The 108,992-nt window shown below is 58.0% G+C and carries 113 protein-coding genes, 4 tRNA genes, 1 other RNA gene and 12 pseudogenes (2 of these 130 cut by a window edge); 59 read left to right on the forward strand and 71 right to left on the reverse strand.

Annotated elements, in window-relative coordinates; translation table 11 throughout:
* Positions 1–215, reverse strand: a pseudogene (pyrH, locus tag AC0V6Z_RS14795) (UMP kinase) (it extends 509 nt beyond the left edge of the window).
* 171 nt (positions 216–386) lie between these two features.
* On the opposite strand from pyrH, the gene AC0V6Z_RS14800 reads away from it, so the two are divergent.
* A complete protein-coding gene (locus tag AC0V6Z_RS14800) occupies positions 387–1,217 on the forward strand; it encodes a metallophosphoesterase (protein WP_472639178.1) in 831 nt (276 codons plus the stop codon).
* Between the two features lie 7 nt (positions 1,218–1,224).
* On the opposite strand, the gene AC0V6Z_RS14805 is transcribed toward AC0V6Z_RS14800, so the two are convergent.
* The 3 genes from AC0V6Z_RS14805 to rpsB all read right to left on the reverse strand — a co-directional run bounded on the left by AC0V6Z_RS14805 (position 1,225) and on the right by rpsB (position 3,862).
* On the reverse strand, positions 1,225–1,881 hold the full coding sequence (locus AC0V6Z_RS14805; RefSeq protein WP_472639179.1) for a hypothetical protein: 657 nt from the start codon (positions 1,879–1,881) through the stop codon (positions 1,225–1,227).
* Between the two features lie 188 nt (positions 1,882–2,069).
* Complete coding sequence (gene tsf, locus AC0V6Z_RS14810) at positions 2,070–2,996, reverse strand: translation elongation factor Ts (RefSeq protein WP_472639180.1); 927 nt, start codon at positions 2,994–2,996, stop codon at positions 2,070–2,072.
* 113 nt (positions 2,997–3,109) lie between these two features.
* Entirely contained in the window at positions 3,110–3,862 is a 753-nt protein-coding gene (rpsB, locus tag AC0V6Z_RS14815; protein ID WP_472639181.1) for a 30S ribosomal protein S2, read from the reverse strand.
* A gap of 327 nt (positions 3,863–4,189) precedes the next feature.
* Between rpsB and AC0V6Z_RS14820 the strand changes: the two genes are divergently transcribed.
* Positions 4,190–4,459, forward strand: coding sequence for a hypothetical protein (locus AC0V6Z_RS14820; protein WP_472639182.1), 270 nt, complete (start codon positions 4,190–4,192; stop codon positions 4,457–4,459).
* Here the strand turns inward: AC0V6Z_RS14820 and AC0V6Z_RS14825 are convergent.
* Together AC0V6Z_RS14825 and AC0V6Z_RS14830 are read right to left on the reverse strand one after the other, a co-directional pair.
* Positions 4,419–5,189 carry a CDP-alcohol phosphatidyltransferase family protein gene (locus AC0V6Z_RS14825; protein WP_472640929.1) on the reverse strand — a complete coding sequence of 257 codons (771 nt, stop codon included), beginning with the start codon at positions 5,187–5,189 and terminating at the stop codon, positions 4,419–4,421. The genes AC0V6Z_RS14820 and AC0V6Z_RS14825 overlap by 41 nt on opposite strands.
* Positions 5,190–5,284: 95 nt before the next feature.
* Complete coding sequence (locus AC0V6Z_RS14830; RefSeq protein WP_472639183.1) at positions 5,285–6,040, reverse strand: phosphatidylserine decarboxylase; 756 nt, start codon at positions 6,038–6,040, stop codon at positions 5,285–5,287.
* Positions 6,041–6,201: 161 nt separating this feature from the next.
* Between AC0V6Z_RS14830 and AC0V6Z_RS14835 the strand changes: the two genes are divergently transcribed.
* A complete protein-coding gene (locus AC0V6Z_RS14835; RefSeq protein ID WP_472639184.1) occupies positions 6,202–7,278 on the forward strand; it encodes a phosphatase PAP2 family protein in 1,077 nt (358 codons plus the stop codon).
* Here the strand turns inward: AC0V6Z_RS14835 and AC0V6Z_RS14840 are convergent.
* From AC0V6Z_RS14840 to AC0V6Z_RS14850, 3 genes are all read right to left on the reverse strand, one after another.
* Positions 7,239–8,363 carry a beta-ketoacyl-ACP synthase III gene (locus AC0V6Z_RS14840; RefSeq protein ID WP_472640930.1) on the reverse strand — a complete coding sequence of 375 codons (1,125 nt, stop codon included), beginning with the start codon at positions 8,361–8,363 and terminating at the stop codon, positions 7,239–7,241. The two genes, AC0V6Z_RS14835 and AC0V6Z_RS14840, sit on opposite strands and share 40 nt — an antisense overlap.
* Positions 8,364–8,522: 159 nt before the next feature.
* On the reverse strand, positions 8,523–10,367 hold the full coding sequence (locus tag AC0V6Z_RS14845) for a YadA-like family protein (protein WP_472639185.1): 1,845 nt from the start codon (positions 10,365–10,367) through the stop codon (positions 8,523–8,525).
* Between the two features lie 489 nt (positions 10,368–10,856).
* Positions 10,857–10,942 (reverse strand) — tRNA-Tyr (locus tag AC0V6Z_RS14850).
* A 134-nt stretch (positions 10,943–11,076) separates the two neighbouring features.
* Here AC0V6Z_RS14850 and rlmB point away from each other — a divergent pair.
* Both rlmB and AC0V6Z_RS14860 read left to right on the forward strand, forming a co-directional pair.
* Positions 11,077–11,868 (forward strand): 23S rRNA (guanosine(2251)-2'-O)-methyltransferase RlmB, encoded by a 792-nt coding sequence (gene rlmB / locus AC0V6Z_RS14855; RefSeq protein WP_486176505.1) that lies wholly within the window; start codon positions 11,077–11,079, stop codon positions 11,866–11,868.
* 28 nt (positions 11,869–11,896) lie between these two features.
* Positions 11,897–12,802, forward strand: coding sequence for a hypothetical protein (locus AC0V6Z_RS14860; RefSeq protein WP_472639187.1), 906 nt, complete (start codon positions 11,897–11,899; stop codon positions 12,800–12,802).
* Positions 12,803–12,954: 152 nt separating this feature from the next.
* Here the strand turns inward: AC0V6Z_RS14860 and AC0V6Z_RS14865 are convergent, their stop codons facing one another.
* The 8 genes and pseudogenes from AC0V6Z_RS14865 to AC0V6Z_RS14900 form a co-directional block, all read right to left on the reverse strand.
* Entirely contained in the window at positions 12,955–13,227 is a 273-nt protein-coding gene (locus tag AC0V6Z_RS14865) for an HU family DNA-binding protein (RefSeq protein ID WP_472639188.1), read from the reverse strand.
* A 233-nt stretch (positions 13,228–13,460) separates the two neighbouring features.
* Positions 13,461–15,848 (reverse strand): endopeptidase La, encoded by a 2,388-nt coding sequence (gene lon / locus AC0V6Z_RS14870; protein ID WP_472639189.1) that lies wholly within the window; start codon positions 15,846–15,848, stop codon positions 13,461–13,463.
* Positions 15,849–15,962: 114 nt separating this feature from the next.
* Positions 15,963–16,305, reverse strand: a pseudogene (locus AC0V6Z_RS14875) (YbaB/EbfC family nucleoid-associated protein).
* A 7-nt stretch (positions 16,306–16,312) separates the two neighbouring features.
* Positions 16,313–18,110, reverse strand: a pseudogene (locus tag AC0V6Z_RS14880) (DNA polymerase III subunit gamma/tau).
* Positions 18,111–18,290: 180 nt separating this feature from the next.
* Positions 18,291–18,385, reverse strand: an RNA gene (ffs, locus tag AC0V6Z_RS14885) — signal recognition particle sRNA small type.
* Positions 18,386–18,458: 73 nt separating this feature from the next.
* Positions 18,459–18,737, reverse strand: coding sequence for an ETC complex I subunit (locus AC0V6Z_RS14890; RefSeq protein WP_472639190.1), 279 nt, complete (start codon positions 18,735–18,737; stop codon positions 18,459–18,461).
* An 81-nt stretch (positions 18,738–18,818) separates the two neighbouring features.
* Complete coding sequence (gene hrpB, locus AC0V6Z_RS14895) at positions 18,819–21,248, reverse strand: ATP-dependent helicase HrpB (RefSeq protein WP_472639191.1); 2,430 nt, start codon at positions 21,246–21,248, stop codon at positions 18,819–18,821.
* Between the two features lie 8 nt (positions 21,249–21,256).
* A complete protein-coding gene (locus tag AC0V6Z_RS14900; protein WP_472639192.1) occupies positions 21,257–22,270 on the reverse strand; it encodes a polyprenyl synthetase family protein in 1,014 nt (337 codons plus the stop codon).
* Between the two features lie 64 nt (positions 22,271–22,334).
* On the opposite strand from AC0V6Z_RS14900, the gene AC0V6Z_RS14905 reads away from it, so the two are divergent.
* The gene (locus tag AC0V6Z_RS14905; RefSeq protein WP_472640931.1) at positions 22,335–22,652 is read left to right on the forward strand and encodes a chorismate mutase; all 318 of its coding nucleotides are present in this window, start codon (positions 22,335–22,337) and stop codon (positions 22,650–22,652) included.
* A gap of 14 nt (positions 22,653–22,666) precedes the next feature.
* Here the strand turns inward: AC0V6Z_RS14905 and AC0V6Z_RS14910 are convergent, their stop codons facing one another.
* The 3 genes from AC0V6Z_RS14910 to AC0V6Z_RS14920 form a co-directional block, all read right to left on the reverse strand.
* A complete protein-coding gene (locus AC0V6Z_RS14910; RefSeq protein ID WP_472640932.1) occupies positions 22,667–23,989 on the reverse strand; it encodes a sensor histidine kinase in 1,323 nt (440 codons plus the stop codon).
* Between the two features lie 160 nt (positions 23,990–24,149).
* The gene (locus AC0V6Z_RS14915) at positions 24,150–24,827 is read right to left on the reverse strand and encodes a response regulator transcription factor (protein ID WP_472639193.1); all 678 of its coding nucleotides are present in this window, start codon (positions 24,825–24,827) and stop codon (positions 24,150–24,152) included.
* A 125-nt stretch (positions 24,828–24,952) separates the two neighbouring features.
* Positions 24,953–25,270 (reverse strand): PepSY domain-containing protein, encoded by a 318-nt coding sequence (locus tag AC0V6Z_RS14920; RefSeq protein ID WP_472639194.1) that lies wholly within the window; start codon positions 25,268–25,270, stop codon positions 24,953–24,955.
* 151 nt (positions 25,271–25,421) lie between these two features.
* Here AC0V6Z_RS14920 and AC0V6Z_RS14925 point away from each other — a divergent pair, with 151 nt between their 5' ends.
* From AC0V6Z_RS14925 to AC0V6Z_RS14935, 3 genes are read left to right on the forward strand one after another with little or no spacing between them, the layout of a single operon-like run.
* Positions 25,422–27,230 carry an ABC-F family ATP-binding cassette domain-containing protein gene (locus AC0V6Z_RS14925; protein ID WP_472639195.1) on the forward strand — a complete coding sequence of 603 codons (1,809 nt, stop codon included), beginning with the start codon at positions 25,422–25,424 and terminating at the stop codon, positions 27,228–27,230.
* The gene (locus AC0V6Z_RS14930) at positions 27,227–27,817 is read left to right on the forward strand and encodes a uracil-DNA glycosylase family protein (RefSeq protein WP_472639196.1); all 591 of its coding nucleotides are present in this window, start codon (positions 27,227–27,229) and stop codon (positions 27,815–27,817) included. Before AC0V6Z_RS14925 ends, AC0V6Z_RS14930 begins: the two co-directional genes overlap by 4 nt.
* A gap of 28 nt (positions 27,818–27,845) precedes the next feature.
* Positions 27,846–28,196, forward strand: coding sequence for a SnoaL-like domain-containing protein (locus tag AC0V6Z_RS14935; RefSeq protein ID WP_472639197.1), 351 nt, complete (start codon positions 27,846–27,848; stop codon positions 28,194–28,196).
* Positions 28,197–28,219: 23 nt separating this feature from the next.
* Here the strand turns inward: AC0V6Z_RS14935 and AC0V6Z_RS14940 are convergent, their stop codons facing one another.
* Positions 28,220–28,705 (reverse strand): DUF6456 domain-containing protein, encoded by a 486-nt coding sequence (locus AC0V6Z_RS14940; protein WP_472639198.1) that lies wholly within the window; start codon positions 28,703–28,705, stop codon positions 28,220–28,222.
* A gap of 100 nt (positions 28,706–28,805) precedes the next feature.
* Between AC0V6Z_RS14940 and AC0V6Z_RS14945 the strand changes: the two are divergent.
* The 3 genes and pseudogenes from AC0V6Z_RS14945 (at position 28,806) to AC0V6Z_RS14955 (ending at position 30,598) form a co-directional block, all read left to right on the forward strand.
* A pseudogene (locus AC0V6Z_RS14945) lies at positions 28,806–29,388 on the forward strand (helix-turn-helix domain-containing protein).
* 8 nt (positions 29,389–29,396) lie between these two features.
* Positions 29,397–29,645: a hypothetical protein gene (locus AC0V6Z_RS14950; RefSeq protein ID WP_472639199.1), complete on the forward strand. Its 249-nt coding sequence runs from the start codon at positions 29,397–29,399 to the stop codon at positions 29,643–29,645.
* Positions 29,646–29,653: 8 nt separating this feature from the next.
* On the forward strand, positions 29,654–30,598 hold the full coding sequence (locus AC0V6Z_RS14955; RefSeq protein ID WP_472639200.1) for a glycosyltransferase: 945 nt from the start codon (positions 29,654–29,656) through the stop codon (positions 30,596–30,598).
* Positions 30,599–30,607: 9 nt separating this feature from the next.
* Here AC0V6Z_RS14955 and secF read toward each other — a convergent pair.
* The 3 genes and pseudogenes from secF to yajC form a co-directional block, all read right to left on the reverse strand.
* A pseudogene (gene secF, locus AC0V6Z_RS14960) lies at positions 30,608–31,589 on the reverse strand (protein translocase subunit SecF).
* A 13-nt stretch (positions 31,590–31,602) separates the two neighbouring features.
* A pseudogene (secD, locus tag AC0V6Z_RS14965) lies at positions 31,603–33,202 on the reverse strand (protein translocase subunit SecD).
* Between the two features lie 66 nt (positions 33,203–33,268).
* Positions 33,269–33,589 carry a preprotein translocase subunit YajC gene (yajC, locus tag AC0V6Z_RS14970; RefSeq protein ID WP_472639201.1) on the reverse strand — a complete coding sequence of 107 codons (321 nt, stop codon included), beginning with the start codon at positions 33,587–33,589 and terminating at the stop codon, positions 33,269–33,271.
* 235 nt (positions 33,590–33,824) lie between these two features.
* Here yajC and AC0V6Z_RS14975 point away from each other — a divergent pair.
* From AC0V6Z_RS14975 to accC, 7 genes and pseudogenes are all read left to right on the forward strand, one after another.
* Positions 33,825–33,901, forward strand: a tRNA-Pro gene (locus tag AC0V6Z_RS14975).
* Positions 33,902–33,974: 73 nt separating this feature from the next.
* Complete coding sequence (locus AC0V6Z_RS14980; RefSeq protein WP_486176506.1) at positions 33,975–36,122, forward strand: TonB-dependent receptor plug domain-containing protein; 2,148 nt, start codon at positions 33,975–33,977, stop codon at positions 36,120–36,122.
* A gap of 79 nt (positions 36,123–36,201) precedes the next feature.
* Positions 36,202–37,071 (forward strand): HpcH/HpaI aldolase/citrate lyase family protein, encoded by an 870-nt coding sequence (locus tag AC0V6Z_RS14985; protein ID WP_472639204.1) that lies wholly within the window; start codon positions 36,202–36,204, stop codon positions 37,069–37,071.
* A gap of 77 nt (positions 37,072–37,148) precedes the next feature.
* Complete coding sequence (locus AC0V6Z_RS14990) at positions 37,149–37,562, forward strand: holin family protein (protein ID WP_472639205.1); 414 nt, start codon at positions 37,149–37,151, stop codon at positions 37,560–37,562.
* Positions 37,563–37,626: 64 nt separating this feature from the next.
* Positions 37,627–38,088 (forward strand): type II 3-dehydroquinate dehydratase, encoded by a 462-nt coding sequence (locus AC0V6Z_RS14995; RefSeq protein WP_472639206.1) that lies wholly within the window; start codon positions 37,627–37,629, stop codon positions 38,086–38,088.
* Positions 38,089–38,308: 220 nt separating this feature from the next.
* The gene (gene accB, locus AC0V6Z_RS15000) at positions 38,309–38,806 is read left to right on the forward strand and encodes an acetyl-CoA carboxylase biotin carboxyl carrier protein (RefSeq protein WP_472639207.1); all 498 of its coding nucleotides are present in this window, start codon (positions 38,309–38,311) and stop codon (positions 38,804–38,806) included.
* A 21-nt stretch (positions 38,807–38,827) separates the two neighbouring features.
* Positions 38,828–40,179 (forward strand): annotated as a pseudogene (gene accC, locus AC0V6Z_RS15005) (acetyl-CoA carboxylase biotin carboxylase subunit).
* A 273-nt stretch (positions 40,180–40,452) separates the two neighbouring features.
* Here accC and AC0V6Z_RS15010 read toward each other — a convergent pair.
* Entirely contained in the window at positions 40,453–40,755 is a 303-nt protein-coding gene (locus AC0V6Z_RS15010; RefSeq protein ID WP_472639208.1) for a GFA family protein, read from the reverse strand.
* A 199-nt stretch (positions 40,756–40,954) separates the two neighbouring features.
* Positions 40,955–41,416 (reverse strand): Lrp/AsnC family transcriptional regulator, encoded by a 462-nt coding sequence (locus AC0V6Z_RS15015; RefSeq protein WP_472639209.1) that lies wholly within the window; start codon positions 41,414–41,416, stop codon positions 40,955–40,957.
* A 233-nt stretch (positions 41,417–41,649) separates the two neighbouring features.
* Between AC0V6Z_RS15015 and AC0V6Z_RS15020 the strand changes: the two genes are divergently transcribed.
* The 5 genes from AC0V6Z_RS15020 to AC0V6Z_RS15040 all read left to right on the forward strand — a co-directional run bounded on the left by AC0V6Z_RS15020 (position 41,650) and on the right by AC0V6Z_RS15040 (position 45,171).
* Complete coding sequence (locus tag AC0V6Z_RS15020; RefSeq protein WP_472639210.1) at positions 41,650–43,518, forward strand: histidine kinase dimerization/phospho-acceptor domain-containing protein; 1,869 nt, start codon at positions 41,650–41,652, stop codon at positions 43,516–43,518.
* A complete protein-coding gene (locus AC0V6Z_RS15025; RefSeq protein ID WP_472639211.1) occupies positions 43,499–43,798 on the forward strand; it encodes a hypothetical protein in 300 nt (99 codons plus the stop codon). The genes AC0V6Z_RS15020 and AC0V6Z_RS15025 overlap by 20 nt, the downstream gene beginning before the upstream one ends.
* A 45-nt stretch (positions 43,799–43,843) precedes the next feature.
* Positions 43,844–44,875 (forward strand): polysaccharide deacetylase family protein, encoded by a 1,032-nt coding sequence (locus tag AC0V6Z_RS15030; RefSeq protein WP_472639212.1) that lies wholly within the window; start codon positions 43,844–43,846, stop codon positions 44,873–44,875.
* An 87-nt stretch (positions 44,876–44,962) separates the two neighbouring features.
* Positions 44,963–45,039: transfer RNA gene (locus tag AC0V6Z_RS15035), tRNA-Ile, on the forward strand.
* 55 nt (positions 45,040–45,094) lie between these two features.
* A tRNA-Pro gene (locus tag AC0V6Z_RS15040) sits at positions 45,095–45,171 on the forward strand.
* Positions 45,172–45,237: 66 nt separating this feature from the next.
* On the opposite strand, the gene AC0V6Z_RS15045 is transcribed toward AC0V6Z_RS15040, so the two are convergent.
* From AC0V6Z_RS15045 to AC0V6Z_RS15060, 4 genes are all read right to left on the reverse strand, one after another.
* Positions 45,238–46,086 carry a M20/M25/M40 family metallo-hydrolase gene (locus tag AC0V6Z_RS15045; RefSeq protein WP_472639213.1) on the reverse strand — a complete coding sequence of 283 codons (849 nt, stop codon included), beginning with the start codon at positions 46,084–46,086 and terminating at the stop codon, positions 45,238–45,240.
* On the reverse strand, positions 46,013–46,648 hold the full coding sequence (locus AC0V6Z_RS15050; RefSeq protein WP_472639214.1) for a zinc-binding metallopeptidase family protein: 636 nt from the start codon (positions 46,646–46,648) through the stop codon (positions 46,013–46,015). The genes AC0V6Z_RS15045 and AC0V6Z_RS15050 overlap by 74 nt, the downstream gene beginning before the upstream one ends.
* Before the next feature lie 117 nt (positions 46,649–46,765).
* Positions 46,766–47,980 (reverse strand): GGDEF domain-containing protein, encoded by a 1,215-nt coding sequence (locus AC0V6Z_RS15055; protein WP_472639215.1) that lies wholly within the window; start codon positions 47,978–47,980, stop codon positions 46,766–46,768.
* 136 nt (positions 47,981–48,116) lie between these two features.
* Positions 48,117–49,337 (reverse strand): GGDEF domain-containing protein, encoded by a 1,221-nt coding sequence (locus AC0V6Z_RS15060; protein WP_472639216.1) that lies wholly within the window; start codon positions 49,335–49,337, stop codon positions 48,117–48,119.
* A 166-nt stretch (positions 49,338–49,503) separates the two neighbouring features.
* Here AC0V6Z_RS15060 and ettA point away from each other — a divergent pair.
* Positions 49,504–51,178: pseudogene (gene ettA / locus AC0V6Z_RS15065) on the forward strand (energy-dependent translational throttle protein EttA).
* Between the two features lie 201 nt (positions 51,179–51,379).
* Complete coding sequence (locus AC0V6Z_RS15070) at positions 51,380–51,934, forward strand: hypothetical protein (RefSeq protein WP_472639217.1); 555 nt, start codon at positions 51,380–51,382, stop codon at positions 51,932–51,934.
* 21 nt (positions 51,935–51,955) lie between these two features.
* On the opposite strand, the gene AC0V6Z_RS15075 is transcribed toward AC0V6Z_RS15070, so the two are convergent.
* A complete protein-coding gene (locus tag AC0V6Z_RS15075; protein ID WP_472639218.1) occupies positions 51,956–52,480 on the reverse strand; it encodes a pyridoxamine 5'-phosphate oxidase family protein in 525 nt (174 codons plus the stop codon).
* Between the two features lie 357 nt (positions 52,481–52,837).
* On the opposite strand from AC0V6Z_RS15075, the gene AC0V6Z_RS15080 reads away from it, so the two are divergent.
* The 5 genes from AC0V6Z_RS15080 (at position 52,838) to AC0V6Z_RS15100 (ending at position 54,593) form a co-directional block, all read left to right on the forward strand.
* A complete protein-coding gene (locus AC0V6Z_RS15080; protein WP_472639219.1) occupies positions 52,838–53,221 on the forward strand; it encodes a hypothetical protein in 384 nt (127 codons plus the stop codon).
* A 78-nt stretch (positions 53,222–53,299) separates the two neighbouring features.
* Positions 53,300–53,626 (forward strand): hypothetical protein, encoded by a 327-nt coding sequence (locus AC0V6Z_RS15085; protein ID WP_472639220.1) that lies wholly within the window; start codon positions 53,300–53,302, stop codon positions 53,624–53,626.
* Positions 53,623–53,808 carry an RcnB family protein gene (locus AC0V6Z_RS15090; protein ID WP_472639221.1) on the forward strand — a complete coding sequence of 62 codons (186 nt, stop codon included), beginning with the start codon at positions 53,623–53,625 and terminating at the stop codon, positions 53,806–53,808. The genes AC0V6Z_RS15085 and AC0V6Z_RS15090 overlap by 4 nt, the downstream gene beginning before the upstream one ends.
* A gap of 117 nt (positions 53,809–53,925) precedes the next feature.
* The gene (locus AC0V6Z_RS15095; protein ID WP_472639222.1) at positions 53,926–54,441 is read left to right on the forward strand and encodes a prolyl 4-hydroxylase family protein; all 516 of its coding nucleotides are present in this window, start codon (positions 53,926–53,928) and stop codon (positions 54,439–54,441) included.
* Positions 54,438–54,593 carry a 2OG-Fe(II) oxygenase family protein gene (locus AC0V6Z_RS15100; protein WP_472639223.1) on the forward strand — a complete coding sequence of 52 codons (156 nt, stop codon included), beginning with the start codon at positions 54,438–54,440 and terminating at the stop codon, positions 54,591–54,593. Before AC0V6Z_RS15095 ends, AC0V6Z_RS15100 begins: the two co-directional genes overlap by 4 nt.
* A gap of 92 nt (positions 54,594–54,685) precedes the next feature.
* Here the strand turns inward: AC0V6Z_RS15100 and AC0V6Z_RS15105 are convergent, their stop codons facing one another.
* Positions 54,686–56,293: a lysine--tRNA ligase gene (locus tag AC0V6Z_RS15105; RefSeq protein ID WP_472639224.1), complete on the reverse strand. Its 1,608-nt coding sequence runs from the start codon at positions 56,291–56,293 to the stop codon at positions 54,686–54,688.
* A gap of 368 nt (positions 56,294–56,661) precedes the next feature.
* Here AC0V6Z_RS15105 and AC0V6Z_RS15110 point away from each other — a divergent pair, with 368 nt between their 5' ends.
* The 4 genes from AC0V6Z_RS15110 to AC0V6Z_RS15125 all read left to right on the forward strand — a co-directional run bounded on the left by AC0V6Z_RS15110 (position 56,662) and on the right by AC0V6Z_RS15125 (position 62,755).
* A complete protein-coding gene (locus AC0V6Z_RS15110) occupies positions 56,662–57,840 on the forward strand; it encodes a GGDEF domain-containing protein (protein WP_472639225.1) in 1,179 nt (392 codons plus the stop codon).
* Between the two features lie 128 nt (positions 57,841–57,968).
* Positions 57,969–60,731, forward strand: coding sequence for an ATP-dependent DNA helicase (locus tag AC0V6Z_RS15115; protein ID WP_472639226.1), 2,763 nt, complete (start codon positions 57,969–57,971; stop codon positions 60,729–60,731).
* Between the two features lie 131 nt (positions 60,732–60,862).
* On the forward strand, positions 60,863–61,390 hold the full coding sequence (locus AC0V6Z_RS15120; RefSeq protein ID WP_472639227.1) for a SixA phosphatase family protein: 528 nt from the start codon (positions 60,863–60,865) through the stop codon (positions 61,388–61,390).
* Positions 61,391–61,471: 81 nt separating this feature from the next.
* The gene (locus tag AC0V6Z_RS15125; RefSeq protein WP_472639228.1) at positions 61,472–62,755 is read left to right on the forward strand and encodes a DUF6438 domain-containing protein; all 1,284 of its coding nucleotides are present in this window, start codon (positions 61,472–61,474) and stop codon (positions 62,753–62,755) included.
* A gap of 33 nt (positions 62,756–62,788) precedes the next feature.
* Here AC0V6Z_RS15125 and soxR read toward each other — a convergent pair whose 3' ends face one another.
* Complete coding sequence (gene soxR, locus AC0V6Z_RS15130) at positions 62,789–63,256, reverse strand: redox-sensitive transcriptional activator SoxR (RefSeq protein WP_472639229.1); 468 nt, start codon at positions 63,254–63,256, stop codon at positions 62,789–62,791.
* Positions 63,257–63,411: 155 nt separating this feature from the next.
* On the opposite strand from soxR, the gene AC0V6Z_RS15135 reads away from it, so the two are divergent.
* Positions 63,412–63,807, forward strand: coding sequence for a VOC family protein (locus AC0V6Z_RS15135; RefSeq protein WP_472639230.1), 396 nt, complete (start codon positions 63,412–63,414; stop codon positions 63,805–63,807).
* A gap of 46 nt (positions 63,808–63,853) precedes the next feature.
* Here AC0V6Z_RS15135 and AC0V6Z_RS15140 read toward each other — a convergent pair whose 3' ends face one another.
* The 3 genes from AC0V6Z_RS15140 to AC0V6Z_RS15150 are packed head-to-tail and all read right to left on the reverse strand — an operon-like array spanning position 63,854 to position 65,799.
* Positions 63,854–64,504, reverse strand: coding sequence for an SOS response-associated peptidase (locus AC0V6Z_RS15140; protein ID WP_472639231.1), 651 nt, complete (start codon positions 64,502–64,504; stop codon positions 63,854–63,856).
* 12 nt (positions 64,505–64,516) lie between these two features.
* Positions 64,517–65,431, reverse strand: a complete 915-nt coding sequence (gene ubiA / locus AC0V6Z_RS15145) for a 4-hydroxybenzoate octaprenyltransferase (protein ID WP_472639232.1) — start codon at positions 65,429–65,431, stop codon at positions 64,517–64,519.
* A complete protein-coding gene (locus AC0V6Z_RS15150; RefSeq protein WP_472639233.1) occupies positions 65,428–65,799 on the reverse strand; it encodes a hypothetical protein in 372 nt (123 codons plus the stop codon). Before AC0V6Z_RS15150 ends, ubiA begins: the two co-directional genes overlap by 4 nt.
* A gap of 46 nt (positions 65,800–65,845) precedes the next feature.
* Between AC0V6Z_RS15150 and AC0V6Z_RS15155 the strand changes: the two genes are divergently transcribed.
* The 3 genes from AC0V6Z_RS15155 to AC0V6Z_RS15165 all read left to right on the forward strand — a co-directional run bounded on the left by AC0V6Z_RS15155 (position 65,846) and on the right by AC0V6Z_RS15165 (position 68,383).
* Entirely contained in the window at positions 65,846–66,616 is a 771-nt protein-coding gene (locus AC0V6Z_RS15155; RefSeq protein ID WP_472639234.1) for a 16S rRNA (uracil(1498)-N(3))-methyltransferase, read from the forward strand.
* A gap of 63 nt (positions 66,617–66,679) precedes the next feature.
* Positions 66,680–68,053 (forward strand): glutamate--cysteine ligase, encoded by a 1,374-nt coding sequence (locus AC0V6Z_RS15160; RefSeq protein ID WP_472639235.1) that lies wholly within the window; start codon positions 66,680–66,682, stop codon positions 68,051–68,053.
* A gap of 27 nt (positions 68,054–68,080) precedes the next feature.
* The gene (locus AC0V6Z_RS15165; RefSeq protein ID WP_472639236.1) at positions 68,081–68,383 is read left to right on the forward strand and encodes a putative quinol monooxygenase; all 303 of its coding nucleotides are present in this window, start codon (positions 68,081–68,083) and stop codon (positions 68,381–68,383) included.
* Between the two features lie 3 nt (positions 68,384–68,386).
* On the opposite strand, the gene AC0V6Z_RS15170 is transcribed toward AC0V6Z_RS15165, so the two are convergent.
* From AC0V6Z_RS15170 to AC0V6Z_RS15195, 6 genes and pseudogenes are all read right to left on the reverse strand, one after another.
* Entirely contained in the window at positions 68,387–69,745 is a 1,359-nt protein-coding gene (locus AC0V6Z_RS15170; RefSeq protein WP_472639237.1) for a methyltransferase family protein, read from the reverse strand.
* 156 nt (positions 69,746–69,901) lie between these two features.
* Positions 69,902–71,250: pseudogene (locus AC0V6Z_RS15175) on the reverse strand (outer membrane protein assembly factor BamB family protein).
* 79 nt (positions 71,251–71,329) lie between these two features.
* A complete protein-coding gene (locus AC0V6Z_RS15180; protein ID WP_472639238.1) occupies positions 71,330–71,602 on the reverse strand; it encodes a hypothetical protein in 273 nt (90 codons plus the stop codon).
* Positions 71,603–71,630: 28 nt separating this feature from the next.
* Positions 71,631–72,140 carry a tetratricopeptide repeat protein gene (locus tag AC0V6Z_RS15185; RefSeq protein ID WP_472639239.1) on the reverse strand — a complete coding sequence of 170 codons (510 nt, stop codon included), beginning with the start codon at positions 72,138–72,140 and terminating at the stop codon, positions 71,631–71,633.
* Between the two features lie 148 nt (positions 72,141–72,288).
* Positions 72,289–73,440 (reverse strand): glycosyltransferase, encoded by a 1,152-nt coding sequence (locus AC0V6Z_RS15190; protein WP_472639240.1) that lies wholly within the window; start codon positions 73,438–73,440, stop codon positions 72,289–72,291.
* The gene (locus AC0V6Z_RS15195) at positions 73,437–74,315 is read right to left on the reverse strand and encodes an alpha/beta fold hydrolase (RefSeq protein ID WP_472639241.1); all 879 of its coding nucleotides are present in this window, start codon (positions 74,313–74,315) and stop codon (positions 73,437–73,439) included. Before AC0V6Z_RS15195 ends, AC0V6Z_RS15190 begins: the two co-directional genes overlap by 4 nt.
* A gap of 83 nt (positions 74,316–74,398) precedes the next feature.
* On the opposite strand from AC0V6Z_RS15195, the pseudogene AC0V6Z_RS15200 reads away from it, so the two are divergent.
* Positions 74,399–75,845 (forward strand): annotated as a pseudogene (locus AC0V6Z_RS15200) (protein adenylyltransferase SelO family protein).
* Between the two features lie 227 nt (positions 75,846–76,072).
* The gene (astD, locus tag AC0V6Z_RS15205; protein WP_472639242.1) at positions 76,073–77,485 is read left to right on the forward strand and encodes a succinylglutamate-semialdehyde dehydrogenase; all 1,413 of its coding nucleotides are present in this window, start codon (positions 76,073–76,075) and stop codon (positions 77,483–77,485) included.
* A 25-nt stretch (positions 77,486–77,510) separates the two neighbouring features.
* Here the strand turns inward: astD and AC0V6Z_RS15210 are convergent, their stop codons facing one another.
* A complete protein-coding gene (locus AC0V6Z_RS15210) occupies positions 77,511–77,876 on the reverse strand; it encodes a hypothetical protein (protein ID WP_472639243.1) in 366 nt (121 codons plus the stop codon).
* Positions 77,851–78,261, reverse strand: coding sequence for a hypothetical protein (locus AC0V6Z_RS15215; protein WP_472639244.1), 411 nt, complete (start codon positions 78,259–78,261; stop codon positions 77,851–77,853). The genes AC0V6Z_RS15210 and AC0V6Z_RS15215 overlap by 26 nt, the downstream gene beginning before the upstream one ends.
* A 393-nt stretch (positions 78,262–78,654) precedes the next feature.
* Here AC0V6Z_RS15215 and rarD point away from each other — a divergent pair, with 393 nt between their 5' ends.
* Entirely contained in the window at positions 78,655–79,566 is a 912-nt protein-coding gene (gene rarD, locus AC0V6Z_RS15220) for an EamA family transporter RarD (protein WP_472639245.1), read from the forward strand.
* Positions 79,567–79,572: 6 nt separating this feature from the next.
* Here the strand turns inward: rarD and pyrC are convergent.
* A pseudogene (pyrC, locus tag AC0V6Z_RS15225) lies at positions 79,573–80,615 on the reverse strand (dihydroorotase).
* Between the two features lie 69 nt (positions 80,616–80,684).
* Between pyrC and AC0V6Z_RS15230 the strand changes: the two are divergent.
* Together AC0V6Z_RS15230 and ygfZ are read left to right on the forward strand one after the other, a co-directional pair.
* Entirely contained in the window at positions 80,685–81,602 is a 918-nt protein-coding gene (locus AC0V6Z_RS15230; RefSeq protein ID WP_472639246.1) for an ATP-grasp domain-containing protein, read from the forward strand.
* Positions 81,599–82,330 carry a CAF17-like 4Fe-4S cluster assembly/insertion protein YgfZ gene (gene ygfZ, locus AC0V6Z_RS15235; protein WP_472639247.1) on the forward strand — a complete coding sequence of 244 codons (732 nt, stop codon included), beginning with the start codon at positions 81,599–81,601 and terminating at the stop codon, positions 82,328–82,330. The genes AC0V6Z_RS15230 and ygfZ overlap by 4 nt, the downstream gene beginning before the upstream one ends.
* A gap of 2 nt (positions 82,331–82,332) precedes the next feature.
* Here ygfZ and AC0V6Z_RS15240 read toward each other — a convergent pair whose 3' ends face one another.
* Complete coding sequence (locus tag AC0V6Z_RS15240) at positions 82,333–82,923, reverse strand: TetR/AcrR family transcriptional regulator (protein WP_472639248.1); 591 nt, start codon at positions 82,921–82,923, stop codon at positions 82,333–82,335.
* 30 nt (positions 82,924–82,953) lie between these two features.
* Between AC0V6Z_RS15240 and AC0V6Z_RS15245 the strand changes: the two genes are divergently transcribed.
* Positions 82,954–83,874, forward strand: a complete 921-nt coding sequence (locus AC0V6Z_RS15245) for a metal-dependent hydrolase (RefSeq protein WP_472639249.1) — start codon at positions 82,954–82,956, stop codon at positions 83,872–83,874.
* 150 nt (positions 83,875–84,024) lie between these two features.
* On the opposite strand, the gene AC0V6Z_RS15250 is transcribed toward AC0V6Z_RS15245, so the two are convergent.
* The 3 genes and pseudogenes from AC0V6Z_RS15250 to rplU all read right to left on the reverse strand — a co-directional run bounded on the left by AC0V6Z_RS15250 (position 84,025) and on the right by rplU (position 85,608).
* Positions 84,025–84,573, reverse strand: a complete 549-nt coding sequence (locus AC0V6Z_RS15250) for a GNAT family N-acetyltransferase (RefSeq protein WP_472639250.1) — start codon at positions 84,571–84,573, stop codon at positions 84,025–84,027.
* Between the two features lie 221 nt (positions 84,574–84,794).
* Positions 84,795–85,064: a 50S ribosomal protein L27 gene (gene rpmA / locus AC0V6Z_RS15255; RefSeq protein ID WP_472639251.1), complete on the reverse strand. Its 270-nt coding sequence runs from the start codon at positions 85,062–85,064 to the stop codon at positions 84,795–84,797.
* 12 nt (positions 85,065–85,076) lie between these two features.
* Positions 85,077–85,608: pseudogene (gene rplU, locus AC0V6Z_RS15260) on the reverse strand (50S ribosomal protein L21).
* 149 nt (positions 85,609–85,757) lie between these two features.
* Between rplU and AC0V6Z_RS15265 the strand changes: the two are divergent.
* Entirely contained in the window at positions 85,758–86,372 is a 615-nt protein-coding gene (locus tag AC0V6Z_RS15265; RefSeq protein ID WP_472639252.1) for a hypothetical protein, read from the forward strand.
* Entirely contained in the window at positions 86,369–87,067 is a 699-nt protein-coding gene (locus AC0V6Z_RS15270; protein WP_472639253.1) for a Crp/Fnr family transcriptional regulator, read from the forward strand. The genes AC0V6Z_RS15265 and AC0V6Z_RS15270 overlap by 4 nt, the downstream gene beginning before the upstream one ends.
* On the opposite strand, the gene AC0V6Z_RS15275 is transcribed toward AC0V6Z_RS15270, so the two are convergent.
* The 9 genes from AC0V6Z_RS15275 to AC0V6Z_RS15315 all read right to left on the reverse strand — a co-directional run bounded on the left by AC0V6Z_RS15275 (position 87,064) and on the right by AC0V6Z_RS15315 (position 92,761).
* A complete protein-coding gene (locus AC0V6Z_RS15275) occupies positions 87,064–87,510 on the reverse strand; it encodes a hypothetical protein (protein ID WP_472639254.1) in 447 nt (148 codons plus the stop codon). The genes AC0V6Z_RS15270 and AC0V6Z_RS15275 overlap by 4 nt on opposite strands.
* Positions 87,511–87,600: 90 nt before the next feature.
* Positions 87,601–88,047: a molybdenum cofactor biosynthesis protein MoaE gene (locus tag AC0V6Z_RS15280; RefSeq protein ID WP_472639255.1), complete on the reverse strand. Its 447-nt coding sequence runs from the start codon at positions 88,045–88,047 to the stop codon at positions 87,601–87,603.
* 6 nt (positions 88,048–88,053) lie between these two features.
* Positions 88,054–88,296 carry a MoaD/ThiS family protein gene (locus AC0V6Z_RS15285; RefSeq protein WP_472639256.1) on the reverse strand — a complete coding sequence of 81 codons (243 nt, stop codon included), beginning with the start codon at positions 88,294–88,296 and terminating at the stop codon, positions 88,054–88,056.
* 2 nt (positions 88,297–88,298) lie between these two features.
* Positions 88,299–89,354: a GTP 3',8-cyclase MoaA gene (gene moaA / locus AC0V6Z_RS15290; protein ID WP_472639257.1), complete on the reverse strand. Its 1,056-nt coding sequence runs from the start codon at positions 89,352–89,354 to the stop codon at positions 88,299–88,301.
* Positions 89,347–89,679, reverse strand: a complete 333-nt coding sequence (locus tag AC0V6Z_RS15295) for a Rossmann fold domain-containing protein (protein ID WP_472639258.1) — start codon at positions 89,677–89,679, stop codon at positions 89,347–89,349. Before AC0V6Z_RS15295 ends, moaA begins: the two co-directional genes overlap by 8 nt.
* Complete coding sequence (locus tag AC0V6Z_RS15300; RefSeq protein WP_472640933.1) at positions 89,676–90,062, reverse strand: dihydroneopterin aldolase; 387 nt, start codon at positions 90,060–90,062, stop codon at positions 89,676–89,678. The genes AC0V6Z_RS15295 and AC0V6Z_RS15300 overlap by 4 nt, the downstream gene beginning before the upstream one ends.
* Positions 90,063–90,082: 20 nt before the next feature.
* Positions 90,083–90,973 (reverse strand): RsmD family RNA methyltransferase, encoded by an 891-nt coding sequence (locus AC0V6Z_RS15305; protein WP_472639259.1) that lies wholly within the window; start codon positions 90,971–90,973, stop codon positions 90,083–90,085.
* Positions 90,973–92,370, reverse strand: coding sequence for a threonine synthase (gene thrC, locus AC0V6Z_RS15310; protein ID WP_472640934.1), 1,398 nt, complete (start codon positions 92,368–92,370; stop codon positions 90,973–90,975). The genes AC0V6Z_RS15305 and thrC overlap by 1 nt, the downstream gene beginning before the upstream one ends.
* Before the next feature lie 55 nt (positions 92,371–92,425).
* Positions 92,426–92,761 (reverse strand): ArsR/SmtB family transcription factor, encoded by a 336-nt coding sequence (locus AC0V6Z_RS15315; RefSeq protein WP_472639260.1) that lies wholly within the window; start codon positions 92,759–92,761, stop codon positions 92,426–92,428.
* 48 nt (positions 92,762–92,809) lie between these two features.
* Between AC0V6Z_RS15315 and AC0V6Z_RS15320 the strand changes: the two genes are divergently transcribed.
* A complete protein-coding gene (locus tag AC0V6Z_RS15320) occupies positions 92,810–93,289 on the forward strand; it encodes an SRPBCC domain-containing protein (RefSeq protein ID WP_472640935.1) in 480 nt (159 codons plus the stop codon).
* Here AC0V6Z_RS15320 and AC0V6Z_RS15325 read toward each other — a convergent pair.
* From AC0V6Z_RS15325 to coxB, 8 genes are all read right to left on the reverse strand, one after another.
* Positions 93,286–93,888, reverse strand: a complete 603-nt coding sequence (locus AC0V6Z_RS15325) for an SURF1 family protein (RefSeq protein WP_472639261.1) — start codon at positions 93,886–93,888, stop codon at positions 93,286–93,288. The two genes, AC0V6Z_RS15320 and AC0V6Z_RS15325, sit on opposite strands and share 4 nt — an antisense overlap.
* Entirely contained in the window at positions 93,885–94,298 is a 414-nt protein-coding gene (locus tag AC0V6Z_RS15330; protein WP_472639262.1) for a DUF983 domain-containing protein, read from the reverse strand. Before AC0V6Z_RS15330 ends, AC0V6Z_RS15325 begins: the two co-directional genes overlap by 4 nt.
* On the reverse strand, positions 94,298–95,182 hold the full coding sequence (locus tag AC0V6Z_RS15335) for a cytochrome c oxidase subunit 3 (protein ID WP_472639263.1): 885 nt from the start codon (positions 95,180–95,182) through the stop codon (positions 94,298–94,300). The genes AC0V6Z_RS15330 and AC0V6Z_RS15335 overlap by 1 nt, the downstream gene beginning before the upstream one ends.
* Before the next feature lie 36 nt (positions 95,183–95,218).
* A complete protein-coding gene (locus tag AC0V6Z_RS15340) occupies positions 95,219–95,833 on the reverse strand; it encodes a cytochrome c oxidase assembly protein (RefSeq protein ID WP_472639264.1) in 615 nt (204 codons plus the stop codon).
* Entirely contained in the window at positions 95,830–95,964 is a 135-nt protein-coding gene (locus AC0V6Z_RS15345) for a hypothetical protein (protein ID WP_472639265.1), read from the reverse strand. The genes AC0V6Z_RS15340 and AC0V6Z_RS15345 overlap by 4 nt, the downstream gene beginning before the upstream one ends.
* Positions 95,961–96,890 carry a heme o synthase gene (locus AC0V6Z_RS15350; protein ID WP_472640936.1) on the reverse strand — a complete coding sequence of 310 codons (930 nt, stop codon included), beginning with the start codon at positions 96,888–96,890 and terminating at the stop codon, positions 95,961–95,963. The genes AC0V6Z_RS15345 and AC0V6Z_RS15350 overlap by 4 nt, the downstream gene beginning before the upstream one ends.
* A 185-nt stretch (positions 96,891–97,075) precedes the next feature.
* Positions 97,076–98,794 carry a cytochrome c oxidase subunit I gene (gene ctaD / locus AC0V6Z_RS15355; protein WP_472639266.1) on the reverse strand — a complete coding sequence of 573 codons (1,719 nt, stop codon included), beginning with the start codon at positions 98,792–98,794 and terminating at the stop codon, positions 97,076–97,078.
* A gap of 44 nt (positions 98,795–98,838) precedes the next feature.
* A complete protein-coding gene (gene coxB / locus AC0V6Z_RS15360; RefSeq protein WP_472639267.1) occupies positions 98,839–99,825 on the reverse strand; it encodes a cytochrome c oxidase subunit II in 987 nt (328 codons plus the stop codon).
* A gap of 210 nt (positions 99,826–100,035) precedes the next feature.
* On the opposite strand from coxB, the gene pyrE reads away from it, so the two are divergent.
* The 9 genes from pyrE to ruvX are packed head-to-tail and all read left to right on the forward strand — an operon-like array spanning position 100,036 to position 104,965.
* Positions 100,036–100,617 (forward strand): orotate phosphoribosyltransferase, encoded by a 582-nt coding sequence (gene pyrE, locus AC0V6Z_RS15365; RefSeq protein ID WP_472639268.1) that lies wholly within the window; start codon positions 100,036–100,038, stop codon positions 100,615–100,617.
* A gap of 10 nt (positions 100,618–100,627) precedes the next feature.
* Positions 100,628–101,368, forward strand: coding sequence for a pyridoxine 5'-phosphate synthase (locus AC0V6Z_RS15370; RefSeq protein ID WP_472639269.1), 741 nt, complete (start codon positions 100,628–100,630; stop codon positions 101,366–101,368).
* A 1-nt stretch (position 101,369) separates the two neighbouring features.
* Positions 101,370–101,666: a pyridoxal phosphate biosynthetic protein gene (locus AC0V6Z_RS15375; RefSeq protein ID WP_472639270.1), complete on the forward strand. Its 297-nt coding sequence runs from the start codon at positions 101,370–101,372 to the stop codon at positions 101,664–101,666.
* 9 nt (positions 101,667–101,675) lie between these two features.
* A complete protein-coding gene (locus tag AC0V6Z_RS15380) occupies positions 101,676–101,993 on the forward strand; it encodes a hypothetical protein (protein ID WP_472639271.1) in 318 nt (105 codons plus the stop codon).
* The gene (gene acpS, locus AC0V6Z_RS15385; protein ID WP_472639272.1) at positions 101,990–102,400 is read left to right on the forward strand and encodes a holo-ACP synthase; all 411 of its coding nucleotides are present in this window, start codon (positions 101,990–101,992) and stop codon (positions 102,398–102,400) included. The genes AC0V6Z_RS15380 and acpS overlap by 4 nt, the downstream gene beginning before the upstream one ends.
* A gap of 9 nt (positions 102,401–102,409) precedes the next feature.
* A complete protein-coding gene (gene lepB, locus AC0V6Z_RS15390) occupies positions 102,410–103,309 on the forward strand; it encodes a signal peptidase I (protein ID WP_472639273.1) in 900 nt (299 codons plus the stop codon).
* 12 nt (positions 103,310–103,321) lie between these two features.
* Positions 103,322–104,053, forward strand: a complete 732-nt coding sequence (locus AC0V6Z_RS15395; protein WP_472639274.1) for a DUF3089 domain-containing protein — start codon at positions 103,322–103,324, stop codon at positions 104,051–104,053.
* Positions 103,956–104,498 carry a DUF3089 domain-containing protein gene (locus AC0V6Z_RS15400; RefSeq protein ID WP_472639275.1) on the forward strand — a complete coding sequence of 181 codons (543 nt, stop codon included), beginning with the start codon at positions 103,956–103,958 and terminating at the stop codon, positions 104,496–104,498. The genes AC0V6Z_RS15395 and AC0V6Z_RS15400 overlap by 98 nt, the downstream gene beginning before the upstream one ends.
* Complete coding sequence (ruvX, locus tag AC0V6Z_RS15405; protein WP_472639276.1) at positions 104,480–104,965, forward strand: Holliday junction resolvase RuvX; 486 nt, start codon at positions 104,480–104,482, stop codon at positions 104,963–104,965. The genes AC0V6Z_RS15400 and ruvX overlap by 19 nt, the downstream gene beginning before the upstream one ends.
* On the opposite strand, the gene AC0V6Z_RS15410 is transcribed toward ruvX, so the two are convergent.
* From AC0V6Z_RS15410 to AC0V6Z_RS15425, 4 genes are read right to left on the reverse strand one after another with little or no spacing between them, the layout of a single operon-like run.
* On the reverse strand, positions 104,962–105,615 hold the full coding sequence (locus AC0V6Z_RS15410) for a hypothetical protein (RefSeq protein ID WP_472639277.1): 654 nt from the start codon (positions 105,613–105,615) through the stop codon (positions 104,962–104,964). The two genes, ruvX and AC0V6Z_RS15410, sit on opposite strands and share 4 nt — an antisense overlap.
* Positions 105,575–105,871, reverse strand: a complete 297-nt coding sequence (locus AC0V6Z_RS15415) for a hypothetical protein (protein WP_472639278.1) — start codon at positions 105,869–105,871, stop codon at positions 105,575–105,577. Before AC0V6Z_RS15415 ends, AC0V6Z_RS15410 begins: the two co-directional genes overlap by 41 nt.
* On the reverse strand, positions 105,856–106,842 hold the full coding sequence (locus AC0V6Z_RS15420) for a hypothetical protein (RefSeq protein ID WP_472639279.1): 987 nt from the start codon (positions 106,840–106,842) through the stop codon (positions 105,856–105,858). Before AC0V6Z_RS15420 ends, AC0V6Z_RS15415 begins: the two co-directional genes overlap by 16 nt.
* 16 nt (positions 106,843–106,858) lie before the next feature.
* Entirely contained in the window at positions 106,859–107,017 is a 159-nt protein-coding gene (locus AC0V6Z_RS15425) for a hypothetical protein (RefSeq protein WP_472639280.1), read from the reverse strand.
* Between the two features lie 124 nt (positions 107,018–107,141).
* On the opposite strand from AC0V6Z_RS15425, the gene AC0V6Z_RS15430 reads away from it, so the two are divergent.
* A complete protein-coding gene (locus AC0V6Z_RS15430) occupies positions 107,142–107,642 on the forward strand; it encodes a PaaI family thioesterase (RefSeq protein ID WP_472639281.1) in 501 nt (166 codons plus the stop codon).
* Positions 107,635–107,961, forward strand: coding sequence for a PaaI family thioesterase (locus AC0V6Z_RS15435; RefSeq protein ID WP_472639282.1), 327 nt, complete (start codon positions 107,635–107,637; stop codon positions 107,959–107,961). Before AC0V6Z_RS15430 ends, AC0V6Z_RS15435 begins: the two co-directional genes overlap by 8 nt.
* Before the next feature lie 106 nt (positions 107,962–108,067).
* Here the strand turns inward: AC0V6Z_RS15435 and AC0V6Z_RS15440 are convergent, their stop codons facing one another.
* Positions 108,068–108,992 carry the end of a transglycosylase domain-containing protein gene (locus AC0V6Z_RS15440; RefSeq protein ID WP_472639283.1) on the reverse strand. 1,283 nt of this gene lie beyond the right edge of the window, so the window shows 925 of its 2,208 coding nt (coding positions 1,284–2,208); its start codon lies beyond the right edge, outside the window — the gene reads right to left on this strand; its stop codon occupies positions 108,068–108,070.

The raw sequence follows: 108,992 nt of genomic DNA on the forward strand, positions 1-108,992 counted from the left end.
GTGGTCCGGTCCAGCCCGCGCGCCGCACCTGCAACACCGCGAAAGATATTGCCGCCGCCAATGACCAGGCAAATTTCCAGCCCCGTGTCTTTTGCCGCCTTCACTTCCTCGGCCAGCCGCGCGACATAAGCGGGATCAATCCCGTAATCCTGTTCCCCCATCAACACCTCGCCTGAGAGCTTCAAGAGAACGCGTTTCATTTCGGGAAGGGCCATGGGTGGTTTGCTTTCTGGCAGAATGTGTCTTTGCCCCTCGCCCTTATCCGGCAGGCGTTGTGATGCCAAGAGTGTTAGCGGTAATTACGCCGCCTATGGGTTTGCATGAGCGTGCAAAAGCTGTGAATGCTGCGTTTCGAAGATTGGCGATAGGCCGACAAAGGGACCCCCATGATCCGCCGATTGTTCTTGCTTGCCCTCGTGATTGGCTTGGTACTGGCCGTAAAGGCATGGTTCGATACGATGGGCGCGCCCGCTGTCGAGCGCCACGTCGTCGAGAGCGACGAATTGTCGCCGGGCGCAGCACCGATCGCCATTGCCCTGATCAGTGATATTCACGTCGCCGGGCCTGATATGTCGCCCAGCCGATTGAGTGAAATCGTCGCGCAGATTAACGCGCTGGAGCCAGATCTGGTCGCGATTGCGGGCGATTTGGTAAGCGAGAAGCGCACCGCCACGCATATCTACACCGCCAAGGAGATTGTCGCTCCGCTCAGTGAGCTCGACGCGCCCCTAGGCACGGTACTGGTACCCGGCAATCATGACCATTGGTTCGATTGGCCGGGGCTTGAAAGCGAGCTTGCGACAATTGAGAACATGACGGTGCTCGCCAACGAGGCGGCGCAAATCGGGCCGCTCGCGATTGCCGGTGTGGATGATGACTATACCGGCAAAGCCAATCTGACGCTGGCTTTGGAAGGGATGGCAGCGCTGACCGGCCCGCGCATCGCCCTCACCCATAGCCCGGACATCTTTCCGCAGGTTCCGGTGAATTTCGACCTCGTGCTGGCCGGACATACCCACTGCGGACAGATCGCCTACCCCTGGGGCGGAGCGCCCGCGACCATGTCAGACTACGGCGACCTCTACGCCTGCGGCGTGGTGGAGCAGCACGGAAAGACGCTGATAACTGGCGCGGGTCTAGGCACCAGCCTGCTGCCAATCCGCCTGTTCACGAAGCCGGAAATTTGGCTGATCGAGGTTAGAGCAATGCAGCGATGAGACTTTGCTAATCGCCCCGACCTAGACCAGTCAGGTTCCTGACGGCACTAGGGAAAAACTTCGCCATCTCGGGATCTTTTTCAACTGCGAGTTTCTGGAGATCTAGCTTCATCTCGTTAAAACCCGTCTTGCTAGAACAGAAAAACCGTCTCGCTACTATTTTTGGGTCTGATCCTGTTTGTAAATCTGAACCTTTTATGCCGATGGTAAAGCCCGCACCATCAAGGCAAATTTTTGGGCGTTGGGCAGGCTTGGATTCCTGTTCCTTATCGCCTCGCCACGCTTGTGACGCATAGAATTTCGCCATCATTTCAGTTGAAATCCGTCGGGTGACTGCGCGAGTCTCCGTTGTCCAAGAACCTTCTACGTCCTGCGAAGGATGACGAAAAACACCGCGAGCATATATACTCCAGTCGTCCTCATATCTGGCTAGCACGACATAGGAATTCGGATCTCCGGTCAGACTTACCGTCTCTTCAAACCCAATCACCTCGTCAGCATTTTCCAAGAAATTGCATAGCTTCAAGTAAGGACGGCTTTCGGCATCACAGAGTTTCTCAAAGGGAACGACCTCGGAGTTTGTTTCTTTGGCGCTAACTGTAGCTGGCAACAAAGCCGCGTAGGCAAGTCCGAAAGAAAGCAAACCCATTTTGACGTTTTTCATTGCGTTAAACCCCTCATTTGTATCGAATAAGATAGTCGGACTATCTTTCGCGGCACTGAACAGGAGACGAGTTTGGAACGTCAACGGCCGTTCGCATTCGACGCCCAAAACAATTCGACCGCCGAACCCATGACAGGTCCGACGGCCAGAAATTGTATGGCCGCATGGGCCAATGAAGCGATTGAGGCTTAGCCCTTAAGCGTCGCAGCAACTTCTGCGGCGAAGTCTTCTTCTTCCTTCTCGATGCCTTCGCCGAGTTGGAAGCGGACGTAGTCCTTCAGGACGATCTCAGAACCAGCTTCTTTGCCGGTGCGAGCGACAACTTCTTCAACCGTCGCCTTGTTGTCCATCACGAACATCTGGCTGAGCAGAGCGTTCTCTTTCGCGAACTTCTTGATCGCGCCTTCGACCATCTTTTCCTGCACATTCTCAGGCTTGCCGCTCTCCGCTGCTTTTTCCTGAGCGATTGCACGCTCACGAGCGATCACGTCGGCATCCAGGCCATCAGCGTTGAGCGCCTGTGGGAACATCGAGGCGATATGCATCGCTAGCTGTTTGCCAAGCGGCTCAAGCACGCCTGCGCCTGCTGCGCTTTCCAGAGCAACCAGAACGCCGATCTTGCCGAGATTGTCGGCTGCGGCGTTGTGCATGTACGCAACAACAGAGCCCTGCTCGACAGACACGCTCTTCATCCGGCGAACCTGCTGGTTCTCGCCGATGGTCGCAACATTGTCGGTCAGCTTGTCAGAGACGCTGCCGCCATCTGGGTAAGCTGCGCCTTTCAGCGCTTCGACATCGTCGCTGCCCAGCGTCAGAGCGACGCCTGTGGTCTTGCGCACGAAGTCCTGGAACTGGTCATTCTTCGCAACGAAGTCTGTCTCAGAGTTCACTTCGACAGCTACGCCAGACGTGCCAGATACAGCGACGCCAACGAGACCCTCTGCCGCGGTACGGCTGGACTTCTTCTGTGCGGTCGCAAGGCCTTTGGCGCGCAATGCGTCAACAGCTGCTTCAATATCGCCGCCCGCTTCAACAAGGGCTTTTTTTGCGTCCATCATGCCTGCGCCTGTTTTTTCACGCAGTGTCTTCACGTCAGCGACGGTGAAATCGGCCATTTCTGAATTCCTTCAAAAAATAAATTGGTCGCCGGGCCCCAATCAGGATGCCCGGCGCGTTTATCAGTGATCGTGCCAACGCGCGTTTGGTGCGCTGGCGAGGCGGCCTGTGATTAGGCTGCCGGTGCTTCTGCAGGTGGCTGCTCCATGGAGCCAATGTCTGCGCCCGAAGCCGCAGCCGCGCCGCCGCGGCCAGCAACAGCCGCATCGCCAATCGCTTGGCAATACAGGCGCACTGCGCGGGTTGCATCGTCATTGCCCGGTACAGGGAATGCGATGTTGGAAGGATCGACGTTGGTGTCGAGCACTGCGATCACAGGGATACCCAGAACAGCGGCTTCTTTAATGGCCAGTTCTTCTTTGTTGGCATCGATCACGAACATTACGTCCGGAATGCCGCCCATATCGCGGATACCGCCAAGTGACAATTCCAGCTTGTCGCGCTTACGCGTGAGCTGCAGAACTTCTTTCTTGGTAAAGCCGCTGGTGTCGCCCGAGAGCTTTTCCTCAAGCGACTTCATTTCCTTGATCGAACCGCTGATAGTTTTCCAGTTGGTCAGCATGCCGCCGAGCCAGCGGTGGTTTACAAAGTGCTGGCCGCACGCACGGGCGATTTCAGCGATCGGCTCTTGCGCCTGACGCTTCGTGCCAACGAACAGAACCTTGCCGCCTGCGCGGGTGGTTTGTTCAACAAAGTCGAGAGCACGTGCGAACAATGGCACAGTTTGCGACAGGTCAATGATGTGAACACCGTTGCGGGCGCCGAAGATATACGGCTTCATCCGCGGGTTCCAGCGGTGGGTCTGGTGGCCGAAGTGTGCGCCAGCCTCAATCAATTGCTGCATCGTGACGGTAGTGGCCGCCATAGGTAATTCCTTTCCGGTTAGTCCTCTGGAAGGCAAGGAACCTGCTGGTGGAGAGCCCTCCAGCGGCACCGGTATAAAGCGCCTTCCATGTGAATTTCGCACGATCAGAACGAGACGATCTGCCTCATCTGCTTCTGCGATGGAGGGGCCATTAGCGCCCATCTCCCACAAAATCTAGTGTAAATAGTGCATTTAGAACACAAGTGGAACAAAGTGCTTGACGCAGCGGAACACCTAGTGAACAAGGCGTTCAGAACAAATATGGAACGACAGGATATGTAACCTGATCATGCGTTCCAACGAATGAAGGCGTGAAGGAGCAATTCCATGATTTTCTATCTGCTGGCCAGCCTGTTTGTCGCAGCGACCCTGAGCGTTTTTGTGAGCCTTACAGATAGCGGCCTGCGCCTGCGCAACGCCTTTATTGGACTTAAGCGTGAACGCAGCCTAGCCGATGCGGGCTTTGTTCCTCATGTTGAGGCTACTGAAGTTCGTTTGCGTCCTACCGCATCGGGCTATCGCGGGTCAGCCACTCGGCCGTTTGCGCGCCGCCTGCCTAACCGTCTGTCTGCGCTGCAAGACGTCGCTGCCGCTTAATCCGCCCATATTTGATTAGTCCGTAAGGCATCAGCGCCAGATAGCCGATGCTGATCGTGATCAGCAGCCACCATGGCTCCAACAGTAGCGCGGCAAACGCCATCGCCGAAATCACAATCACCGACAGCCTGATGGCCCGGCGCGGACGCAGCGAACCCCAGCTGAGCGTCGCCATGTTGGAAATCAGCAGAAATGCGATGACCGTCAGCCAGATCGCAATCAGCAATGGATCGCGAAACGCCTCATTACCGGTCTCGATCCAGAAATAGAATGGCAGAAAGGCCAGCCCTGCGCCCACGGGCGCGGGAACTCCGGTAAGAAAGCCAGCTGACTTGTGGGGCTGATCATCGACATCAATTTGCGCATTAAAGCGCGCCAAACGAACAGCACAGCAGATCGCAAAGGCGAGTGAGGCGAACCAGCCGAAACGCGGCAGGTCTTGCAGCACCCACAAATACAGAATGATCGCTGGCGCCATGCCGAATGAAAGCGAATCGGCCAGACTGTCGAGCTCAGCGCCGAAGCGCGACTGAGCGTTGAGCAGCCGTGCAATACGCCCATCGACCCCGTCAAGCACGCCCGCCAGGATCACAGCCAGGATCGCCAGCGCCCATTGCTCAGTGATGGCAAGGCGTATCCCGGTCAGGCCCGCACACAATGCGCCAGCCGTGATTGCATTGGGTAGCATCGCCCTAAGCGACAAGCCCTTGGGATCGGCCGCGCCAGGCAACCCTTCATCCTCTGCAGCTTTCGGGCCGACACGCGGTGCGCCCTTAGCTATCTCGGCCTGATTGTCATCCTGCCCAGATAGGCCAGTGGGTTCGCTCACTGAGAAATGCCTTCAAGCAATTTCTGCTCGCCGAGTTCAGCCAAAATCGTTTCGCCAGCGATGATTTTCTGACCCAGCAGAACCTTGGGCGCTGTGCCCGCAGGCAAATAGACATCGACCCGGCTGCCAAAGCGGATCAGACCGACGCGCTGACCTTTGGCCACGGTGTCGCCGGGTTTCACGAATGGCACAATCCGGCGCGCGACAAGGCCAGCGATCTGAGTGAAGCCGATCTGCACGCCGTCGCCGCGATCCACCAGAATATGCTGGCGTTCGTTCTCTTCACTCGCCTTATCAAGGTCTGCGTTCACGAACTTACCCGGAATGTAGATCACGCGGCGAATGGCGCCCGCGATAGGTGCACGATTGATGTGAACATCAAACACACTCATGAAAATCGAAATTCGGGTGACCGGCCCTTCAGGCAGGCCTGGCGTACCCGACCCGTCATCAATGGTCAGCTCAGGTGGAGGCTCTGTCTGCGTGATCAGCGAGACGAGGCCATCAGCGGGCGCGACAATCGAATTGTCCGATTGCGGCACGACCCGCTCTGGATCGCGGAAGAATGCGAACACCCCGGCGGATAAGGCCAATAGCGGCCAACCGATGATCTCCCAATCAACCCATGGGCTGAGGAAGAAGAGGCTGATCACAACCGCAATCACGCCATATTTGCGTCCTTCGGGGTGGATCGGCGGCCAGCTCCAGCTGACATCACCGCGTCCTTCGTTATCGAGTATTTCTCCGGCCATCCGAGCCATCTAGGAGCTGAGCTGCGCCCTCGCAAGCAATGCCGCGATTTCTGCACCCAGCTTTATCGCGCAGTTGCGATGGATTGGAGCACTCCAAAACCCCACTAAGCACGCGCATTCATTCACTCTTTAGTGATCTATTTACCGTAAATCGAGCAACCATGATTGAGATGAGGGATATCATTTTGCCGCGCTGGCGCAGTGAAACACCGATCTATGTGATTGGTTTGGCCTTGATGGCGCTGTGCATTGGGCTGCTCGCTGCGCGCGGAATCGCGCCGAGCTTCATTGGCATATGGGTCAACCTGCGTCTGTTCGGCATGTTCCTGATCGTCATCGCGGCGGTTGATGCAGGACGTCAGCTCTATAAACATCGCCCGGACAGCCCGGTGGCCTTTCTCAAAGCGCGCTATTCCACGCCGGAATTTAAACGCACTGCTCTGGCTGGCCTACCGATGCTGACGGTTGCAATTGTGTTGCTGCCGTTCTTTTCGAAGATGAAGGCCGCCATCCCACTGTTCAATGACTACACTTGGGATGACACTTTCGTCGATTGGGACCGCGCGATCTTCTTTGGCAATGATGCTTGGGAAGTGCTCCAACCAGCGCTGGGTTTCCCGGTCGTCACGGCATTCCTCGCGCTGCTCTATCAGCTGTGGTTTCTGCTGCTCTATCCCGGCGTGCTCTACTTTGCCTTTACCAAGGTCGACAGCCGACTGCGCAGGCGCTTCTTCCTATCCTATGTGCTCAGCTGGACTTTAGTGGGCGGAGCGATGGCGACCTGGCTTGCCTCTGTCGGCCCCGTATTCGTCGGTCCCTTGCTGGGCGACACCCGCTTTGATGAGCAAATGGCCTATCTCAACGCCGCGAACGAGCAGATCCCGGTTATGACCCTCAGGGTACAAGACATGTTGATCGAATGGTTCCACGCTGATGCAAATGGCCTGGGCAGCGGGATTACCGCCATGCCATCCATGCATGTTGCAATTGCGTTTCTGTACTGGCTCGCCATGCGCCAAATTTCACCGCGCCTCGGCCTATTCTTCGCCGCGTTCTTCGTGATCACCTGGATCAGCAGCGTACACCTCGCGTATCACTACGCGGTCGACGGACTTGTGTCGGTAATCGCTGTATCTGCAATCTGGTGGGGCGCCCAGCAGATCATTGCCGCCTGGGACCGCTTCCTCGAAGCTCGTGATCAGGCCGCCTTACGCACGAACACTGTTCCAGCGGAATAGCCCGCGCCAAAGCTGCAGATGAGGCCGGTGTCATCCGCCTTCATATCCTCGCTGTGCAAATGAAAGGCGATGATCGAACCTGCGCTTGATGTGTTGCCATAGGTGTCTAGCACCGTAGGGCTTTCATCATCGCTCGCCTCATGACCCAGCACTTTTTGCGCGATCAGCCGGTTCATGCCGGAGTTAGCCTGGTGCAGCCACATCCGGCGCAGCGTCTTGGGATCAATCTTAAGCCGCTCTGCTTCGTCCAGGATCATCTGCGCAACCATCGGCACGACTTCCTTGAACACCTTGCGCCCTTCTTGCACGAACAGCTTGTCTGCGGTGCTTGCAGTCTCCGGCGTCGCCCGATTGAGAAAGCCGAAATTGTTGCGAATATTGTTGGAGAACACCGTCTTCAGTTTTGTGCCAAGAATGTCCCAATGCTCCGTCGGAGCAATCGCCGCATCCTCGACCAGCACGGCGGTGGCGACGTCGCCAAAGATGAAGTGGCTGTCACGATCCCGCCAATTGAGGTGGCCGGAGGTGATCTCGGGGCTGACGACCAGCACACTTTTCGCATTGCCCGCGCGGACATAATCCGCTGCTGTTTGAATGCCGAATGTCGCCGATGAGCACGCGACATTCATATCAAAACCGAAGCCATCAATGCCCAGCGCCTGCTGGATCTCGATTGCCATCGCCGGATAGGCGCGCTGCATATTGGAGGCCGCGCACAGCACCGCGTCCACATCCTTGGCCTCGCGCCCTGCCCTTGCTAGGGCCTCACGCGCCGCGATCACACCGATCTCTGCCATGACCGACAATTCGCCATCGGGCCGCTCGTCCCAGCGCGGCGACATGGTGTCTGGCGCAAGAATTGGGGCCTTGCTCAGCACATGCCGCGCTTTGATCCCGCTCGCCTTTTCGATGAACTCGACCGAGCTGTAGGTCAGCGCTTCCGCTTCGCCCGCGGCAATCGCCTCAGCATGCTCTGCATTGTGGCGGTCAACAAAGGCGTTGAAGCTCTCAACCAGCTCTTCATTGGTGATCGATTCTTCCGGCGTATACAGGCCAGTGCCTGAAATGACGGGGCGATGAGTCATATCTGGGGAGTTGTGCATTCCAGTGCAATTAGGCAGGCAGATGTGCTGGGGCAAGAGCAAGCAGACGAACGTCCACGCCCCAGCTTCGCAATTCCGCAAGGAAAAACGGGACTCAGCAACGCCAAGCTACGCTTTCAATCTTGCTATTCTTAGGCGGTCTTAGAACCCGATGGTCCCTGCAACACGCGCACCAACGCTGTCGTCACCTGTATTCCCACTGATCCCAGCAGAGATGTAGAAACTGTCTGTTAGCCGCCCGGTAAGCGATCCCGCAAAGGCTTGCTCACCGCGATAGGTTGAGGCCGCTACAGTCAGCGAGATGTTCTTGCCTGGCACGATTGGCGCGCTGCCCATGGCCATTGCCGCTGCGATACCGCCGCTGGTGCGTTCATCGAGGTCCTGGAGCTGGAAGCTGAGGTCTTGCACCCTTCCTGACAGCGCATCGAACTGGGCGGTTCCCACTTGTGAAACGGTGTTGAGGGCGCGGCGGACATTGTCGACTGAGGCGGCGGTTGCAACGCTCTGGCGGCCAAGCGTGCCATTCGCGTCGACGGTCACTGCATCCACGGGGCCAACCTGCGCCGCTGTACTCGCATCAATGTCGCCAATCCGCACCGAGGATCCATCTCCGCCCAGCGCAACCTGATTGTTCGCAGTGGACGCTGCCTGAAAGCCAACTGCGGTCGAATTGTTGTGCGTCACGCTCGCCTCGCGGCCAACAGCGGTACCAAATTGCGCGGTCACCTCGCTTGAGCTGCCCACCGCTGTACCCGCGCTGCCGCTGACATTGGCTTGAAAACCAACCGCAGCCGCTGAGTTGGCTGTCGCAGCGATGTTCACACTAGTCCCAATGCCGGTCGAGAAAGCGCCCTCAACGCGGGCTGAGTTGCCGATTGCGGTCGCATTGAGCGACCGCGCTTGAGAACCCGTCCCAAAAGCCGACGTCCCGTTTGATGTCGCGACCGAGCGCGCACCCACAGCCGTCGCCAAAGCGCCATTGGTCCGCGCCCTTGCGCCAAACACAGACGCCTCCTGACCAATCGCAATCGTACCCGACCCCACAGCACTCGCGTCCTGACTGCTCGCAACAGAATCCACACCAAGAGCAATCGACGCAATACCCGTCGCCTGTGCGCCATTTTCATCAGCATCCCCACCATCACCGCCGATCGCGATGGAAGAATTGGCTGACGCAGTCGTGTTCGCACCAAGAGCAACAGAGTCTTCGCCGCCTGCGACCGCCACAAAGCCGAGAGCGGTACTAAGCAGGCCCGTTGATTGGGCTGCCACGCCAATGCCGACGCTACCGCCCTGACTTGCCAGGCTTTCGGAACCAAGCGCGATGCTTTCACCGCCTGAAGCCACACTGTTGGTGCCAATCGCCGTCGCACCAAAATTGCTCGCCGATGCTTCTACACCTACGGCAATCGAATTTGCGCCTCCAGCTACTGCACCAGCATTATTTCCTTCACTGTCCGAACCGATGGCGATCGAGTTCGCGCCAGAAGCGCCAGCGAACGCGCCGAGTGCTGTACTGTTTTCTCCAATCGCATCAGCAGACACGCCTAACGCAGTCGTATTGGCAGCGCTGGCTTCAGCGAATCCTCCGATCACAGTTGCGCTACTGCCGGTAGCTTGGCTTGAAGCACCAACGGCTGTGCTAAAACCTTCAGACGCAGTGCTAAATCCGCCTAAGGCAGTTGACGAGCTACCGCTGGCATCAGCTCCTGCGCCGACTGCTGTCGCATTTAATTGTGTGGCAGTGGTCAAAGCGCCGATTGCCGTAGCCTGCGTTCCGGTAGCTTGCGCTGCACGTCCGCATGCAAGAGCTAGGTCTTCGTCATTGGAATTCGCCCCTGCATCAGTGTCGGTGCCAGCATCCACGACGCCATCATCGTCGCGGTCAAGCAGGCAATCATCTGCGCGTGCATCTTGCGGCACGGCAAGCAATGATACGGTGATGCCCGCCAAAAGAACGCTCGACAGCAATAGTGGCTTCTTCATGTGTATTTCCCTTCTTCCAAACGCGAAGGGATGGTGCGCAAGCGGCCCGATTATCCAATTCTGTTATCGCTTACGTTGGATTGTATTCCCGCACCCCTCCCTGTTGATTAAAGGGCAACCTTAGCCATAACACGCTGCATTGATTGTACGTTTTCGACATCGTGCAATTATTTGAGAGATTGCAAGACGTGAGCGTTTTCCTACCAGACGCGGCCTTGCTAGCCAGATCGCAGCTCTTTCATATCGTGAGTGTCAGTCAATATCGGCAGCGTATTTGCGTTGCTCGGGGACATTCTTGCGCGCGCAGCAGGCACACAAAACATGCTCAAATTCCAAAAGTCACAACGTCACGTTGCATTTTGCGCGTAAACCAATGGAAACGCGCACTTTCCCGTAAAAGTCACAGATTCGAAAAACGCAAACGTGTTCCAGCGCCCACTGGGATCACGAGAAGGTACGCAGTTTCGCAACTATGAGAGACAAGGCAGGTGGTGGACAGGATAGGATTCGAACCTATGTACGCTTGCGCGGGCAGATTTACAGTCTGCTGCCTTTAACCACTCGGCCACCTGTCCACATACCTTGCGGGAAATTGAGCGTGCCCTCACAGGCTCGTCATGCCGAGAGGCGCCCCAATGGCGAAGCGGCGCTTGCCTGTCAATGGGGTTGCTGGCAGGGGAGCAAACTAAGTCAGGAAACAGGAGCCATCATGGCGCGACCAGAACGCAAAAAAGCGCTGAGAGGCAGAGCGGGACGAATGAAGGGCGGACGCGGGTCTGGCCGGGCATCGGCGGGGCAAACGCGCCTATGGGGGCGGCATCCGGTTGAGGCGGCGCTCAAGAACCCAGAGCGCAAGCATCGCAAACTGTGGGCGACACGCGAAGCGATTGAGGGGCTAGACGGTGAACTGCCAGCGGACTTCCCAGTGGAATATGCCGATGTCAGCGATCTCGCCCGCTTGGTTGCGAAAGACGCGCCCCATCAAGGCCTGGTGCTGGAATGCGAGGCGCTGGAGACGGTGTTCATCGACGAGGTTGCGCTGGGCGATCCAGCAAGGCCGATCCTGGTGCTCGACCAGGTGACGGACCCGCACAATGTCGGTGCGATCCTGCGCTCTGCCGCTGCGTTTGGGGCCGCCGCTATCGTTACCCAAGATCGCCATACGCCGCCCGAATCCGGCGTGCTCGCAAAGTCCGCATCTGGCGCGCTGGAGACGGTGCCATGGGTGCGGGTCGTCAATCTTGCGCGGACCTTGGAGGACTTGGCCGAAGCTGGCTATTGGCGCATTGGCCTAACCGGTGAAGCGGACGAAACCTTGGCCGATGCTCTGCCCACCGGGCCGGTGGCGCTGGTGCTGGGCGCAGAGGGCGAAGGGATGCGCCACAACATCCAGGGGCACTGCGATGCGTTGGCAAAGCTGCCGATCAGCTCAGCGATCGAAAGCCTCAATGTTTCAAACGCCGCTGCAATTGCGCTATATGCGGCGGCAACGCGGGCCTAAGCGGCCTTGCAACAGGGAGCACAGACTGATGACTGACAACTCACCGGGCCGATTGCCCATCCGCGCGAAAGCCGCCGCAATGCTGGTCGGCCTCTCATTGCTGCTCAGCGCATGCTTCATCACACCGGGCAAGTTCAGCTCTGAGCTGGAGCTCACCGGTGAGGACAGCTTCACCTTTACATACGAAGGCGAGATCTTCTTCCTAGGCTTGTCTGACCTTGCTCAGATGGGCGCAGCTGGCGGAGAGTTTGAGCCCACCGAATGCTATGATGAAGAGGACTATTCCGACCGTGAATGCACGGAAGCAGAGCTGGCACAGCAACGCGAGGATTGGGAAGCTGGCGCAGAGGCACGCGCTGCGAAGGCAAAGAAGGATGCCGAAGAAATGGCGGTCTTCATGGGTGGTATTGATGTGACTGATCCAGAAGCCTCAGAAGAATTGCGGCAATTGCTGCTGCGTCAAAAAGGGTGGAACCGTGTCGAGGACAAAGGCGACGGGGTTTACGACGTCTCATACACCGTTTCAGGCGAGCTCTCACATGACTTCCTATTCCCAACTATCGAAGAGGTGCCGACCACCAATCCATTCGTTCAGATCGTGCTGCGCGATGACAATGTTGTTCGCGTGAATGCTCCGGGCTTCTCCGCCCAAAGCGACACGAACCCGATGGCAGCAATGTTTGGCGGAATGGGCAGCTTGGCAGGGCTGGCGGCGCTGGGCGATGAGGGGGCCGCGCCGGGCGGAGAGATGCCCAACATTCCGGCGGTTGAGGGAACATTCACCATTGTCACAGATGGCCGGATCCTGGCGAACAACACAGATGCAGGACCGGTCGCCGAAGCTTCCGACACCTCGGGCAGTCAGACGCTAGAGTGGGAAATCACACCGCGCACAAAGGCCGCGCCAACTGCATTGGTCGATCTGTCCCGTTGATCAGTGAAGGTATGTGCATCCCCCGGCGACGTGCAGGTCATGAAGCAATCTCTACGACGTGCGTACGGCGCATAGAAGAAAGGCCCCGCCAGATCGCTCTGGTGGGGCCCAATTTCGTAAAACGCGGCGATGCGTGCTGCGAACAGTCAGCCTTAGTTGACTGCGTCCTTCAAGCCCTTGCCAGCCTTGAACTTAGGTTGGTTGGAAGCCTTGATCGTCATTGGCTCGCCAGTGCGCGGGTTGCGGCCAGTCGAAGCCTTACGCTTAGCGACTGAGAATGTGCCGAAGCCGATCAGGCGCACTTCCTCACCACCGGAAAGCGACTTGGTAATTGCGTTAAAAACGCTCTCAACGGCGTTAGACGCGTCACTTTTAGAAAGGCCACTGGTTTCGGCAACTGCACTGATCAGATCGTTCTTATTCATTCTGGGAACCCCCTCATTCGCAATTCAAACTGGTTTTCGGTGAATCGCCTCTCCGAAAGCGCGCAAATGATACCTTTTTGACGGTTCTGTCAAAGGCAAATCACGCAGAAAAACGCCATTTTTGGACAAATGTTGGCCATTTGCGGCGAATCGATGCCGGAATACGCAAATGCTGCATCGCAGCATTGAAAAGCTGTCGCATTTATACAAGTCTGGATTGATCCAATACTTTGTCAGTGCGCGGTTGCGCCGCCCGCTCCCGCTGGATTCGGTTGGCTCGCCAAATCATCCGCCTCAGTCCATTCGATCGCCTCCGGCTTCTCGACCAGAGCCTGCTCCAGAACCTGATCAACGTGGCTAACCGGGATGATCTCCAACCCTTCCTTCACATTGTCTGGAATTTCGACCAGGTCTTTGACGTTATCCTCTGGAATGAGGACGGTTTTGATCCCGCCTCGCAGCGCCGCCAGAAGCTTCTCTTTAAGCCCGCCAATGGGCAGCACACGGCCGCGTAGTGTAACTTCGCCCGTCATCGCAATGTCTGGACGCACAGCGACACCCGACAGTGTTGAAACGATCGACGTGACCATACCGATACCAGCGCTTGGGCCATCCTTCGGCACCGCACCCTCCGGCAAGTGAATATGGATATTCTTACGCTGAAAGATCGACGGTTTGATGCCGTAAACGGGCGCCCTCGCCTTCACAAAACTGAACGCGGCTGCGACACTCTCGGTCATTACTTCGCCGAGCTTACCGGTGGTCTTTATCTCGCCCTTGCCCGGTGTCGTGACGCTTTCAATGGTCAGCAATTCCCCGCCCACGCTGGTCCATGCAAGGCCTGTGACAGCGCCCACCTGGGCCTCGTCCTCAGACATGCCATGCTTGAATTTGCGCACCCCGGCAAAGTCGCCAAGATTATCCGGGGTAATCACCACGCTGGTGGCGTCTTTTTCCAGTATTTTCCGGAGGCTCTTACGAGCCAAACGAGCGATCTCACGCTCCAACGTCCGCACTCCAGCCTCGCGAGTGTAATATCTGATCAGGTCGCGAAGACCCGCTTCGGTCAGCTCAAATTCGCCGTCCTTCAGGCCATGTGCATCGATCTGTTTCGCAATCAAATGGCGTTGAGCAATCTCAACCTTTTCGTCTTCCGTGTAGCCTTCGAGGCGGATGATCTCCATCCGGTCCAGCAGCGGCTGAGGCAGATCAAGCGAGTTTGCCGTCGTAACAAACATGATATCGCTAAGATCAAGATCGAGCTCAAGGTAGTGATCCTGGAACTTACCATTTTGCTCTGGGTCGAGGACCTCGAGCAGAGCCGATGCAGGATCGCCCCGAAAATCTTGGCCCAGCTTGTCGATCTCATCGAGCAGGAACAACGGATTGCTGGCCCCCGCCTTTTTCAGATTGTTGACGATCTTACCCGGCATCGAGCCAATATACGTCCGGCGGTGGCCGCGAATCTCGGCCTCGTCCCGCACGCCGCCAAGCGACTGGCGCACGAACTCGCGGCCCGTTGCCTTGGCAATTGACTTGCCCAGCGACGTCTTACCCACGCCGGGCGGCCCGACGAGGCACAGGATTGGCCCCTTCAGCTTGTTGGTGCGCGCCTGAACGGCAAGATATTCGATAATCCGATCCTTGACCTTCTCCAGGCCATAATGATCGGCGTCGAGGATCTCCTGCGCTTTGCCAATATCCTTTTTGAGCCGAGACTTCTTGCCCCATGGTAGGCCGAGTAGCACATCCAGATAATTGCGGATGACGGTCGCCTCTGCGCTCATCGGCTGCATGGCCTTGAGTTTCTTGAGTTCCGCCTTCGACTTCGTCTTCGCCTCTTTGGAAAGCTTGGTCTCTTCGATCTTCTCGGTCAGCTCAGCGATCTCATCGACTTCTTCGCCGTCACTGCCACCCAGCTCGCTTTGGATCGCCTTGAGCTGTTCGTTGAGGTAATATTCGCGCTGCGTCTTTTCCATCTGACGCTTCACGCGCCCACGGATTTTCCGCTCAACCTGAAGAACCGACAGCTCGCCTTCCATAAAGGCGATCACCAGTTCTAAACGGCGCAGAGGATCAGCTTCAGTCAGCAGGCCTTGCTTGTCGGAAACCTTGGCATTGATTGCGGCGGCGATTGTATCCGCCAGAGTGCCTGCATCATCAACATCGCTTAGATCAACATCAGCATCATCACCCAGCTTCTTGTTAAGCTTGCTGTATTCCGCGAATTGTTCCGTAACTTGCCGCATCAAAGCAGTGACTTCGCTGCCGCCGACCGTTTGCGGTTCCTGCAGAGCCACTTCGGCCAATACATAATCGCCCTCTTCGCGGAACGTTTCAAGCTTAGCGCGCGCTGTCCCTTCAACCAGAACGCGGACGGTGCCGTCCGGCAATTTCAGCAATTGCAGCACTTGGGCGACGACGCCGACGTCATAAAGGTCATCGCCAACCGGATCATCACAGCTCGGATCAAGCTGGGCGAGCAGGAAGATATCCTTGCTGGCTTCCATTGCGGCCTCGAGCGCGGCGACAGATTTGTCACGGCCCACGAACAGGGGCACGACCATACCGGGAAACACCACGATGTCGCGCAAAGGCAGGAGAGGGAATTGCTGTGTCATTGAATTTGCCGTTTATCTTTATGAGCGCCAATTGAGCGCATTTTTGGAGCTGTCGTATCGGCTCAGGATATGGGAACGCTCAATGCGCGCCGCAATGGCAGCGCTCAGGATACCTCAACCCATACCGGGCAGGTTGAAACCTTCTGGCAAGCCCATGCCGCCCTGCATCTGCTTCATTTCCTCGGCGGAAACGCGGTCAGCCTTGTCCCGGGCATCGTTAAAAGCAGCCGTCACAAGGTCTTCGACCATGTGCTTTTCTTCCAGCTTCATTAGGCTGTCGTCGATCTCAACCTTCAAGATTCGGCCCTTTGCCGTGGCGCGCACCTTTACCAAGCCGCCGCCGGCTTCGACCCTCAACCTCCATGCCGTCCAATTTGGCCTGCATGTCGTTCATTTGGGTTTGGATCGTCTCTGCGGCCTTTTGAGCGGCCTGCATCATTTCTTCCATCGATTTCATAGCTTCATCAGCTCCATTTGCTGCCGCTGGCGCGCAAAGCGCTGGGTGCGGCTTGGTCTTTCGGGTCGAGCAATTCCGCCTCTGGGAAGGCTTCGAATGCGGCCTTCACCAGAGGATCGGACCGGGTGCGCTCGGCTGCTGCTTCGCGCTCCGCGTCTTCCTGCTCTCGTAAGCTAGGTTGGGCATCACCTGCGCCTGTTTCAACCAGCCAGCGCTTACCAGTGAGCTTAAACAAGGCCTCGCGGATCTCTGGCGCTGGGTCATCGGCAAAGTTATCGGCCCGCTGATACACGAGCTTTTCCGGCGCGAGCTCGATCACTCGAACTCGGTCTCGCATAATTTGCGCCACGCGCAATTGCCCGGAATCGTCGACTTGTCGCACTACGTTTGCCCAGTCGAGCGCACTGGGTGCCGATTGCATGGCAGGGGCAGGTTCTCCGGCGTGCGCTTCATTCGGCGCAGCAGGCGCAGGCCCCGCCTTGGCAATCTCCTCTATCCGTTTTGCAAGCTTGCCAGGGTCCGGCATGTCAGAGGCGTGAAGCACGCGCAGCAAGGCCATCTGCACGGAAACCAACGGATCGGGCGCCTGGCGCACTTCCTCATGACCCTTCAGCATTAGCTGCCAAAGCCGGTGCAGCTGACCCGCGCCCAGTTCCTGCGCAAACTTGCTAAGCGCTGCGCGCTCTTCTTCGGTTGGCGCATCGGCCTCAGCACCGGAAACCTGAGCCACGGTGATCTTGTGAACCAGATCCATCAAAGCCCGCATCAAAGCGAGAGGTTCGACGCCCAGCGCATATTGCTCATCAATTGCTGCCAGCAAGGCCTGGCGCATCGCCCGCCAGCAACCGCTCCAACAGCTTCCGCTGAGCGCTCTTGTCAGCGAGGCCCAACATGTCGCGGACCCGCTCACCAGTTACTTGCCCGCCTTCTTCAAGATCGGCATGCGCAATCGCTTGGTCGAGGATCGAAAGACCATCGCGAACCGAACCCTCTGCCGCTCCGGCTATAATGTGCAGCGCCTCTGCCTCAGCCTCGACACCCTCTTTCGCGCAGACATTGCCGAAATGCGTCGCCAGCAATTCCGCCGGAATGCGCCGCAAGTCGAACCGCTGCGTCCGGCTGAGCACGGTAACCGGTAGCTTTTCAACTTCAGTCGTCGCGAACAGGAATTTTACATGCGCAGGCGGTTCCTCAAGCGTCTTAAGCAATGCGTTGAAGGCATTGCGCGAGAGCATGTGAACCTCGTCAATGATGTAGATCTTGTAGCGCGCAGAGACCGCTGCATAGCGCACCGCCTCGATAATCTCGCGCACGTCATCGACCCCGGTGTGCGAGGCAGCATCCATCTCGATCACATCGATATGCTGACCCTGAGCGATCGCCGTGCAAGGCTCACATTGCCCGCACGGATCAATGGTCGGCCCGTCCTCGCCATCCGCACCGATGCAGTTGAGCGCTTTGGCAATTAGCCTGGCGGTCGACGTTTTACCGACCCCGCGAACGCCAGTCATCAAAAACGCATGCGCCAGCCGGTCTCGCTCTATCGCATTGGCGAGCGTGCGGACCATAGGCTCTTGCCCGATCAGCTCAGAGAAGGTTTGCGGGCGGTATTTGCGCGCCAGTACGCGGTAAGGCTGGTTATCGGCAGCCTCCGCTGGCTTCGCGGGTTTCTCCGCAGGAGCCGCAGTGGGCGGCGAGACTTCAGCCGCAGGGGCAGGTTCGACCGAAGCAGTCTGTTCACTAGCGGACGGCTTGTCCTGAACCGCAATAGACGGTGCAGGCTCAGGCTCAGGATCGCCAAACATAGAGTTCTGGCCTGCGGCCTCTAACTCAGCAGCGCTTGGCTTGTCCTCTTCGCCTTCGGGTATTTCTGGATCGGAATCAGTCACGCGCGCAAACTACGCGTTGGCGCAGCATTTGTCATCGCGGTGTTTGGAGAAAATCGGCATGAAATCGCTGCCGGACCAAACCACCGTATTTTCATGGAAAAAGGAGCCGAGCGACCCGTCGCAATTCACCTGGGCTGCTTCCTTCCGGACCTGACCCGGTGAGCGAACGCAAACGTCCACCCGACTCCCGGCTGGCCATATGGCGATCATGCCCTCGGTTGGCAAGATAGGATCTTAGAGATGCGCCAATCGCGCACCAATCTTTTAGCGGAAATTGTCGGCGTAAGCCTGTAGTTTGAGTCCCTTAGCCGGGGTCGAATGGACCCGTGCCGGAATTCCGTATTTCTCGGCATAGGCTTTCGCCGCATCCTTGTCGGGGAAGGTCAAACGCACCTGACTCTGCGTATCGCCGCTGCCGCTCCAACCCATCAGCGGATCTGGGCGCAGTGCCTCTGACCGCTCAAATTCGAGCACCCAAGTGTCGGTCTTGGCTTTGCCCGATTGCATCGCGCTTTTCGGGGTCTGGAAAATACGTGCTGACATTGTGTCCTGGTCCATCAATCATTGGCCGCGTCGCCATCTGGGCGAGCCGCAGCGCTAACTTGCCCTTGCGATAGTCTAAACTCATTCGCGATTGAAGGCGTTTTTCGTCTTTAGGCTCGGCTTTTCGCTCCACGGTTGTTCAGGCCAGCGATGCTTTGGATACCTGCCCTTCATATCCTTTGCCACATCGGCCCAGCTACCGCGCCAAAATCCCGGCAAATCGCGGGTCGATTGGATTGGACGTCCCGCAGGACTGGTGAGCTTTAGCAGCAGCGGCGTTTTGCCAATCATTGGCTGGCTATCTAGGCCAAACAAAGCCTGCACGCGCACTTCAACGCTGGGCGCATCATCACTGGCATAGTCAATCGCGTGGCGTGTCTGTGCGGGCGAAATGAAATGGGTGGGCGCGTCTTTATCGAGCCTTTGCCGCTCGCCCCAATCGAGCTGGCCCAAAACCGCCTCGGTCAGCTGCGCTGGCTTCAGGTTCAAATCGCGCCGCCTGATCAGCAGCGGGGCAAGCCACAGCTCCGCCGTCTCTGCTAAGCCTGCTTCAGACAGGCCCTTTACCCCCGCGTATTTACCACGCGCGAGCAGCGGCGCAGGCAGCATTTCCCCCAGCCTTTCCAGAGCTTTCTCCACAAGGATATCCACAAGTGCCTGTTCATCAGGATTTTCATCGGGACCGCTTGCCAACGTAATCGCCCCAAGTTGGGTTTCCCGTCGCGGCATCGCCCGGTTTTTGGCTGCATCCCAATGGATGAAACGGCGTTCCTCAATTTTGGATTGGATCGGTCCGCCGCTGTCTGGTGAGGGCAGGACCGCCGCCGACATGACCCGCGCGCCCTTGGCCTGTCCGCTGGCTGCACCAATCACGATCCATTCAGCCCGCGCAATTGGTGAGGCTGGTTCGAGTACGAAGCCCCGCCCGCCTACGGACAGCCAATGCTCTCCGCTGCTATCGCGGCGTTTCGCGATCATATCTGGCCGGGCAAGAGCAAGGCATTCCTCTGCGGTCGCGTCGCTCGCACTTCCCTCGCCCACCAGCACCGCTGCCTTGCGCGCCCAACCATCAGCTATCTTGCGAGCAGAGCCCGCTCGTTTGCTATCGTCGTTATTCCAGCGTGATAGCCTCTGGAGCAGGTCTTCGCCGCGCCCGCCCAATCCACGTTCTTGCAACAACATAACCAGCCGCGCGCTCGCCTCACCGGCACCTCTTGTAACGCCATAAAGCACCGCTGCGGCCTGGTCGGGTGACATCGGCATTTCGGCAATTTTCTCGCCCCAGTCGGTGATTGAGCCTTCGTTATCAATCGCGCACATCGCCTCTAGCCGCTGGCGTGCGCTCGCGATTGCCGCCTCTGGTGGTGGATCCAGCCAAGTCAGCGACGCAGGGTCGCGCGTGCCCCATGCGGCGAGCGACAAAACAAGCGGGGCAAGATCGGCACTGGTTATCTCAGGAGGCGCAAATGCTTGCCGTCCCGCATGCCCATGCTCCTCCCACAAACGATATGCCACTCCGGCCCCCTGCCGCGCTGCACGGCCCGCACGTTGGGTCGCCGCCGCTTGGCTTGCAGCTCTTGTCACCAGCCGCTGCGTTCCTGCGGCCGCGTCAAACTCAGCGTAGCGAGCGAGGCCAGAATCGACGACAATCGACACGCCATCCAGCGTCAGCGATGTTTCGGCAATAGCGCTCGCCAGCACAATACGGCGGCGGCCTTGCGGATCGCGCTTGATCGCGGCTCGCTGGCTCGCTGGATCAACCTGGCCATGAAGCGGCAATATCGGCGTATCTGGCAAGCGCTCCGCAAGCCTTTCACGAACACGCTCAATCTCGCGCACCCCGGGTAGAAAGGCGAGAATATCGCCCTCATCATTTTCATGCCGCGCGGTGAGCACCGCCTCAACCGTTTGTGCTTCAATGGGCTGCGCGGGATTGGTGCCCAGCCATCTGAGAGTGAGTGGGAAGCTGCGCCCTTCGCTCTCGATAACCGGCGCATCTTTGCCCAGCAGCTCTGAAAAACGCGCTCCATCAATCGTCGCTGACATGGCAAGGACACGCAAATCTTCGCGCAATACGCTGCGCGCCTCAAGCGCGAGTGCCAGCCCAATATCGCAATCCAAATGCCGCTCATGCGCCTCATCAAACAGCACGGCTGAAACGCCGGGCAACTCTGGATCGGCAAGCACACGGTTGACGAATATGCCCTCCGTCACGACCAGAATCCGGGTTCGCGCAGAGCTCTTGCTGTCGAGCCGGGTGGAATACCCGATGGTTTCGCCCGGCTTCTCACCCAGTATTTGCGCCATCCGCTCCGCCGCTGCGCGCGCAGCAACACGGCGCGGACTGGTCAAGATGATGTGTCCTGTGCACCATTCCTCTTCCAGTAGAGCTGGCGCAACCGCGGTGGTCTTACCGGCACCAGGCGGCGCGATTAGCACACCCGCCCCGCTCGCAGCCAAGGCTGCGCGCAGGTCTGGCAACACATGATTTATGGGTAGCTGCGGGTCCAAGACCCTGCTCAATATCCCCGCGCGACAGCAAAGTTAGCTGCTTCCGCCATTGCCGCGCGCGCTTTGCCATCTGGGAAGATCGAGATTGCATCGATGGCGCGCTGGGCAAAATGCTTCGCCCGCTCGCGCGTGTCATTAAGAGCATTGTGGCGCTCAATCAGCTCAATCGCGTGGGCCAAATCCTCGTCCGATGTGCGGTGCCCACCAATCGCTGCTTTCCAGAACGAGCGCTCTTCTTCATCGCCGCGCGCAAAGGCCAGAATTACCGGCAGGGTCATCTTCCCCTCGCGGAAATCATCGCCCTGATCTTTGCCCATTTGGGCCGCATCAGAATCGTAATCAATCGCATCATCGACGAGTTGAAACGCAACGCCCAGATTGCGGCCATAATCTTCCAAAGCGCGCTCTTGCTCTTCACTGCACTCGGCGACCACGGCGCTGATCTGACTGGCAGCGGCAAATAGAGCAGCGGTCTTTGCGCCGATAATGTGCAGATATTGCTCTTCGCTGGTTTTGATCTGGCGCTGAGCAGTCAGCTGCGAAACTTCACCCTCGGCGATCACCGCACTGGCGTGGCTCAAGATCTTGAGCACTTTCAAGCTGCCGTCCTCGGTCATCAATTCAAACGCGCGACTGAACAAGAAATCGCCGACCAAGACGGTCGCCGGATTGCCGAAAATAATGTTGGCGGCGGCCTTGCCTCTGCGCAGCTCGCTGCCGTCGACCACATCATCGTGGAGAAGTGTGGCGGTGTGAATGAATTCCACAGCGGCGGCGAGCTTGTGATGGCGATCGCCCTGATAACCAACCAGCTCGGCGCCCGCGAGCGTCAACATCGGGCGCAGGCGCTTGCCTCCACCGGAGATCAAATGACCTGCAAGGCGCGGAATCAAGGGGATCTCGCTCTGCATCCGTTCCAAGATCACGGTGTTAACGGAATTCATGCCCGGCGCTGTCAAAGACAGCATCGGATCAAGCGTAGGCCGCTTTCCGCGCGGCAATTGAACCACTTCAGCGCTCATATTTGCGCTGTGGGCGAGGCTCACGCGCTTGGCAAGCGCTCAATTGCTGCTAGTTTTGCACGATATGTCCAATGATACGCACCTGCCGAACGAACCCGATCCCATCCTTGCCGGATTTCGCAAGAGTATCGACAATATCGATGCAGCTTTGATCCACATTCTCGCTGAGCGATTTCGGATCACTCAGGCAGTTGGGGAATATAAGGCGAAAGTGACTTTGCCGCCCGCTGATCCTGATCGTGAACAACGCCAGATTGATCGCCTGCGCGCGCTGTCAGAAGACGCCAATCTTGACCCAGAATTTAGCGAGAAATTCCTGCGCTTCATAATCGATGAAGTTATTCGCCACCACGAGCAAGCGCGCGAAGACAGGCACGGCTGAGATTTCGCTCCACGCTATGCGCGCGGCAGGCTCAGCTTGATGAGCACCCCGCCCAGGTCTTCGCTTTCCTCAATCTCCACACCGCCGCCGTAAATCTCGGCAACATCGCGCACGATAGCTAGGCCTAGTCCAGTGCCTGGCTTGCCCGTGTCCAGGCGCGCACCGCGATCAAAAATGCGCTCACGCTCAGCCTCAGGAATGCCCATTCCATCGTCTTCGACCCAAATGACGCATGGCGCGCCTTTGGCCTCGTCTTCGCTTTCGGCATCGACCGTAACGAAGACACTGCCGCCACCATATTTCGCGGCATTCTCGATCAGATTGCCAAGGATCTCATCCAAGTCCTGACGCTCAATCGCAACGATGGCGGTGCGATTGCCAGCGATATCAATACGCGCTTGGGGATAGAGGCGCTCGACTGCCCGGCGCACCGCCTCTGCGCTGTCAAAAATGCTGGTCCGCGCATGGCCAACGGCCCGCCTACCAACCGCCCGAGCGCGGGCGAGATGGTGATCAACGTGCCGCTGCATGGTGCGCGTTTCGCGGATTACCGCATCGCCCAGATCGGGCGCGCGGGCAGTTGCGGCGTTGGTGAGAACCGTCAGCGGCGTCTTCAGCGCATGGGCCAAATTGCCAGCATGTGTACGCGCTTCTTCCGCCTGCTTTTCTGAATGTTCGAGTAGACCATTGAGCTCTTGAACCAATGGTTGGACCTCGGTTGGCAGAGGCTCTGAAATCCTGTTTTCGCCCGTTGAGCGCAAGTTCTGAATGGCCGCACGCACGCGGCGAAGCGGGGATAGACCGACTCGGATTTGCAGCAGAGCCATTGCGAGTAAGCCAAAGCCGAGAACGGCGAAGCTCCATGCCAGAATTGAGCGGATGTTGGTGACCTGCGCTTCGAGTTCTTCCGTTGCGGAGGCAACCGCAAAGGTCCACTGCGTCTCGCTCGCTGGCAGAATTACCGTGCGCTCAACAATGCGCAGCGGCTCCCCCTCAAATTGGTCCGAGTCGTAAAAATGCGGACTATTGTCGAAGTGATCCGCCTTCAGTTCCAGTGGGCTGTCCCACAGGCTGCGCGAGGTAAAGGGCGCAAACCCTTCCCCGCTCACCTGCCAATAGACGCCGCTATTGGGCTCAAAAAAGCGCTGGTCGCCCAGCTCATTATAGAGATAGACATCACCTTGCGGATCGATTTCGGCAGAAGCGATCAGAGCGGTCAGAACATATTCGAGCTGGTTATCAAAATTTTGCTCAACCTGACTGGTCAATGTGCGATCCAGCGCAATGCCGCCGACCAGCAGCAGCATAAAAATCCAGCCAGCCGCGATGAGGCCCATGCGGCGCGCCAGACTGCCCGTTTGGAGCCGAGCTTGAACAGCATCTGCCGCTTTCGCAGGAACAGCGCTTACCTCATCCGAAGATTGCGTATTGCCAGCGTCAGCCGCAGTCACCGTCTCCGCCCCGCTGGTGTGCGAAGCAGAATCGGTGTCCTGCGGACTAAGCGCGGGGCGCGTCTGCGGGATCGTCGAGGCTATAGCCAAGGCCACGGATCGTCGTTATCACTTCTGCACCGAGTTTTTTGCGAATACGCGTCACGAACACTTCAATCGTGTTTGAATCGCGATCAAAGTCCTGATCATAGATATGCTCGATCAGCTCGGTTCGGCTTACCACCTTGCCTTTGTGATGCATCAAATAGCTCAGGAGTTTGTATTCTTGGGCCGTCAGCTTCACCGGCTCTCCTTTAAGAGTCACCCGCCCAGACCGGGTGTCCAGCCGCACTTGACCGGCCGTCAGCTCAGAGGAAGTATTGCCCGACGCACGCCTTATCAACGCGCGAAGACGGGCGATCAGCTCTTCTGTTTGAAATGGTTTGGCAAGATAATCATCCGCGCCCGCATCCAGCCCGGCGACCTTATCAGACCAACTGTCCCGCGCGGTCAGCACCAGCACAGGAAATTCTCGGCCTTCCTTGCGCCACATACCCAGCACTGACAGGCCATCAATCTCTGGCAGGCCCAGGTCAAGAATTACGGCGTCGTAATCCTCTGTGCTGCCTAGAAAGTGGCCGTCTTCGCCATCGGTTGAGAGATCAACCGCATAGCCGGTCTGCTCCAATGTGGATTTCAATTGCTGGCCAAGTGTCGGTTCGTCTTCGACAATCAGAATGCGCATATTTCTGTCTGGTCCCTGGATCGGTGCCTGAAAGGTGAAGTGATCTGGTGCGCCTTTACGCAAAACGCGTCAAGCGAGCGGAGCGAATTGCACCCCGATTGCACCTATACTTTGAGTGAAATCTGTCAGCGAGAGCGATTGATGATGCGCCCAGTGCGAGCGTCGACATCGACGAAAGTAACGCGGCCATCTTTGATGAATTTCAACCGATAGGCGCGCGCAGTGGAATCGTAAGCCGGGCCGAGATATTCGCTGCCCTTCATCCGGGGCAGTACCCGCGCCTCGATCTGGCGCAGCGACATTTGATTGCCTGCCCGCATTTCCTTGCGCGCATTGCTTTGATCGGTCTGCACCTGCGCAGATGCGGCAAACGAGGGAGCGACCGGAATTCCAGCCATAGCCAGAGCGGCAAAAGCGCCAAAAAGAGAGATACCGCGTTTCATGATGCTACCCTGTTTAATGATCACGCGTTGAACATGCAGTGAATAAAGCCTCTGATCAGCGTTCAGGCAAGAAAATTGCAACAGGCTTCTCAAGACAAACGCATGCAAAGCGCTTGCCCGTGCTTTGCCAAGCCCCTACCGCCCGCCCGTTATGGCACAACCACCAATTCTATCCTGGGAAGGGCTAGGCCTTCAGCAAGGCGGTCGCTGGCTGTTTGGCGCCCCCGGCACTGATGGGATCGACCTGCATGTCGGCCCGCGTGATCGCTTGGCACTGATCGGGCGGAATGGCGCTGGCAAGACCACTCTGCTCAAACTGATCGATGATAGGATTGAGGCGGACCGCGGCCTGCGCCGGATTAAGCCGGGCGCGCGGATCGTGTTCCTGGAGCAAGAACCTGACCTCAGCGCCTACGCCACACTGATGGACTTCGCGCTGTCCGGCGATGATGCACCAGAAGCCTATGAAGTAGAATCCATTGCTGGCCAGCTCGGTATCGCCATGGACCGCCCAGCTGACACCGCCAGCGGAGGCGAACGTCGCCGCGCTGCGATTGCCCGTGCGCTCGCTCAAGACCCTGATATTCTGCTGCTAGATGAGCCAACCAACCACCTTGATCTGGGCGCGATCGACTGGCTGGAAGATTGGCTGAACCGGTACAAAGGCGCCTTCATCACGATCAGCCACGACCGGACCTTCCTAAAGCGTTTGACCCGCGCGACCCTCTGGCTGGATCGCGGCAATCTGCGTCGCAAAGAAGTTGGCTTTGGCGGGTATGAAGCGTGGGAGGCAAGCGTCTATGCTGAGGAAACCCGCGCCGCAGAAAAGCTGGATGCGAAACTCAAGCTTGAGGCGCACTGGCTGGAGCGCGGAGTAACCGCGCGTCGCAAGCGCAACCAAGGTCGGCTGGAAAAACTGCATCAGATGCGAGCTGCGCGCGCGGCGATGATTTCCGACACCAGTTCGGCAAAACTAAAACTCGCCAATGACGACGATTTCAAATCGAAGTCGGTCATTGTGGCTGAAAAAGTCTCAAAATCCTTTGGCGAGCGCGAAGTCATCAAGAACTTCTCGTTGCGCATTCAGCGTGGGGACCGGATCGGCATCGTCGGGGCGAATGGCGCAGGCAAGACCACACTGCTCAAAATGCTCACTGGCGAGCTAGAGCCAGACAGCGGGACGGTTGAGCGCGCCCGCACACTGACCGGCGTCATGATTGATCAACAACGCAAATTGCTGAGCCCAGAGGCGAGCGTGCGCGACATTCTGGCCGAGGGCGGTGATTGGATCGATGTACGCGGCGCGCGCAAACACGTGCAAGCCTATCTCAAGGACTTCCTGTTCGATCCTGGACTGGTCGACACCAAAGTCGCCAATCTATCCGGCGGTGAGCGTTCGCGCCTGCTGCTCGCACGCGAATTTGCTCGCACCGCAAATTTGCTCGTGCTTGATGAGCCAACCAACGACCTCGATCTGGAAACACTCGATCTGCTGCAAGAGGTGATCGCCGATTTCGATGGAACCGTCCTGATTGTTAGCCACGATCGCGATTTTCTTGACCGGACCGTTACCGTGACCCTGGGCCTAGATGGGTCGGGGCGCGTTGACGTTGTCGCAGGCGGTTATGAGGATTGGGAGCGCAAGCGCCGCAAGCCGATCACTACGGGTACCAAGAAGAGCAAGCCAACCGCTGCGCCCGCGCCGGAAAAGCCTGCTCAGGCAAAGCCAGCGGGTAAGCTTAGCTTCAAAGATCAGCGAGACTATGAGCTGCTGCCAGCCCGCATCGAGGAGCTGGAGACGGCCATCACCAAGGGTGAGAACATTCTCTCAGACCCCGACCTGTTCAACACGGATCCGCAGCGCTTCACCAATATCTCCAAAGGTATTGAGAATGCCCGCACTGAAAAGGATCAAGCGGAGGAACGCTGGCTGATGCTGGCAGAAATGGCTGAGGAATGAGCGCGGCTGAACTTCACAAAGAAATCACCGCCTGCACAATCTGTGCAGAACACTTGCCGCTTGGCCCACGCCCGGTGGTCCAGTTCTCTGAAAACAGCCGCGTGCTGATCATCGGCCAGGCACCGGGCACAAAGGTTCATGCCAGCGGCGTGCCATGGGACGATGACAGCGGCGACCGACTGCGTAGCTGGCTCGGTTTTGAGAAATCCGACTTTTACGATGCCGACAAAATCGCGCTGATGCCGATGGGCTTTTGCTATCCAGGCAAGGCATCTGGCGGAGATCAACCGCCCCGCAAGGAGTGCGCGCCTGAGTGGCACGATCGGATGCTGGACGTGTTGCCGACAGAGCGTCTGACCCTACTCGTCGGGGCCTACGCTCAGGCCTATTATCTGCCGCAGGCAAAGAAACTTTCCATGACCGAGCGTGTCAGGCGCTTCGCCGATTATGCTCCATTCTTTCCTCTGCCTCATCCGGCCTGGCGATCGGCCATCTGGATGCGCAAGAACCCATGGTTTGAGGAAGATGTGCTGCCCGAATTGCGCTTAGCAAGTGGACGCGCTGCTGACATAATTATCGACTACTGATAGTCTAAGGACACTTAGGAGAGCTGAGATGACGATTGAACAGACTGCCCAAGATTTCTTCAACGCGGTGAAAGAAGATCGCGAAGCCGATTACCAAGCCATGTGGTCCGATGATATTGTGAGCATGGAACCCGGCGATGGCCCCATGTCACACGTGCAAGGACGCGAGCAATTGCTCGAAAAGCACAAATGGTGGAACGAAAATGCCGAAATGCACGGCTTCGATATGGCCGGACCCTTTGTTGTGGGAGAGCAATTCGCCGTGAACTATTCGATGGACGTAACGATGATGGGCGAACGCACCCAATCGTCTGAAACGGCTGTCTACACTGTCAAAGATGGCAGAATCGCCGAAGAACGGTTCTTCTACGGCGGATAATAGCGCGGCGCCCGCGCCCGGTACTAATTGATCCGATAATAGTCGGCGACACGGTCTAGAGCGAGCTTCAGGACCAGCTTGCCGCTGCGCGCGGGCCAACCCAGGGTCTTTTCTGCCACTGGTAGGCCCTCACCTGCGCAGACAACGCGCCAAAGGATATCCTCCAGACCTTTGCCAGCCTGCTGCAAAGCTTCATCAAAGCGGCGCTTGGCCGATATCTGCTTCTCCCCGCTTGAAAGTCCCTGCTCCCCAGTGGTTTTGATCCGCACCGGATCCCAGCGCATCGTGAGGTTCGCTGGCAGCTGCGCTCGCTCATAATCAGCTCGCAGTCGCTCGCCCGCATCGTACAGGCGGTCCGAAATATGACCGCGCGAATGCAGCCAACTGAGCGGCGATTCCGCCAGATTCATCGTCACACTGCGGCGTTTGCCCTTCACCGTGCTCTTGCTCGACTGTTCCCGTCTAGGTCCTTCGCGCGTTAGCTCGCGCTCAACCAATTCTCTTCCCATTGAATCCCTCCTTGTGCGCATTCTCTCCACAGGGCTTGCAATGCATTGGTTCGTGTAGGAAAGGTAAAATTACCGATTTGGTTCTTTTTGTAGGTAGAGCATGATCAACCGCATTCGCGACATTCGCAAAAGCAAGGGGCTGACGCTGGCAGAACTGGCAGAGGCTTGTGATCCGCCAACCACGGCGCAAACCATTGGCTCGACTAGAGACGGGGATGCGCAATCTCTCGCTCAAATGGATGGAGCGGATCGCTGGCGCGCTTGGTGTGGACGCAGAGGCACTGGTTCGCTCTGAAGAGACCCCGCAAGCGCAGATCGTCGCAGAGCTAACTATAGCTGGCGCGGAAGCGCTCGAAAGCCCACGTGAGGCCATTCTACCGACAGATCTCGCTTCCAGTGAGGAGGGTGCAGCGCGCATGGTGCTCAGCGTCTCTGCCAGCATTGGAGAGTTTCGCCCCGGTGACTTGCTATGGTTACGGCAGTTATCGCCCGAGGATGCCGGAAGCGCGATCAATCGCGACTGCCTCGTGCCAAGACCAGGTGGACGCTTTGCCTTTGGGCGTTTAATTGACCGCCGAGGCACGCTGGTTGGCATTCTTCCGCCCGGCGCGGGTGAAAAACAGCAGGTCGTCGACAACCCGCCATGGATCGCGGTTGCTGACATGCTGGTGCGCCGTTTGTGAGCGATCCAGTGAGCGAAGCGTCCAGACATGTCGTCTCGATATCCACTCTGTTCCCAAACGCGGCAAACCCGCGTTTCGGAACGTTCGTTGCACGCTCACTGGAGGCGCTGGCCAAGCGCGGCGACTGGCGTGTTACCGTAATCAATCCGCTCGGCATTCCGCCGATTGCGCTCGGCCGTTACCGTGCGCTCGCCAACTTGCCTAGGCGCATTCTCTCGAAGGCGGAATTGAGGTTCATCGGCCTCGCTTCACCTTGATCCCAAGGATGGGTGCACGCCGAAATGCCAGCGCCATCGCGAAGGCTGCTCTGCCGCTGATCAAGCGTATCCATGCGAGCGATGCGGTCCACGTAATCGACGCGCAATTCTTCTTTCCAGACGGCCCAGCGGCAGCCTGGATCGCGGAGCAAATGCAATTGCCCCTATCGATCAAAGCGCGCGGTGCCGACATCAGCTATTGGTGCGGCCGCGACTTCGCCCGTGAGCAAATCCTCGAGGCCGCAGAGCGCGCCGACGGCATACTCTCGGTCAGTGAGGCGCTGCGCGAAGACATGGTCGCCTTGGGCATGAAACGCAGCAAGATCCGCCTGCACTATACCGGCCTCGACCGTGACCGTTTTCGTCCGCTTGATCACACTGGCTTGAGGGCAAAGCTGGCACATGAACTGGGCTTTGATCTGCCGGAGAAAGTGCCGCTGCTTAGCTGCGTTGGTGCCTTGGTGGAACGCAAGGGACAAGACATCGCGATTGGCGCCTTGCCCTCGTTGCCAGAGGCGCGCTTAATCCTGATCGGTAAGGGCGAGGACGAGCGGCATTTGCGCAGCCTCGCCAGCGATCTGGGTGTGGCAGACCGCGTTCACTTCGCTGGGTCAATCGACCATGATTTGCTGCCAATCGTACTCTCGGCCTCCGATGCGATGGTTTTGCCCACACGCAGTGAAGGCCTCGCCAATGCATGGGTTGAGGCGCTAGCCTGCGGTACCCGCGTGATCACCTGCGATGTCGGCGGAGCGCGCGAGATCATAACCAGCGATGTGGCAGGCTATTTGATCGAACGCACGCCAGAGGCGGTGGTGGGCGCGGTTCAGTCCCTGATGGCAAAGCCAGCCGACAGACAGCAGGTTGCATTCATGGCGGAGCGTTTCAACTGGACAACCAACGGAGCGCAGTTGGCCGAGCATTACGCCAAGCTAGCAGAAAACAGAGCCTAGCGAGCGCAGTTACGCCTCGCCGCGAGCGATCTTTTCCTGCCGCTCTTCCTTGGTTTCCTGAGGTACAAAGCTGTTCGAAGTGACACCCATCCAAATCAGCACCGGCGCCGCCAAATAGACGCTCGAATAGGTGCCGATGAACAGACCAGCGGTGATCGCCGCGACCAGGCCAAACAGACTTGCCGGACCGATTAGCAGCAGCGGAACAAGCGCAACCAGCAAGGTTAAAGAGGTCATCACCGTCCGGGCCAAGGTCTCATTGACCGACAGATCGAGCAGCTCCGGCAGAGGCATCTTGCGATACTTCTTCAAGTTCTCCCTGATGCGGTCGTAGACCACGATTGTATCGTTCAAGGAATAGCCGATGATCGCCAAAATCGCGGCGATAATCTGGAGGCTGAATTCGAGCTGGAACAACGCGAACATGCCCAAGGTTACCGAGACATCGTGGAACAGTGCGAACAGCGCGCCAACGCCAAACTGCCACTCAAACCGAATCCAAATATAGAGCGCGACAGCGAGCATAGCTGCCAGCAAAGCCAGCACGGCATCCTGGCGGAATTCGCCGGAAACCTTGCCGGATACCGAATCCACGCCATCAATCCGAATGTCCGAATAGTCTGACTTCAGACTGTCGGTAATCGCCGTTGTCATCTCGGCGGCGAACTCTGGATTGCCTTCCGCCTCAGGCGGCAGCTTCACCCGGATTGACACCTCGTTGGGCGCACCAAAGGTTTGTACGACCGGCGAGCCAACATTTTCCAAAGCACCAACACTCTCGCGCAGCTCCGCAATCGGAGCCTCTTCGGTCTGAGTGAAGGTCGCGCGGATTTCCTGACCGCCGAGCGAAATCGACACCGTAATTGAGGCCGTTGATCAGCACCAATGCCCAGCTTGCCGCGATCAGCAGCAGACTGAAAATGAAAAACGGCACCCGCAAACGCAGAAATTTGATGTTGGTCGCTTCAGGGACGAGTTTGAGCAGTTTCATGTCGATTCGCCCTTTAAATGTTAATGTCGCTGGGGCGCGTTTTACGCAGCCATCCGGCGACCCACATGCGGGTTAGGACAAGCGCGGTGAAGACGCTGGTGAACAGGCCAATCACCAGGACGACGGCAAAGCCGCGCACCGGACCAGAGCCGAACAGGAACAGCAAAACACCGGCGATGAAGTTCGTGATATTCGCGTCGTAAATAGCGCGGCTGGCCTCTTTGTAGCCGTTTTCAACCGCCGCTACGACGCGCCTACCGCGTTTTCGCTCCTCGCGTATTCGCTCATTAATCAGAACGTTGGCGTCCACCGCCGCGCCCACGGTGATAACAAAACCAGCGATACCGGGCAGAGTTAGCGTAGTGTTCAACCCAGCCATCAGGCCGAGGATAATCAGCACGTTGAAGACCAAAGCGATGGTCGCATAAATGCCGAATCGGCCATATGTCGCGACCATCAAAGCGATCACCGCAACCGAACCGATCAACATGGCGAGCAAACCCTTGCGGATTGAATCTGCGCCAAGGTCTGGGCCGACCGTGCGTTCTTCAATCACAGCAAGCTCGACCGGAAGCGCGCCTGAATTCAGCGCAATCGCCAAGTCAGCTGCGCTTTGAGCGGTGAATGTGCCAGAGATCTGAGCTGAACCACCACAAATTGGCTCATTGAAATTCGGCGCCGAGATAACCTTCTCATCGAGAATGATCGCGAATGGGCGATCGACATTTTCGGTGCTCAAGGTGCAGAACTTCGATGCGCCCTGCTGATCAAACTGAATGTTGACGACATTCTCATTGTTCTGCGGGTTCACACCAGCCTGTGCGTTCGTCAAACTATCTCCGCGAATGCCGCCCAACCGCCGAACGGCGACCATCTGTCCTGCTTGCGGCGTCTCGTCAGAATAAGGAAACGCTTGGCTGCCCGGAGGTACGATTCCCGCCTGTACGTCTGTGGGCAGAGCGTTGAGATCAACCAGTTTGAATTCAAGCTTGGCAGTTTTACCCAGTAGCTCTTTCAATTGGTCGGGATCTTGGAGGCCCGGCACCTGAACAACAATACGGGTATCGCCCTGGCGAATGATCGTCGGCTCGCGTGTACCCAATCCATCGATACGTTTGCGAACCACCTCGGTCGCGCTGTCCATTGCATCGGTAACAGCTTGATCGACACCGTCTTCGGTCGGGGTCAACACCATACGCTGGCCATCGACCACTCTTAGATCCCATTCGCGCACCAGATTATTGCCCATCATCACCGGCTCAAGCAGTCCGCGCGCGCGGTCGATGTCCGTTGGCGTGTCGAGCATGAAGGAAAGCTCGCCGCCCGATGTTGAAATGTCCCCGATCCGAATACGCGGCTCTGCCCGGCGCATTTCACCGCGAACGGTTTCCTCCATATTCTCCAGCCGCTGCACGGCAACTTCGGCGGGATCCGCCTCGAGGAGAATGTGGCTACCGTTCAGCCAAATCCAGGCCAAGGTTGACCTGAGGATTAGGCAGCGCCTCTGGCCACCCCACATTGGCGGCAGCAAACAGCGATGGCATCGCCGCCAGCACTGCGACAAGTGTCAGGCCCCAGAGCCAGAACTTCTTCCATGTCGGAAAATCGAGCATTTTGGTTTCGTTCTAATCCGCGTGACAATGAATGGTAATGCGAGGGGGTGGCCCAGCGGCCAAAGATCAATCGTTGGCTGGCTTGCCGCCTGGTTGGAGCACATCACCAATAGTGTGCTTCACAGCCTTCACACGGACATCTTTGGCCAGCTCAAGCTCGACATTGTCGTCGTTCACCTTGAGCACTTTGCCGATCAGGCCGCCTGCGGTGACCACTTGATCGCCCTTCTTCAGGCCTTCGACCTTTTGCTGATGCTCTTTTTGCCGCTTCATTTGCGGACGGATAATCAAGAACCAAAAGATCAGGATCATGCCAAGGATTGGCAGCCATTGAAGCCATCCTGGAGGCGCATCCCCAGCGCCAGCAGCAGCAAGAATATCAAGCATGTCGAATTAGCCCGTCAAAAATACAAAATCGCAATCATGAAGGTGGAAACTAGCGGTGCAACTGCCTCGCATTTCCCCCGCCCTCATGGGTCAAGTGGGCGCGCCTAGCAGCAATGCAAGGACCTCGCAATCGAAGCCCTTATAATCTGGCCCATGTGCGAACAACTTTAACCGTCCAATATGGGCGCTTGCATGCCCCATAGCCTCGCCCTATAGCGCCGCCTTCCACTGGTTCCGGGACGTAGCGCAGTCTGGTAGCGCATCACACTGGGGGTGTGGGGGTCGCTGGTTCGAATCCAGTCGTCCCGACCAGTGGAACGTTCGTCGAATTTTTGACGATTCCGCTTTCCAATCTGAAATTTCCATTCATGGGCCTTTTCGGAACTTGCGTTGGAAAGGCGCGTTTGATGCACCCTATGGGCTTTCGTTTTCTTTTTTATGCGGTGCTGCGAGCGCGATCTGCGCAGCCCCAACTGCTGCACAAAACGCGGCTGAGGAAATCGTACCGTCTGGTTCGGTGCCGTCTTCCACCGCTGCCAGTTCAGATGAAACGGCCGTTGATTCAGACGCCCGGGCCACATTCACACCTGCTGATTTCGAACGTTTCGCACCGCGCAACGCGCTCGACATGGCGCAGCAAGTTCCAGGCTTCACCATTCGTGAGGGCGGCAATGACCGAGGACTTGGTCAGGCCGACACCAATGTCCTGATCAATGGCCGCCGGATATCTGGAAAATCGAACGGCCCGGTTGATGCACTTCAACGCATCCCAGTCGAAGATGTCGTACGACTGGAGCTGGTGGACGGGGCCAGTCTCGATATCGGCGGCTTGTCGGGCCAAGTCCTGAATGTCATCACCCAGAGCACTGGCCGCGTCACCGGGCAGTTTCGCTATTCGGCAGAATGGCGCTCCTCTGGCGCCCCATTTCGCTGGGGCGATGGCCAGGTTTCATTGGCCGGTGGCGGCGAGAAGACGGAATGGACCCTCGCTCTTGAGAACGATTCTGGGCGGCGCGGCGATGCCGGGATTGAGCGCGTGTTCGATGGCGCGGGAAATTTGATCGACACCCGCCAAGAACAATCGAATTTCAACGGTGACCGGATAACCCTGTCGGGTTCTTTCGCGCGCACTGCAAATAATGGAAATGTCCTCAATCTCACCGGTGAGGTCGGCGGCAATCTGTTCGACCAACGTGAAATATCTGAACGCACCGGGACAATCTCTGACAGCGACCGGCTGCGCGAATTCACCTCCAGCGAAGATGAATTCAATTATGAGCTAAGCGCCGACTACAGCTTCTCGCTGGCAGGCGGACAACTCAAACTGATCGGCTTCACCCGCTACGAGGACAGCCCCACCCGCTCTGAAGTTCTGACCATTTTCGCCGATGGCTCTGCGTCAGATGGTTCTGTTTTTGTCCGCGATGCGGACGAAGGCGAGACCATCATTCGCTCTGAATACAGTTTTGCGGGCCTGGGCGGCGATTTCCAATTTGCGCTCGAGGGTGTCCGGAACTTCCTGGACATCAATTCCGCCTTTGAAGAGCGCGATGACAACGGCGTTCTCCAACCAGTCGACTTTGAGGGCGCAACGGCTCGGGTCGAGGAAGACCGCGCTGAAACCAGCCTGACTTACAGCCGCGCGCTTTCGCCCCGTGTTCAATTGCAGGTCTCCGTCGGCGGCGAATATTCGAAGATCAGCCAATCGGGCGCCTTGGGCCAAACTCGCAGTTTCCAGCGACCCAAAGGTTTTGTCGCTCTCGACTGGAATGCCAATTCGAGGCTCGATCTATCAGGGCGGATCGAACGCAAGGTTGGCCAGCTGAGTTTCTTTGACTTCATCGCCACAACCAATCTTGATCAAGACCGCACCAACGTGACCAATTCCGATCTGGTCCCGCCGCAAAGCTGGCTGTTCGAGGTGGAGGCGAGCCAAAGCTTTGGCGATCTGGGCTCGCTGAATCTGCGCGGTTTTTACGAAGACATCAGTGATATTGTCGACTTGATTCCGATTGATGGCGGCGGACAGGCACCTGGCAATATCGATTCTGCCTCGATCTACGGCCTGTCAGGAGAGCTTACGCTATTATTCGATCCTATCGGCATCAAAGGTCTCAGATTTGATACCGAGATCGAATATTCGGAGAGCGAAGTGCTTGACCCTCTACTTGGCACAGCGCGAGAGATTTCCAATCAACGTTACATCGAATTTGAGGCCGAGCTGCGCCAGGACTTTGTCGGCTCCCCTTGGGCGATAGGCACTGCATTCTTCGCTGGAGACAACAGAGCCACAGTTCGATTGGACGAAATTGCGGACCGCACGGAAAGTCCAGGTTTCCTGCGGTTATTCGTTGAGCATAAAGACGTCTTTGGACTGACTTTGCGCGGACGCATTGCCAATTTGCTCGACCGCCGCAACAATCTCGACCGGACGATTTTCACCGACCGTGCCGCTGGCATTGTGGAGTTCCGTGAGGAGCGCCGCCGCCGCTTTGGCACGATATTTTCAGTCGATATTGAGGGTTCTTTTTAGCGTAAGCGTGCGCCTAGCGCATATGCTTGCGCCGTATCACTGCCCAGCCTAACCATGCTGGAGCAAAGGGGAAAGATCGATGACACTGCGAATGCGCTCTTGGCTGTTCGCCCCAGGTGATAGCGAGAAAAAGATGATCAAGGCCGCCGACAGCGCGGCCGACATCGCTTTGCTTGATCTGGAAGATTCAGTCACCCCGGACAACAAGCCTGCTGCGCGGAACTTAGTACGCGATATGATCGCCAGCCGCGAAGACAAGGCGCGCATTTGGGTGCGAATTAATCCGCTGTCGAGTGGCGAAACGGAACGCGATCTTGATACCATCATGCCTTCCGGCCCTGGCGGCATCTTCCTGCCCAAGGCAGAGGGCGGACACGACGTTGCAACCTTGGACGCTATGTTGAGCGAGCGCGAGACGAAGGCAGGGCTGGAACCTGGCTCAACCCGTATCGCCGCACTGGTAACTGAAACTGCCGCCGCGATGTTCACCACCGGCACCTATGACGGAGCACCGCGGCTCGTCGCGATGAGTTGGGGCGCGGAGGATCTCTCTTCAGAACTCGGCGCTCAGGAACAGCGCGGACCGGACGGTGAATATTCCCACGTCTATGAAATGGCTCGCAGCCTCTGCTTGCTTGGCGCGGTGAAAGCTCAGGTGGCACCGATCGAAACCGTTCAGCCGGAATTCCGCGACCTTGATGCGCTACGGACACGAGCCTTGATGGTCAGAAGGCAAGGCTTTCGCGGTATGCTCGCGATCCATCCCGCTCAAATCGAGCCGATCAACAGCGCCTTCACACCCAGTGAAGAAGAGCTATCCCATGCCCGCGCGGTGGTGCAATTGTTTGCCGACAATCCTGGCGCAGGCACCCTCGCCTTGGATGGCAATATGCTTGATCGCCCGCATTTGGCACTTGCTCAGCGGATATTGACGGAAGCCGGAGAATAGCTGATTGGGAAATATATTTTTCCTACTTGAACCGTTTTGGTTATTTATTGTGCGACTCATGATAAGGAGCTGCATTAATGGCCATTTTGGAAACGCTGATCGGTCCGATCACATCAATCATCGACAAGATCATTCCTGACAAGGAAGCACGCGCCAAGGCCAAACTTGAACTCTTGAAGCTAGAAGGCTCGCAGGAAATGCGGCTGATCGAGACTCAAATCTCAGCCATCATTGCTGAGGCAAAATCAGCCGCCCCCTGGACCAGCCGTGCACGCCCCAGTTTTCTTTATGTGATGTACGCAATGATATTGTGGGCACTGCCAATGGGGGTGCTCGCCGCCTTCAACCCTAGCGCGGCCACGAATATCGCGGCGGGAATGAACGCCTATCTCAACGGCCTGCCTGAACCGCTCTATGCGCTGTTTGGCACTGGCTACCTCGGCTACACCGCCGCCCGCCAATGGGGTAAAGTGAAGGGCGTAGATCAGTAGTTTTCCTGGTTCAGCCACTGATGCGGACTTGAGCTTGCCAATTACCCCGCGCTAAACGGCCTGCATGACAGACAATTCTGCAGCGCCTTCCGGCACGATCTACGTCCTCAACGGCCCCAATCTCAACCTGCTCGGTCTACGCGAGCCTGAGATATATGGCTCTGACACACTTGATGATATCGCGGGCATGCTTGAGGACAAAGCTCGTGAGCACGGCCTAACCATTGAGATGCGCCAAACCAATTATGAAGGCATGCTGGTCGATTGGCTGCACGAAGCGCAGGCGGAGGGCGCGCGCGCCGTTCTACTGAATGCGGCTGCATACACTCACACATCTATCGCCCTGCTCGATGCCATTCGCGCGATAACCATTCCGGTTATAGAAGTGCATCTTTCTGATCCAAAAACGCGAGAAAACTTTCGCCACCTCTCTTATGTCGGGATGGCGGCCGCGAAAACGATCGAGGGGCATGGCGCAGCGAGCTACACAATCGCTCTTGATGCGGTGATTGGCGACGAGGTCTAGTCCCTCAAGGCAAGCGACTCCTTACGGTGCTCGGGGTAACTTGGCAGTCTGCGCAGCATTAGGCGCACGCATCGCAAGGCCTACTTGGCCGACTGGGACGGCAAAACCCGTCCATGCCACTTGCCAGCCGCAATTTGCGGGAATAATCACCCCCACAATCACGCTGCACCCCAGTTTGCGATCCCGCAAATGACCGCAGCAGACACAATAAGGGGCCCCCATGGCGACCAGCAAAACAAATGGCGGACGCAAATCCGGCATGGATGTTGACACCAAACTCGTTCGCGAACTCGCAGAGCTGCTGAACGAAACCGGCTTAACCGAAATCGAAGTTGAAGAAGACGACCGCAAGATCCGTGTTGCACGCGGCGGCTTTGCGCCTGCTGCGATCAATGCGCCGGTTGCGGCTGCTCCAGCCCCGGCCCCTGCCGCCGCTGCACCAGCCGCAGCGCCAAGTGCCGCAGAGGCTCCCGCCGACGAGAGCGAAAACGCAATGCTCTCGCCAATGGTCGGCACGGTTTATCTTGCGCCGGAACCCGGCGCAGACGACTTCATCAAAGTCGGCGCCTCTGTCAAAGAAGGTGACACCTTGCTGATTATCGAGGCGATGAAGGTGATGAACCCGATCCCTGCCGATAAGTCAGGCACGATCAAAGCTATCCTGGTCGAAAACGCGCAGCCGGTCGAATTTGACCAGCCGCTGGTCGTGATAGCGTAAAGCGCGCGAGGAAAACAGGCTATGGCCATTACCCGCATCCTGATCGCCAATCGCGGCGAAATCGCTCTGCGCATCCACCGCGCGGCCCACGAAATGGGCATCGAGACAGTGGCGGTGCACTCCACTGCGGACGCTGATGCAATGCATGTGCGCCTTGCCGACCACGCGGTCTGCATCGGCCCGCCATCTGCAACTGACAGCTATCTTAATGTCGCAGCGATCATCTCAGCCGCTGAAGTGGCGCAATGCGATGCGATCCACCCAGGTTATGGCTTTTTGTCAGAGAACGCCAAGTTCGCTGAGATCGTTGAGGCGCATGACATCAAATGGATCGGGCCAAAGCCTGAACACATCGTCACTATGGGCGACAAGGTTCAAGCCAAGAAAACTGCTCGAGCGAGCTTGGCTTGCCGCTGGTGCCCGGCTCTGACGGAGCCGTCTCTGACCCGGAAGAAGGCAAGAAAATCGCCGCAGAAATCGGCTATCCGGTAATCATCAAAGCCGCCTCGGGCGGCGGCGGCCGCGGAATGAAAGTCTGCGAGAGCGAAGACGAACTCGAAACTCTGATGCAACAAGCCGGCAGCGAGGCGAAGGCCGCGTTTGGCGATGCCACCGTCTATATTGAGAAATATCTCGGCAATCCGCGCCACATCGAATTCCAGGTGTTCGGCGACGGCAATGGCAATGCGATTCATTTGGGAGAGCGCGATTGCTCGCTGCAACGCCGCCACCAAAAAGTGCTGGAGGAGGCCCCCTCCCCAGTAATCAGCCACGAAGAGCGTATGCACATGGGCGAGGTCTGCTCAAAGGCGATGCGCGATATGAGCTATCGCGGCGCGGGCACGATCGAATTCCTGTGGGAAGACGGCGAGTTCTACTTCATTGAAATGAACACCCGGCTTCAGGTGGAGCATCCGGTTACCGAAGCCATCACCGGCGTTGATTTGGTGCGCGAGCAAATCCGCATCGCGGCTGGAAAGCCCTTGTCTGTGAAGCAGGAAGAGCTTGAATTTAATGGGCACGCGATTGAGTGCCGGATAAATGCAGAGGATCCTTTCACCTTCGCGCCTTCGCCCGGTCAGGTGACCTATTATCACCCGGCTGGCGGCATGCATGTGCGGGTCGATAGCGGGCTTTACGCGGGCTATAAAATCCCGCCCTATTACGACAGCATGATTGCCAAGCTGATCGTCTATGGTCGCAACCGCGAGGGCTGCATCATGCGCTTGCGCCGCGCGCTTGAAGAAATGGTGGTTGAGGGACCGAAGACCAACATTCCACTTCACCAGGAATTGCTCAAGCAAAACGATGTGCTGTCCGGCGATTACTCGATCAAGTGGCTTGAGAGCTGGCTAGAAGAGCGCGAGAGCTAGGGCCGCAGACGCACTCAGGCTGGCGAGAATGATACGGTATTTGCCCGGAGTGCTGCTTCTGATGATTGGCTTAGCTGTATTCTCGCTGCCATATTGGGCGCCGCTTGTCTCTGATGTCCGAGTGGAACCGGAGGCCTTCAAGCGTTCGGGTCAAGTCGGCGGTGGAGTGATCGGCGTCGGAATCGCTCTGATCATCGCTGCTGTTATTGGCGGCCGCAAGAGGAGCTGAGCGGGCGGGAGCCTCCCCAGAATTGGCGCAGCGTGGCGTTTGTTCTAATCGAACGTGATCCCTGCGGCCTGAGCCTCTGCAATGATTTCCGGCCCAGTTTTCATCGGGCTGTCTTGCGTCAGATCATACCAATCCGGCTTCTCATCGACAAAAATTTGCTGCTTGATTGGCAATCCGTCTGGCAGGTCGAAGTGACCAGCAGCAAAGCTATAGAAATTCGTCGGCAGAAAGCGATACCAAAGCGCGCTGCCGCACTTGCTACAAAAGCTGCGCTCTGCCCAATCGCTTGACTTGTAAGTTCCAACACTGGCTTCACCTGAGATCGTGAAGTCAGCTCCCGCGACCATGGAGCCAAAGCTGCCATAGGTCCGCTAGGCACATTTCGCAGTGACACACATCCACTTCGCACCGCATACCATTCAAGGTGATCGACACTGCGCCGCATAAGCACTTCCCAGTTAGCGGATTGTCTAAGCTGGCGACCTCGTCACCGCCGGGGCTGTCTTCGAACATTTCGCTCATGGGCTGAATTCCGGCTTTGCAGTATTAGAGAGGCACTCCGGGCGAATATTTCGCGGTGCGTATCGTCAGTGAGGTCTTCACGCTGTCAACATTGGGCGCAGGTGTTAGCTTGCTTGTCAGAAACTCCTGAAAGCTCTGCAGGTCATTGCTGACGATCTTCAAAATGAAATCGATCTCGCCGTTTAACATGTGTACCTCGCGCACCTCAGGCAGATCGCGCATGGCGTCTTCAAATTCACGCAGGCTCGATTCGGCCTGGCTCTTCAGGCTGACCATCGCGAAGACAGTGATCGCAAAGCCCAGCTTCGACGGGTCAAGATCCGCGTGATAGCCGCGAATAACGCCGTCTTCCTCCAAACCGCGCACTCGGCGCAGGCACGGCGGCGCGGTTAATCCCACGCGCTGTGCGAGCTCTACATTGGTTACGCGCCCTTCCGCCTGCAATTCAGAAAGCAGGCGTTTATCGATTTCATCCAAATTCGCCATGCGGCGTACGCTCCCATTTGGCCTTCATTTATGACTAGCAATGTTCCTAGGAGAACAAGAGCTAGCAAGTATTTGCCCTCAGACCGAGGTGCAAAACTAATATTATTATGTTTGCCAGCAATTGTCCCGCTTTGCAACGCGTCTGAAAGCCATGTGTGAATGTTAGAAAGGCTTGGTATGAAACTTTCGGCCCCACTAGCGCCTGATGGCCGTGTGTGTGTATCGGAGCAGATATGTTTTTTGACGACCGCCTTGCGACTGTGCTGCGCCAACGCGCAGACACCGACGTGGGCGCTCGCACGCAATTTCGCCAGCTGCTCGACATCCTTGGCAATCGCAAGTTTGGCATCCTTGATGGCCGTCGGCAGAGCCTGGTTGCCGCCTCTTGGCTACGCATGGATGCGCTGGCTGACAAAATTCCGGCGCACGCAAGGGCATCGGCGATTCGCGAGCGCGGTTGGCGGTTTCGCAGCGCTGATCTAGCCGCCCATCTGGCCGATTTCGAACCTGAGGTGGCGGCCGCTGCTCTGCACCGCGCAGAATTGAGCGATGAGGATTGGACTGCCCTTATCCCAAGGCTGCCTGTGAGAGCGCGCGGCTTTTTGCGGCGCAGGGATGATCTGCCGGTTGATGCAGAGCGCTTGCTTGATCAATTGGGCGTGCATGACCGCGGGCTGCCTCATCCAAACGGTTATGACGATACGAAGGGATTAGATACGCCGCCAGCCTCTTGTGAAGCCCCTGCTGAGCCGATTGATACACCTCCAGACGTCCCCTATGCGTCACTGATGGGATCGAGCGCTCCGGCGACGATCATGCCGCTGCGCAACAAGCCAGCAGACTATCCTCTGTCTCCAGCCAATGAGCCGTTCGAGCTCAGCGAAGAAGTCCCGGCGGACGAAGAAGTGGCGGAAAGCCTTGCTGTAGAAAACCCCACTGAGGAACAGACAGGCGAAACTGAACCTCAAGAAGCACGCGCGCCCGAACTAGAACGCCAAACAGGGCAGCATGGTGTCGGGGAAGCTAAGAGGCCCCGGACGGACAGAGCGTCCTATGACCCGTTCGGACTGACAGACCAACCAAGCATGGCAACGAACCCGATGGGCAGCCCAGAGATCGACCCCAATCGCAGCGAAATTTCCGCTCTGGTGGAGCGGATTGCGCAGTTCAAGCGCGATCGGGAAAGCGGCGCGCAGGCCATCGACAGCGCCCCGCGCCTGCCGCTGGAGGAGCAGCCGCGTCAATCTGAACGTGAAGTGCGCGGGTTCGGCTTTGCCACCGACGCGAATGGCCGGATCGAATGGGCCGAACCAGAGGCCGCGCCGATGGTGATCGGCAAGCGGCTGGTCCCGGCTCAAGCCTTTACCAATCCCGCTGCGCAATCTTTGATTGAACGCGCCTTTGATCGCAGACAGCCGATTGCGCACGCACCCCTGGCCATGGCGGGTGCAGAAGCGATCGCGGGCGACTGGATTGTCGATGCACAGCCGAACTTTGCCGACGAAGGCAATTTCACTGGCTATGTCGGCCGGTGCCGCCGCCCTGCGAAAGCCGCCAGCATGCCCGGCCAGGGCGGCAGCGAAGGCGACCGCATCCGCCAATTGCTGCACGAGCTGCGCACACCGGTCACCGCCGTTCAGGGCTATGCCGAAGTCATTCAGCAGCAATTATTCGGCCCTGCCCCGCATGAATACCGCGCTTTGGCCGCGGCGGTCGCCGCCGACGCCGCGCGTATTTTGGCAGGCTTTGAAGAGCTAGACCGGCTGGCCAAGCTGGAAACCGGCGCTGCTGAAATGATTCCAGGCGACACTGATCTAGGCGCAATGATCGCCAAAACCGCTCAGCAATTGGCGCAGGTGCTCGGACCACGGATGGCAGGGATTGAGTTTGTCCAACCTGAAGGCCCGCCGATTATGGTAGCGATGGACACCGGCGAAACCGAAGCGCTCATTTGGCGCGTGTTGGCGACCCTTGGCGGGGCATGCGCGTCTGGCGAGATGATCACTTGCCAATTGCGCCGCGATGATCGGCTGGTCCGGCTAATTTGCGAATTGCTTAGCTCAACTGATTTCCGAAGAAGATTTGTTCGCTGCTCAAGTTAAGCCCGCCAACACCGTTCTCAACGCAGGTCTGTTTGGCGCGGGCTTCACCTTCCGCCTAGCCCGGGCTGAGGCGCGCGCCGCCAAAGGCGGGCTGTCTCACGAGGGCGAACATCTGGCGTTGATGCTCCCACTCTTGACCGCTCAGCAAGCTCTGCCTAGCCAAGACGGATCGGACGCAGGTGCGGGTCTGCAGGTAAGCAATCCTCAAGACGTCCCCGCTATTTCCGAACATGAAAATGCCGCTTCGATCAGCGGCGAACGTGGCGGCGGGAAAGCATAAGCTCCAGCGATCCCGCTGAATTGGCAATCAGGGAGGGAGCTCAGCATGCAACCCCTTTCTGAATCAGCAGCTGCGGGCGAAGCACGGTCCATTCTTGATCCGCCTGCACAAAGCGCAAGAGCGAAGTTCGCGGATGACTTTGGCCAACGCGTTCTGCTGACAGTTGACACCGAAGAGGAATTTGACTGGGAAGCGCCCTTTTGCAGAGATGGCTTTGGACTGGAGCATATCCCTGAATTGCGCCGATTTCAGCAATTCTGCGAGCGGCTGGGCATCATCCCACTCTATTTGGTCGATTGGCCAATCGTAAATTCGCCAGCCGCAGCCGAGATCATCGGCGACGCAGTCAAACGCGGCACAGCCGAAGTTGGCGTGCAATTGCATCCATGGGTCAACCCGCCGTTCGATGAAGAGGTGAGCGCACACAATTCCTATGCCGGGAACCTGCCGCCCGCATTGGAAGCGGCCAAGTTCATGCAGTTGCGGGATAGGATTGAGGTGGTGTTTGGCGCGCCTCCGCTGATCTACCGCGCTGGCCGATACGGTTTGGGCCCGCAAACCCCGGACTTGCTTAAGTCGGCGGGAATCGCGGTCGACACCTCTGTCAGGTCTCTGTTCGATTATTCCGGCCAGCACGGACCCGATTACTCCGCCCATCCGCTGTGGCCTTATTGGGCCGATGCAGAGCGCCAATTGCTCGAACTGCCTGTGACCAGCGCCTATTGGGGCATGCTGAGGCGGCAAGGCGGCGTGGTGCGCCGCTTGCAAGAGCGCTTCCCCTCTCTGGGCCGAATCCTATCGCGCCTGGGCATGATGGAACGGATTGCCTTGACGCCAGAAGGTGTGAGCGTGGAGGAGGCCATCCGCGGTATTGATATGGTTCTGGACGACGACGTGCCTGTATTGACGTTGTCGTTTCACAGTCCCTCTCTGGCACCTGGTCACACGCCCTATGTCGAGACGCCGGCTGAGGTTGAGGGCATTTATGATTGGTTTGAAAGGGTTTACGCCTATCTCGACCACCGAAACATTCCCAGCACCAGCGTGGCCGAGATCATGCAAAATGTAATCAGATAGGTTCTTTTCAAAAATAGACGAAACGGGTGCTTGTTTCATTCCCAAGTGCAATGTAGAGGCTCGGCCTGCATCTTGGCTAGACCAGAGGGGCCTGTAGCTCAGTTGGTTAGAGCTGGCCGCTCATAACGGCTAGGTCGCGGGTTCGAGTCCTGCCGGGCCCACCACTAGCGATGATGCTTCCACCCTGTCGTGCTGCACGCAAGACAGGCGAAAATCGGTCGGGGAGTGGCGCAGCCAGGTAGCGCACCTGTTTTGGGTACAGGGGGTCGGAGGTTCGAATCCTCTCTCCCCGACCAGATTTTCGAGCTTCCGAAATTTCTGCTCGCACAAGCAAGGCATCCACACTTGCCGCGCGTTCCCCCTTACTCTTCCATAACCGCCGGAGCGCTGGGCACGGGTTCGCCGGTTTTGATCGCGCGTTCTTCCCGCGCAAGAGTGCCTGCGACCATAGTCCACACCGCTACATTCTGGCGTAGCTGGACGATGTCGATCTTGTCGAGCGTGTCATCCGGAGTGTGATGCAAATCGAAATAGCGTGTTCCGTCCTGCTGTAGATCAATGATCGCCCCATTCTGATCGCGCGAAATGTTCAGGTCTGCCCCGCCCCGCGCCGCAATGGTTGAATTGGCAACGCCAAACGGTTCGACTGCGGCCGCTAGCTTTGCGTGAAGTTCAGGGTTGGTTTCACGGAAATTGCTCTCAAAACGCCAGACACGATCTGCGCCAAAATCGCTTTCGATGCCCACACCAATCGGTTCATCGATGTGAGCTGCGCTGTATGCGCGAGAGCCCCACAGCCCCACTTCCTCTGCGCCTGCGAATAGCACGCGAACAGTGCGCAGTTGATTGCCAGTGCGCGCGACATTGATTGCGGCGGCGGCAATGATACCGCAACCCGCCCCATCATCAAACGCACCGGGCGCGTTCCACCAGCTATCCAAATGGCACGCCAGCAGTACGGGTGGCAGATCCGGATTGCGGCCAACAAATTCACCAACGACATTGCCGCTCATCGTGGTGCCGATACGCCTCGGGTTCATTTCCAGTTTGAGTGTGATTGGCTCTGAGCGTGGACGATTGAACATCCGTTCCAAATTTTCTGCATCGGGCAGAGACAATGCGCCCGCAGGGATTGGCTCAACCCCTTCCGGGAAATTGGTGCCGCCGGTGTGCGGGTTGCGGTGATGATCGGTACCAACTGATTTTATCACAACGCCAATCGCGCCTTTGCCAGCGGCGAGTCCTGGTCCGACCCAGCGCGTCGGGCTTAGCAAAGCCATAGTGCGAGCCATCCTGAGCGCGGCGCATCTGGTGGCTGATATAGGCGATCTTGCCTGTTAGGCTGCCTTCCGGCGCAGCGCGAACGGCCTCTGCATTTTGGAAGAAAACCACTTCCGCCTCGATCCCACCTTCTGGCGTTGCCGCGCCGTTGCCAAGTGGCTGAACCACAAGGTTTTGCGGAAAAGGTCCGGTCACCGAAGCGCGAGCGATATCGCCGGGTACCCAAGTGTCCATTTCAAACGGTTCGTCCGCCACATTTTGAAAGCCGTGCTTCTTGAGCCACGCCATCGCCCAAACGCGCCCGCGTGTCTCGGCCTCCGTACCGGCCTGCCTAGGGCCGACCTCTGTAGTCACCCCTTCGACAAAATCCCACGCGATTTCATCGCGCTCCAACGCCACCTCGGCAAGTTCCGAAAGGCCCGGGGCTGCGTGCGCGGTAACAGAGATGGAAGCGGCGGAGAGCGCGGTCAGCGCGAGGAGTGTGTTTTTCATAGCTGCGCTGCTATCGAGCCACGCGGGCCAAGTCCAGCGTTAGGCTCGCTGGGCGCAGCTGCTTCTCATGTGATCGGCCGGAAGGAGAATTGAGGCGGCCTAGCCTCCGATCGCAGATTAGTTTGAAACAGCTTGTTTCAGTTCAACTAGCTTTGGCTTTGGAGCAAGCTTCTCTTCATCCTGAGGCGCACGCTCGGCATTTTCCACACGGTTTCGGCCATTGGATTTCGCCCGGTAGAGCGCAGCATCAGCCCGTGCAAACAGGCTCTCATAGGTTTCGCCTTCACGCGCGGTGGCCACACCAAAACTTGCTGTGAGGCGAATATCCTTATTAAGATCGGCGTGCTCCAGCCGGGTGAATGCCCATCTGATCCGTTCAGCCAATCGCTCCGCGGGTTCATTCTCACAATTCCAGGCCGCGATGCAGAATTCTTCGCCACCAATCCGGCCTGAGGTATCGCATGCGCGCACCATCTTACCAATGATCTCGCCAAAGCCTGCGATGGCTAGGTCCCCGGCCTGGTGCCCCCAAAAATCGTTCACCTGCTTGAAGTGGTCAATATCAGCCACGACTAGGCTTAGTGGGCGCCCCTCGGTCTGAGCGCGCGGCAGCAAAGCTCGGATCGATTGCTCAAACGAGCCGCGATTGCGCAGGCCAGTGAGAGCGTCCCGCTCGCTGCTTTCGCGCAGGGCCTTGGTCCACTCGGCAATGGTCGCTCCAATCAGTACCAATGCACTGCTCATGCCCTTCACCGCTAGGACCAGCCCAATCAGCGAATAGTAGATCGAATCGCGATAAGCCTCTGCCGGGATTGTTCGCTCAAACAACAAGGTCAGCGTGGGCCGGACGAGAAAGTCAGCAGCCTGGAACGCCATGACCAGAATGATCAACAGATCGATCATATTGCGGCGACGAGCCGTGAGCAGCGTCGTCACGCCCATGGCGAACATCACGCCGTAGCCCATGTTGACGATAATCAATCGTGGGCCGACATCGTTGGAGAAATTCACGGCCAGAGCCAAGGTCAAAGCGGAGATAAGGTAGACAATGGCAATGCTGCCGAGATGAAGCCGCTGACCCACGCGCTCGCACACGGACGCCAGTAAGAATGCCGAGCCGAGGGTGTAAAAAACCTGGGTCGCGTGGAACAGATAGAACGCGTCCGCTGGCATGAAATGGGTGATTAGAAAGCCAATCGCCGACAGGGCAAAGGCAATGCCGAAGCCAAGCACATGACGTTTCATTCGGCCTGCGCGCCACAGCACTACAAATGTCGCTGCGAAAAACAGCGCCATCATCGGCGTCACCAATCCAAGAATTTGCGTTTGCATCGACCCGTACGACCCCCGTTCGAACGGGTTAGGTCAATATGGTTAACACCGGCTTTAGGGAACCCACTTAAGCGACAATATCTCTACCGCTCGTGTTCGATTGTCTACTGACGAATGGAGGACAGCGCCCGCTCGGTCAACCTGCTCCAAGGCCGTGCCTTTGGGACATACGCGATGCGAACGGAACGACCGAACCGCCGCCATCTGGAAATGCGCCGTTCTCTGTAAAGACCTGATTACGGCCTGCCTCTTTCGCCCGGTAAAGAGCGCTGTCGGCGCGTTCGAACAAGGCTTTATAGCTTTCCATGTTGCGCCACTCGGCCACCCCAAAGCTGACTTTATAGGGGCTGATCTCGTCCTTTTCTGACTTGCCTTGGCGGGCAGCAGCCTGGCGGATGCGCTCAGCCAGTTGCGCAGCATCTTCCAATGAGCAATCCCAAATCAAAACGCAGAATTCTTCGCCGCCGATCCGTCCAGCCATATCACCGCTGCGCACCAGTGAGCTAATTTGCTCTCCAAAAACAGCGATTACCCGGTCGCCAGCAAGGTGACCAAACGTATCATTGATGTTTTTGAAGTGGTCGATATCGGCCATAATTAGACTTAGCGGCTTGTTTCTCGCGCTCGCTCGATCAAGCATGAGTTGCGCCTCGGCTTCGAACGCTCCGCGCGTTCGCAAGCCCGATAGCTGGTCGATGGCCGCTTCATACCGCGTGTTTCGGACATCTTCAAAGATGACCGTTGCAATCAAACTGAGCGCCATCAGGGTAAGCAAGACTGCAAGTATCAGCACGTGCAAAGAGGTAAGCATTACTGCCGCACCCTCGCCAGCGCCGAAAATGAAGTCCGAAAGCATTGTCAGGAATGGACGCAGAAACCCGAAACCGGAAAGCAGGATCAACACCCAAATTAGCGACCGATCACTCCAATGGCGACCCGACGTATGCCAAAGGTTGATAGCGGTTATCGCAACCAGCAAAGCAGAATTGGTATTTTGAGCCATGCGAGCTGCGTCTTGCGAGCCAGCTGCCATCGCAGCCCACAGGATTATGCAGGTAAACGCCACCGTCGCTGCGGAGGCCACAAGTGGGGCCTTCTTTCCATTGCGGACGGCCGTGCCCCACATCAGAGCCAGCACTCCCGCCATCGAGAATACGTGGTAGGAAATAATCCCCATTGGGCCAAAGGACCCTAGGATCCAGATATTGATCAGCACGCCAAGGGCCATCGATCCGAAACAAGCGGAATAGGCAAGAACATGGAGGCGGCGCTTGTTACCCCACCAAAACACAAAGAAAATCACGTTGAAAATCAACGCGATGATCGGTATGATGAAGGTCATTATCTGAGTTTGCATGGTCTAGCTTTTCTTACACCCTTTAGTCCTAGATGAATTTTCGTAACGACCTCTTAATTTGCGTTACGAATGTCACTACGTAGCTGACTCTTGCCCCACCACGTTCGCGCGACTATCTGGCACCCAAGTTCAATTTCCGAATAGATTCACCCAAAGGAAACGCCCGATGGCCGCGCAATATGCCTATGTCATGAAAAACATGACCAAGACCTTCCCCGGCGCTCAAAAGCCGGTGCTGAGCAATATTAATTTACAATTCTATCAAGGCGCAAAGATCGGTATCGTTGGCCCGAATGGCGCGGGCAAATCGACCCTGATGAAGATCATGGCCGGGATCGATTCCGATATAACTGGCGAAGCCTGGGCAGGTGAGAACATCACTGTCGGCTATCTGCCGCAGGAACCGCAGCTTGATGAGAGCAAGACGGTGCTGGAGAACGTCCGCGAAGGTGCTGGCGAGACAGCAGCGATGGTGGAGCGCTTCAACGCGATCTCCGCTGAAATGGCTGAGCCGGATGCTGATTTTGAAGCTCTGGGCGAGCAAATGTCCGAGTTGCAGGAGAAGATCGATGCGGTCGACGGCTGGACCCTCGACAACCAGCTGGAGATCGCGATGGAGGCCCTGCGCTGCCCGCCATCAGACAGCCCGGTCAACAATCTTTCCGGCGGTGAGAAACGCCGCGTTGCCCTAACCCGGTTGCTCATCCAAAAGCCTGGTATTCTGCTGCTCGACGAGCCGACCAACCACCTCGACGCTGAATCGGTCGAGTGGCTGGAAAACCACCTTAAAGAATACGCCTGGCGCCGTGCTGATGATCACCCACGATCGCTACTTCCTCGACAATGTCGTTGAGTGGATCCTTGAGCTCGACCGGGCATCCTACTACCCATATGAGGGAAATTATTCGACCTATCTGGAGAAGAAGGCGAAACGGCTGGAGCAGGAAAGCCGTGAGGAGTCAGGCCGCCAGAAAGCGCTCTCTCGAGAGCTGGAATGGATCAAGCAAACCCCCGCCGCGCGTCAGACCAAATCCAAAGCCCGCGTGCGCAAGTTTGAACAATTGCAGGACGCTCAGGGCGACCGCAAACCGGGCAAGGCGCAGATCGTTATCCAGGTGCCAGAACGCCTGGGTGGCAAAGTGATCGAGGCTAAGAATATCTCTAAGGCTTACGGCGACAAGCTGCTCTTCGAAAATCTGTCTTTCATGATGCCACCGGGCGGCATTGTTGGCGTGATCGGCCCGAACGGCGCTGGTAAATCCACCCTGTTCAAGATGATCACCGGTCAGGAAACACCGGACACCGGATCGATCGAAATCGGCGACACTGTTCACCTCGGCTATGTCGACCAATCTCGCGACGACCTGACGCCGACCAACAATGTCTGGGAGGAAATCTCCGACGGGCTCGATTACATGCAGGTTAACGGTCACGACACCTCCACGCGCGCCTATGTCGGCGCGTTCAACTTCAAGGGCAGCGACCAACAGAAAAACGTCGGCAAGCTGTCCGGTGGTGAACGCAACCGCGTGCACATGGCCAAAATGCTCAAGCAAGGCGGCAACGTGCTGCTGCTGGACGAACCAACCAATGATCTCGACGTCGAGACCCTGGGCGCGCTTGAAGAAGCCATCGAGAACTTTGCTGGCTGCGCCGTAGTGATCTCGCACGACCGCTTCTTCCTGGATCGCCTCGCGACGCATATTCTCGCGTTTGAAGGCAATTCTCATGTGGAATGGTTTGAAGGCAATTTTGAGGCGTACGAAGAAGACAAACGCCGCCGTCTAGGCGATGCTGCGGATCGCCCGACACGCTTGGCGTATAAGAAGCTGACTAGGTGAGGCCGCTACTTCGGCACACGTTTCTAGCTTCCTCGTCACCCCGGACCTGATCCGGGGGCGAGAAAGCTCTCGTTGTCTGCTCAGCAAGAAGAACGCGAGGGCTTGGCCTTGGCCGGAAAAGCCGCTTCAATAATCCCCCTCGCTTCCAATCAGCACACACGCTAAGGGACATCCCCTATTTACAAGAAGGGTCCCCCAGGAATGAATTTGTCCACTCGTAATATTGTATTGATCGCTGGTGCGGTCGTCGTCGGCCTCGTCATTGGACTTATGTATCCCATCGTCGGCTTGCTTTTGATGTTCCCGGTATTGGGCTATGTCGTGTTCGTGCTGCTTAAAAACAAAGGCGGCGCAGAAGCGGACGAGGCGACCACGTCGGCGGCCAAGCAATTCACCGCGGCGGAAGGCAAAGGGGCGATCTATGTCATGCGCGATGCCTTTATCGCCGGGCAGCAGGGCATGAACATCACTATTGATGACGCCATGACGGCACAATTTCGCACGGGCCGTTTCGTAAAAGCGGATGTAGAACCAGGCGAGCATAGTGTGCTGGCACAAATGGCCAGCCAGACAAAAGGTACGGCAAAGACGTACACTTTGAGCGTGGCGGCGGGCGAATGCGTGCTGCTGGATGCGAAGATCGCCATGGGCGCACTGCAGGGTTCGGTCGAGTTCGAGGAGCAGCGCGATGCAGGACTGGCCCGTGCGAAACTGGGCAAGCTGAAACTCGTCGAGTGGTCAGCGCCAGAGGCCTAGACCTCTACCAAACAGTGGTGATTAGGGTGAGACCCAGCGGGCATCCCAAGTGGGTTCTCGCACCTCACCCCCACCGCCTGTCCGCATAAACTGCGCCCGCAAATGACCAGTGTGCGCTAGGTAGAACCAGTCGGCTTCTATGATGTCGAACAACACCACCGCGAAATTAGGCCTCGCGGGCACCACCTGTTCGTCCGTAGGCTCTACGCCTTCAAACTCCGCTGGAAGCCCGCTGGTTGGCTCGCTCGATACGGCGCCTGGTCCCTCTCCCAGATAGCAACGCTTGGCAAAGTTAATGCTGCTTTCCCATGCGCGATCGACCACATCGCCTTCGCGAACGATGCGCCCTGTCCCGCGCAACCGGACCTGAATCTTCGCACCCCTATCGTAAAGTAGCACCGCCATGCGCGGGTCCGCTTCAATCGCGGCAACTTTTGGAGCGCGATTGTCAGTGTGAAACCTAAGCGTCCAAGCATCGCCATCAAATTCCCGCAAGACCATTGTGCGTGCGTCGACGTCGCTGGTCACAACGCAGGGCGTGTGCATAGCGTGCCTTCGATCCTTGCCAGCTCTCACCAATTGGCGTCTTAAGTCATTGCGGACATCATCGAGCGTTTCAAACATGCGTTGCATTTGAGGGAAATATGCGCGAGGTCAATCCCTCTCGCTGTTCATTTTCAGAACTTCAAACATGAACGTAAACCTAAACGAGTGGTTAAGTTATGATACAGCGACTCGTCGGTACAAGAGGGCATATCAACTTAGCCGTTGGTGGTGGAACGGCGACCAAGGAGGCATTTATGTACCTGACAAAATTGCTCAAAGGTAGCGCACTTTCCGCTCTCGCCACCGCGATGGCTGTAACTGCTCTACCTGCTGAGGCCGAAGCGCAAAACCGCGGCTTTGAAAATCGCGGGCAGCAGATACAAGCTCGCCAAAACCAGCGCAGTGAGCGCCGCGCAAACCGTGGCCAAGCTCGCGGTGAACGACGCGCCAACCGCCAGCAAGCAAGAAGCGAACGCCGTGCCAATCGCCAGGAAACACGCGGTGAGCGCCGAGGTAATCGTCAAGAAGCTCGCACTGAGCGACGCGGTGATCGCCGGGAAGCACGGCGTGAAGGTCGCGCGGGTAACCGCGGGTTTAGCCAGACACAGCGCCAAGCACGTGAAGCGCCTGCAAGGGTTCGAAACGAGCGCCGTGGTGAGCGACGCGCAGAGAGACGCGGAGAGAGACGTGCCGAAAGGCGCGGTGAACGCCGGGCAGAACGCAGGCAGGATCGCCGCGTAGAGCGTCGCGCTGAACGCAGAGCGGATCGCCGCGTAGACCGCAGGGCTGATCGCAGAGCAGAACGTCGCGGCGCATATCGTGATGGTCGGCGCGATGGCCGCCGGGCAGAGCGCCGTGATCAGCGCCGTGAGTACCGGGACAATCGCCGTGGTTACCGCGATGGCCGCAGAGGCTATCGGGACGGACGCCGCAATGGCTACCGTGATGGTCGGCGCGGATATCGCAACGAACGCCGCGGATATCGCAATGGCTACCGCGCTGGAGTTCGCGATCACCGCCGGTGGAACCGCCAGTGGCGCAAGCACAATCGCTACAATTGGTACAACCACAGGCGCGCCAACCGCAGCATCTTTCGCCTGGGTCGGTACTATTCGCCCTATCGCAGCTATCGTTATAATCGCTTGAGCATTGGTTTTCACCTCGACAGCCTGTTCTTCTCATCGCGGTATTACATCAACGATCCATGGCGCTATCGCCTGCCAGAGGTCTACGGCCCGTATCGCTGGGTCCGCTATTATGACGATGCGGTTTTGGTCGACACCTACACCGGCGAAGTCGTCGATGTGATCTACGACATCTTCTGGTGATCGCCTGACACAGCAGACTTTCTGCTAACTTTAGAGCCCCCGCTCGCAGCAATGCCAGCGGGGGTTTTCTTGTGCGGCATTGGCTGGCAAATAGCCGTTTCACGAACGAGCAAAGCAATGACACTAGCAAGCACCATTCCCGATCAAGACGCCCTTAAACGAGTTGGCGAAAGCGTTCGCCAGCGCTTGGCTTCCGATCCTGGCGTTTACCCAATCGAGACCGACAAACTCGAACTGTTTGCTGTCGGCGATTTTCTGACGAAGGCGGAATGCGACCGCCTGTGCATGATGATCGACATGATTGCCCGGCCTTCGGCGCTGCATGAGCAAGACTATGCCAGCGGGTTTCGCACCTCTTATTCCGGCGATCTCGATCCCTATGATAGCTTCGTCAAAGGGATTAGCCGAAGGATCGATGACCTTATAGGCTTAAAGCCGGAAATCGGCGAAGCGATTCAAGGCCAGCGCTACCTCGAAGGCCAACAGTTCAAGCCGCATAACGATTGGTTCTACAGCTCGGAGCCGTACTGGCAGAACGAGCGTAAGCGCGGCGGTCAGCGCAGCTGGACGTCGATGGTTTTCCTCAACACGGTCGAGGAGGGGGAGAGACACACTTCACCGAAGCCGGTTTGAGGATTGAGCCGAAGCCCGGCGTCCTGCTGCTGTGGAACAACGCATTAGCTGATGGCAGTCCGAACGAAGGGACAATGCACGCGGGAACCCCTGTGACCAAAGGCTCCAAGTACATCATCACCAAATGGTATCGCACACGCACTTGGAAGTAGGAAAGACGTCTTAATGTAATGCCTAGCCACCCAGAACCTGTCGGGACACAATCCGGGCGGAAGGGCGGAGAGTGCGGGCGGCTATAGCCGGCTCAAGAACGCGCCAGAGCCTCTGCGATCAGCTTGCGACTGTTCTCTATCCCATACAGCGCGATGAAGCTGCCCATACGCGGCCCCTGCTCACTGCCCAGCAGCGTCTCATACAAGGCCCGAAACCAATCGCGTAGGTTCTCAAACCCGAACTCTTCGCGTTTACCGATCTCATAGACGCTGGTCTGTAAGTCTTCCGCGCTGGTACCCTTAGCCGCTGCCGCCAAAGCCTCGTCGAGCGCCCTCAAGGCCTCAGCCTCATTCGCCGATGGCGCGCGCTTGTTCAGCGTCGGCACGATGAAGTCGCGCGTGTAAGCAACTGCGGCATCGATCATCGCATCAATCGCCGGGTTCGCAACAGGTTCGCCCAGATAGCTTTCGAGATATTCCGCAACGTTTTGCGCGCTTGCCTCTGCGCCCAGCACGCTGGCAAGGTTCAGCAGCAAGCCGAACGTCACCGGCACGGTGTCGCCTGCACCCGGCGCATCGGGAGCCGAGAGGCTCTCATTCGCGCGCAGCAAATGCCACGCCGGATTGCCGAGCTGTTTGTCCAGAGGCTGTTCGGCCAGACGTTCACGGAACTGCCAATAGTCGTCGACCGCGCGCGGGATCACTCCAACGTGCAGCTGCTTGGCGCTCTTGGGATTGGGGAAGATGTAGAAGCCGAGGCTCTCCTCCGTCCCATATTCCAGCCATTGCTCAATCGTCAGGCCATTGCCTTTGGACTTCGAGATCTTCTCGCCATTCTCGTCGAGAAACAGCTCGTAGATCAGCCCTTCTGGCTTGTTTCCGCCCAGCACGCGCGCAATCTTGCCCGATTGCACACCCGTGTCGGTCAAGTCCTTGCCGTACATCTCATAGTCGACGCCTTGTGCGACCCAGCGCATGGCAAAGTCGACCTTCCATTGCAGCTTGGCTTTGCCGCCCAACGCGCTTTGCTCAATCACGCTGCCGTCTTCATCCGTGAAGCGGATCAGCCCCGCCCCCGCATCAACGACTTCGACTGGCACTTGCAGCACCACGCCAGTCGTCGGACTGATCGGCATGATCGGCGAATAGGTCGCCGCTCGCTCTGCCCGCAAAGTCGGCAACATGATGTCGAGAATATCCTGATTGTGCGCCAGCACGTTCTTCAACGCATCGTCAAACGCGCCGCTGTTATATCGGTCAGAGGCAGCCACAAACTCGTACTCAAACCCGAACCGGTCCAGAAACGCGCGCAGCATCGCATTGTTATGGTGGGCAAAGCTCTCATACTTCTCAAACGGATCGGGAATCCGCGACAGTGGCTTACCCAAATGCTCAGTCAGCATCGCCTGATTGGGCAGATTGTCAGGCACCTTGCGCAGGCCGTCCATGTCATCCGAGAACGCGACCAGCCGCGTCGCCTGCCCGGTCAGCGCCTCGTATGCGCGCCGCACGAAGGTGGTGCGCAGCACCTCCTGGAACGTGCCGATATGCGGCAAGCCTGACGGCCCATAGCCCGTTTCAAACAGCACTGGCTCGCCGTTTGGTTTGCCATTCCTCAGCCGTTTGGCGAGGCGCTGAGCCTCCTGAAATGGCCAAGCCTTGGAGGAACGAGCGGCGTCTTGAAGTACAGTATCTGTCATAGCACGCCCGCATATGAGGATGGCGCCAGACAACGCAAGCGATTGTGCAGTTTGACGTGTAGGGCTTGGAACACATTTGCGAATTCCAAAAGTGTGACTTTTGACGCAAACGCATGAAAATAGGCAACTTTCAAGCATCGCGTGTTCAAAATGTGTGACTTTTGCATGTTTCGCGCTGCTCCAAGGAATCTGCGCTCGCCTTAGCGGAGGCAGTTACTGGTCTAAGCACGCAGGATTACAGCGATCTTCGCATGTAGGACAGGCCGACAAAACGCGCCCCCTCCCAGCAACAATTTTCACCGCAGTAACCTCTAATTTACCACGATAGCTGGGCATCTTCGCAACGAAACAGGCTTATGCATGTTGCCATGTCGGGAACGAGTGCATTCTTCATTCTGATCCCAGCGATGTATCTGTTGTTCACGCTGGCTCTGGCGGTGATCGGTTTTGCCGAGCGCCGGCTCGTTGCTGCGCGCTGGGCAGCCCTGGGCTTTTTCGTCGCCTTCACCTCGATCCTGGTCGATGGTTACCGCGATCCCACAGGCAGCGAATGGCTCGGCTGGTATGCAGTCGCAACTCATTACCTACCGCTGCTAATCATGACCCAGGCGTTCCTGTCGCGCCATGGCCGCAGAACCACGAATTTCGCGATTGCACTGACGATCTTTGGCGCGATTTACGTCATGCCCGGCATGGCATGGACACCGCCGAACTGGCTGCGCGGAGTATTCGTACAGGGAGCCTGCGCCACGATCATCGCTGCTGCGCTACCTCAGCTGTGGCAGTACCGAAAAAAATCACTGGTCGATGTGATCGCGTTTTTCACAATCCTGGCCGCCGCGCTCTCCTATGCGGGACGCACGGTCGCGGTCGGCCTTAACCCGATTGGCGAGACGCCGGATGAGATGATCGCCTTTTACGAAGGACTCAATCTGATCTTCCAATCGGCCAGCGCGCTGATGGGAATGTTGCTCGGAATCGTGCTGGTCATGATGATTGGATACGATATGGTCCTTGGCCGGGTGGAAGAGGGCGAGATTGATCCTCTCACCATGCTTGGCAATCGCCGCAAGCTTGATCGAAAGATCGCGCTCGACAAGGCCGGTCGCCGGTCCTTCGGTGCGGTGATGGTAATCGACCTGGATCATTTTAAAAGGATCAATGACCGGTTCGGTCATGATGGTGGCGATGATGTGCTGCGCGCGGTTGGTAAGCGGCTCAGCAGCCTGTTTGACGGATTCGGCTATGTCTTTCGGGTCGGCGGAGAAGAGTTTGTCGTGCTGATTGATGAGCAGCACGCGCGGGGCGTTTCATCGCTGGCTCTGTCCGCTCGGAAAGCCATTTCAGAGCTGGAGTTTGACGGCTACCTCGCCCGCGCAAAAGTGACCGCCAGCGTCGGTTTCCACGTGCGCGTGGGCAAGGACGGCGTGCAGGACGCGATGCAATGCGCCGATCAGGCGCTCTATTGCGCGAAGAATGACGGACGTGATCGAGTGGTTGGCGCGGTCTACGAACGCGGTCTGCAAATCATGAAGGCTGTGGCTTAAGCCGATGCTTCGCCATTTTGCGGCCAACCTCAGAGGTTTGTATATATTTGGCCCGCAAGACGCAAAACTGTGGCGAGCCTGAGCCCGCACATTTACTTTCCGTTCTTGCTCAGACATTTCTCTGATCCGTGACCTCCGACGCCCCCACCCCGCTTAGCCTGCCAGCTTTGCATGCAAGCCACTCCGGCAATTGGCTGCGCTCGCCCGGTGGTGAGACAGGGGCAGTGTCAAAAGGTGATGCGATCATGGCCGCGGCTGACACGCCAGTGCTGATCCTCAACGCGCCGCTGGTCGCCAATCGGCTGGGCTATCCCGATCTGTCCGGCCTCGATCTGCTAGAACTTTTCGCATTTGTGCATCCGGCGCGGTTTTGCGTGCCAACCCCGCGCGGCCTCGCCCAGGCATTGGAAATCGAAGAGCCAGCGGGCGACGAAGATGTACCTGCATTCTTGCAGATTGCCGGAGCCGCTTTGATCGCTGCTTGCGAGGATCCCGAATGGTTTGAGCGCGAAGGCGCGTGGAGTGTTTTGCAATCGCTGGAGCGGCTACGCTGGCAATGGGCAGGTGTGATCAAGCCGCATATTGCTCGCCCGCAAAAGGCGGAAAAATGGTTGTTCGCAAAGCTGCCCGAATGGGAGGAAACCGCTGAGCGCGCGCCGCCGCGTCAGGTCGATCTGCCTGCAGAGGCAGTGCTTGAGCAGCTCGATCAGTTAACCGGCGAAGGCTCCGAGCAACGCGAGGGCCAACAGGCTTACGCAAAGGATGCAGCGCGCATTTTTTCCCCGCGTGACAAGCGTGAGGTCCCGCATCTGGCGCTAGCCCAGGCGGGCACCGGCATCGGCAAAACTTTGGGTTACCTCGCGCCAGCTTCCCTTTGGGCAGGCGCAGCAGGCGGAACCGTTTGGGTCTCTACCTTTACAAAGAACCTGCAGCGGCAATTGCGCAGCGAAAGCCGGCGCGCATGGCCCGCAAAACGTCCTGACGGAACCCCGCCCGTCGTGGTGCGCAAGGGGCGCGAGAATTACCTTTGCCTGCTCAATCTGGAGGATGCACTGCAGGGCGGGTTTTCCGGCAGGCCAGCAATCCTGGCGCAATTGGTTGGGCGTTGGGCCGCTTTCAGCCAAGACGGCGATATGATCGGCGGGGATTTGCCCGGCTGGCTCGGCACATTGTTCCGTAAGCGCGGGATCGCAGCCCTGACCGATCAGCGCGGTGAATGCGTCTATGCCGGGTGCCCGCACTACCGCAAATGCTTCATTGAACGCGCCAGCCGCAACAGCGCGCAGGCCGATCTCGTCATCGCCAACCATGCGCTGGTCATGGTCAATGCCGCGCGCGGCCGCGATCACGCCATGCGCCCCACACGTATCGTCTTTGACGAGGGGCACCATGTGTTTGAGGCGGCGGATTCAACCTTCGCCGCCGTATTGTCCGGGCAGGAGGCGATTGAGCTGCGCCGCTGGATCCTTGGCCCCGAACGCAAGAATCGGGGCCGCAGGCGCGGTCTGTCCGCTCGCCTTGCCGATGTCGCCAGCTATGATGACGAAGGCGGCATCGCGATTGAAAACGCAGTAGAGGCGGCGACGTTGCTGCCCGCTGATGGCTGGCTCCAACGCCTTTGTGAAAGCGAACCCTCCGGCCCGCTGGAGGCTTTGCTCGCTCAAGTGCGCGCTGCGACCTATGCGCGCGATGAAAGCGGCGGGGTTGATGCGGGCTATGGGATTGAGACCGAGGCTTCGGGCCTGCCGGGCGAATTGATCGAGGCCGCCGGAGTTGCAAGCGAGGCGCTAGCGAACATTCGCACTCCGCTGATCAAGCTGGGCACCCGGCTGGAGGCGATCATGGCCGACCCACCCGACTGGCTCGATGGACAAGGTCGCCAGCGGATCGAAGGCGCGCGTTTCTCCTTAAGCTGGCGGGTGGATCTGCTCGGCGCATGGGCGGCTTTGCTGGAGCGGCTGGGTGGACCAGCCGACCCCGAATTCGTCGATTGGCTGTCGGTCGAACGCAGCGATGCGCGCGAGTTCGACATTGGCATTCACCGCCGCTGGCTTGACCCGATGAAGCCCTTTGCCAAGACCGTGTTGGAGCCTGCGCACGGCGTTATGCTGACCAGTGCGACGCTGACCGACCGGGTCGGCGAAGAGGCGAGCGACACAGAGGCATGGGCGCCCGCCATCGCCCGATCTGGCGCGGATTATATCGAGAGCGAGCCGCTGATGTCGGCGGCGACCAGCCCGTTTGACTATGCCAACCGCGCCGAAGTCTTGATCGTCACCGACATCAAGAAAGGCGATTTGCCGGGGCTTGCCGGCGCGTACTCAAAACTGATCGAGGCATCGGATGGCGGCGTGCTCGGCTTGTTTACCGCGATCCGCCGGATGCGCGCAGTGCATGGCCGCATTGCGGACCGGCTCGCCCGCGCTGGCCTGCCGATCTATGCTCAGCATGTCGACCCGATCGACACGGGCACTTTGGTCGATATCTTTCGCGATGATCCGCGCGCCAGCCTGCTCGGCACAGATGCCTTGCGCGATGGCGTGGACGTACCAGGGCGCTCCCTCAGGTGTGTGGTAATGGAGCAAGTGCCATGGCCGCGGCCCGATATATTGCACAAGGCCCGCCGAGCCGCCGGACAGGGGAGCAAATATGACGACCGGATCATTCGCGCACGTCTGGCCCAGGCCTTCGGCCGCCTAATCCGGGGCAAGGATGATGCGGGCCACTTCGTTGTGCTCTCCGCTGCCTTCCCCAGCCGCCTGCTAAGCGCCTTTCCCGAAGGCACCCCTTTTACCCGCCTGACATTGGACGAGGCATTGGAGCGGATCAAAGCCGAGCGCACCGAGCGGCGACACTGCGACCGAGGCGGCACCCTCCCCAGCTTCCGATGATATTGGCGACGACTACATCCCGTTCGGCTGAAGCCCCGCATACGAATGCGAGTACGAATTTCCTGAGGCAAGGCCAACCAGCGACGCGCAATTGCTTTACACAGGCGTGATTGCCGTGTTGAGAGGAACCCATGAAACTGCTCGGGCTACTCCGCCATGCAAAGTCTGATTGGGACGACATGGCCAAGCGTGATTTTGACCGCACACTCAATGATCGCGGGCGCAAGGGCGCAGGTGTGATCGGTGCGCATATCAAGGGCCACGGGATCGCATGGGACGCCCTGATCGCCAGCCCAGCGGAGCGGGTCAAACGCACGATTGAGGTTTCACTCCCCACGCTGGAGCCCGTGTTTGACGACCGACTCTATCTCGCCAGCTCTGAAACCATTTTGGAAGTGGTCGAGGAACACGGCGGTGCGCATGACAAAGTGCTCATCTCCGGACACAATCCCGGCCTGCAAGAAGTGCTGTTCGACCTCGTTTCTCCTGCGCGCGAGAACGACCTGTTCAAAGAAGCCTCGGTGAAATTTCCAACCGCGACCTATGCCGTGCTCGAATGCGCGATTGACGATTGGTCAGACCTGAAGAAGCACTGCGCGACGCTGGTCCATTTCGCCCGCCCGCGCGATCTAGACCCGGACCTCGGGCCAGAGTTTTAGGCCGCATTTGGGCTTGGAAAGCGGAAAATCTGATTGGAATCCCGTTCGGCATCTCTTAGCCTGAAGTTGAAGGGAAGTTTGATGCTGAAGCTCGTTTTTTCGATCCTGTCGCTAATCCTTCTTTTTGGTTGCAGTGCAGCTGCTGAACCATTCCCAGCCGTTATTGAGGACGAGCTAAAGATCACTCTTCAGCGGACAGCATGTCTTGGAAGCTGCCCGGACTACACAGTTACAATAGACGCGCAGGGCAATGTAGAATTCCGCACACGAGGGGAGAACTTCCCTGGCGAATTTGAAGTGCACCGTTCCTTCTCTGGCAGCGACGGGATTTTGGTATCAGGCACCCACACCGACAAGATTGAACCGAGGGTTGTCGCGGAACTGGTGGAGCAGTTTCGCGCAGCCGAGTTCTTTAGTCTGAATGATGAGTATCGCGCCCAGATCACGGATAATCCGGCATACATTTTGACAATCGACACCGGCACCGCCTCAAAAACTGTTGTTGACTACGTTGGAGAAGAGGTTGGGATGCCCATGGTCGTAACCCAGCTTCAGGAAGCGGTTGATCAAGCGGCCGGATCTGCGCGATGGGTTGATGGTGCGGAAGGCTTGGTTGAATGGTTTGACGCGAACAACTTTGATTTCAAATCTGATGCTGCCCGCGGTCTGGCTCTTGAGGGCGCTCTCGAAGACGCAGATGATCGCACAATACTAGAGTTTATTGATCGCGGCGCAGACTTGAGTGCGACTACTATCCATCCGTGGAGTGGTGAGGAGGTATTGCTAGGTGAGGAGCTATTAGTCGCGGCAATTGGAAGAGGGCGCGCGGACCTCTTTACATATCTAGCCACAAATGCGTGGGTTGAGCGCTCTGATAAACGCCGTCTTGAAGCAATGTTCGCAGACAAAGCCGCTGGCTGTAGCGCTTCATTGGTTCGGGCATTTGCAGCCCAAGGGTTGGCTATCGACTCTCTCGGTGAAGAGGGGCAACCGGCATTGGCAGCCTTGTCCAGCGTCTATCTTTGCAATCGAGATGATGAGGGGCTGGTCGAGACCGCGAAGGCGCTTTTGGATCTCGGTGCAGATCCGAATAAGCGAGACATTAGCGGCGAAACGGCGATATTCGATATCGAATATCTACCCCTTCTCGATCTACTATACTCTCATGGGGCGACAGCGGACGTCATTGACAAAAAAGGGAACAGTCCAGCGCTGTCTTCATGGACGGACGAAATCGTCTTGCGACATCTGATGGAAGGCGCACCGCCTGTTGGACGGTATTTCGATGGTCGGAATCTAAGGGAGCAAATGGAATACCGCCCCATGCCGCAAGTTGAGAGATGGTTGGACGCAAATGGTTATTGAAACTGCACTCCCATCGTAAGCCGACCACCCACCTTAACCCAGCACCTGACGCGGCCCCGGTCCCTTAGCGGCCAAGTGATCACCGCGATTGTAGAGCTCGCATTTTTTCAAGCTAAGGCACCCGCAGCCAATACAGCCATCCAGCGTATCGCGCGTCCGCTCTAGCTGAGCGATCTTGGCATCCAGCTCAGCGCGAATGGACTTACTGATCGCATTCCAATCGCGCGCATTCGGTGTGCGGCCCATCGGCAATTTTGCAAGCTGATGCTCAATGTCCCCTAACGCCAGGCCCAATTGCTGAGCGATCAGAATGAAGCTCAGGCGGCGAATGTCAGAGCGTAGGAAGCGGCGCTGATTGCCGCTGGTCCGGATCGGCTCCACCAGCCCTCGCTCCTCATAAAACCGGATCGCTGACACCGACAGGCCTGTGCGGCGCGCCATCTCGCCGATTGGGATCAGATCGCTTTTGCGCAGCGCCTTGGCGCTTGTTTGACCGGTCATATTCAACCCTTCTCAAAATATCTTGACCTCAACTTAGCTTGAGGTTGCAGAATTGTGAAGTTCAGTGATTCGGATGTCGCTGCATTGGCGCAGTCGGCACCCCCATCACCCGCAAAAACCACGGCCGCATACGCCCATATCAATAGGAGGCATTCATGCCAAAAGGACAAATTGAACACGCCAATATCTCGGTGACTGATCCCGAACGCAGCGCCGATCTGTTCAAGCAATTGCTCGGTTGGCGCGAGCGCTGGCGCGGCCCCAGCCAAAAATATGGCCGCACAATCCACGTTGGCGACCCCGAAAATGGCCAGACCTATCTGGCGCTTTACACCGGCGATCATGTGACCGGCGATTACTCCAAGGGGCAACCATTAAATCATGTTGGCCTGATGGTGGATGATCTGGATGCAGCGGAGAAAGTGGTCGTGGATGTTGGCCTCAAACCCTTTGGCCATGATGATTATGAGCCTGGAAAAAGGTTCTATTTTTTCGACTGGGACGGGATCGAGTTTGAAGTGGTCAGCTATGCAGCGGAGGCTGCGTCATGAACGAGCCAATGCTGTGCGAACCGATGTTTGGCCCGCCGTCCAACCGTCAGAACAGGCTCGATTGTGTGGGCCTAGATACAGCGCCCCCGCCGCCCACCTTCCGAGTCCAGCTCTCATCCGTGTGGTCGATAGTAATCGCCCCATTCCAAGCCCGGCAAAGGTCAAAAGCCTCCGCCGGAGAACCGGACAGCCAGACAGTGTAGTCTTCGGGCCTCAGCAACACAGGCATTCGGCTGTGCACCGCTGCGGCGGGTCCGGCGCTGTCGGTCATCACCATGGAGTAGCAATTGCCCCACTGATCGCTGGGCCGCCACAGGCCCGCACAGGCGAACAGCTCGCTATTGGGCAGAGACATCCACGTGCGCGTCATCGCCCCTTTGGCCCCTTGTGCCTCCGCCCACGCCGTGACCGGGATAAGACAGCGGCGCTCTTCAAACGATGCCCGCCAAAAACTGCTTTTGAGCTTATCTTGGCGGGCATTGTTCACCGGCTTGGGCTTTAACGGCTGGCCGCTCTTGCCCTTCATCACCAATGGAAAACCCCAGCTCATTTGGGTGAGCTTCCCCTCAGCCACCACCGCACCTGGATATCCGGGATAGACTTCGCTGACAAAGTTCGCGCCGCCCAAAGCTTCGATTGCGACGAACCAATCGGCGAGCTCATCCTTGGGCTTAGTCATACGGTAGAGGTTGCACATTACGTACGCGCCTCAGGCATTGCCGACCACAAAGCAAGCCGCCGCCATCAGAGCGCCAGCCCAGCGATTGGAGCGAAACCGGGCCAGCGGATTGTCGGGATCATTGGGATCAAGGGTGGAGACCTGCCACAACAGATGGAGCGCGACAGGCAACAGGGCGAGCAGGGCAATCCAGTCGGGTCGGTACAGCCAGAACCCGAGCGCCCACAGCACGATGGTAGCAGCGTAAAATCCTGCGACCCCGCCCCTAACCCTTGCACCCATGCGCAGCGCGGACGAGCGGATGCCGACAAGCGCATCGTCCTCCCGGTCTTGCAAGGCATAGATCGTATCGAACCCGATCACCCAAGCGATGCACCCCGCATAGACGGCGGCCAGCATGTCCCAATTGTCAAAGCGCAGGTTGACCCAACCAACCAGCAAACCCCAGGTAAACACCATGCCCAGCCACGCCTGCGGCCACCATGTAATCCGCTTCATAAATGGATAGGCCGCGACCAAAGCAAGGCTGGCCAAGGCCACCATTTGCGCCTCAAACCTCAGTTGAAGCAGCACTACAAGCCCAACCAGACACAGCGCGATCAGCCAGGCCCACGCTGCCCTTTTTGAAATGCGGCCACTCGCCACCGGGCGCAGAGCCGTACGCTCAACCTGCTTATCCAGATCGGCATCGACAATATCGTTGTAGACACAGCCCGCGCCGCGCATCGCAACCGCGCCGAGCAACATCCATCCGAGCAGCGCAAACTGCGCCCCCGCCCCGGCCAACCAAACGCCAAACACGCACGGCCAGAATAACAGCCACCAACCGATTGGTCGGTCAAAACGCGCCAGCTGCGCCAGATCACGCGGCAATTGCGGCATGCGGGCGATTAGGCTGCCCGAAATACTATTGCGCTCGCTATCAGGGACGATCTGCTCGCTCATGCTTCAGCCGTTCTCCACCCGTGCCAACACAGCGCCAGCATGATGGAATTGCCCGCAAAATCGACCAAACCAACCTCTGTCAGCAGCGGCACCTTGAAATAGAACCAGTAATTGAACACGAAGAAGGGCAGCAGCGCGATCCCATACGCCAGGAAAGTCCGCTTTGTGAAAATGGCTGTGAAAGCGACCAATGCAAACAGGCAGGCCTGCGCGCCGAAACATGCCATGGCGAATGTCGCCAAATAGTCATCGCTTTGAAATTCGGACCTCACGGCCAGATCGATCACAGACTGGGGAAAGAGCAGCGCCCAACCGCCCAGTACGGCGAACACAGCGCCGATAAGATATTGGGTCGTCCTTGCAGTCATACTCACCCCCTAGCGGGCCTTCATCCGCTCGTCTAATGCGCTGATTATGGCATCAACACATGATCCGAAAACCCCCGCTTGGCCACCGCGCAGCGCGCCGCGCCTGTTCGTGGAGGACACGCTTTCCGTCGGAGCGATGTTAAGGCTGGATGGCAATCAGGGCCACTACCTCGCCCGGGTCATGCGTGTGGCCGCAGGCGAGGCGGTGATCCTGTGCGACAATGTGACCGGTGAATGGGCCGCACGAGTCGTAAATGCTGGCAAACGCGATGTTACACTGGAAGTGGCCGAGCAGCTGAGCGAGCGTGAGGACGTGCCAGATCTCTGGCTGTGCCCGGCGCTGCTGAAGAAAGACCGTTTCGACATGGTGCTGGAGAAAGCGACAGAGCTGGGCGCGGCGCGGATCCAGCCGGTTATTACGCGTCGCTGCGTCGCAGATAAGCTAAACCTGGACCGGGCGAGGACACTCACGATTGAGGCGGCGGAACAATGCGCTCGCACCGCCCTGCCCGAATTATACGCACCGATGAAACTGGAGCCGATGCTGCGCGATTGGCCATCGGATCGCGCGCTGTTCTTTGCCGATGAAATGGGCGGTGAATTGGCGGCCGATGCCTTCGTCTACACCGAGGGGCCAGCCGCCATCCTAATCGGTCCAGAAGGCGGGTTTGACGATACCGAGCGCGAGACCATTCGCACCCACCCACAGGCCAAAGCGATCAGTCTAGGCCCGCGCATTTTGCGAGGAGAAACCGCCGCAATCGCAGCGCTATCAGTGTGGATGGCGGAGGCCGGTGACTGGAACGATGTAGAATGACTTGCTTGCACAAAACTCAATTTTATCTTCCCAGCGGCAATCGGGTTTTCTAAGGCAACTCGCATGAGCACGCGCGAGGCCAGTGGGGAACACGACCCCATCATCGAATCCATCGACCAATTGGTTGCCCCAATGCTTGGAGGGGAGAAGCCAAAAAACGATTGGCGGATCGGCACCGAGCACGAGAAACTGGTCTTCAAGCGCGACGATTTCCGCGCGCCGTCCTATGATGAACCCTGCGGCATCCGTGACATGCTGATGAATATGCGGGAGTTCGGCTGGGAACCGGTTGAGGAAAATGGCAATGTCATCGCGCTGAAAGGCGAAGATGGCGCAGTCAGCCTGGAGCCTGCTGGACAGCTGGAATTATCAGGCGCACCGCTGAGCAATCTGCACCAGACCTGCACGGAAACGGGCCGTCACCTAGAGCAAGTTAAGGAAGTGGGCGAGCGCTGCGGCGTTGGGTTCCTCGGCCTTGGCATGTGGGCGGATAAGACCCGCGAGGAACTGCCCGTGATGCCTAAGGGCCGCTATGGCATCATGATGCGGCACATGCCGAAAGTCGGCAATCTTGGCCTCGATATGATGCTGAGAACCTGCACCATTCAAGTCAATCTCGACTATTCGTCAGAGGCGGATATGGCGCAGAAATTCCGCACCGGTCTGGCGTTGCAACCGTTGGCGACGGCGCTGTTTGCAAACTCGCCATTCACCGAGGGCAAACCTAACGGATACCTGTCCTATCGCAGCCATATCTGGTCCGATACCGATCCGCATCGCACCGGCATGCTGCCATTCGTGTTTGAGGACGGCTTTGGCTATGAGCGCTGGGCGGAATATATGCTCGATGTGCCGATGTATTTCGTGTTCCGCGACGGCCAATATATCGATGCGGCGGGCCAGTCCTTCCGCGATTTTCTAGACGGTAAACTGCTGGCGCTGCCCGGTGAGCGCCCGACGCAAAGCGATTGGTGGGACCATCTCTCCACCGCATTCCCAGAAGTGCGCCTGAAGAGCTTCCTTGAAATGCGCGGCGCAGATGGCGGCCCATGGAGCCGTATTTGCGCCCTGCCCGCGTTTTGGGTCGGCTTGCTGTACGATCAAGGAGCGCTGGATGCTGCATGGGATCTGGTCAAAGACTGGTCGATGGAAGAGCGCGCAGCTCTGCGTGATGGTGCACCAAAATTGGCGCTCGACACCCCGCTGCCTGGCGGAAAAGGAACGATGCAGGATCTGGGCCGCGATGTTCTGGCGATTGCCCGGCAGGGCCTCAAATCCCGCGCGGCGCTCAATTCCAGCGGCGACAATGAAACCGGCTTCCTCGAAACACTCGATGAAATCGTCGCCAGTGGGAAAGTGCCAGCCCAGCGCCTGCTCGATCTGTATCACGGCGAGTGGAACGGCGACATCACCCGCGTCTACGAACACAGCTTCTAACGCTATCCCTCAACTAAGGAATTCATCATGCTGATCGTCATCGGTAAAGCCACAGTCGGAAACGGCGCGATTGATGCCGCGCGCGATGCCCTTGCAGCAATGGTAACGGCCTCCAACGCAGAGGAAGGCTGCATCGAATATTCCTATGCGCTCGACATCCTCGATCCCAGCGTGATGCACATCGTTGAAAAATGGCAAGATGACGCCGCGCTCACTGCCCATTTTCAGACCCCGCATATGGCCGAGTTTCAGGCTGCAATTGCGTCGCTCGACGTGAAAGTCAGCGAGGTGGTCAAATACCAGTCTGACGAGGGCAGTTCACTGATTTAGTGGCTACTCTGCGGGTTCCGCGACAGCATCGCTAACATCGCGCCGACCACGGCGAAGAGCAAAACGTTTCAGCTTTGCAAGGCGCGAGGTGATGACCCCGTGCTCTTCCATCCAATCGTAATATTCACGGTATTTCGGATCTTCGGCCAGCAGATGCGCCTCCTCCGTGCGTGCACGCCAATAATAGATCGCGTTCACCGCCAGCAGGAAGAACGTGTTGCGGATCGCATCGGTCATCGATCCATTGGTGACCAGAAACGGCATGACAGAGCACCACCAGAAAAGGTTCTTGCTGAGATACGCCGGATGCCGGGTAAAACGATACGGCCCATTGGTCAGCACGCCGCGATAGGTCAGATTGGAAAAGCGAATGCCAAACGCGACCGTCGCCCAGGCGTAGATTCCGGTAAGGAAGACCAGCCATACTGCCCAAGCCCACAGCATTGCCGAATTGCCATCGAACCAATGCCCCCAACCTGCGACATTGTGTTCATAGCTGAGCACCTGGCCATTGCCGATGATGCCCCACACAAACGGCGGATAGCAGATCAATGCCGCCAGCCAGCCCGCCAGAAACGGATTGCCAGAGCGGATATGCGCATCCAGCGGCCGCATGGTGAAGAGATAGCCAACCGTGCCAATCTGCACGTCGATCACAAACAGCAGGGCGATCAGGATTAGGCCCAGCTCCACCGGATTGCTGACAATCGCGGCAAGATCTGCCTCAACAATCTGTGCCCAGCCGCCCGGCAGAATGGAGATCATAAAGGCCCCAAAGAACCCTTTGATGACCCACGCACGCCAGTGCTTTTTAACCTGCTCAAGGTCAGACGCCTCACGCCCGATCAGCATTGCTCCAAAATGCCACGCGCCGTCACGCGGATTGACCATGTAGCGATCCAGCCAGATCACATAGGGCACAGACAGCACAAACAGGGGGATTGCAGCGAATGCCAGCACCTCCATCGCAAAGAGATATTGGCCGCTCCAATACCACCGAGCGAGGCAATACAGACCGCCGATAATGGCCCAGGTTGCCCACAGCCCGGCGATTTTAACAACCGAAACATCAATAACGTCGGCCACCGAACGTTTGCTCGCCCAATCAAGCCCGGTCGAAGGGCGCAAATGCACGCGATCAACCAAGATTGACCAAATCGCCATTGGTCCGGCGGTGAACAGCATGGCAGTCAGCGCAGCATAGGGACCAGACAACACATCGCGCTGACCGGGAAGGTCGAGAAATTCGGCTGTAATTGGGTAAGTGCGGCAAAACAGCAGCCATACGAACAGGCCCAGCAGACCGGCCAGCCCCACGCCAGCGGACACGTCGCTGGCAGGCAAAACTTTAGCCTGTGTCATGGCACTATCGCCAGTATTGCGTGTGGTCGCACTCATAGAGCTTCGGCCCTAGCGCGAATGGGTTAACAGCTTCGATAGATTGAGCGCGCCGTCCCGGACAGGAACAGCGCGCCTCAAATGGTTAATTTGCTTGCCGCTGGTGTGCGACGTTGCCGCTTACCGCCAGGCGTGGATTGTGCCACTGTCATCAAGCAAATACAGCATGTTATCGGCTACGATAGGCGGCAGGCTGACTGGGTCTTTGAGCTCCGCAAAAGTCTGAGCTGAGCCCTCACCGCTGCTGACCCGGTAAAGTGCACCGCGAGAGCTTGCGACCCACAATTGACCGCTGCAGCCAAAACCGGGCCGGTCCAAAAGATCGCATCTTTCTTCTTTTCCTCATTGCGGAAGCTTTGCAGCTGGGTGATCCATCGCACGCGCCCAGTTGAGCGCGCAATCGCGAGGAGGCGCGCGTCATCGGTCAATGTGAAGATCCACTCGCCCGCAATCGCCGGAGTGGAAATACCGGCCAGGTTCAGTTCCCAAATCCGCTGTCCGGTGACCAGCTCATACGCGGCCATCCGGCCGCCTTGGCCAAGTGCATATACGCGGCCTGAATCGATGATTGGATCGGCGTCAATATCGGTCAGCGAGCCAACCTGGGTCGAGATATTGGTGCGCGACAGCGCATCGGACCACAAAGTGCGGCCATTCTCATAACGATAGGCTGACAATTCACCGCTGGAATAGCCAGCGATCACGGTGCCTTGGCCAGCCGCAGGGGCCGCCACGCCGAACACGCCGGCTTGCGTTGCCGATCCCGAATCGTTCCACAGCAGCTCGCCGGAATTCGCATCAAGCGCGATCACCTGGTTGTCCTGCGTCATCACATAGACTTGGCCGAAGGCAATCGTTGGCGAACCGCGCAGCGGGCCGGAGGGTTTGACGCTCCAAATCTCTTCGCCGGTATCGGCATTCAGTGCCTTTACATCGCCGGTGCCATTGGTCGCATAGACCCGGTCACCAGCGTAGCTGACGCCGCCGCCAAAGGCGGCAGAGCGCAGATTGTCTTCCATCGATGGCGCGACTTCCCAACGCTGAGCGCCGGTCTTCGCATCAAAGCTGTGGATCGCTCCGTCAGAACCAACCGCGAACAGCGAGCCGCCGCCAACAACCGGGGTTGCGGCGAGACGCACTCGGTCGGTTGCGCCAGCAATCTTCGCAGTCCAGGCCTTCGTCGGCGTGTCAGACAAGGTGAGGTGCCCGTATGATTTCGCTGCAGAGCCGCCAACTTGCGCCCATTCGGTGTTCGTCTGCGCCGGAGGCAGCACCACGGTCACTTGAGCCAAGGTCGGATCAACGCTCGCCCCGCTTTCAATCCGCGAAAGGATTGGAGTGCGCGCACCAATAGTTGGGGTCGCCTTTGTTTCGCCGCCGCCAAACAGGCCGCCGCCGCAACCGCTCAGTACAGCAGCCATTGCGCCGCCAAAAAGAGCCATGCGTGTTGTATGTTTAACCGTCGTCATCATTCGTCCAATCAGACCATTTGTGCCGCGAAAATCCGCGCGCTGTATCCCCAGGTTTGCAACCCTATTGCAATTCGCTTTACGGCCCCGTTGGTGCGCCAGCAGGCGCGCCCACTGGGGCTCCGTCGGCATCCAAAACGCCTTCTTCTACGAGCAGTTCTTCTGGATCTTCGATTGCGTCCACACCCAGCAGACCGGCCATTTGCCGGGCGCGGGCTTGCAGTGTTTCCGGCACGCCTTCTTGCTTGGCAATCGCCGCGAACATCGCGCCGACGGCCGCATCATTGCCGGCCTTCATATGTGCCATTGCAGTCAGCTCACCTGCACTGCCAAAAAATGCATTGCCGGGCACCGCCAAATCGCTGAGCTTGGCGATAACATCAGCTCAGCTCACGCTCGTCAAAATTGCTCGCGACCTCGCGAATGGTGGCAAGATCGCGCAAAGCAGGCGGCGCGTCTGCGTCACCGGCCAATTGACCGAACAGCTCAACCGCTTTGGCAGTCTCGCCTTGCTCCAATGCCGCGCTTGCTTGCAGCATCAGCGCGCTTGCCTGCGCACCGGCGCCGCTATCAGCGGGCAGCTCCGATGCCACTTCGCTTGCCGCAGCGAATTCTCCAGCTTCAGCCTGATCCAGCGCCCTAGTCAGCAATTCTGATTGCTCTTCGCGCGCCTTTTCCTGCTGGCCATCCCAATACAGATAGCCGCCAAAGGCGAGCAAAATCGCAGTCACACCGCCGATCAGAACGGTGCCATATTTCTTGCCGAATTGCTCCAAATCATCCTTGCGAACGGCTTCATCGATTTCGCGCAGAATGACTTCGTCTTCTGCCGCCTTCTTTGCTGCCTTATCGTCTTTGGAAGATTTTCCGTCAGTAGGGTTCAGCGCCACGGGGGCCCTTTCCAAAATGCGTTGGTTCTTAATGCTGCCCGCGCTTTTAGGGGCGCATTGCGGCAACCGCAATGGCCGTTGCAGCCTGTCCCCATAGTTGAGCGGATTGGAGTTGAACCGCAGGTTAAGCGAATGAGATTCTCAATGTCTAAATCTCGCGCCCCATCGCGCTGGAATAGAGCGCGCGGTAGCTTTCGATCATGCGTGTCCGGTCAAACTGAACGAGCGCCTTCTTGCGGTTTGCCTCGCCAATTTCGCTGCGCAATTCGGGATTTTCGGCCAGTTCTTTGAGCATATGGCCGAGCGCAGTCGCGTTACCCGGCATGCAGATAAAGGGATGATTGGCCTCGCTCACAATGCTGCGAATATCGCCAACATTGGGCGCAGCAACGGGCACTCCTGCGGCCATAGCCTCCACCACTGACAATGGAAATTGCTCGCTCTTGGAGGATAGCGCGAAGATATCGAACAACCCGACTGCGCTTGCCGGATCGGCCACCTTTCCGGGCAGGTGCACGCGGTGGCTGATCTCTAACTTATCTGCGGCGACGCGGATCGCGTCTTTGTCTGGCCCCTCGCCTAAGATCACCAGTTGCCAGTTTTCGGGCAGGCCGGAAAACGCTTCAACCAGCATCGCCAGCTGTTTGACCGGGCGAAGTCCAGCGAGCGTTCCGACCCATTGCTCGCCTTTGTGCTTCACCACGCGCAGCGCGTCGGCACGCGGCGTCTTAGCAAAAGCCAAGGTGTCCACACCGTTCGGGATGCGGACGATGCGAGAGGCAGGCTGGTCCCAAACTTCGACTGCGATTTTCTCCAACGTGCGCGAAGGGACGACCAGCCCTGCCGCCTTGCCCAAGCCAATCCGCCGGTACCAATTGCGCCGCGTCTTCAGCTCCTTCGCCTCATCCTCGTTAAAGCCATCCTCGTGGTGGATCAGCGGCGGCAAATCGAACGCATTGCTGAACGCGGTGCGCGCCATCACCACATCCATCGCCCCCCAATTGTAGGTCAGGACAAGATCATAGGGCAGCATCGCGCGGGCTATCTTTTGCAAGCGCGACGGCGATGGCCAGCCGGTGAGCGATGGGAAATCTTTCGGAAAGTCGACAGCCACGTCTTTGGCGATGTTGTCCTTCGCGCCCAGCTGGCCCGGCATGCCTGAGACAATCGAATGCCTCAACTTGCCGCCAAAGGCATTCATCAGGCCAGCCGCGCGCAGTTCTTTGCCGCCGGGTGCAAATGTTGAATGGCAATGAAGGATACGCGGCACATCGCTGCCTTTAATCGCTTTTTTACTCATGCGATTTGCTCCAGCAGAGCATCAATCGCAGCCCGTGCCTCTGGCTCGTCCAGCGTGGGCGCATGGCCCACACGCGGCACCGTGACGGAGGTCATCACCGGGTGTTTGGCTGCCATTTTGGATACCGTCTCCACCGACAGCAGGTCAGACAATTCACCGCGCACCAGCGCCATCGGCGCACCGCTTAACGCCTCAAAGGCGGGCCACAGATCAGCCGGGGCGGCATTGCCCGGCTCACTGAAAGGCTCTGCAATCGCCATGTCGTAATCATAGCTGATCCGTCCATTCTGGCTCACCACCATGGTGCGCTTCGCCATCGCCAGCCATTGGTCGAGGTCATAGTCGGGGAAGGCGGCGCTGTGCACGCTCTGCATCGAGCGCGCAGCGTGCATCCATGTGGGATAGCTGCGCTGCTGTCCGACATAACCGCCGATCCGGTCCAGACCCGTCGGATCAATCTCTGGCCCTATATCATTCAGCAAAGCAGCCGCAATCCGGCTGGCACCTTTGCTAGCCATCATCATCGTCATCAGCCCGCCCATGGAGGTGCCGATGGCGACGAAGCTCCCAATCCCCTCCTCATCCAGCAGCTTTTCCACGTCGGCGACATAGGTAACGGGCCTGTAAGTGGTGGAGTCAGGTGCATGATCGCTCATCCCCCGCCCGCGCATTTCCGGCACGATCACGCGGTGTGTGGCGGCCAAATGCTCAGCCAAGCTCTCAAAATCGCGGGCATTACGGGTGAGGCCATGCATGCACACAATTGGTGGGCGAGCGTTGTCGCTACCAACTCCATCAGGGCCAGCATAATCGCGGTAATGCAGAGTGAGACCATCGCTGCTGGTCCAGTAGCGGTCCTGATAAAGGCTCTCCATGAGCGGGCATTAATCCTTCAAATACAGTCTTTATTGCCAACTGACGCTTGCGCCGCTGGCCGCTTGCGCCCACTTATCGCGGCATGAGAGCCGAACCGCAAGCCGCCGATTATCGGCCCGAACCTGCGATTGACGCGCTGGCCGATTGGCTTGGCTCTCCGGTGCGCCCCGCTGACTTTCCCAAGACAGAGACGCGCTTTCGCAATGATCGCTGGGCGGCAGCGGTTGGATTGTCGGATCTGAGCGAGGATCAATGGACTGCGCATTTCGCCCGGTTTGAACCGCTCAAGGGCAACCTGGATCAGCCGCTTGCGCTGAAGTATCACGGGCACCAGTTTCGCAACTACAATCCTGAAATCGGCGATGGCCGCGGGTTTTTGGCCGCGCAAATGCGCAGCGGCGATGGCTAAGCTGCTCGATCTGGGGACCAAAGGCACTGGCCCCACCCCATACAGCCGCAATGGCGATGGGCGGCTGACGCTGAAAGGTGCAGTGCGCGAGGTTCTGGCGACCGAAATGCTAGAGGCGCTGGGTGTTAACACATCGAAGACCTTCTCGGTGATCGAGACGGGCGAACAGCTCTGGCGCGATGATGAACCTTCACCCGCTCGCTCTGCAGTGATGGTGCGGCTGTCGCATTCACACATCCGCATCGGCACGTTTCAGCGACTGCTTGCCCATGAAGAACCCGAGCAAATGCAGGCTCTTATCAGCTATTGCCTAGATCACTTCCCCGGGCCAATGCCGCCGGATGATGCGCCCGGACGCGATGAGCCAGCGATCATCTTAATGCACCAGGTGGTCGAGCGGATGGCGGATTTGGCCGCGAGCTATATGGTCGCAGGCTTCGTGCATGGTGTGCTCAACACCGACAATATGAATGTGACGGGCGAGAGCTTTGACTATGGCCCATGGCGCTGGCTGCCAACATGGGATCCGAGCTTCACAGCGGCCTATTTCGACCAAGGAGGGCTCTATGCCTTTGGCCGCCAGCCAGAGGCCTTACATTGGAATTGCGGGCAATTGGCGGTTGCCTTGCGGCTGGTCGCGGAAAGTGAGCCGCTGATCGCGGCGCTCAATCGCTATGGCGAGCTCTATATGGAAGCGGTCGCGCGCCGCTGGTGCTGGCGCTTAGGCGTTGAGCCACGCGGGACGGAGACCGACACTCAACTTATCGCGGCATGCGAGAAGGCAATGCGCGAGCAGAACGCACAGCCTGACGCGTTCTTCTTTGCGCACCGCGGCGGACGCGGAGCCGACGGCGAATTGGCCGAGGCGTTTGCGGGCTATCAACCAACCGGCAGCGGCCATTCCTATTGGCAAGGCGAGGCTGCGCAGACCATGCTGGTGGATGATGTTGAAGCCATTTGGGCGGCGATCGACGAAGGTGACGATTGGGGGCCATTCCACGCCAAAGTTGCGGCGCTGCGCGAGATAGGCAGCGCCCACGGTGAAGCGCCACGGTACGTACTAGCCAGTAACAATTTGCAACGTTTTCGCGGTCGCTACCAAGCCACTATAAATTCATGATTACCCGATGCGCATTGCCCCTAAGGTCTGTGCTTTGATGAGTTTCACCTGTCTTCGACTAACGGTACTGTGCTTGAAATGCGCCTGCCCCCTATCTTTTCGTGTGTATTGCAATTAACTGACGTCACGAGCTTGGGGAAGCCAGGGTATCGCAGTGTGAAAGGGCATGTGAAAAGCCTGACATGGTGCGATAAAGTAAAATCTGGACGTGAGTAAAAGTCTACACTGTGACTGACAGCACCTACACATCATATGCGCTGGCCACGGGCGAGGAAATCTGGAGCGGCGCAGCGAGTGACGTTGATGAGGCGGTAAGCCGCGCGAGGCGAGCATGGCCGGAATGGGCGGCAACACCGCTAGCCGTGCGAATTGAGACCATGCGCCGCTTCGTAAACGAAATGCGGACCCGCGCCGATGACATGGCGACCCTGATCGCCAAAGAAACCGGCAAACCCATGTGGGAAGCGCGCACCGAAGTTGATGCGGTAATGAACAAGGTCGAGATTTCGGCCAATGCCTATAGCGAGCGCACAGGGCGCAAGCGCTTGGACAGCGCGCTGCAAGGCACCTCTGCCGTTCGGCACAAGCCCCACGGCGTGATGACCGTGCTGGGCCCGTATAATTTCCCGGCACATTTGCCCAATGGCCATATCGTGCCCGCCCTGATCGCAGGCAATGTGATCATATTCAAACCTTCGGAAAAAACCCCCGCTGTTGGCCAAGCCTTGGTCGACTGCTTCCATGCTGCGGGCGTTCCAGAGGACGTGCTACAAATGGTTGTCGGTGGGCCAGATGAAGGCAAAGCATTGGTTGGCCACGGCGGCGTGGACGGCGTGCTGTTCACCGGCTCTGCGCAGGTTGGAATTGCGATCAATCGTCGCCTCGCATCCAACCCTGGCAAAATTGTCGCGTTGGAAATGGGCGGCAATAATCCTCTGGTTGTCGCCGATACGCCGCTGCTTACAGATGCAGCCTCGCTGATCGTGCAAAGCGCCTTCACCACCGCTGGGCAAAGGTGCACGGCGGCGCGGCGGCTGATTATTACCGAGAGCATGTACGATCCAATGATGGAGGAGCTGCTGAAGCTCACCCGCAAGCTGATCGTTGATGAGCCGTTCGCTGATCCACAGCCTTTCATGGGCTGCGTGATCGACAACGATATCGCAGATAAGCTGAACCGAGGCTTTTTGGCGTTGGTCACGCAGGGCGGCATACCGCTCGCGCATTTAAAGCGTCCGGACGCGAAGAAGCCTTTCCTGACCCCGGGCATTATCGACACGACCGAGGTCGAGGACCGTCCGGATATCGAGATGTTTGGCCCGATATTGCAAGTGATCAAAGTGCCAGATCTTGATCTCGCCATTGCGGAGGCAAACAACACCCGCTTTGGCTTATCAGCATCTCTGATTGGCGGCAGTCCAGATGATTTTGGCCGATTCTGGGCCAATGTCCGGGCTGGGATTATCAATTGGAACCGCCCGACCAACGGCGCTTCATCGTCTCAGCCATTTGGCGGGATTGGCCTGTCCGGCAACCACCGCCCAGCGGCATTTTATGCGGCGGATTATTGCGCCTATCCGGTGGCGAGCACAGAAATGGAGCAGCCGCGCGCCAATGTCGCCATCGGGCTTAAGGATTAGCGCAAAGAGCCTGCGGTAGGCGCTGCTATTGCGGCGTTTTCCAATAGATCAGGTCGACGACTCGCATCGCGTCATTACCATTGCGAATATTCACCGCGAGGCGCGCACCGTCCGAAGCGGCGGTTAGCGCCAGTTCGGGCTCTGCAAACACCTTTGTTTCCATTTCCGCACGCCGCGCCAGATTGTAGTGATATTGTAGTGCATCTTCGCCCTCGGCTGCCGTTAGGTAAGAAACCGCGCGGATAGAGCATTTTCCCCGCTGCGCCCCGGCCGCCGCACGGACATGACCAAATGGCATGAGGTTAGCCGCATCATCCAATCGGGCCGCCCAGATAAAGCCTGCGCGCAATTGCTTCGCGCAATCTTCAGGAACGCCGTGGGTCAACGCCATTTGTTCTGCGCTGCCAATGCCTGACAGCGAGAGGCCTTCCGTGTCTTCGTCCGAGATCTGGCAAGTCAAGGATCGTGCCATCTTCGAGCAATGCAAGCCGCATTTCATCGCGGACTCGCCGCGCCTTCGCCGCATTGCCAGACAGCACTGGCAGAGCATGATCCGCGCCGGTTGAGAGTGCAGCCGCAGCCTGATTACGATAAGCAAGGTCTGGATCAACCATCAGTGGATCATTGAGTGCGCGGGAAATCAGCGGATCTGGCATCGCCGGGCTCTCTGTTGGCTCGACCTCTCCGGCACATGCCGACAGCACCAACACGCCAGGCAGCAGCATCAGGATACTGGCCAAGCGGCTTTTGACAGGTGAAGGGCTGAATATGCGCATCTTCACCCCATGGCTGATCTTGGTTAATTTTCGCCTTCCACTCGGCATTTCTGCGACCAATCGGAAGATTATGCCGCCACAAATGAAAACGCCCTCAAGCCGGGTGGCAAGAGAGCGCTTTCCGTAGCCGCAACGGACCACGCCAGAGCCATTGGTGGGAATGGCTCAAGTCTGTTCATTTCGGAGTGTGAGATGCGCCCCCACGCGATACCGCGCTGCACCTCACATGCCCCATGTTTGCTTGTTCATCTATAGGGTATGAAACCTGAATGATCTGCAACAACACAAGTACTCTGGCAGGTTTTTGCGCAGCGCGTTGTAAAATGATGCAAACACTTATCCGATCCGCTTTGCTTGCGCGGCAACGGCACCCGGACTAGGGGCGAACCAGTTATGAACGCCCCAGATCCAAACCCGGCGCCGTCTGGTCTGCCCGCTGCACTCGGTGCCTATCTGATGTGGGGGTTCCTGCCGCTGTATCTGATGCTGGTCGCCAGCGTTCCGGCGTTTGAATTTGTCGGTTGGCGGATCATTTGGACTGTACCGCTGTGCCTGATCATTGTTGGAGTTCGCGGCCAGTTTCCCGCCATCAAGGCCGCGCTCAGCAGCGCAAAGGCCGTGGGCATGCTGTTCTTGAGCGCAGCGCTGATCGCGATCAATTGGCTGGTTTATATCTGGGCCATTCAGGAGGGGCAGGTGTATGCCGCCAGCCTCGGTTATTATCTCAATCCGCTGATCAATGTGCTGCTAGGCACTCTCTTTTTGGGTGAGCGCCTGACCCGGTGGCAATGGCTCGCGGTGGCGATTGCAGCGAGTGCAGTCGCCTTGCTGCTGGCCGGTGCCATCACGACGCTGTGGATCAGCCTGAGCCTGGCGATGAGCTTCGCCTTTTACGGCATGGTCCGCAAACAGGTGGCGGTCACATCCCTGCCCGGCCTCACCATCGAATCTGCGATCTTGCTGGTGCCAGCCTCAGCCATCGTTATGTGGTATGCTGGCAGTCCGGCGGGGTCTGCCTTTGGACAAGACTTGGGTCTCAGCCTCGCTATCATGGCCGGAGGCGTGGTGACTGCGGTGCCGCTGTTGCTGTTTGCAATTGCTGCGCGGCGAATGGCCTATTCAACGCTTGGGTTTATCCAATATCTCGCGCCGACGATTGTCTTCATCCTCGGGCTGACCGTGTTCGAGCAGGAACTGCAACTGGTCCAATTGGGCAGTTTCATTCTGATCTGGATTGCCATCGCGATCTTTGTTGGCGATCTGATCGCCCGCACGCGCCGCGCCGCTGCTCCGAAGGCCGCTTAGCCCGCCCTACTCAGCGATCCGCCAATTCAGCGTCTCGCCCGCGTGGAAGGGTACGATTTCCTCACCCGCCATTTCGATCGAGTCTGGAACCATGATCGGCTCACGCCGCAAAGTCATGGACTCATCGTTGACGGGCAGCTTGTAAAAGCGCGGGCCATTGAGCGAGGCGAAGGCCTCGAAATGCTCCAGCGCGCCCTCTTCCTCAAACACGGCCAGATAGCTCTCCAGCGCGAATGGTGCGTTGAAAATGCCTAAGCACAACCACAGGAACTTTCTTTTGCGCTGCGCAAATGCGGCGCGCTGTCGGTGCCCAGGAAGAACTTCGGCGAACCTGAGGTAGCGGCTTTGCGCAGAGCCAGACGATGCGCCTCGCGCTTTGCCACCGGCAGGCAATAATTGTGCGGCTGCATCCCGCCAACAAGCATCGCGTTGCGATTGATATGGAGGTGCTGCGGCGTGATGGTCGCGGCGACCTGATCACCCTCGCCCAATACGAAATTCACCGCATCGGACGTGGTGATATGCTCAAACACAACGCGTAGTTTGGGAAAGTCGCGCACGATGCTGCGCATGTGGCGTTCGATGAATTCCGCCTCGCGGTCGAACACGTCGATATGGCTTTCGGTCACCTCGCCATGGACACACAGGACAACATCCGATGCTTCCATCGCCTCCAGCACGGGATAGATCTTCGCCACATCGCTGACCCCGTGGGCGGAATTGGTCGTGGCATTGGCGGGATAGAGCTTCGCGGCGGTGAACACGCCCTCTGCCGCCCCGCGTGCTAGGTCTGCCGGATCAGTCCCATCGGTTAGATAGCAGGTCATCAGCGGCGTGAAGTTCACGCCCTGTGGCACTGCCGCCAAAATCCGATCCCGGTATACCGCACCGCTCGCCGTATCAGTGACCGGCGGTGACAGATTAGGCATCACAATCGCGCGGCCAAACTGGCGCGCGGTATAAGGCACAACCTGCTCCATTATCTCGCCATCGCGAAAATGCAGGTGCCAGTCATCCGGGCGGCGAATTGTGATTGTCTGTTCGGTCATATCGGCTTTGTGACCTAGCGCCGCATTCAGGCTCTTTCCACCCCGCTTTCGCTCAACTAGGGGCACGGTATGACTGGTTCCGCACCCACAATTGCATTCCTTGCGTGCAAGCCCACTATGCCAGGTAGGGGAGAGCGCCGGGGTGACGCCTACGAATCCGATCTGATGACCGATGCGATCTCACAGGCGCTTGCTGATCATGGGCTTGAAATGCGCATTGTGGATTGGGAAGCGGACCTAGCTGAATTCGACGGCGTATCGCTCGCGCTACTCGGCTCCAGTTGGAATTATCAGGATAAGCCAAGGGAGTTCATTGCTAAGCTTGATGCACTCGAGGCACGCGGCGTCCAGCTGTGCAACTCGGCTGAGGTCGTGCGCTGGAATGCGCGCAAGACCTATTTGCGCGAGCTCGCAGACAAAGGCGCGGCGACCATCCCCACCATTTGGCTGGACGACGTGAACACGGATGACGTCATGGCGGCAATGGAGGCCTTCGACTGCGAGAGGCTGGTCGTAAAACGGCAGATCGGGGCCGGGGCAGAAGGCCAGGAGATGTTCGTCTGCGATCAAATGCCCGATGCGAGCTGGCGTTTCGGCCACAAGGCAATGCTGCAGCCATTCCTGCCCACAATTCAAAGCGAGGGCGAGTTTTCCTTCATCTTCATCCAGGGCGAGTTGAGCCACGCTCTGTGCAAGAAAGCGGCCGAGGGCGAATACCGTATCCAATCGCTGTATGGCGGGACGGAAAGCGACCACAACCCAAGCGATGACGAGGCAGCTCAGGCGCAGAAAATCATCGCCGCCCTGCCCTTTTCACCCCCGCTTTATGCCCGCATTGATATGGTGCGCGGCGAACGCGGCGAACTCTTGCTTATGGAAGCGGAGATGATCGAACCCTATCTCTATCCTGTGCAAGGGCCTGAGCTGGGTCCGCGCATCGCTTCTGCTATTGCCAATCGGCTCGCCGAGAAAGTCCCTGCATCATGACCGCAACCCGCCTTAACGACCGCGCGATTGTTCGTCTCGCAGCAACCGAGGCTGGAGAGGACGTCGCCGAGTTTCTGCAAGGTTTGGTGACGAACGATGTAAGCGGCGATCTGCCCACCTATGCCGCTTTGCTGTCGGCGCAGGGCAAGACCATGTTCGACTTTTTCGTCTGGCCAGGTGAAGACGGCGCGCTGCTACTCGATTGCGAGGCGGATGCCGCCGATGAACTTGCCAAACGCCTCAGCCTCTACCGCCTGCGTCGCAAGATCGACATTGCGCGCGATGAAAACCTGTCGGTGCACTGGAGCGCTACGGGCAATCAAGGCATGCCGGATCCGCGCCTTCCTGAGCTTGGCCAGCGTTGGCTCGCGCCAGCAGGAGACAGCCACGAACCCGCTGACGCCGCCTATCTCGCCCACCGCCTGTCCCGCGCCGTGCCGGAGGGTCGCGCAGAAATGGGCGACATCCTGTGGCTAGAGGCGAACGCCGTCGAGCTAAACGGGGTGAGTTTTGAGAAGGGTTGCTACATCGGGCAGGAAAACACCGCCCGTATGAATTGGCGGCAAAAGGTTAACAGGCGGCTGGTTGTAGTGCCGCTTGATCAGTCGCAGGAAAAGCGCCGCCGGACAGCGCATGCTGAGCTTGGTTTCGCCATCGATCACCTGCGCGTGGCGGATTTGGATGCAAATGCCCTGCCCGATTGGCAACGCGGCGCGCTCAGCGAATAACCCTACTGATATTCGGCCAGCGAGGCCTCAAGCATGTCCTGCGCCCTCGCCCGCGCGGCATCACGCGGCAGGCTGAGCGATTTCGCCAATGCCCCGCCGATCAGCGCATCGCCAAGCGCCAGCAAAACCAGGCTAAGCGTATCGCGGTGCACCCGCATATCATTGCTCTGATGATCGGCCTCTTCAGGCGCGATTTCATCAACAAGTTCATGAATTGTCTCAATAATGGGATGCAGCGCGTCCTCATTGCCCGTCAGCAGCATCCAGCTCGTGAGCGCGCCTGCGCCTTCGCGGTCAAATGCATCAAAGGCCAGATCCACGACCTCACGTGCGGAGCCGAGTCCTGCGCGACTCGCACGCACTGCCTCGATAATTGTCTCACAAACGGTGCGTGCAAGATGCTCTGCCAACGCCTTTTGTAGACCAGAAGCTGACCCAAAATGGTGCAGTAGATTTGCGTGGGTGCGGCCAATACGTGCGGCAACCGCCTTCAAAGTGACGGATTGCGGCCCTGTTTCAATAAGTAAGCCGCGTGCCGCTTCTAAGGCGGAACTTCGCGACTCTTCAGGCGTTAAGCGCTTGCGACTTGTCATTAAGGGAAAGCCCTAATAGTTTCTTAAATTATGACCGAACATTCAAAAATTGACCTAGAGCGCGCGGAGCCGATCGACAAGCCCGCTAAGGACGCTGGCATTGCCCGCGCCAGCGCCACGCCAGCAGAGCATGAGCTGATCATTCGCAATGAGCGGTTTGATCGCAAGGCAATGGTTCCGCGTCATTGGCATTCCGGCGATCCGGTTGCAACGGCTTGGTACAATTCGGTTTCGGCCAGTCTGCCGCGCGGCGAGGCCTTCTTTATCGACACCCTGCGCCTGTTCCGTGATGAAATCCCGGAGAAGCTGGCGCGCGAGGTGAAGGCCTTTTCAACGCAGGAAATCAATCACACGCGTGAACACGTTGCCTTCAATCGGCTGGTTTCAGACCACGGCTATAACGTCGAAAGCATCGATCAGGGCATTCAGGCCATGCTCGAGCTGACCGCTGGACGACCAAAGGAATTCAATCTCGCGATCACCATCGCGCTGGAGCATTTTGCCGCGATCATCAGCCGCCATTTGCTGCAACATCCAGAATACCTTGAAGGTGCCGATCCGGTCGCCGCAGAGGTTTGGCGCTGGCATGCGACCGAAGAGATTGAGCACAAGGGCCTCGTCTACGATGTCTGGGAACATGTTACGAAGGACTGGAGCGCCTGGAAACGGTATAAGACCCGCGCTCTGATCGCTGCTCTGATCACCAAAAAGTATTTCGGAAACCGAATTCGCGACGCGATCGGCCTGCTTGAGCAAGACGGATACACCAGGCGGCAAGCCAAATGGAAACTCTATGCATTCCTGTGGTGGAAGCCCGGCATGATGCGGCGGATGTTCATCGAATGGGCGGCAATTTTGAAACCCAGCTTCCACCCGTGGGATCACGATGACCGCGAGCTGATCCAGAAATGGGAAAGCCCGTACGCTGATGCGGTTATGCCCGCCGAATAGGATTGCTCAGCGAATAGCTAGAGCTCTTTAGCGTCAAGCCTATCGGATACAAAAACCCCGGCACCTGTAATGGGTGCCGTGCCGGGGTTTTGTTTGCTCAGTATCGCCAATAACCCTCGATTGCAGGGCCTTGAGTGCGCGGCTTATGACCTAAGCCGCCTCGCTAATCATCGATGGCTCTTCGTCCAGCTCCAACGCATATTCCGCCACCTTTGCTGCTTCTCCGCGTCCGCACGAATGCCGGGTCGACACTTGGCCAGTGGGCTGAAAGCCTATCTTGCGCAAAACAGCGCCAGAAGCTGGATTGTCGAGAAAGTGTGAGGCAACCAGCGACTTATGCCCCAAAGAGGCTGCGACCTCGAGCATGGCGCGTCCTGCTTCGGTAGCGATGCCTTGCCCCCAAAACGGCCGTGCAATCCAATAGCCAAGCTCAACATGTTCACCTGACTTGCCGGCATCCATAACGTCAATCCCGATGCACCCGACAACCACTGCATCGCGAGCCCTAGTAATCAGGAAACGCGGATAGAGCGGATTGATCGGAAGCTGCGCAAATTCGCGCGCGTCCTTCTCCTGATAGGGCCAGGGAGCGCGCGCCAAATTGCGCACGACGCCTTCATCGGCGATGCCGGCAAAGACACCTTGCCAATCCTCTGGCCAGATCGGTCTCAGCAGCAATCTTTGGCTGCGATGGAACATGAGGTCTCTCCTCTCAATCCGTCCTGCCCTGCGCCGCCCCATTATGGGCCGCACATGACAGTTTCGTGGCCGCAGAATTCGTATCCTGCGTGTTTGTGAGGGAGAAATGAAAAGAGGGAGATGGCTCCCCCAAACTGGGGTGGCCCTTCTCCCTCTACATCGCCGATTGTGTCATCGGCTGGGACCGCCCCGTGGGACGATCCTGTTTTTGAACCGTCCGGTTATTCAGCTGCTTCCGCTAGCATGTCGACAGACACGTATTTGCGGCCAAGTTTACCCTTGTGGAATCGCACAACGCCATTTTCGGTCGCGAACAGGGTGTGATCCTTGCCCATGCCGACATTGGTGCCCGGATAGAACTTCGTACCGCGCTGACGCACGATAATGTTGCCGCCAACCACGTCCTGGCCGCCGTACTTTTTCACGCCAAGGCGGCGACCCGCTGAGTCGCGACCGTTACGGGATGAACCACCTGCTTTTTTATGTGCCATGGTGTGTGTTCCTTACTTCTTGTCAGCTTTAGGCGCGGCTTTCTTAGCCGGTGCCTTTTTCGCAGGAGCTTTTTTCGCGGCTGGCTTTTTGTCAGCTGCGGCCTTCTTTGGCGCGGCAGCTTTCTTGGCCGGAGCCTTCTTCTCAGCTGCTGGCTTCTTCGCAGGAGCCGCTTTCTTTTCAGCCGCTGGCTTAGCGTCTGCCTTTGGAGCAGCAGCCTTCTTAGCCGGTGCCTTCTTCGCAGCGCCCGCACCCACATCGGTGATGCGCAGCAGCGTCATTTGCTGACGATGGCCCGCCTTGCGGCGATAGTTGTGACGGCGACGCTTTTTGAAAACGACGACCTTCTCACTCTTGGCTTGTGCGATGATCTCCGCTGAAACGGTGACCTTCGACGCGTCAGCGATTGTCTCGCCTTCACCCGCTAGAAGGACATCGCCCAGCGTAACGGTGTCGCCGAGCTTCACCAGCGAGCTTCTCAACGGCAATCTTGTCTCCGGCGGCAACCCGATATTGCTTGCCGCCCGTGCGCACTACTGCGAACATGGCTTGTTACTCTCGATCTAAAGCTGTGTCTTAACCCATGCGAATACACACACAGACAAGACGCAAAATACCGCGCCGCAATTTTGCAGCGCTGGAAAGAGGCACGCCGTTAAGGGATCGATGCCGCCAAGTCAACGCAAGAACCGGTAATGACAGACTTGTTTTTTGCCGGACTGGCGCTGGCACAAACCCAAATGCGTGGTAAAACCCGCGCAATGCTGGGATATGACGCAAAAATGACGAGAGTTGCCAAGGTGAAAGAACGCGCTCAACTATTTGGGATCGCCGCAGTGTTTGCTGCGACTTTGTCCGCTTGCGCGGGCAGCGGGGACAAATATCCCTCGCTCGCGGTGCGTGATGCGGAGCGATTCGCTGGCAGTTTTGAACCAGCCCCCAGCGTAGAGCCTGTGCCAGTGGCGGACCCTGCCATTATGGCGGGTCTGCCCGCGATCGAAGCGCGGGCCGATGCGGCATACGCAGCGTTTCAATCCGCTTTGCCTTCCGCTGAGAGTTCTGTGAGGGCGGCAAGAGATGCTTCGCAATCGAGCAACCAATGGTCAGCGGCTCAAGTCGCCTTGGCTGATCTCACCGCCAAACGTAGCACGTCGGCCATTGCGCTAGCGGACATTGACCTGATCTACGCCCAGACCTCGAGCGAATTTACCGTGAACCAGGAAATCGCCGAGCTGCGTGGGCGCATAGCGGCGCAGGTAGATGCTCAGGACAGAATTCTGGGCGAGCTCAGCACGCTTATCCCGCAATGAAACTGGCCTGCGCATCCTGCCCGGTCAGGGATAGCGCAGCCTGCTCTGTCTTAAGCGAAGAGGAACGTGATGCTCTGGCCACCGCGGGCCGCACGCGGGTGCTCAAACGTGGAGAAATGCTGTTCGCCGCCGGTGATGAGGATGTTGCCTGCGCAACGCTCGTCTCTGGCGCACTCAAGGTGTCCGCCGTTGATATGGACGGCAATGAGCAAATCCTCGCGCTGGTCCATCCATCGGGCTTTGTCGGAGAACTGTTTTCCCCCTTTGCCCATCACGATGTGGTTGCCTTGACCGAGAGCAAGCTGTGCACCTTTGCAAAGCTCGATATCAATCGCGCAATTGATGAATATCCGGCTCTGGCCAAAGCTTTGCTGCGCAGATCACAGGAAGACCTACATTCTACCCGCAGCCTGCTTGAGCTAACCGCTCATGCCAGCGCAGAGGCAAGACTTGCCTGTCTGCTGCATGATTTTGCGCAGGCGGCCAGCCAATCCCCTTGCCATCCGGCGGACCATTTCGATCTGCCGCTAACTCGCGGGGAAATCGCCAATATGCTAGGCCTGACCATTGAAACCGTCAGCCGCAAATTCAGCGAGTTGGAAAAGGCCGGAGCGATCCGGCGCACAGGCAAACGCGGGATCGAACTGGTCGACCCCGCGCACCTGCAGGCCCTCTCCGCAAGGAAGGTTGGTTAAAATACCAGCGCAGCTATGGTCACCGCCGCGAGGCCCCAAAGCACGATGAGAACCGGCAGAATTAGAACTTGAATGGCGGCGTCGCGCGGGGCGAGACGGCCTGTATTGGTCATGATCCCTTCGCGGGCAAACTTGCCCATATCCATTGGTTTGGAGGGGTTATCCGGCGAGAGCCGCGTCCAAATCGCAGGCACGCCGAACATACCGAAGATAAAGACGGTGAAGATGACCATCGGGATGACCAGTCCCGGTGTGCTGAATGCAGCGAAAGTGATTGCGATAAAGGCCAAGTAACAGGCGACGGTCGCAATATGCAGACTGACGGGCAGCTCGAAGCTGCGATCAACCTCAACTTGGTGGCGGACTTGCGCCCGCTCCTGCTCGGGTCCCTCAACAATGGCCGCGTTGCCAGCCTCGATTTGTTCTTGAATATGTTTGCTCATGGGTATTCTCCTTCCTTGAGAAGGGAATTATCCCGATAGCCTCCTCGCGACTTTGATCTGGATCAAACCGCGAAATTTTTTACGAAGAAATCAGTCGGACCAGCGCGCGAGATCTGCGTAATCATCCGCGCGCGGCTCAATCCAATGCCATTCGCCGTTTCGCTTCTCGCGCTTCCAAAACCAGGCGGCACTCTTCAAATGGTCCATCGCAAAATCAACCGCATCAATCGCACCGCGCCGGTGCTTTGCAGCGGCGGAGACACATACGATCGGTTCACCCGGACGCATCGGGCCGACCCGGTGCACCATCAGCATGCCCATCAGACCGAAGCGCACGATGGCCTGTTCGGCCAATTCCTCCATGCTTGGTAATGTCAGCGGCTCGTAATGCGACAGCTCCAGCAGTTCGACATCGGCCTCGCCGCGCACTTCACCGACAAAAGTGCAAACACCGCCGAGACCCGGGTGAGCATTGGTGAATGGTCCGATCAGAGCACCGGGAATGAATGGTGAGTTGAGGAGACGAATGTCTTTCACCGCGCCCTACCCGCCAGAAACGGGCGGCAGCAGCGCAACCTCATCGCCGTCTTGCGCATTCAGCGCAGTTTTGTCGCCCAGCACCTTTCCCGCGCAGGCAACATTGACGCGCTGCTCATTCAATTGCTCGGCGACCTCCGGCCCGACCGCATCAAGCAGACCTGCCCAATCGAGCGGGGAAGGCACTTCGCGGCTGTCTGCGCCTGCGAGATCACGCAAAGGCCCCAGGAACACAATTCGCACCGTCATGCTCAGCCTCCGGTCATCGACATATGGCGGGCCAGATGCGGCTCTGCCCCGCGCGTATCAATCCGAAAGTGATGCTTTTCCGGCTTGATCGCCATCGCCTCGCTCAGCGCACGCTCCAGATTTGATGCCGGGTCATCTGACCGCAGCGCCGCGCGCAAATCGACCCGTTCGCCGCCACCAAGGCAGGGGTAAAGCTGGCCCGTGGCGGTCACACGCAAGCGGTTGCATCCAGCGCAGAAATTGTTGGTCAGCGGGGTGATCAGGCCCAGTCTTCCGCCCGTTTCCGCTATATCGACATAGCGCGCCGGACCGCCTGTGGAATGGCTGTTATCGGCCAATGTCCAGCGCCGCTCCAGCTCTGCTCGGACCTCAGTGAGCGGCAGATAACGATCGATCCGGTCTTCTTCGACATCACCCAGCGGCATCACTTCGATCAAGGTCACATCATGGCCCTCACCATGCGCCCTGGCGATGAGATCAGCCAGCTCGCCCTCATTGATGCCTTTCAGCGCCACCGCGTTCAACTTTACCTTCAGCCCCGCTTCTTTGGCAGCAGCAATTCCCTCCAGCACCTGCGGCAAGGCATCGCGCCGGGTCAGCTCAGCAAAACACGCCCGGTCCAATGTGTCGAGCGAGACATTGACCCTTTTGACCCCGGCTTTCGCCAGTCCTTCTGCATGACGCCCAAGCTGCGTCGCGTTGGTCGTCAGGGTTAGCTCTTCTAAACCTCTGCCGATCCGCTTTCCAAGCGCGCTGAACAGGTCGATGATATCACGGCGCACCAATGGCTCACCGCCGGTAATCCTCAGCTTCGTCACGCCGCGTTCGATAAAACCTGTGCTTAGCTGATAGAGTTCTTCCAACGTCAGCACTTCGCGGCGCGGCAGGAATTTCATCTGCTCTGGCATGCAATAGGAACAGCGCAAATCGCAGCGATCTGTCACAGACAGGCGTAGATAGGTGATCCGCCGTTGGAATGCATCGACCAGTGGCGCAGACGAACCCAGCGCCAATACATCGCGAGCCCGCGCGCGATTCGAAGCGGAAATCTCAGTCATGCGCCTGAAGATAGTGCCCCGTTACGCCAGGTGCACCCTCTAAATAGACGAGCAAGGCCTGCGTTGCCGCCTCGTTGCCGCGCGCAACCACGTTCACTCGCTGTGGCGCAAATTCGCGGGCCAAGTCCCGCGCAAATGCCAACCGCCAATCGGAATGCTCCGGGCCTGCACCGGGCAAGACAATTGCCAGCGCACTGATGCCATCTTCGCTCAAAACTGCGCGCACAGCATCCAACTGCTCATTCAGGACATAAGCGCTCGCATCCAAAGCGCTATCAGGCAGTTCTGCGATGTGCTGAACCGCCTGAATACCCGCATCGCTCATGCCTTGCGGCTTTCCCAAGCGGCGCGTTCGCGGTGCAAGGTGATACCGATTTTCTCATTCGCCTCTGCAATGGCGAGCTTCACGATCTTCACCGTGACGGCCTGCACACGCACGTCCTGCACAAACAAGGTCTCGCAGATATGATCGGCAACCGCCTCAATCAGTTTGAAATGCACGCCAGCGGGCAGGCCTTCCCCTGCCGCATGCTTCAAATCCATATAGTTCTTGCTCGCCTCAAGCGGCGTGTCGGCATCGTAATGATCGGCGACATCATAGCGTGCATTGATAGTAATGCGCAGCGGCTGCGGCTTGCCGGTCTCTTCGGAATAGATTCCGGTGAGGACATCTGTCTCCAGATCGGCGACTTCCAGGATCAGCGAGATCGTTCATATCACCGCGCGACTTAGCCATCATTCCGCCACCGGGCAAAAATTGCGGTGGGCAGAAGGCGTGGATTATCGCCCTCTTCCCGCACGGCCAAATCACCATATTCGATAGTGCCGGGCAGATCGCGCGTTGCCTCTTCGAGCAGGCCTGCAATTGCAAGGCTGCTCATCCTGACGGCATAGACGGTCAGGAAGAGGAAGCGGCTGTCGTTATCGAGCAGCTTTGCACAGTCCGTGATCAGGCCGGGGAGGTTCTCTTCCAGACGCCAGGTTTCACTTTTTGGACCGCGTCCGAACTTGGGTGGGTCGAGAATGATCCCGTCATAACGCTTCTCACGTCGAACCTCACGCGCGGCAAATTTCGCCGCATCATCCACCAGCCAGCGAATTGGCCGCTCTTCCATGCCAGAAAGCGCGGCGTTCTCGCGTGCCTGAGCAACCGATTTCTTGGACGCATCAACATGCGTCACCCGGCCGTGCTGGCTCAGAGCGAGGCTACCCACCCCGGTGTAGCCAAACAGATTGAGCGTCGCCGCCTCTGTCTGGTCGCCCAGCATGCCGCGCATCCATTCCCACACTGGGGCCATGTCGGGGAAGAACTGCAAATGGCGAAACGGGGTCGGGCGAGCGGTAAAGCGCGCTTCACTCCAACCAAGCTCCCAGCCATCCTCGGGCACTTCGCGGGCGAAACTCCAGCGGCCGCCGCCATCCTCGTCCGAGCCAGGCACAAATTCGCCGTCGGCATCCCATTCGCTCATCCGCGGGCGCCACATGGCCTGCGGTTCTGGCCGTATGAAGGAATGCGGGCCGAACGCCTCAAACTTGCGCCCATCCCCACTGTCGAGCAGGCGGTAAGCGTCCCACCCGGCGCATTCCATCACCAGCGGATCACGGGCCAGCTGCGCCATCAGTCGGTCGCAGCAGTCTCTGAAACGAAATCGCGCACCGCCTCATAATCACCGGGCAGCTCGGTATAATGTTCCTCGCGGGAGAACAGGTCGCCGACGCGCGCGGGCAGCGCAGGACGCATTCCCGTGGCCCGCTCCACCGCATCGCTGAACTTCGCCGGATGGGCAGTCGCCAGGGTGACGATCGGAACCGACGGATCAAGATCGCTTATGCGCGCAGCATGCAGTCCAATCGCTGTATGCGGATCCAGCACTTGCCCAGCGCGCTCATGCGCCCAGCGCAGAGCCTGCGCCATCTCGTCGCCATCGGTGCGTGCGCTCACGAATAGCCCGCTTGCGCCCTCTCGCTGAGCATTGGTTAGTTGCATCGAACGCGCGCCTTCAAACCCGCGCATTTGCTCCGCCAAGGCCGCGCCATCGCGCCCGCCGCAATCAAACAGCAAGCGCTCAAAATTGGAGCTCACCTGAATATCCATCGACGGGGTGGCGGTTGGAGTAACCGTACCCGCTGAGTAATCCCCGCTTGTCAGCGCGCGGTGGAGAATATCATTCACATTGGTCGCAACAATCAGTTGCTTGATCGGCAGACCCATCTTGTGCGCCACATAGCCTGCGAACACATCGCCGAAATTGCCGGTCGGCACACTGTAAGCGGCGGCCCGCCGCGGCGCGCCTAGCTGAAGCCCGGCGGCGAAATAATACACCACCTGAGCCATCAGCCGCGCCCAGTTTATCGAGTTGACCGCGCCGATCTGCATCCGGCTGGTCAGCGCCTCGTCCACGAACATGCGCTTCACCATCGCCTGAGCATCATCAAAGCTGCCCTCAATCGCGATATTGTGAACATTGGGAGCGCGCACTGTCGTCATCTGGCGGCGCTGCACTTCGCTGACCCGACCCTTTGGGTGGAGCATGAAAATCTCCACGCCCTCGCGCCCGGCAACCGCGTCAATCGCGGCCGATCCTGTATCACCGCTGGTCGCGCCAACGATAGTCAAGCGTTTACCCGAGCGGCCAAGGAAGGTCTCAAACAGCAGGCCCAGCAATTGCAGCGCGACATCTTTGAATGCCAGCGTGGGTCCGTGGAACAATTCGAGCAGCCATTGCCTCTGATTCAGCTGGACCAGCGGCGTCACCGCGTCATGGGCAAACCGACCATAGGCCTGCTCGCACAAGCTGCGCAGCTCCTCTTCATTCAGGCTGTCACCGACGAACGGCATCATCACGCGGGTGGCGAGCTCTGGATAGGACAGCCCAGCCATTTCGGCGATTTCAGCTTCGCTGAAACGCGGCCATTCGGTTGGCAGATACAGTCCGCCATCCTTGGCGAGCCCCGCCAAAGTGACGCCTTCGAAATCGAGCGCGGGTGCGCTGCCTCTGGTCGATACATATTGCATGGTGCTGACGCGGTTAGCGGCGTCAGCTAGCAGAGGCAAGAAAGCTTCCCTTACTTCACGCCTCGACTTCCTTTGAATGCTCAAGCTCCGTTTTCATCGCCGATAACATCGAAGCAGCGCGAGCTGCGTGCGGACCGATCCATCGTTCGTGAATAGATTGGATTGGCACCGCATTGAGATAGTTGAAGCGTTCTCTCCCCTTGCGGACAGATACGAGCAGTCCCGCACCTTCAAGAACCCGCAAATGCTGCATCACTGTGCAGCGATTGAGCGCAGGGAAGCACTCGCAAAGCTGCTTGGTAGTGAGTGGCCGCAGCTTTAGCTCATCACAAATCTCTCTTCGGATTGGATTGGCGAGCGCTTTGAAGACTGGGTTCAGATCTATTGACATGTTATATTTTTATAACATAATATGTGTTCATTCAAGGAGAGATTCGTGATGGAGATCAACTTTCGGGTCGCTGGCCGAATTGCCAAACCCATCGACGAGGTGTTCGAGGCAATAGTTGATCCAGCCAGCTTGACCGAATTCTTCACCACGGGCGGTGCAAAGGGTAGGCTGGAGGAAGGCGCGACAGTTCTTTGGAGTTTTGCCGAAGAGCCAGGCGAATTCCCGGTTAAAGTCGTAGAACTGATACCCAACGAAAAGATCGTCTTCGAATGGAACGGCTATGAGGGGAAGGACGGCAAGATCGGGACCGAAATGATCGTTGCCGACTATATGACCACCGTCACCATGCTGTTTAAGGCGACCGACGACGGCCGAACCTTGTTAGAAATCATAGAAGAGGGCTGGCCCGAAACGCCTAGCGGTCTGCGCGGCTCATACACCAATTGCGAAGGGTGGACGATCATGCTGCTATCGATGAAATCGTGGCTCGAACATCGTATCGACATCAGCAGCGATCTCTATCGCTAGTCGCGCCTTCTAACGCGGCTCTTAAGCGCAAACCAATAGATCACCAGAGCGGTCAAAGCGAAGAAGAACCACTGCCCCGCATAGGCGAGATGATTGTTGGGCAAGTCCTTTGGATCAGGCTTGGCGAGCGGCTCTAAGCCAGCAACCGGCTCATCCAATTGCAGCCTAGCGCCAAACCGGCCACCGGGCGCAATCCGCCCAGTGACTGCGCCGCCGCCCCATTCCGGCGTATTGGGATTGCGCGAATATCCAAGCTTCACCTCCGTCGGGCCAAAACCTGTTTGGCATGTCGCGATATGAGCATAGCCACTTTGCCCGCGCTCGCTTTTACCCGAAATCGACGTGGCCTCGGTCACTTCCGCACAGTCGAAGGCCGCAACACGGAACAATGTGTCTGGGTCATAGGCGCCGTCTTCCACGCCCTCAGGATTCCTGGGAAACGCAACCGAATCACTCGTCGTAAGCGCCGCCTCGTAACGCGCGATCAGATCAGCCTTCTCGTCCATTCGGCCCAATTGCCAGAAGCCCAGCGCGACCATGGTCGCCGCCGCAGCGAGCACGAGAACCGTGGGGATGATGGGAAGGTCACGAAGCCTCATGTTTCCGCATCCTTTCGCGCACCATCTGCGTCATAGCGCTCTTCATAGGCTTCCATTGCGGGCAGCACTTTAAGCGCTCGCAATGTGCCGATCACAACAATCACGGTGAGCGGCGCCCACACGGCGAACTGCAGCAGCAGAGGTGGGCGAAAGACGCTCTCGACCCCAACTGCAATGAGGATCAAGACCACCGCGATCACCATGGTAATGAACCCAGCTATACGCCCGCCGCGCTCTAGCTCAGCGAAAGGCAAATCGCATGATGTGCATCGCATCGCGAATTGCGCAGGCGTTTCGAACAATGTCCGCTCACGGCACCTTGGGCACAAACCGAAAAGGGCAGCCCGGCGCCAAGTAACTGGTGTGCCGTGCTGCCCCTTTTCATTCGGCAGTTTTTTGCCCGATTGCATCAGTGGACCGGTGCGCCCCAACCGCCCCAGATGTAAACGGCGATGAACAGGAACAGCCACACGACATCGACAAAATGCCAATACCAAGCCGCCGCTTCAAAACCGAAGTGCTGGCGCGAGGTGAAGTGGCCGATGTATGTCCGATAGAGGCATACCCCGAGGAAAATCGTACCAATCAGAACGTGGAACCCGTGAAAGCCGGTCGCCATGTAAAAGGCGGAGCTATACGTGTTCTGGCCGAAGTTGAACGGAGCGATGCTGTACTCATAAGCCTGAATTCCGCTGAACAGCACGCCGAGCGCGATAGTCGCCCAAAGGCCATGCTTCAGACCTTCGCGATCACCGTGGATCAGCGAGTGGTGCGCCCAGGTAACCGTGGTGCCAGAGCACAACAGGATCAGCGTATTCAGCAGCGGCAGCGAGAACGCATCGAGCACTTCCATGCCCTCTGGCACGAGCGCGCTACCTGTCGCTGTATTATCAGTGAGGAAAAGGTTTTCGGTAATTTGCTCCGCAGTGCCTGCCGCGGTGACTACGAGCGGCTCTGGGAACAGAGCAAAGTCAAAGAAGCTCCAGAACCAACCGACAAAGAACATCACCTCAGAGGCGATGAACAGGATCATTCCGTAGCGCATGTGCAGTTGAACCACGGGTGTGTGATCGCCGCGCTCCGCTTCGGAAACGACATTCTTGAACCACATGAAGAACGTCGCGAGCAAACCGGCTAGGCCGAGGCCCATAACGACCCAGCCTGAATTTCCGAACACATCAGGGTTGAGCCACAGGATCATTCCCGAGGTGAATGCGAGCGCCGACATAGAGCCAATCAGTGGCCAAATATCCGGTTCCAGAATGTGATAGTCGTGGTTGACGTTGCCAGCCATGGAAAAATCCCGTCTTAAAATGCTAGGTTTGTACGTTTACGAGTCTTCGCTCGCTTGGTCTAGTGAACCGCTCGCCGCCGTTTTTACGGGCTCGCTTGCGCGGTGGAAAGTGTAGCTCAAGGTGATCTGCTCAACATCGGCCATAAACTCGTCTTCGAACATCGCTGGATCGACGTAATAGAGCACAGGCATGTGCACTTCCTCACCCGGCTGCAAAGTTTGCTGGGTGAAGCAGAAGCACTGAATCTTATGAAAGTACTTGCCCGCCTGCGAAGGCTCCACGTTAAATGTCGCCATGCCAGTGATCGGCACGCGGCTGTTGTTCTTGGCCACATAGGTCGCCATATCGCGCACGCCGATTTGAACCTCATCGGTCGCCTGTGACGGGCGGAATTCCCATGGGACGTCGCGCGCTGTCGAGCCATCAAAGCGGATCGACATGGTCCGAGTGCTGGCCAGCGCTGCGGCTTTGTCAGCCTCAGCGAAGGTGGCAACTTGCGTTGTGCCGCCAAAACCAGTCACCCGGCAAAACAGATCATACAGTGGGACCGCCGCATAGCCGAGACCGAGCATGGCCAGCGCGCCTGCGAAGGCAAAGATACCAACGCGAATATTCTCGCGTTCAACCGATGGGTTTGCGGCTGCACTCATCCAGCCTGTCCTCCAATACGAGCGATCGTAATCGCGTAAAACAGAACAACGAAAAACAGCAGAGTGCCGCCGACAACCCAATTGCGGGCCTTCTGGCGGCGTTTGGTTTCGGCTTCTTCATCAGGGGTCATGCGAACCACCCCAAACCGGCAAAGCCTTGCGCGGCCGCAACACGGTCCGCCACCAACGCGCCGAACAGCACGAAGAGATAGAGGATGCTGAATTTAAACAGGCGCTTTTCTGGCACCATGTCATCATCTTCGTCCTTGGTGCGCGTACCCACCTTCCAGGCATAGGCGAAGAAGATCGCGGAAAGCACAACCGAGGTGACACCGTAAATCGCGTCCGTCCCGCCGATCAGCCAAGGCGCAATCACGATTGGGGTCAGCACGATGGTGTAGATCAGGATCTGACGACGAGTAGCCTGCTCGCCAGCAACCACGGGCAACATCGGAATGCCAACCTTGGCATAGTCCGACTTCATGAACAGCGCGAGCGCCCAGAAGTGCGGCGGCGTCCAAAAGAAGATGATCGCGAACAGCAGCACCGGCATCATGGTGATCTCACCGGTTACCGCAACCCAGCCAATCATAGGTGGGAACGCGCCAGCACCGCCGCCAATAACGATATTTTGCGGAGTGCGCGGCTTCAGCCACATGGTGTAAATCACCGCGTAATAGACGACCGCCACGGTAAGGATTGCCGCCGCCAGCCAGCCAATGGCAACGCCCATTAAGCCAATCGCGACAAGTGACAGGAAAATGCCAAAATCGCGCGCATCATCACGCCGCATCCGCCCGCTGGGCAGAGGACGATTGGCCGTACGCTTCATCCCGGCATCAATGTCCGCTTCCCACCAGTGGTTGATCGCAGCAGAACCGCCAGCCCCCATCGCAATCGCGAGGATAGCAGTGAAGCCAAGAACAGGGTGGATCGTTCCCGGCGCGGCAAGAAGCCCGCAGATACCCGTGAAGATAACCAGAGTGAGCACGCGCGGTTTGGTAAGCGCAAAGAAGTCGCGCCAATCAGTCGGCATAGGGCGCGCAGCAGCGGGCATGACCGCAGCCTCGTCGACACCTGTACCCACAGAACTGTTTGCGCTTGCACTCATATCAAAAACAGATCGCTGTTCGCGGCTCTCTTAATTTTGAAAGAAGCGCACCGTCATGGCGCGCCCCTTCCCGTTTCCTTTGTCTTTCCAGCGGCGCGCCCAAAGAACTGCGCGCCGTCAAATAGCCAGCCTTAAGCCGTCGCCGGCTTGTCTTCGCGCGGCATGTGATCGTGATAATCGTGATGATCCTCAATCACTGGCAGCGTTTCAAACTGGTGGAATGGCGGCGGGCTAGACAACGTCCATTCGAGCGTCGTTGCACCTTCGCCCCATGGGTTGTTGCCAACCTTCTTGCCTGCAGTGAAAGCGTAGACGAGGTTCGCGAAGAACAGCAGCATAGACGCCGCCATGATGGCGTACCCCAAGGTCGAGACTTCGTTCCAGTAGGTGTAGGCTTCCACATAGTCAGGATAGCGGCGCGGCATGCCCTGCATCCCCAAGAAGTGCTGCGGGAAGAAGATCACGTTCACACCAATGAAGAAGCCCCAGAAGTGCAGGTGCGAAAGCAGTTCGGAATGCATCCGGCCGCTCATCTTCGGGAACCAGTAGTAGAAGCCCGCGAATAGCGAGAACACTGCGCCCATCGACAGAACGTAGTGGAAGTGAGCGACCACGTAGTAGGTGTCGTGCAGGTTATCATCGATGCCGCCATTGGCGAGCACAACGCCGGTCACACCGCCAACGGTGAAGAGGAAGATAAAGCCCATTGCCCAAACCATTGGTGATTTGAACTCCAGGCTACCGCCCCACATCGTGGCGATCCAGCTGAAGATCTTCACGCCGGTCGGCACTGCGATCACCATGGTGGCCGCGGTGAAGTACATCTTCGTGTTTACGTCGAGTCCGACCGTGTACATGTGGTGCGCCCACACAATGAAGCCGACAACGCCGATTGCGACCATGGCATAGGCCATGCCGAGGTAGCCAAACACAGGCTTGCGGCTGAAGGTTGCAACGATCTGAGAGATCATGCCGAAGCCCGGCAGGATCATGATGTAAACCTCTGGGTGACCGAAGAACCAGAACAGGTGCTGATAGAGAACAGGGTCCCCGCCACCCGCTGGATCAAAGAACGTCGTACCAAAGTTACGATCAGTCAGCAGCATCGTGATCGCCGCAGCCAGCACTGGGAGCGCGAGCAACAGCAGGAATGCCGTGACCAGCACCGACCAAACGAACAGCGGCATTTTGTGCAGGGTCATACCCGGCGCGCGCATATTGAAAATGGTAGTGATGAAGTTTGTCGCACCAAGGATCGAGCCTGCGCCCGCCAAGTGCAAAGAGAAGATCGCGAAATCGACCGCTGGCCCTTGAGAGCCGGTCGTCGAGAGCGGCGCATAGACAGTCCAGCCGACGCCTGCGCCCTGCCCGGTTCCACCCGGCACAAACAGCGAGAAGACGAGGCTGAGAAAGCCAGCAACCGTCAGCCAGAACGAGATGTTATTCATCCGCGGAAACGCCATATCCGGCGCGCCGATCATCAGCGGCACGAACCAGTTACCGAAGCCACCGATCATCGCTGGCATGACCATGAAGAAGACCATGATCAGACCGTGGGCGGTGATGAACACGTTCCACATATGAAGGTTCGCATTCTCGGATGGCTCACCGCCCATGAATGCCACGGCATCGCCAAGATACTGGATGCCTGGCGCAGCCAGCTCCATCCGCATAACGCCAGAAATGGCGCCGCCCACGATCCCTGCGATAATCGCAAAGATCAAATAGAGCGTGCCGATATCCTTGTGGTTGGTCGACATAAACCAACGCTTGAAAAAGCCTGGCTTATGATCCGCATCATGTGCGTGATCATCGGTGTGAATGTCGAAACCTTCAGCGGTGGTTGCCATGGTTCAAATTCTCTCGGACTGTTTAATTCGTTAACTTCGTATTCTTAGGACGCAGCGTCTTCAGCAGCGGCTTCTTCGGCCGGTGCCTCAGCAACAACATCACCAGGCACCTCGCCGCCTTTGCTGCGGACCCACGCCTCAAATTGCTCCATCGGCAGCGCCTCTACCGTGATCGGCATGTAAGCGTGACGCGCACCGCACAGCTCTGAGCACTGGCCATAATACACGCCAGGCTCCTCAATCGTCAGCAATTTTTCATTGAGGCGACCAGGGACCGCATCCATTTTGAACCACAGCGACGGTACGGCAAATGCGTGGATCACGTCAGCAGCGGTTGTTTGCACGCGCAGCGGAACGTCGGCTGGCACAACCATGCGGTTATCAACGGCCAGTTGAAAGGGCTCGCCACTTTCTTCAGCTTGCTCTTCGGTTAGCATGTTTGAGATGACCTCAAACTCGCCGTAATCAGGATAATTATAACCCCAATACCACTGATATCCGGTCGCCTTGATCGTCACGGCATTTTCTGGCGGTGTTTCATATTGCCGCGCCAGCAGCGAAATCGATGGCACCGCGATCACCACCAAAATGATGACCGGCACAATCGTCCAAATCACTTCGATGGCGGTGTTATGAGTCGTTTTTGATGGGACCGGGTTGGCTGCCTTGCGGTAGCGGACCACAACCCAAAGGAGCAGCGCAAGCACAAACAGGCTGATGATGGTGATGACAGGCATCAAGATCACATCATGCATCCACAGCGCATATTTGCCGTCGGCAGAATACTGATCCTGGAAGGTCAGGCTCTTCCACGCGTCGTCTTCATACGACGTCGGCATACCCTTGCCTTCGGTTGGCGCCATCGGCGTGTAAGCTGAATTGGCATCCACTGTCGGGACGCCTGCCTCAGCAACTTCGCCAGCATCGGCTTCTTGTGCAACCGTCGTTTGAGGCATTAGTGCAATCGAAAGGGCTGCAAACAAAGCAACCATCGCAAGCGACGCACGGTCGAAAATATGACCCAGTTTCATGTGTCTAATCTATCCGCTACTATTCCCATGCTGCCTTGACACGCAGCGCCCTTTAACAGGCACTGCCGACAGCTTGTGCGCTGACACTCCTGCCAACGTTGGGTGCCTCTTAGCTGCGCTTGCTCACTGCCTCAAGCGCTTCTAGGGAGAAAATTATGCAAGCCACCATGTTTGGGGCGCAAGTTTGTAAAAAAGGTAGTGTTTTTACGCATGACTGAAGAAGAAGTTCTGGCCGAGTTTCGTGGTTCTGGCGCTTTGTTGGAGGGGCATTTCAAGCTATCCTCGGGCCGTCACAGCGCGCATTATCTGCAATGCGCCCGAGTCCTTATGAATCCAGAACGCGCCGGACGCTTGGCCCGCGCGGTGTGCACCAACATCCCCAGAGAGGTCCGCGCGGCTGTGGATACTGTAGTCTCACCGGCCATGGGCGGCATTATTATCGGCCATGAAGTTGGACGATACATGGAAAAAGACGCGCTTTTTCTTGAGCGTCCCGATGGCGAGTTTCATTTCCGCCGGGGATTCGCACTAGAACCGGGTGCCAAAGTGCTGATGGTTGAAGATGTCGTGACCACCGGCCTTTCCAGCCGCGAAGCGATTGCTGCGGTTGCGCGTGAGGGTGGTGAGGTTATCGCAGAATGCTCTCTGGTTGATCGCTCTGGCGGAGAGGTCGATCTGGGCGTGCCCTTCTACCCATTGATTGCGATCAATTTCCCCACATATTCGGATGATGAAGTTCCCGCAGAACTTGCCGCTATCGCGGTGACAAAGCCGGGCAGCCGCAAGGAATAGGCACCCACTTATGACCGCGAAGCTCAGACTGGGCGTTAATATCGATCACGTCGCCACCATCCGCAATGCGCGCGGCGGCGACCACCCTGATCCTGTGCGCGCGGCCGAAATTGTCGCCAGAGTCGGCGGCGATGGGATTACCGCTCATTTGCGCGAAGACCGCCGTCATATCCGCGATGAAGACTTGGCCCGGATCCAAACCGCGACTGAGCTACCGCTCAATCTTGAAATGGCTGCGACCCCGGAAATGCTTGAAATTGCGCTGCGGCATAAACCGCACGCGGCCTGCATCGTCCCGGAAAAGCGCGAGGAACGCACCACAGAGGGCGGTCTGGACGCTGCCGGATTGCACAATACTCTGGCACCGATTGTTGAGGAATTGAGAGCGGCGGGGATTCGCGTGTCGCTGTTCATTGAAGCAACGGATCGCCAGCTCGATGCGTCTTTGCGCCTCGGCGTGCCTGTCGTTGAGTTTCACACTGGCGAATATGCACATGCCTTCCTAGACGGTGACAATGCAAAGGTCGAAGCCGAGCTGAAACGGATATCCGACATGGCCGCATTGGCCGCAAAGAACGGGATTGAGCCGCATGCGGGCCACGGGCTGACCTTTGAAAATGTTCAACCAATCGCCGCCATTCCCCAGATCGCAGAGCTCAACATTGGGCATTATTTAATTGGCGAAGCAGTCTTCACTGGTCTCGAACCGGCGATCCGCAGGATGCGCGAACTGATGGACGAGGCACGTTGATGTGGCCGATGCCGACCGCCCGGACTCTCCCGATCTGACTGCTGAACAAAAACGCTGGGCCTTTGGCGCAGCAGGCCTGTTCATCCTCAGCATCGGCTTTCTGGGATATGCTCTGTCGAATGGCATACTGATCGCCTTCGCAATTGGCTGGGTGGCCTTACAAATTTTTGGTTATGTTGGGTCGCTGAAACGTGGGAATGGCGACTTTGCCCACCCCTTGTTCAAGACTCAGGTGATGCTGCACGCGGCAGCTTTCGGCCTGTTGGTGATGGTTATGACGCGGGCTTTGGGCGGATGAGAACGACACATGGACGATAGCACTGAGCAGAAAAAGCCGGTCTGGCTGCTTGCCATCATGGTCTGCTGGTATGCGCTGTGCCTGCTTGGAACGGGCTTAATCGCGCTGATCGGTATGGCCTTCGGTTCAGAGGTTCACCGCGGCGATCCGATCCCATTGCTAGACACGTTGATGGTTTTTGGCCCATTCCTGATCAACGTCGCTCTGCTGGTCGCGACAATTGTCTTGTGGAACAAGGATAAAGTCCGAGAGGCTACCCTACTTTGGGGCGCGAGCTTCCTCTTGGCTCTTGGCGCAATGGGATTTTTCAGTGGAGTGGCAATATGATCATCGGCACCGGGTCGGACCTCTGCAATATTGAGCGGATCCAAAACTCGCTCGACCGATTTGGCCAGCGGTTTGAAAACCGCGTCTTTACCGAGAAAGAGCGGGCCAAGGCTCAGCGCCGCCCCTTCACCATCGCTGGCACCTATGCGAAGCGATTCGCCGCTAAAGAAGCCTTCAGCAAGGCGGTCGGCACCGGATTTCGGCGCGGCGTTTTTATGAAAGACATCGGCGTGGTCAATGCGCCCTCTGGCGCGCCGACACTCGCGCTGACCGGCGGCGCGGCGAAGCGTCTTGCGGAAATGGTCCCGGAAGGCCATGAGGCGCATGTTCATTTAACCCTAACCGACGATCATCCATGGGCGCAGGCCTTCGTTATTATCGAAGCGCTGCCCCTTCCCCAGACCTAAACGAGCATTATGACCGAAGCCACGACAGTGACAGACACCAGCATCAAAACTGACGAAACGGCCGAAGAAAAGGTCAATTGGTTCGCGGAGCTACGCGGACTTCTGCTGATGCTGCTAGCGGTGCTGGCGTTTCATAGCCTGGTCGCAAAGCCGTTCTATATTCCATCGACCTCGATGATGCCGACGCTACATGTTGGCGATCGGTTGGTGGTGAGCAAATATCCCTATGGCTGGTCATGGGCGTCGGCGAGTTTTCACCTGCTACCGCGCGGCGAATGGCGCGTCTTCGGCAGCACGCCAGAATATGGCGATATCGTCATCCCAGTGCACCCGGTGCGCGACGAGGACTACATCAAGCGCGTGGTTGCCCTGCCCGGTGATACAATTGAAGTGCGCGAGGGGCTGATCATTCTCAATGGCGAGGCGATCAAACGTGAAGTTGTACCAGCGGTGCGCATCCCGTTTGAGGAAGAGCTGATCTGCGATGATCGCCCGTGCCTAACCGCCTTCGAGCCTTACCGGGCTCGCGAAGCCAGCGGCGTTCAGTTCTACGAACCGCCGACCTACCGCGAGACGCTGCCCAATGGCGCGACGTACCTTACGATTGACCACATAGAAGGCCAGCCGCACGATAATTTCGGGCCTCTGATGATCCCAGAAGGTGCGGTGTTCGTGATGGGCGACAACCGCGATCACTCCGCAGACAGCCGCGCCACAATCCCGCAACGCGGCCTTGGCGGCGCGATCCCGCTTGAAAACATCGGCGGGCGCGCAGAATTCATCACCTTCTCGCTGGACGGCTCAACCACTTGGAACCCGGGTAGCTGGTGGAGCTCGCTGCGCGGTGACCGCGCCTGGACCACATTGCGTCCTGCCATTGCCGAACGCAGCGCAGCCAGCAGCGATTAGGCGAGCCAGCACATGGCTAAGAAATTCCTCTATTTCATTGCGTTTTGCATTGTTGCAGCTTTGGTGGGCCGCATCGGTTGGGAGATGTTCAAGGGCGAATTGGCAGCCTTTGCCCTAGTGCCCGACACGGAATTCATCGAACAAGAGGCCTTGGCTGACAATGCCTATGAAGACCCGTCGCTTTGGTATTCGCGCCCGGGTATCGGCGTTAGCGATCCTGCACGCTGGCAACCGGTCTATGCGCCAGCATCAAGCGAGGGTGAAACCACCGCAGAGCGCGCGCCCGCGCAGCGCCCCAGTGACGTCACGACGTCAGATATGTCTGATTTCGCGGTCTTCTTCATCCACCCAACCAGCTATCTCGAGCGTGCAAACTGGAACGCACCGATTGGCTCTGAAGAGGCTGAGCGCATTGCAAGCCTCTATGTGCGCGGTATGGCCAGCCCCTTTAGCGCAGCGTCAGAGATCTGGGCCCCGCGTTATCGCCAGGCGACCATGGGTGCATTCCTGACCGATGCACCCGAAGGGCAACAGGCCATCGATGCCGCCTATGCCGACGTACTAGAGGCCTATCGCTATTTCCTCAGCTCACTCGATGACGATCTCGCCCATCGCCCTTGTCGGGCACAGCCAAGGCTCGTTGCATTTGCTGCGTCTGCTGCGCGAGGAAGTGAGCGGATCAGAGATCGCGCCGCGCATCATCGCTGTTTACGCAGTCGGCTGGCCGATCTCGATCAAGCATGATTTGCTCTCCCTTGGCATGCCCGCGTGTACCAGGGCCGACCAGGCAGGCTGCGTTTTATCATGGTCTAGCTTTGCCGAACCTGCCGATCCGTCGGACGTGATGGAAACCTATGCCAAATCAACCGGCTTCGACGGGAGCCTGCGCGGGGATAGTAAAATTCTGTGCACCAACCCACTGACCGGGACGATTGGCGCAGAGGCTGCGATGGAGGCCAACCTCGGCACTCTTGTGCCAAACAATGATATCAGCGATGGCGAGCTGGTGCCCGGCGCAGTTCCTGCGCGCTGTGATGAGCGCGGTCTACTGCTGATCGGTGATCCGCCAGAAATGGGTTCCTATGTTCTGCCAGGCAACAATTACCACGTCTATGACATCCCCTTGTTCTGGGCCAACACGCAGGCAGACATCGCCCGCCGAGTTATGGCATGGCAAACAGCGCGCTGATCACCGAAGATGCGGGCGAATTTCGCAGCGCACTGCCTGACGGCGGAGCATTACTGGGCCTTGACCTTGGCACCAAAACCATCGGCACCGCAACCTGCGATGGCGGATGGCGGTTTGCGACCAATCACACCACCTTGCCGCGCGGCAAATTTGGCCGTGACCGCGAGGAACTGCGCAAAGTCATCAAGGATCGCAGCAGCGCCGGGATCGTTATTGGCTTGCCGCGCAATATGGATGGTAGCGAGGGACCGCGTGCACAAAGCAGCCGCGCCTATGCCCGCAACCTTGCCGAGAGCTTTGATCTGCCGATCTTGCTGTGGGACGAGCGCTGGTCCACGCAAAGCGCAGAGGCGGCGATGATCGGCCAGGATATGAGCCGCGCGAAACGCGCCGAAGCGATCGATAGCCACGCCGCCGCCGTGATCTTGCAAGGCGCGATCGACCGGCTCGCAGGCGGGGTGCTTTAACGCGCGCGCGCGGCCAACTCGTCCCGTTTGCCGCGTGCGATTGCTGTTAGCATCCGGCTGCCCGCCCCTTCCGCTTCTCGCCACAGAGCATCGCGATCGTGCTGCTGGGTCAACCGCACACAACGTGCCTCAAAACTGGCCTGGCGCAGGCGTTCGCTCGGGTGATGGCGTCCCACCCACTCGGCATAATCCTGCGCCTTGTCGCTGCCAGTAGCCACCGCGATCCGCAAGAACGCCTCGGTCGAATTCGGGCTGAGCACGCGCTCGATCCGTTCTTCTTCAAGGTCAAAGCCATATTGATCGTACCAATGCTGAGCCGGGTCGACATGCATAACATTGAGCGAGACCGAGAGGCTTTCCGGCGGTAGCTGGCTATGGATGTCGTGATGCGCCCGGTACAGCATCAGCTTCTTTTCAGACAGAGCACTGCGCTCAACAAATGTCAGCTTCGCGCGCTCACCGGGATAGCCCGCGTGATCCGCATAATCATATTCGTAATAGTCGCTGCGATAGCCCGGCCCTAGGTAGCCGCTTGTGAGAAACGAGAAATTGTGATCGTGCGGAATGCCATAGACGAAGCTCTTGGCCCCGCTCGCCTTGAAACACAGATCATCCTCTGCTAGGCCAGATATTAGCGCGCAGCAGGGCATTGCCCGTCAGCGGGCTGAGCACAATCGACTGCGGTCCATAACCGCTCTCTTGGCCGACTTCGCGGTGACGGTGCTTGATCTGATCAAGCAGCATATCGCCCAGAAATGTACGATTGTTAGTCAGCGCGCGCAGGCACTTGGCCGCCTGCTGCGTCCGTTCATCGCAGGTGGGGTCAAAGTCAATTCCGGCAAGCGCTTCGATTGTCTCCTCAAGGGTAGCGGAGGTATCCGTGGAGACTTCTATGATGCGGGGCATGGTTCGGCCTCTTTCGCCAGATCGGCAAGCCGCGCATTCGCGGCGATCAAGGTTTGCATTAGCGAAGCGGCAGGCTGAGCAATCGGATCATCCAGCCGGGCTGAGAGCGTGCCAAGCAAGGCCATTCCCTGCGCCGCATCCAGCGCCAAGGTCTGGCGTACCGCTTCCCAGCGCAAGTCCGCATCATCGCCGAGGGACAAGGCCAGTTCGCGCATCACCGGCACCGCATCACCGCGCTCCATAGCGCCCAACACATCCACCGCCATGAAGTGCTGGCTGGCGCGTTTGTTGGCGCTAACTTGATGGATCAACGTACCATCAGGCAACAGATACTCGCGCGAAGGTTCAGGCTTTGCTGGAACACGGGTCAGCTGCAGCAACAGCATCGACCCTTCAACCTTGAGGAAGTCCCGCGTTTGCACACCTGCTGACTGCGACACGCAATTGCCCGCCTCATAGGTTCTAGAGCTAGAAACGATATGCGCGCGGCCCGAATGAATCTCGGTGAGCTGATGCTGAACCCCGTGCGCCCTGCCCGCCAAGACGATCTCATGAGCCTCACGGTCAGCAAAAACCGCACTTTGCGGCTCGGCGATGGAGCCAAGCTCGCTGTAGACAAACAGCGAGAGCGCCGTGCCGCCTGTATTCATCAATTGCAGCGTCGCTAAGCCCGGCGCGACATTATGTCGCAGCGGCACTTGGCCAAGTGGCTGAGCCATCATTGGGGTCAGCAACGCATCGCACCAATCGGCGATGAAACGCGACGCAACTTCATGATTGCCGATCAGTCCGGACAAAGTGTGGCACGAGCAGAGGTGATCTCCTGCGTCATAAGCCGCGAGCTCCTGTGCTAGAGTGATTACATCACTCCTCGACTGCCATTCTGCCACCGCCTGCGTCATTGGCGTTTGTGCATGGCGCTGCAGAGTGGGGTCACTCCGCAGCGCCGCGATATCAGGATGAATCTGCATCGCTTACACTACCTGCTTAGACGATCGCAGCAGGTGGGATGGTGTCATAGAGATAGACCATGATGACAACGATCCGGTCGTCATATGTCGCCCCTGATTGCATCGCCGAACCGAACAAGCCGTTCGCGGTTTCCAGTCCTGGCAGTGAAGCGAGATCAATTTTAGCAAGGTCCATTTTTGCCCTCCAAGGTTGCACCGAAACGGAATTGCCGCGGTGCAAGATCAAGAATGACCGGGCAGGAGGATTCGCTGAAATTAAAACATTGTAATGTTGCAGCAGCCGCGACACAGGTCTGTCTATGAGCTCGTCCAAAGCCCGATTTGACCCTGCGCAGGCGTCCAAATTTTTCACCAAGCACGGCCATTCAGGCTGGCTGGGGCTACGTTATCGTGCCCACGGTGAGAATTGGGTGGAGCTGGAATTGCCCTGGCGAGAGGACTTGTTGGGCGAAGAGGATCGCGCCGTCCTAGCCTCCGGCCCGATCGTCAGCCTGATGGACATGGCCAGCGGGATGAGCATCTGGACGACGAAGGGTGATTTCACCCCGATTGCGACGCTTGATCTGAGGGTCGATTATCAGCGCCCAGCGAAGGAATGCGCCGCAGTCATCGGCCGGGTTGAATGCTATCGCACGACCAAATCGGCAGCATTCGTGCGGGGGATTGCACATGACGGTGATCCAGATGATCCGGTCGCACATGTCGCCGGTGTGTTCATGACCATTGACCGCGATCCTCGCCAAGGCAAAGTTCCAATGGGCCAAGATGCAGCCAGCTCTGCGGGGACCGGCGATGAGTGACACACAATCCGATCCGGCGGTTGATCTGATACTGCCTCCCTATGCCCGCGCTTTGGGCATTTCGCTCCATGGGTTGGAAGGCGATATGCCGGTTCTAACGGTTGGGTTTAGCTCCGTTATCGAGGGCAGACCGGGTGCCTTTCATGGCGGCGCAACAGCCGGATTGCTCGAGAATGCTGGCTATGCGGCTTTGCGCACTGTGCTGGTGCGCGAGGGCCGCAACCCTCAGCTCAAACCGGTTAATATCACGGTGCAATATCTCGCGGCTGGCAAGCAAAAGCAGACCTACGCCGTGGGGCGGATCACCCGGCTTGGCTAAGCGCAATGCCAATATTGCGGTCGAGGCCTGGCAAGATGATCGTGGGCGTCCGATTGCCACCGCAATCCTCAATATTCTGATGGCGGAGCGGGATTAAATTACCCTGCTAACGGCTGGGCGGCGCAGGCTCCAGATTGAGTCCGTCCTCGTCAATCCTCAGCTCCAACGGAACGCCTTCCACTTCGGTTGAGAAGGTAATCCCTTCCTCGTCAAAGCTGATTTCTGAGCCGTTTTCATCGATCACGATTGTCTCGCCTTCGCCGATATCAAGCGGCTGCACAGGCCCCTCTGGATCAGGCGCGCTGGTGGGCTTCGGCGGTGCAAGCGACAAGGCGCCGCGCATAAAATCGCGCCAGATACGGGCTGGTGTCCCCCCGCCCGTCACGCCGCCAAGCGAGGAATTGTCGTCATTGCCGACCCACACGCCGACCACAAGATCGCCAGCATAGCCGACGAACAAAGCGTCGCGATAATTCTGGGTCGTGCCGGTTTTGCCGTAATTCGCAATGGGCAAAGTGGCCGCTCGGCCCGTCCCGCGATTGATCGCGGCGCGCAGCATTTGTTCAATGTTTTCATGCGTGCGCTCCGACAGGCTGTCCTCGCCAGAGGTCAACCAATCGAGCCAGCCTTCCTCCTCTTCCTCAAATGCATGGGGTTCAATCGGGAAGGTATTGCCAGCGAGGCCTGCATAGGCGGAGGTGAGTTCAAGCAAGGTCATGGATGACGTGCCGAGCGCGAGGCTGGGATCACCCACGGGTAGGCTGGATTCGACCCCCAGTGAGCGCGCGGTTGCGATCACTTGCTCGCTACCAATCGCCTGGAACAGCCGAACTGTAGCGACATTGCTGGAGCTTGCGAATGCCTGCTCCAGGGTCAGCTCGTCGGAATATTTCTCGCCGGAGTTTTTGGGGCGATAGCTGCCTTGTTCGATGGCCGTGTTCGGAATGGTGTCGTCCGGCTGCCACCCAGCCTCAAGTGCGGCGAGATAGACGAACAATTTAAAGGTCGAGCCTGGTTGCCTGCGCGCCTGC

This window comes from Erythrobacter sp. SN6-5 (assembly GCF_057364945.1).

What these genes read in the sequence shown, in the direction of transcription:
- AC0V6Z_RS15250 (WP_472639250.1), bottom strand. Translation starts at nt 84,573, where the DNA reads ATGTTCCATCGCAGCCAAAGATTGCTGCTGAGACCGATCTGGCCAGAG.
- AC0V6Z_RS15110 (WP_472639225.1), top strand. Translation starts at nt 56,662, where the DNA reads ATGTCGGGAACGAGTGCATTCTTCATTCTGATCCCAGCGATGTATCTG.
- AC0V6Z_RS14845 (WP_472639185.1), bottom strand. Translation starts at nt 10,367, where the DNA reads ATGAAGAAGCCACTATTGCTGTCGAGCGTTCTTTTGGCGGGCATCACC.
- AC0V6Z_RS15030 (WP_472639212.1), top strand. Translation starts at nt 43,844, where the DNA reads ATGCAACCCCTTTCTGAATCAGCAGCTGCGGGCGAAGCACGGTCCATT.
- yajC (WP_472639201.1), bottom strand. Translation starts at nt 33,589, where the DNA reads ATGCTTGATATTCTTGCTGCTGCTGGCGCTGGGGATGCGCCTCCAGGA.
- AC0V6Z_RS14910 (WP_472640932.1), bottom strand. Translation starts at nt 23,989, where the DNA reads ATGGGCCTCATCGCGGCTGGCTGGATTTTTATGCTGCTGCTGGTCGGC.
- AC0V6Z_RS15435 (WP_472639282.1), top strand. Translation starts at nt 107,635, where the DNA reads ATGAGTGACACACAATCCGATCCGGCGGTTGATCTGATACTGCCTCCC.
- AC0V6Z_RS15380 (WP_472639271.1), top strand. Translation starts at nt 101,676, where the DNA reads ATGGACGATAGCACTGAGCAGAAAAAGCCGGTCTGGCTGCTTGCCATC.
- AC0V6Z_RS15315 (WP_472639260.1), bottom strand. Translation starts at nt 92,761, where the DNA reads ATGTCAATAGATCTGAACCCAGTCTTCAAAGCGCTCGCCAATCCAATC.
- AC0V6Z_RS15305 (WP_472639259.1), bottom strand. Translation starts at nt 90,973, where the DNA reads ATGGCGCAGCTGGCCCGTGATCCGCTGGTGATGGAATGCGCCGGGTGG.
- rpsB (WP_472639181.1), bottom strand. Translation starts at nt 3,862, where the DNA reads ATGGCGGCCACTACCGTCACGATGCAGCAATTGATTGAGGCTGGCGCA.
- AC0V6Z_RS15195 (WP_472639241.1), bottom strand. Translation starts at nt 74,315, where the DNA reads ATGGAGAGCCTTTATCAGGACCGCTACTGGACCAGCAGCGATGGTCTC.
- AC0V6Z_RS14985 (WP_472639204.1), top strand. Translation starts at nt 36,202, where the DNA reads ATGACACTGCGAATGCGCTCTTGGCTGTTCGCCCCAGGTGATAGCGAG.
- AC0V6Z_RS14955 (WP_472639200.1), top strand. Translation starts at nt 29,654, where the DNA reads ATGGGTGCACGCCGAAATGCCAGCGCCATCGCGAAGGCTGCTCTGCCG.
- AC0V6Z_RS15105 (WP_472639224.1), bottom strand. Translation starts at nt 56,293, where the DNA reads ATGACAGATACTGTACTTCAAGACGCCGCTCGTTCCTCCAAGGCTTGG.
- AC0V6Z_RS15345 (WP_472639265.1), bottom strand. Translation starts at nt 95,964, where the DNA reads ATGACCCCTGATGAAGAAGCCGAAACCAAACGCCGCCAGAAGGCCCGC.
- moaA (WP_472639257.1), bottom strand. Translation starts at nt 89,354, where the DNA reads ATGACTGAGATTTCCGCTTCGAATCGCGCGCGGGCTCGCGATGTATTG.
- rpmA (WP_472639251.1), bottom strand. Translation starts at nt 85,064, where the DNA reads ATGGCACATAAAAAAGCAGGTGGTTCATCCCGTAACGGTCGCGACTCA.
- AC0V6Z_RS15415 (WP_472639278.1), bottom strand. Translation starts at nt 105,871, where the DNA reads ATGCCCCGCATCATAGAAGTCTCCACGGATACCTCCGCTACCCTTGAG.
- pyrE (WP_472639268.1), top strand. Translation starts at nt 100,036, where the DNA reads ATGACTGAAGAAGAAGTTCTGGCCGAGTTTCGTGGTTCTGGCGCTTTG.
- AC0V6Z_RS15075 (WP_472639218.1), bottom strand. Translation starts at nt 52,480, where the DNA reads ATGCACACGCCCTGCGTTGTGACCAGCGACGTCGACGCACGCACAATG.
- AC0V6Z_RS15095 (WP_472639222.1), top strand. Translation starts at nt 53,926, where the DNA reads ATGACACTAGCAAGCACCATTCCCGATCAAGACGCCCTTAAACGAGTT.
- AC0V6Z_RS15050 (WP_472639214.1), bottom strand. Translation starts at nt 46,648, where the DNA reads ATGAAAAACACACTCCTCGCGCTGACCGCGCTCTCCGCCGCTTCCATC.
- rarD (WP_472639245.1), top strand. Translation starts at nt 78,655, where the DNA reads ATGAACGCCCCAGATCCAAACCCGGCGCCGTCTGGTCTGCCCGCTGCA.
- AC0V6Z_RS15170 (WP_472639237.1), bottom strand. Translation starts at nt 69,745, where the DNA reads ATGACACAGGCTAAAGTTTTGCCTGCCAGCGACGTGTCCGCTGGCGTG.
- AC0V6Z_RS14990 (WP_472639205.1), top strand. Translation starts at nt 37,149, where the DNA reads ATGGCCATTTTGGAAACGCTGATCGGTCCGATCACATCAATCATCGAC.
- AC0V6Z_RS15330 (WP_472639262.1), bottom strand. Translation starts at nt 94,298, where the DNA reads ATGCAATCGGGCAAAAAACTGCCGAATGAAAAGGGGCAGCACGGCACA.
- AC0V6Z_RS14865 (WP_472639188.1), bottom strand. Translation starts at nt 13,227, where the DNA reads ATGAATAAGAACGATCTGATCAGTGCAGTTGCCGAAACCAGTGGCCTT.
- AC0V6Z_RS15425 (WP_472639280.1), bottom strand. Translation starts at nt 107,017, where the DNA reads ATGGACCTTGCTAAAATTGATCTCGCTTCACTGCCAGGACTGGAAACC.
- AC0V6Z_RS14940 (WP_472639198.1), bottom strand. Translation starts at nt 28,705, where the DNA reads ATGGGAAGAGAATTGGTTGAGCGCGAGCTAACGCGCGAAGGACCTAGA.
- AC0V6Z_RS15010 (WP_472639208.1), bottom strand. Translation starts at nt 40,755, where the DNA reads ATGGTCGCGGGAGCTGACTTCACGATCTCAGGTGAAGCCAGTGTTGGA.
- AC0V6Z_RS14925 (WP_472639195.1), top strand. Translation starts at nt 25,422, where the DNA reads ATGGCACAACCACCAATTCTATCCTGGGAAGGGCTAGGCCTTCAGCAA.
- AC0V6Z_RS15230 (WP_472639246.1), top strand. Translation starts at nt 80,685, where the DNA reads ATGACTGGTTCCGCACCCACAATTGCATTCCTTGCGTGCAAGCCCACT.
- ruvX (WP_472639276.1), top strand. Translation starts at nt 104,480, where the DNA reads ATGGCAAACAGCGCGCTGATCACCGAAGATGCGGGCGAATTTCGCAGC.
- AC0V6Z_RS15410 (WP_472639277.1), bottom strand. Translation starts at nt 105,615, where the DNA reads ATGCCCTGCTGCGCGCTAATATCTGGCCTAGCAGAGGATGATCTGTGT.
- AC0V6Z_RS14930 (WP_472639196.1), top strand. Translation starts at nt 27,227, where the DNA reads ATGAGCGCGGCTGAACTTCACAAAGAAATCACCGCCTGCACAATCTGT.
- ctaD (WP_472639266.1), bottom strand. Translation starts at nt 98,794, where the DNA reads ATGGCAACCACCGCTGAAGGTTTCGACATTCACACCGATGATCACGCA.
- AC0V6Z_RS15140 (WP_472639231.1), bottom strand. Translation starts at nt 64,504, where the DNA reads ATGTGCAACCTCTACCGTATGACTAAGCCCAAGGATGAGCTCGCCGAT.
- AC0V6Z_RS15240 (WP_472639248.1), bottom strand. Translation starts at nt 82,923, where the DNA reads ATGACAAGTCGCAAGCGCTTAACGCCTGAAGAGTCGCGAAGTTCCGCC.
- lepB (WP_472639273.1), top strand. Translation starts at nt 102,410, where the DNA reads ATGACCGAAGCCACGACAGTGACAGACACCAGCATCAAAACTGACGAA.
- soxR (WP_472639229.1), bottom strand. Translation starts at nt 63,256, where the DNA reads ATGACCGGTCAAACAAGCGCCAAGGCGCTGCGCAAAAGCGATCTGATC.
- AC0V6Z_RS14830 (WP_472639183.1), bottom strand. Translation starts at nt 6,040, where the DNA reads ATGGCCGGAGAAATACTCGATAACGAAGGACGCGGTGATGTCAGCTGG.
- AC0V6Z_RS15070 (WP_472639217.1), top strand. Translation starts at nt 51,380, where the DNA reads ATGAATTTGTCCACTCGTAATATTGTATTGATCGCTGGTGCGGTCGTC.
- ubiA (WP_472639232.1), bottom strand. Translation starts at nt 65,431, where the DNA reads ATGAGCGAGCAGATCGTCCCTGATAGCGAGCGCAATAGTATTTCGGGC.
- AC0V6Z_RS14920 (WP_472639194.1), bottom strand. Translation starts at nt 25,270, where the DNA reads ATGAAACGCGGTATCTCTCTTTTTGGCGCTTTTGCCGCTCTGGCTATG.
- AC0V6Z_RS15215 (WP_472639244.1), bottom strand. Translation starts at nt 78,261, where the DNA reads ATGCGCATATTCAGCCCTTCACCTGTCAAAAGCCGCTTGGCCAGTATC.
- AC0V6Z_RS15135 (WP_472639230.1), top strand. Translation starts at nt 63,412, where the DNA reads ATGCCAAAAGGACAAATTGAACACGCCAATATCTCGGTGACTGATCCC.
- AC0V6Z_RS15325 (WP_472639261.1), bottom strand. Translation starts at nt 93,888, where the DNA reads ATGAGGCTTCGTGACCTTCCCATCATCCCCACGGTTCTCGTGCTCGCT.
- AC0V6Z_RS15430 (WP_472639281.1), top strand. Translation starts at nt 107,142, where the DNA reads ATGAGCTCGTCCAAAGCCCGATTTGACCCTGCGCAGGCGTCCAAATTT.
- AC0V6Z_RS15370 (WP_472639269.1), top strand. Translation starts at nt 100,628, where the DNA reads ATGACCGCGAAGCTCAGACTGGGCGTTAATATCGATCACGTCGCCACC.
- AC0V6Z_RS15155 (WP_472639234.1), top strand. Translation starts at nt 65,846, where the DNA reads ATGGCATCAACACATGATCCGAAAACCCCCGCTTGGCCACCGCGCAGC.
- AC0V6Z_RS15395 (WP_472639274.1), top strand. Translation starts at nt 103,322, where the DNA reads ATGGCTAAGAAATTCCTCTATTTCATTGCGTTTTGCATTGTTGCAGCT.
- AC0V6Z_RS15190 (WP_472639240.1), bottom strand. Translation starts at nt 73,440, where the DNA reads ATGAGTAAAAAAGCGATTAAAGGCAGCGATGTGCCGCGTATCCTTCAT.
- AC0V6Z_RS15020 (WP_472639210.1), top strand. Translation starts at nt 41,650, where the DNA reads ATGTTTTTTGACGACCGCCTTGCGACTGTGCTGCGCCAACGCGCAGAC.
- lon (WP_472639189.1), bottom strand. Translation starts at nt 15,848, where the DNA reads ATGACACAGCAATTCCCTCTCCTGCCTTTGCGCGACATCGTGGTGTTT.
- AC0V6Z_RS15295 (WP_472639258.1), bottom strand. Translation starts at nt 89,679, where the DNA reads ATGAGCGATGCGGGTATTCAGGCGGTTCAGCACATCGCAGAACTGCCT.
- AC0V6Z_RS15210 (WP_472639243.1), bottom strand. Translation starts at nt 77,876, where the DNA reads ATGGCGTTGACCCACGGCGTTCCTGAAGATTGCGCGAAGCAATTGCGC.
- AC0V6Z_RS15125 (WP_472639228.1), top strand. Translation starts at nt 61,472, where the DNA reads ATGCTGAAGCTCGTTTTTTCGATCCTGTCGCTAATCCTTCTTTTTGGT.
- accB (WP_472639207.1), top strand. Translation starts at nt 38,309, where the DNA reads ATGGCGACCAGCAAAACAAATGGCGGACGCAAATCCGGCATGGATGTT.
- ygfZ (WP_472639247.1), top strand. Translation starts at nt 81,599, where the DNA reads ATGACCGCAACCCGCCTTAACGACCGCGCGATTGTTCGTCTCGCAGCA.
- AC0V6Z_RS15350 (WP_472640936.1), bottom strand. Translation starts at nt 96,890, where the DNA reads ATGCCCGCTGCTGCGCGCCCTATGCCGACTGATTGGCGCGACTTCTTT.
- AC0V6Z_RS14915 (WP_472639193.1), bottom strand. Translation starts at nt 24,827, where the DNA reads ATGCGCATTCTGATTGTCGAAGACGAACCGACACTTGGCCAGCAATTG.
- AC0V6Z_RS15270 (WP_472639253.1), top strand. Translation starts at nt 86,369, where the DNA reads ATGAAACTGGCCTGCGCATCCTGCCCGGTCAGGGATAGCGCAGCCTGC.
- coxB (WP_472639267.1), bottom strand. Translation starts at nt 99,825, where the DNA reads ATGAAACTGGGTCATATTTTCGACCGTGCGTCGCTTGCGATGGTTGCT.
- AC0V6Z_RS15015 (WP_472639209.1), bottom strand. Translation starts at nt 41,416, where the DNA reads ATGGCGAATTTGGATGAAATCGATAAACGCCTGCTTTCTGAATTGCAG.
- AC0V6Z_RS15420 (WP_472639279.1), bottom strand. Translation starts at nt 106,842, where the DNA reads ATGCAGATTCATCCTGATATCGCGGCGCTGCGGAGTGACCCCACTCTG.
- AC0V6Z_RS14805 (WP_472639179.1), bottom strand. Translation starts at nt 1,881, where the DNA reads ATGAAAAACGTCAAAATGGGTTTGCTTTCTTTCGGACTTGCCTACGCG.
- acpS (WP_472639272.1), top strand. Translation starts at nt 101,990, where the DNA reads ATGATCATCGGCACCGGGTCGGACCTCTGCAATATTGAGCGGATCCAA.
- AC0V6Z_RS15245 (WP_472639249.1), top strand. Translation starts at nt 82,954, where the DNA reads ATGACCGAACATTCAAAAATTGACCTAGAGCGCGCGGAGCCGATCGAC.
- AC0V6Z_RS14835 (WP_472639184.1), top strand. Translation starts at nt 6,202, where the DNA reads ATGATTGAGATGAGGGATATCATTTTGCCGCGCTGGCGCAGTGAAACA.
- AC0V6Z_RS15060 (WP_472639216.1), bottom strand. Translation starts at nt 49,337, where the DNA reads ATGCAAACTCAGATAATGACCTTCATCATACCGATCATCGCGTTGATT.
- AC0V6Z_RS15340 (WP_472639264.1), bottom strand. Translation starts at nt 95,833, where the DNA reads ATGAGTGCAGCCGCAAACCCATCGGTTGAACGCGAGAATATTCGCGTT.
- AC0V6Z_RS15120 (WP_472639227.1), top strand. Translation starts at nt 60,863, where the DNA reads ATGAAACTGCTCGGGCTACTCCGCCATGCAAAGTCTGATTGGGACGAC.
- AC0V6Z_RS15150 (WP_472639233.1), bottom strand. Translation starts at nt 65,799, where the DNA reads ATGACTGCAAGGACGACCCAATATCTTATCGGCGCTGTGTTCGCCGTA.
- AC0V6Z_RS15165 (WP_472639236.1), top strand. Translation starts at nt 68,081, where the DNA reads ATGCTGATCGTCATCGGTAAAGCCACAGTCGGAAACGGCGCGATTGAT.
- AC0V6Z_RS15160 (WP_472639235.1), top strand. Translation starts at nt 66,680, where the DNA reads ATGAGCACGCGCGAGGCCAGTGGGGAACACGACCCCATCATCGAATCC.
- tsf (WP_472639180.1), bottom strand. Translation starts at nt 2,996, where the DNA reads ATGGCCGATTTCACCGTCGCTGACGTGAAGACACTGCGTGAAAAAACA.
- rlmB (WP_486176505.1), top strand. Translation starts at nt 11,077, where the DNA reads ATGGCGCGACCAGAACGCAAAAAAGCGCTGAGAGGCAGAGCGGGACGA.
- AC0V6Z_RS14995 (WP_472639206.1), top strand. Translation starts at nt 37,627, where the DNA reads ATGACAGACAATTCTGCAGCGCCTTCCGGCACGATCTACGTCCTCAAC.
- AC0V6Z_RS14800 (WP_472639178.1), top strand. Translation starts at nt 387, where the DNA reads ATGATCCGCCGATTGTTCTTGCTTGCCCTCGTGATTGGCTTGGTACTG.
- AC0V6Z_RS14860 (WP_472639187.1), top strand. Translation starts at nt 11,897, where the DNA reads ATGACTGACAACTCACCGGGCCGATTGCCCATCCGCGCGAAAGCCGCC.
- AC0V6Z_RS14900 (WP_472639192.1), bottom strand. Translation starts at nt 22,270, where the DNA reads ATGAGCGCTGAAGTGGTTCAATTGCCGCGCGGAAAGCGGCCTACGCTT.
- AC0V6Z_RS15285 (WP_472639256.1), bottom strand. Translation starts at nt 88,296, where the DNA reads ATGACGGTGCGAATTGTGTTCCTGGGGCCTTTGCGTGATCTCGCAGGC.
- AC0V6Z_RS15265 (WP_472639252.1), top strand. Translation starts at nt 85,758, where the DNA reads ATGACAGACTTGTTTTTTGCCGGACTGGCGCTGGCACAAACCCAAATG.
- AC0V6Z_RS14840 (WP_472640930.1), bottom strand. Translation starts at nt 8,363, where the DNA reads ATGACTCATCGCCCCGTCATTTCAGGCACTGGCCTGTATACGCCGGAA.
- thrC (WP_472640934.1), bottom strand. Translation starts at nt 92,370, where the DNA reads ATGCAATATGTATCGACCAGAGGCAGCGCACCCGCGCTCGATTTCGAA.
- AC0V6Z_RS14905 (WP_472640931.1), top strand. Translation starts at nt 22,335, where the DNA reads ATGTCCAATGATACGCACCTGCCGAACGAACCCGATCCCATCCTTGCC.
- AC0V6Z_RS15335 (WP_472639263.1), bottom strand. Translation starts at nt 95,182, where the DNA reads ATGGCTGGCAACGTCAACCACGACTATCACATTCTGGAACCGGATATT.
- AC0V6Z_RS15320 (WP_472640935.1), top strand. Translation starts at nt 92,810, where the DNA reads ATGGAGATCAACTTTCGGGTCGCTGGCCGAATTGCCAAACCCATCGAC.
- AC0V6Z_RS14890 (WP_472639190.1), bottom strand. Translation starts at nt 18,737, where the DNA reads ATGTCAGCACGTATTTTCCAGACCCCGAAAAGCGCGATGCAATCGGGC.
- AC0V6Z_RS14820 (WP_472639182.1), top strand. Translation starts at nt 4,190, where the DNA reads ATGATTTTCTATCTGCTGGCCAGCCTGTTTGTCGCAGCGACCCTGAGC.
- AC0V6Z_RS15055 (WP_472639215.1), bottom strand. Translation starts at nt 47,980, where the DNA reads ATGCAAACGCAAATTCTTGGATTGGTGACGCCGATGATGGCGCTGTTT.
- AC0V6Z_RS15275 (WP_472639254.1), bottom strand. Translation starts at nt 87,510, where the DNA reads ATGAGCAAACATATTCAAGAACAAATCGAGGCTGGCAACGCGGCCATT.
- AC0V6Z_RS14935 (WP_472639197.1), top strand. Translation starts at nt 27,846, where the DNA reads ATGACGATTGAACAGACTGCCCAAGATTTCTTCAACGCGGTGAAAGAA.